The organism is Polaromonas sp. (assembly GCF_012927485.1).
In the GTDB taxonomy this organism is placed as follows: domain Bacteria; phylum Pseudomonadota; class Gammaproteobacteria; order Burkholderiales; family Burkholderiaceae_C; genus Polaromonas.
In genome coordinates this window covers 115344-217870 of record NZ_JABBPC010000032.1, presented here as the reverse complement: position 1 = coordinate 217870, position 102527 = coordinate 115344, and the positions used below count along the sequence as shown (strand labels likewise).

The window sequence follows — 102527 nt, the reverse complement described above, 5'->3', positions numbered from 1 at the left end:
CCGAAGCGATTCACCTGTTTGCCGAGCGCATTGGCGTGACCAAGAGCGACAGCTGGATTGACTACAGCACGCTGGAAGGCTGCCTGCGCGAAACGCTGGACGCAACGGCCACCCGCGCCATGGCCGTGCTGGACCCGGTAAAACTGGTGCTGACCAACTGGGACGAAGTCATGGGCGCGGGCAAATTGGACGACTGCAGCGCCCCGCTTCACCCGCACCACCCCGAGCTGGGCACGCGCACATTCAAAATCGGCAAAGAGGTGTGGATTGACCGCACCGACTTTGAAGAAACGCCGCCCAAAGGCTTCTTCCGCCTGTTTCCCCCGCATGTGAACGCCAGCGGCCAAGCCATTGCGGCCAGCAAGGTGCGGCTGAAATACGGCCACGTCATTGAATGCATCGGCGCGGTAAAAGACGCCGACGGCAAGATCACCGAAGTACACGCCACCCTGATCCCCGACACCAAGAGCGGTACACCCGGCAGCGACAGCGTCAAGGTCAAAGGCGTCATCACCTGGGTCGCCGTGGCCGACGGCATTCCGGTCGAGGTACGCCTATACGACCGCCTGTTTCTGGAGGCCCAGCCCGACGCGGGTGGCAAAGACTTCATCGAAGGGTTGAATCCGAACAGCCTGAAAAAGGTGACTGCATTTGTGGAGCCGTCACTGGCCAGCGCAAAGGCGGATGACAAGTTCCAGTTTGAACGGCATGGGTACTTTGTGGCGGATCGGGTGGATCATGCGGCTGGGAAGCCGGTGTTTAATCTGGCGGTGGGGTTGAAGGATAGTTGGGGGAAGTGATGCACAGCACGCGCTTTGACTTGCCAGTGGTATTGACTGAACATGCCAGACTGCGCATGGCAGAGCGCAATATAGATGCCGCTTTGGTGCTGGAAATCATCGATACCGGCACGCTCAAAGACGCAGGCAACGCACACTACTGGCTGTACAAACACCTTGACGGTCGTGCAGACAACTTGCTTTGCGTAGCCGCTGTGATTGACAATGCCGTGGTGGTCAAAACCATCATGCACCACTGGGAGCCCCGACCATGAAAAGCATCTATTTCGAAAACGACGACATTCTGCAAATCCGCGTATCGGACAAGCCTATCGTGCGCGAAGAGTCGCAAGACTGGCATACCAACATCAGCTACGCCGAAGACGGGACGATTGTGGAAATTGTGCTGCTTGATGCGAAGAAGGAAGGCCTGCTGCCGGTTGAGTTCAGGAAAGCCGCTTGACGCATCGCTTCCTCGTTCCTCACCACCCCGACGCGGGTGGCAAAGACTTTATTGAAGGCCTGAACCCGAACAGCCTGAAAGTGGTGACTGCATTTGTGGAGCCGTCACTGGCCAGCGCCAAGGCGGATGACAAGTTTCAGTTTGAGCGGCACGGGTACTTTGTGGCGGATCGGGTGGACCATGCGGCTGGGAGGCCGGTGTTTAACTTGGCGGTGGGGTTGAAGGATAGTTGGGGGAAATAATGTCAAAAAAAGCACCATCAGAATCACAACTAAATACAACAGAAGTTGACGATTTACTAGTCCTATGCGAAGAGGTAATGCGAGCGACTCCAGAGGGTGCAATTCGTTTCATTGAACCTGCGCCAGGAGTTTTGGCTAGGGCCAAATCAAAACAACACAACATAGTATTTGGTAGGCGAGGTTCAGGAAAGTCCAGTCTTCTGAGAAAAACTGCCGCCGACCTTACGATTGATCGTCGGCCAATTGCCTTTGTCGACTTAGAAACCTTCAAAGGTCATACCTACCCGGACGTGCTGATAAGCGTATTAATAAAAACCCTGGGGGAGTTTGAGCAATGGCTAAATGGTGCCGCAATTAATCCTGCAACGAAAACGTCCTTTTGGAAACGACTTTTTGGCACTGCACCTAAACGCCCCCCGTTCCACAAAGCGAACACTGCTGCTTTGAAATCTAACCTCAGAGTGATCATTGCAGACCTCGAAGCGCAACTCAGAGCACCCGAAACAAGCACAAAGCAAACAAAAATAACAGTCGCGAACGAACTGGCTACATCGGGGCAATTCAGCGCGGCTGCAACAGTCCCCGGGTTATCGTCTTCAGCGACTGCCAACATCGCCTCAAAGAGCAATGGCACAAAAGAAGAACAAGCTAGTTACGTGTCGCATAAGGTCGAATATCTTCACCAGAACATTCTTCGTTTTCAACATTTTTTCAAAGAATTGTCTATATTGTCTGATGGTCCCTCCTTTTTGATTTTGGATGATCTATATCACATTCGAAAAGCAGATCAGGCAAAGGTCATTGATTACTTCCATCGTGTTGCAAAAGGCAACGGTATGTGGTTAAAGGTTGGGACGATCAAACATCGCAGTCAATGGTATGAGCACTCAGATCCACCAATTGGCATGAAGTTGGGTGACGATGCTCGTGAAATTGATCTGGATATGTCTCTGGAAAAATTTGAGACTCTTAAGAAGTTTCTAAAACAGGTGTTAGATAACCTCATTGCGGAAAAGCCCCCACTGTCTATTAAAGAGTTAATCAATCCAACAGCCATTGACCGAATCACTATTGCGTCCGGTGGTGTAACGAGGGACTTCGTCGGAATTTTCTCCGGATCGATTGCCGTCGCTAGAAATCGCGGGCCAGAACATCATAGAGGTCCAAAGATAGGCCTCGAAGATGTGAACCTTGCGGCTGGCGATTACGACTCTAATAAGCGAGAAGAATTCAAACTAGATTCCGCAGAGGATAGGGAAGTTCTAGAGGCGGCTTTTACAAAGCTGGTTTCCTTTTGTACGGAAACGTCAAAGTGCAATGTTTTCCTTGTGTCCCAGAAACTTACAGGCAGGGTTCGGGAATCAATTGATCAACTCATTGACCTGCGGATGATTCATCCAGTTAAGTCGCGTGTCACTCTAAAAAAAGGAGCCGCCGGTGAATTATTTGAAGCCTACATGCTAGACCTTAGTCAGTACACAGCAGCAAGAAAGGTACATGACTTTCATATGGTTGACCTAAGTGGACACGATAAAGATGAAGCAATACGTAGGTCATCATTAATTTACTCAGGCACCTAACTGTTATTTTTTGTTAAGCGTCGTGTGCCCCGCCCCCAAACCATCTAAAACTTCTTTCCCGCTGGCGACCCACGCGGCATGCGCGTAACCGAAATCACGACGCGCATTGTTCGCGTCATCGAAGTGCCGCGCAGCCAACTGGGCGAGTTCATCAAGACGCCCGAGGCGCTGCAGGTAGGCGTGTACTTCTTGATGGGTGAGCTGTCGGAAGCCGGATTGCCGCGCGTGTATATCGGCCAGCCCGTCAGCGTCGGAAACCGGCTGAAGCAGCACAACCAGAACAAAGACTTCTGGAACCAGGCACTGTTGATGATCTCTCTCACCAACAGTCTGACCGAAACGCACGCGCCGTTTCTGGAGTGGTCTGCCATTCAACAGGCCACCCAGGCCGGGCGCTACAGCCTGGAGAACGGCAACACCGGCGCGCGGCCACATACGCCCGCGCCGCTGGAGTCGGACTGCCATGAGATTCACGAAACGGCGGCCACCCTATTGGCGACGCTGGGCCAGCCGATTTTTGAGCCGTTGACCAATGCGCCGACCGCTCGGGGTGAGATAGAGATGTTCTATTGCAAGGGTTCCGGCGCCGACGGCAGAGGCGAGTACACGACTGAAGGCTTTGTGGTGCTCAAAGGCTCACGCGGGCGAGTGGACAACGTGGCATCCATTCAAGGAACGTCCAACGAACGCTTCCGCGACCAACTGGTAACGGAAGGAATCATGACCGCGCACGACGGCATGCTGGTCTTTGTCCGTGACCATTTGTTCGCCAGCCCCAGCATGGCCGCCATGGCGCTGATGGGTCGCTCGGCCAACGGCTGGCTGGAATGGAAGAGCCCACAGGGCAGGACGCTGGACGAGGTGAAGCGGCAGTCGGTTAAGGCAGCAGACTAATTTTTGCGACGTTTTTTAATAGCTGTTTGCGCTTATTCTGCGAGGGCTTGAGGCCAATTTGGCACATAAAAAGTGACTGTGCCTCCCAATCTCCCCTAAAATTCGCCCATGCACCCGGCCATCGCCCAACACCGCTCCAGCATATCCGCCATCTGCCAGCGCTACCGCATCAGTCGGTTGGAGGTATTTGGCTCGGCCGCGCGGGCAGACGACTTCAACCCCGCCAGCAGCGACGCCGATTTTTTAGTGGAGTTCGCGCCCGACGCGCCGCCCAGTCTGGAAGCATTCTTCGGCGCGAAGGCCGATTTGGAACAGTTGTTGGGCCGTGGCGTTGATTTGGTAGAGCCTGGTGCCGTGCGCAACCCCTACGTGCTGGCCAGCATCAATCGCAACCGCGAAGCAGTCTATGCAGCGTGATCCGCGCGCCTTAAGCGAGCAGGGAAAACCAGACATGGTACAAACTGCAAAAACCCAACCAAGCCGTTTGACGCCCTCTCCCAAGGCGCTACAAAAAGCCTTGGAGCAATCGGCCAAACAGGCGCAGCGCATGGCCGATGCCTTTGGTCTTGTCGTTCCAAGCATCAAGCCCAAGCAGTCCAGCAGTACGCGCAACGCGGCCTGAGCCACATGGCTTTTACTTAATGTCCTTGGACGAGGTGAAGCGGCAGTCGGTTAAGGCAACAGACTAAATTTTGCTACCTTTTAAATAGTGGCGTACGCAAACTCTGCAGGGGCTAGAGGCCAATATCGTATTCCAAGCCGGACATTGAACGGCCTATGCACTTGCATGCGAGCCGGATTCATCAAGGACTAAACTGCGGCATCACCACTGCCATCGCAGCGCGTGATCCAGGGAGAAAAAATGGCAAGGTCAAAGACCAACAAACGGCAGAAGCGCGCACTCAGTACTCTGCTCGAAAAAGGCGTTATCGCGACGGGAATAGGCGTCGCCTTCCTTATAGCTCCGATATTTCTAAGTACGTCGCCCATTCTCAAATCAGTTGCCGCTGGGTTGCGCATGCCGGGCTGGTTAGCACTGTTCCTTGGCTTGGTGCTTCTGAGCATTCACTTTGCCTTGAAAAGCAGGGCAGAAAAAGCGATTGCATTACCAACGGTCGCTCCCATCAAACGTGAGCCAACAAATCGGCGGGACACTTTTGGCGATACTCCGCCGCCTGCCTTTGGCGGCGCTGATGTTGCGGCACGGCATGCGCCGCCTGCCCCCAACCCAAGAGCGCGACCCGAACGCGCCACCGCATGGAGCTCCGACGTGTTCGCCGCCATCGAGTGGCGACGTTTTGAAGCGGTCTGCGAAGCGCTGTTTGCCCAAGCGGGGTTTCAGACGCGCTCGCAATCGCACGGTGCAGATGGTGGTGTAGACATCTGGCTGTATTCAGCCCACGCGGAGGGCTTGGCTGCCGTGGTGCAGTGCAAGCACTGGCAAGGCAAGCAGGTGGGGGTGAAAGAGATTCGGGAGTTCTTTGGTGTGATGGCCTCGCACCAACTCAAGCGCGGCACCTACGCCACCACATCGACCTACACAGCGGACGCGCAGAAGTTCGCCAAAGACAATGGCATCAATGCCATGGATGGCTCCGCCTTGCTGAATTTGATTTCCAAGCGCACGCCGGAGCAACAACAGGCCTTGTTGGACGTAGCCCATGAAGGCGAGTATTGGCGCCCCACCTGCGCGAGCTGCGGCATCAAACTGCTGGCGCGCACACCAGCCAAGGGCGGCTCCTCGTTTTGGGGTTGCAGCAACTATCCGCGCTGCAAGTCCCACTTGCCGATGGCGACTGCGATGCGATAAGCATTTGCTACAGTTTCAATAGCTGATTTTGCCCGTCGCACGGCTGCTAAATGCCAAAAATTCTCACAAATATCGGCATGTGCCGCTTGGCCTGCAAACCGAGCATCGGTCGCAAAGCGGTAAGAATATCCGTCAGGCATTTACGTATGATTAACCGATGCCCACTACCCCACAGTCTGCGGCCATGTAGTCGTCTTGCGGGCAGCGGGTAAATCAACGTACGCAGACTACCGGCCAATTACCAGCTCCTAATATCCCGCACCATGTCCCGATTACGTTTAGTTATTTTGGTATCCCTGGCCATGCTGGCTTTTGCGGGTAATTCGTTGCTGTGCCGCGTTGCACTCAAACACACCAGCATCGACGCCGCCAGTTTCACCACCGTGCGAATGCTGTCTGGCGCCTGCATGCTGTGGTTGGTCGTGCGGCTAAGAAGCGGCACTGGCTCAGCAGCCCGCACGGGTGAACGCCGTGGGGGGAACTGGCTGTCGGCTTGCGCGCTGTTTGTCTATGCAACGGGCTTTTCCTTTGCCTATGTCAGCATGCCTGCAGCCACCGGCGCGCTGCTGCTGTTTGGCGCGGTGCAGGCGACGATGATTGGCTACGGCGTATTCAAGGGCGAGCGTATGCACCCGTTGCAGATAGCCGGGCTTGCGCTCGCCTTGGCGGGACTTGTGGCACTGATGTTGCCGGGGTTGGCGACACCGACCTTGCTCAGCGCGCTGTCGATGTTGAGCGCGGGGGTGGCCTGGGGCGTTTATTCCCTGCATGGCAAGGGCGTCGGTGATCCTACCCGAGTGACGGCAGGCAACTTTATGCGTGCAGTGCCGATGGCGCTGGGTTTAAGTTTGCTGATGGCCAACCACCAGTCTTTGGACAGCTCCGGCCTGGGGCTGGCGGTGTTGTCTGGCGCGCTGGCCTCGGGATTGGGGTATGCCATCTGGTATCAGGCGTTGCCCTTTATCAAAGCCACCCAGGCGGCCACGGTGCAGTTGAGCGTGCCGGTGCTCGCGGCGCTGGGCGGGATCGCCTTCATCGGGGAAGCCGTCACCGGGCCGATGTTGCTGGCGTCGGGTGCCATTCTTGGCGGAATAGGGCTGGTAATTCTGAAACGGTAACGCCCCATTTTTTGCGTTGCAGGCTGATGTTTGCTTTTTTTATAGCGCTGCTTACGCCCACTGCACAAGCGCTACCGCCCATTTTCGCGCCTAAAAACTTTCTTCGAATTTCTCAATGTCACAACCCGACTTCAGCCCTGCCGCCGACCGCAATAAGCAGTCCATACTCGACGTACTTCGGCAGCTGTTGCCGGTGCGCGGCAGCGCTTTAGAAATCGCTTCAGGCACCGGCCAGCACGTTGCCTGGTTTGCCTCGCGCCTGCCGAACTGGACATGGCAACCCACCGACGCACAGCCCCACGCGCTGAACACCATTGCCGCGCAGGTGGCCCTGCAGAAATTGAACAACGTGCGAGCCCCTTTGTTGCTGGACGTCCTTGCGCCGCACTGGTTGCCTGACGCTACGCAGTTCGACCTGATCTACTGCGCCAACATGCTGCATATCGCACCGTGGGCAACCTGCACCGCGTTGATGTGTGGCAGCGCCCGGCACCTGGCGCCAGGCGGCCGGCTCATTACCTACGGGCCGTATCTGGAAGGCGATGTGCCTACCTCAGAGGGCAACCGGGCATTCGACCAAAGCCTGCGTGCGCAAAACCCCGACTGGGGCATTCGTTTGCGCGAAGACGTGGAGCAAGCGGCGGCCCAAGCCGGACTGCAACTGTGCGCACGACACGCCATGCCGGCCAACAACCTTTTGCTGGTGTGGGCTCTGCGGGAATCACCAAATTCCATATTACCCGCTTAGAGATAATCCAAAATCATGAATTTTTCTATTTCTGTCTTTCCCCTTGGCTGGCAGCACTATCTGCTGGGTGGCGTGCTTGTTGGTAGCGGTGCGGCGCTGCTGTTCGTGCTCACCGGCCGCATTGGCGGCATGAGCACGGTGTTCTCGTCCACATGGTCTTTTGTGGTGCGTCGGCCATTTTTTCAGCAGGCTCGGTTTCTCGATTCACGCGGCTGGCGAGTGGTGTATGCGCTGGGGCTGATCCTGGGCGCGCTGGTGTGGTGGCTGGGCTTTGCAGGCGGCAAGCCGGAAGCCACGGCAGTGCCAGCATGGCAGTTGCTGGTGGGTGGATTTTTTGTGGGCTATGGGGCGCGGTTAGGCAACGGCTGCACGTCGGGTCACGGCATTTGCGGACTGGGCTCGCTGCAATGGCCTTCTCTGATGGCGGTACTGACCTTCATGGCGACCGCATTCCTGACGGCCAATCTCGCCGCAAGGTGGCTGCCATGAGGGCGCCCAAAATGGCGCTTCCACGGATGCTCGCCACACTGGTATCGGGCGCGCTGTTTGGCTTCGGACTGTCGGTGTCCACCATGATCCGGCCGGAAGTGGTGTTGAGCTTTCTGCGCTTTCAGGACTTCGGGCTCATGCTGGTGATGGGGGGTGCCGTGATCGTAGTGCTGCTGGTGTACAAGCTGGCGCCCAGGCTACTGGCCCGGCCCGTGCTGGGCGACCGCTTTCACGTCCATCCCAGCGTTTGGAACCGTGACACCCTGATAGGCGCGGCCTTGTTCGGCGTCGGGTGGGGTCTGTGCGGCGTGTGCCCAGGCCCGGCCATTGCGGGCTTGGGCGCAGGCAACTGGAGCCTGCTTTGGGCGCTGGCTGGCATTGCGCTGGGTGCGTTGGTGCAAGGCCTCAGGGCGAAGTGACCGGCGATGCTATGCTGGCCGGCCATGAATTTTGACCGCCCTTCCCGCTTGATCTGCTTCAACAAGCCCTACGGCGTACTCAGCCAGTTCACCCCTGAAGGGCGCTGGCGAGGGCTCAAGGACTACATCGCGATCCCGGATGTTTATGTGGCCGGACGGCTCGATGCGGACAGCGAGGGTCTGCTGCTCCTGACGAACGACGGTAGGCTCCAGGCGCGCATTGCCGATCCACGCTTCAAGATGGAAAAGATTTATTGGGTTCAGGTGGAAGGCTTGCCTGACGAGCCTGCCCTGGAAGCTTTGCGGTTAGGGGTGCAACTCAATGATGGCCTGACCCGCCCGGCCCGGGCGCGGTTGATGGCTCCGCCGCCCGCGCTGTGGGAAAGGCAACCCCCGGTTCGGGTCCGGCAATCCATCCCGACCGCGTGGATCGAGCTCAGCATCCGCGAAGGGCGCAACCGTCAGGTGCGGCGCATGACGGCTGCCGTGGGGTTTCCCACCCTGCGCCTGATCCGCGCCGCTATCGGACCCTACACCCTCGATGGCCTTGCACCGGGCACCCATCGGGAAAGCGATTGGGATGAAGCGCCGTTAGACGCGGTGCTCCATGCGCAGCCCACGAAGCCGAGCTAACACTGGCAGGCAGGGCATACCGACCGATGGCATGAACCGCAGCACATGGCCGGTCAATGCGATTCGTCCAAAGGCTCGTCCACCATCAAATACCGCTTCACCAGGTCGAAAAAGCGCTCATAGAAGGCGTCGGAGGAGATGGTTGTGCTGGACACCTTGACCATGGCATCGTTGCTTGAGCTAAAAGGCAGTGAGACCGAACCAAGTACGCCCACGCCCAGGCTGGCGGAGTTGTTGCTTTTCTTTAAGGCGTAAACATCCTGCAAGGCAGTGACGAAACCAAGGCTAACTTTCCCGTCGTTGCTGTCGGGTGCGCAGACGACCCGAATTTCCATTTGCAAGTGCGATTCAGGCTCGGGCTGAAAGCTCTTTTGCCCCGCCACCAGGTCGTCTCTGGCGGAATTGATGATGTATCCCTGGCTCAGGAGCGCCCTTCTGGCGGCCTCGCAGGTTTGTGCGGGTGTGGCGTCAAACAGGCGGGAATAGGTCGCGGTGGAGCTAAATTCTTCCTGTGACGGAAACGCTTTTACCGTCGTCCCGCAAGCTGTGAGAAAACCCGACAAGCTCAAAGAACCGACGAGCCAGACGGTAGTGCTAGAACGCATCCAAGATAGATTCAAAGCCAGGCACCCCTTCAGGTTTAAAACATCGTACTTTCAGGCCAACCAGACAACGCACCTCATCCAGTCAGAAGTCCCAATAGTAAAGCTAGAGTCCGATTGCCGCTCGGGGTTCCCTTAGATGCAGGAGGGGGCATATTCTCAAAACCCTCACCTGTAGCGCTTCCGCGACGGGCAATCGAAACTTCGTGCCTGAGCGTCAGCAGACACGTCAGTGTCGCATTTACTGCTTAGAAGCCGATGCCAAAAAGCTGAAACGGAATCATGGCCTGCCGCGTCAGCGCAACCGCCACAATATAAGCAAAAGTTGTCATCGCGGCCAACAAGGCCCAGCTTCGCACTGCTTTGGTCTTACCGCGTTTTAGGGCAATGGTGCCGAGCCCGATGTAGGCGATCAGTGCGAGAAGTTTGGCTGTGAGCCAAGGTTGCACAAAAGGGTACTGGCCGCTCCAGAAGACCATGATCAAGGCGCTGGTCAGTAACAGCGTATCGACCACATGCGGAACGACCTTGACCCAGCGCTGTTGCAGCAGATCTGATTCACGGAGCATCCAGAATCCGCGCAACAAGAAAAAACTGCCACTCAGCGCAGCGCAGGTGATGTGAATATGCTTGATGAAAAGGTAGTTCACAAGGCAACCTGGCTGAAGGGTGAGGGGGTGGCCGATGAGATGCCAAAGACGTCGGATACGCTGGCTGAAACACCTTGGTGGTGGTGTTATGAAACCATCATTTTAAAAGAGATAAAAGATCAGCGTGTGAGCCAACGGCCGATCACCCTGTCACCAGAAAATCGATCACAATTTCGCCCTGTTCCCGTGATACATACCCGATCTTGACCTGGTCCCCATAGCGGCCATGGATCTGCGACAGCAACGGCAACGGATCGTGATCATTGCAAAAGCGCATGGTCTCGCCCGGTTGCAACGAATCCAACGCACCAAAGATTGCCGCGTGCCGAAATCGCTTCGCGACGCCGCGTGCGTCGAAGGGATAAACGCCTTCGGCGGTAACAGGAAGAGAACAATTGTGTGCCATTCGAATACTCCGCTGTGAAATGAAATGAAGTGAATCGAAGAGGCCGGGGCTGGCCCGGCTCTTCAACGCACTTGTCGATAAACTTTGATCAAGCCCTTTTGGCAAACTCGGCAGGAATTCCTGCCGGCTGTTTGCCTCTGCCGCCGGTCAGCAAACGTATTGCAAATACGACCAGGAAAAGGATGCCAAATGCGAACACCACATCACCCGGCACGCGCATCCATACCAAAGTTTCCATCAAGTGCGAGTGCACGATTTCCGGCGAGCGTGCAAACCACATGCCCTTGGTAATGCTGGCCCAAGCCTGGTAGATGCCGGCTGGCACTAAGGCGATGAACACCATCATGGCCAAGCCGATATTGAGCATCCAGAACATCGGTTGCAGCAGCTTGTCCGACCAAGCTGAACGTTCTGACAGACCGCGCAGACAAAACAGCATCAGACCGATAGCCAACATGCCATAGACGCCAAACAAAGCGGCATGCGCATGGCCTGCCGTCAGGTTAAGCCCCTGCATGTAGTACAGCGCGAGCGGTGTATTGATCGAGAAGCCAAGCAGCCCGGCCCCGACCACGTTCCAGAATCCAACGGCAATGAAGCACAGGATGGACCACTTGTAGGTTTGTACCCAGGGCGCGGCCTTGGAGCGCTGATAGTTGCGATAGGCTTCGATCCCGATCATTGCCAAGGGGACGACTTCCAGCGCTGAGAACATGGCGCCGATAGCAATCACATAGGTCGGCGTGCCGGTGAAATACAGGTGGTGCAAGGTGCCCAGAATGCCGCCGAACATGAACACGATAGTTTCAAGCACGATCGCGCTGTTGGCGGTGCTGGCGCGGATCAAGCCGAGACGCGTGAATAACAGTGCAATGACGGCGGTGGCGAACACTTCAAAGAAGCCTTCCACCCACAAATGCACCAACCACCAGCGCCAGTATTCGATCATCGAGTAATTGGTATGGGGACCCCATGCCAACGACGCGGCATAGAAGATGCCGATGCACAGGGCCGACAAAAATACCATCGCAATCAGACCGCGACTTTCAGACGGTTTTTTAAGTGCTGGCATGAGTCCACGACCCAGTAGCACGACCCAGAACAGCAAACCGATAAACAGCAGAATTTGCCAGATACGACCCATGCTGGTGTATTCCAGACCCTGATTCCCGATCCAGAAGCTGAAGTCGTTGCCGAGATGCTGAAGCGATCCGATCCAGCCGAAAGCGGTGGACCCGACGACGATAAACAGCAGCGCATAAAACAACACATTGACGCCGAGTTTCTGGTACTTCGGTTCGTAGCCAGAAATCGCAGGGGCGATGTACAAACCAGTAGCAAGCCAGGCAGTGGCAATCCACAATACCGCGAACTGGGTATGGATGGTACGGCTGACGGTGAAGGGCAGAATCTGCGCCAAAGGAATACCGAAAAAACTCTGGCCTTCCACGGCATAGTGGGCAGTAATCACACCCATCAGGACTTGCGCCAGAATCAGTCCAATCACGACGTAGAAGTACTTCTTGGTCGCCTTCATGGAAGGGGTAGCCTTCAGACTGAACATCGGGTCGACTTTGGGCGGGCTCGGGTCGCCCTCTTCGTTACTGACCGATTGGTACAAAATCATGCCTGCAATCGCGGCTATCATGAAAATGATACTCGCGATCGACCACATGCCAGCGCCGGCAGTCGGCGTATTGTCGACCAGTGGTTCGTGCGGCCAGTTGCTGGTGTAGCTGAGCTCGGACTCCCCGGGTCTATCCGTTGCGGCGGCCCACGATGACCAGAATATGAAAGCCGGTAGCGCTTGCAGATCAACCTGGTCGGGCAACAACCCGGCCGTCATTGCATATTGCTCGCGCAATTTGTCCAATGAAGGATCGTTGCCAAACAAACTCATGTAGTGTTGCGCGACTTGCTGGACTGCCTCGGTGCGCTCAGGCGATAACGTAATGGTGCCCGTTGTGGCGTCGTAGGTGTTCGCCCGCATTTCAATCTTGAGTCGGCTGTTCAGTTCAGCTTGCTGGCCGATGCTCAGCTGATCGAAGGGCTTGTTGAACTCATGCTGTGCCCACACGCCTCGCAATGCCAGCGCTTCACGGTGCAACCAGTCGGCCGACCAATCGGGCGCCACGTAACTGCCGTGGCCCCATACCGAGCCTAACTGCTGACCACCCGCGGAGAGCCACGCTTCCTGACCCCTTAGAACTTGCCCCTCTGAAAACAGCACCGTGCCCTTGGTGCTGATGACTTGGTTTGGAATGGGCGGCGCAGTCAGGTAAATCTCTTTCCCGACCCAGCCTAAAACGGCAAAGGACAGGACAAAGATGACGGCGAGCCAGGTCCAGAGTTTGCGCGTTGCGTGCATGGCAAATTTCCTTGATTGGTGATTATGAAAATGCGAGGAATTCATTCCTCACAGAACATGCATTCTATATGCATGTTTTATAACATGCAATATCAATGTGTCTTATTTCAAGCCAGCCCAGCGAAAATACGGTAAACCTATAAAATCAATGCAGGATTAAACAAACGCGCAAGGCTACCAACTACTGCGTCGACTTCACCCACACCGAACCTTCATCGCACTATGAAACTGACCACCTACACCGACTATGCGCTACGCACCCTGATGTACCTCGCGGCCAATCGGGAACGATTGGTGACGATCCAGGACATTGCGGATGTACATCACATCGCCAAAAATCATTTGACCAAAGTGGTCCATCAACTCGGCGTGCTGGGTGTTGTCGCCACCGTGCGGGGCCGCAACGGGGGGCTCAAGCTGGGCAAGGAACCCGTACAAATTAATATCGGTGCAGTCGTTCGCAGTACGGAACCCGATTTTTTTATGGCAGAGTGCTTCGACCCAAGCAAGAACGAGTGCATCCTGACTTCGTGCTGTGGCCTGAAAAACGTGCTGCGTTCAGCTACCACCGCGTATTTAGGGGTGCTGGATGGCGTGACGCTCGAAAACCTGGTCAGAAAAAACGTCGCTCGTACCGGCAAAGCGGAGGTTAAACCGCTGCGGTTTTATGCGGCCGTTAAAACTAAAAGTAGTCACCGTACGTAAGCCAGGATTCGTTAACCGCAAGGCTTAAATTAATTTGGAGTACGTCGATGTGGTCGGCTGGCTGAGGTATTTGTCAAACACCATGCCGCTGGCCCGCACGAAGAGACGCCCTTTTGCAGTGACCCGGATCGCCGTCGCGTCGATGGTAATCAGTCCCGCATCTTGGTACTGCTTGAGCTGCGACACCTCGCGCTCGAAATAGACGTTGAAGTCGATGCCGTAGGCTCGGTTGATGGATTCGATTTCAACCGGCGCGCTGCACATCAAGGTCATGATGATTTGACGTCGCAGCAAATCGTCGGGGCTTAATTCGAATCCTTTTTCAGTCGGAAGCCGGTCTTCATCCAGACGCTGGTAATACGCGTTGATTGTGCGTACCGACTGGCTGTATGAACTGCCCACCTTGCTGATGGCAGAGACACCAAAGCCGATCAAATCGCATTCAGCCCGCGTGGTGTAGCCCTGAAAATTGCGGTGCAGGCTTTTATTCAGACGCGCCTTGTTCAACTCGTCATCGGGCTTCGAAAAATGGTCGAGTCCGATATACACATATCCGGCATCGAGCAATCGGCGCATCGACATCAGGAAGATCTGAAGGCGTGCTTCGGCCGAAGGCAGGTCGCTTTCGACAATCTGGCGTTGCGCCTTGAAGCGGCTCGGCAAATGGGCGTAGTTGTACAGCGCGATGCGGTCGGGGGCGACGCGAATAAGACTGTCAAGGGTTCGGCTAAAGCTTTCCAGCGTCTGCTTTGGCAGCCCATAAATCAGATCGGCGTTAATGGACTGAAACTTGGCCTGACGACTTTCGGCAACCGCCTTTTCCACCATTTCGAGCGGCTGAATGCGATTAACGGCCTGCTGCACTGCCGGGTCGAAGTCTTGCACGCCGAAACTGTTGCGGTTAAAACCAAGCTCGGCCAGCATGGACAGGGTGCCGTCCTTGACGGTGCGCGGATCGATTTCCACGCCTACCTCCGCGTCAGGCGCGAAGTCAAAATGACTGCGCAGCATGGTCATCAACTGGCGCAATTCATCGGAATTAAAAAAGGTCGGCGTGCCTCCGCCCAGATGCAACTGCACTGTCTTGCGGTCGGAGCCCAGACGGGCGGCCACCAACGCCATCTCCTTGTCGAGATAGCGCAAATACTCGACTGACCGCTCATGGTCTTTGGTGATGATCTTGTTGCAAGCGCAAAAATAGCAAAGCGATTCGCAAAAGGGCAAATGCACATAAATCGACAAAGGCGGGTTGCTGTTATTCGCCGCCCGTTGATCGAGATAAGTGTGGTACGACTGCTCGGTAAAGGCAGTGTTGAAGCGATCAGCCGTCGGGTAGGAGGTATAGCGAGGGCCCAGCGTGTCGAACTTGCGGATCAGTTCTTCGGAAAGTTCGATATCTGGCAAAGAAAACGTCATTGGGAAATCCCGGTAAATGTCATGCGGTAGATTTTCTCGCAAATCGGGTCGTGTCGTAACCCATACCCCCATTGCACCACGGGACGGAGCATGGTCGCCCCGCCGTTCGCGCATTCTCAGCCCTTGCTTCAGCCCTCGTGGTCAGCTCAAAATCGTCCGCAGCACTCAGCAGACGACCTAATGCAAAAATTCGTCGTCCAAAATACTGATGCCCGCCTTGGAAAAGTCTTATCCTGTCTTGTCCCTCCTTCTTTACCAACCTGGGTGAGAATGAAGATTTGGTGGAGAGCGATACGCGACGGATAGAAGCCGTCGATTGCCACCGCGCCAACGCTCGCCGATGCATTGAATCTACAACTAACCGGTCCCAAAATGAGCCTCTCCTGGTACGACCGCTACATCCTGCCTCCTGCGCTGGACTTTGCCTGTGGCCTGCCCATGATCAGCCGGCAGCGCCAGCTTTTAGTGCCCCTGGCGCGGGGCCGCGTGCTGGAGGTGGGCATTGGCACGGGGCTCAACATGCCCTATTACGACAAGACCCGGGTGACCAAAATCACGGGTTTAGACCCGGCCCTGCAGTTGCACGCACTGGCTCGCGAACGCATCGAGCTGTCGGGGCTGGACGTAGAGTTGGTGGGGCTGTCAGCCGAACAGATCCCCCGCCCTGACGCGAGCTTTGACACGGTGCTGATTACCTACACACTGTGCACCATCTCCGATCCGCTGGCCGCGCTCAAAGAAATGCGCCGGGTCCTCGCACCCGGCGGACAGTTGTTGTTTTGCGAGCATGGGCGTGCGCCGGACGAATCGGTGCGGCGCTGGCAGAACCGGCTGCAGCCGCTGTGGGGCAAAGTAGCCGGGGGCTGCCATTTGGGGCGAGACATCCCGGCGTTGCTGCAGGAAGCGGGTTTTCGGCTGGCTGACCTGCACACCCGCTACCTGCCCGGTCCCAGGCCCTTCACCTTTCATTACTGGGGCGAAACGCTAGCGGCTTAAGGAGCGACCCCAGGCTGCGCAAGGGAAGGCCCGCCATCGGCATCAAACACACCGCTGAGCAACTCCGGCAAACGTTCTTTATCCATTTTGAATCCGCACGCCTGCGCGTGGCCACCACCCCCCATGCTTTCCGCCAGGGCAATGCAATCGAAGCCGCGCTGCGAGCGCAGCCCTACCCTGATGACGCCACCCTTGGAGGCAATCCACATCAGCGCAAAAGTACCGCTTTGTTGCGACAGTAAATTGCCCACCAGGCTGTGAAATACGCCAGGGGCATTGACCATCAAGCCGCGCACGCCGTTGAAAATCAGGGCTTGCGCACCTTCGGCAACGTCCGCTGCCAGTTTGCTGAACTTCTCATCCATGGCCTGGCCACGCGCCATGAAGGCAGTCAACTGGGCGGGGCTGAACGATGCGATCTCGGTCCAGCGTTTAAAGTCGAACGGCTCCATATCGAGCGCCGCAAGAAAGCCTGCGCTCTCGGGGTATTGCCACACCCAAATGTCGCGGTCTTCGATGAAGCGCACCAAGTCTGGCAACGGCCTGGCGGGCTGAAAGAATTCCCAGGCGAGCCTGGCACCCGATTTGTCCATGTCAAAGTGCACCACCCCGCAGCGGCAGGCAAAGCCCGTGAGCTTTTCCGCCGCGCTTTTGTGGTGGTCCAGCATCACGAGCTTGGCAGCACGTTCCTCAATCGCGCGCATCAGTTCCGGCGAGAAGGAAAAATCGAGAATATAAACGGCGCGCCCGGCGAGGAGCGGCAGATCCTCCACCGACCGGATGTCGCCATGGTCCAACCCCAGAAACTCGGCCTGGCCCTGGTAGTAAAGCCAGGCGGCCAACGCTGCCGCAAAGCCGTCAGGGCAACTGCGGCCATGGTAGATCACCAGCGGCTGGGGGTCGTTTTTGTCGGGCGCGACCAGAAGTTGCAAAGGAAGAATAGTTTTCATGGAGCTATGAATTGTCGCGCCCAAGCAGCGACCTACATCGAGCCAGAGAGCGGCTGCTGGAACGGCGTGGCGTCGCTACGCGATCTGTTTGACGTTCACGATCGCGGCGGAAACGCTGGGGGGTGTTTGCGCATAGTGCTTGAACTCCATCGTATAGGTGGCTCGCCCTTGCGTGAGTGAGCGCAGCGAGGTCGAATAACCGAACATTTCCGCCAGCGGCACTTCGGCGCGCACCAGTTTGCCGCCGCCGCCCGCAATGTCTTCCATGCCGTGGATGCTGCCGCGGCGTGAGGACAGATCTCCCATCACGTGGCCCATGTACTCGTCCGGCATCTCGACTTCGACCGCCATCATCGGCTCGAGAAGAACCGGCTTGGCTCGACGCATTCCCTCTTTGAACGCGATTGCGCCCGCCATGCGGTAGGCATTTTCATTCGAGTCGACATCGTGGTAAGAGCCAAACACCAGCGTGGCCTTCACATCGACCACCGGGTAGCCCGCGAGCACGCCAGAACGCAAGCTCTCCTGAATGCCTTTGTCTACCGCTGGAATGTACTCTCGAGGCACGACGCCGCCCTTGATCGCGTCGACAAACTGATACCCCTGACCGGGTGGCAGGGGTTCGAGGTTCAGCACTGCGTGGCCGTACTGGCCGTGCCCACCCGATTGCTTGATGAATTTTCCTTCGACATCGCGGACGGCCTGTTTGATGGTTTCGCGGTAGGCAACTTGCGGTTTGCCGACGTTTGCTTGGACACCAAATTCGCGCTTCATGCGGTCAACCAGAATTTCGAGGTGCAGCTCGCCCATGCCGGAGATGATGGTCTGGCCTGACTCCGGGTCGGTGTGCACTCGAAACGACGGGTCTTCCTGGGCAAGACGGTTCAGGGCAAGCCCCATCTTTTCCTGGTCGGCCGTGGTCTTGGGCTCAACCGCCTGCGAAATCACGGGCTCCGGAAAGCTCATGCGCTCAAGGATGATGACCTTGTCCGGATCACACAAGGTGTCGCCGGTGGTCACATCCTTCAGACCGACCGCCGCCGCAATATCGCCGGCGCGCACTTCCTTGATTTCGTTGCGCACATTGGCATGCATTTGCAGGATGCGGCCGAGTCGCTCGCGCTTGCCCTTGGTCGGATTGAAGACGGCTTCGCCTGAATTTACGACGCCGGAATAGACGCGAAAGAAAACCAACTGGCCGACGAACGGATCCGTCATGATCTTGAAGGCCAATGCGGAAAACGGCTCGTCGTCGCCCGGGTGACGCTCGATTTCCTGGTCGTCTACCGTGTGGCCAAGAATAGCGGGCACATCGGCGGGTGAAGGCAGGTAATCGATGATGGCGTCGAGCAAAGCCTGTACGCCCTTGTTCTTGAACGCACTGCCGCACAGCATGGGAACGATTTCGCCGGCGACCGTGCGTTGACGAATCGCCTGCCGGATCTCGTCTTCGCTCAAAGCCTCGCCCGCCAGGTACTTGGCCAGCAAAGCTTCGTTGGCTTCGGCGGCGGCTTCGACCATTTTCTCGCGCCATTCTTTCGCGAGATCAGCCAGGTCGGCCGGAATATCGCCGTACTCGAAGTGCACGCCCTGGCTGGTGTCGTCCCAGAGAATGGCCTTCATCTTCACAAGGTCGACCACCCCCTGAAAATGGTCTTCCGTTCCGATCGGAAGCTGAACCGGCACTGCCACGCCTTTCAAGCGCTCACCAATCTGGCGCTGAACACGCAAAAAGTCAGCGCCCACACGGTCCATTTTGTTGACAAAGGCGATGCGCGGCATTTTGTACTTGTTGGCCTGCCGCCAAACCGTTTCAGACTGCGGCTGCACGCCGCCGACGGCGTCATAGACCATGACCACACCGTCGAGCACGCGCATGGAGCGCTCGACCTCGATGGTGAAATCGACATGGCCCGGCGTATCGATGATGTTGATCCGATGTTCAGGGTAGTTGCCTGCCATGCCTTTCCAGAACGTGGTCGTTGCAGCCGACGTGATCGTGATGCCGCGTTCCTGTTCCTGCTCCATCCAGTCCATGGTTGCCGTGCCATCGTGGACTTCGCCCAGCTTGTAATTCACGCCGGTATAAAACAATATGCGCTCGGTCGTCGTGGTTTTACCCGCGTCGATGTGGGCGCTGATGCCGATATTGCGGTAGCGCTCAATAGGTGTTTTGCGACTCACGGCAAGCTCCTTTGGGGCAACGCTGGATGGCGCTGCGCATGAATGATTTTGCGCTCAGAGAGCAGGTCTTGTACAGGGCGTCGGTCCGACAATCGCTTCTGCGGTCGCAACGCGGTGCGCAGCCCTGGGAGGCCTCGCTTGAATCGAGCCACCCTACCCTCAGTGACTGCAACCGCCCGGTGGACAAGCCCGCCGGCTCTGGCGCAGCCACTCCGGTCAACGGTTTTACGAAGCGCCCAACGCCTTGATCTTGCGGTAAAGAGACCGCTCGCTGATGCCCAGCCGAACCGCCAGTTCAGCGCGACTGCCGCGGTGGTCAGCTATCAGTTGCTGCAGCGCGGCGCGCTCGATGGCCCGCAGACCGCCTGCGGCAAACGGGACGGCGGCCGGGACAGCCGGGGCGCCATCAGCCGCCGCTTCGAGGCCAGGCGCACGCGGCGCCTGTGGCGCAGACGATGCGCGGCGACCGGACTGCAGCGACTGCTGCACATGGACCGCTTCGATCGCCGATCCATCACATAGCAGCGAAGCGCGTTCGAGCAGGTTGCGTAGTTCCCGGACATTACCGCGGTAATCCTGCGCCTGTAACAGCGCCAACGCCCCTGGCGCGAGCGCTAACAGCCGCGCGGGCGCCACCCGTTCCAGCAAGGCGGCCGCCAGTAAGGGCAGGTCGTCTTTGCGCTCGCGCAGGGCGGGCAAGTGAATGGGAAAGGTGCAGAGGCGGTAGTACAGGTCTTCGCGAAAGCGCCCCTCGAGCACCATGCGATCGAGATCGCGATGGGTGGCGGACACCACACGCAGATCGGCATGGCGCAGATCGGTGCTGCCCACACGGCGGTAAGTGCCAGACTCCAACAGCCGCAGCAGTTTGACTTGCATGGTCAGCGGAATGTCGCCCACCTCGTCCAAAAACAGCGTGCCGCCGCTCGCGGCTTCCACCAGGCCGCCTTTAGCCGAAGTCGCGCCGGTGAACGCGCCTCGCTCATGACCAAACAGTTCGGACTCAAACAGGTTTTCCGGCAGACTGGCGCAGTCCACGACCACCAGCGCCCGGTGCGCGCGCGGGCTGGCCTCGTGTAGCGCGTGGGCGACCAATTCCTTGCCAGTGCCTGACTCACCCAGCAGCAGTACCGTGGCCTGAGAAGGCGCTACGCGAGCAACCAGCGCCAGCATGCGCTGAAATGCAGGCGCTCGCCCGATCAGCCCCTGAACCATCGGTTGACCTCTGGCAACGCGCAGCGACTCCATCTTCTCGACAAAAAAGGCTTGCTCGCCGCTGGCATCCAGCAGCGGGGCAAGTTCGATGTTGACGTACTCCTCGCCCTGAGGCGTGTGGTGCATATGCAGCACCCGCTCACGCTGACCCGATTCCCGCGATTTAGCCAGCGGACAGGACTCGCCGGCTTGGTCGCAGGGCACGCTGAAATGGTGCGACACCTCGTAGCAGGTGCGGCCCACCACGCTCCGCTCGGGACTGAACTGCCGTCGGTAAGCCGCATTAGCCGCCACGATGCGGTAGCGCGTATCGAACAGGATATGGGGCTCCGCCAAAGCCTCCAGATAAGACACCAATTCAGGCAAGGGCTTCAGGGGAACGTCTTTCATGCTGCAGACAGTGTAGACAGAAGCCGCCAAACTCTGCCACGTTATGCCAAAACTGTCATAACGTGGCAGCACTTTTCTTCCCAGCTTTGCAGGCACATCGCCGCCCTACATGCAAGTCTTTGAATTTAAAAGATTTTTTCGTTTGCTCTGCGTGGCACGTTTTTTGATACAGAAAGCCTGAAGACCTTGCATCTATGAAACCACAAGACAAGATTCTGGTGCAGAGATTGGCCCTTGTGCTGGTCATTAAGCTGGCTGTCCTGATGGCCTTGTGGTGGGTCTTTGTGCGCGAACAAAGCGTAGCGGTCGATAGCCAAGCCGCTGCGGCGCAGTTGCTGGGCCCAGAGCACGTCAAACCAAAGGAAACGGCCCGATGATTTCTCAACAACTGGTGGACCTGTCGCGATTGCAGTTTGCCGTGACGGCCCTCTACCACTTTCTCTTTGTGCCACTGACGATCGGCATGGTGTGGATTTTGCTCATCATGGAAAGCGTTTACGTGATGACGGGCAACGTCATCTGGAAGGATATGACGCGCTTCTGGGGCAAGCTGTTCGGTATTAACTTTGCGCTGGGAGTGACGACTGGTATCACGCTTGAATTCCAGTTTGGCACCAACTGGGCCTACTACTCCCACTATGTCGGCGACATCTTCGGTGCGCCGCTGGCACTTGAAGGGTTAATGGCTTTTTTCCTTGAGTCGACCTTCATCGGCCTGTTCTTTTTCGGCTGGAACCGGCTGTCCAGAACCCAACATCTGATGGTGACCGCACTGCTGGCTATTGGCACCAACCTGTCGGCGTTGTGGATCCTGATTGCCAACGGCTGGATGCAAAACCCCGTGGGCGCCGAGTTCAATTACCAGACCATGCGCATGGAGATGACTAATTTCTGGGCAGTGGTGTTCAATCCGGACGCGCAGGCTAAGTTTGTCCACACCGTGTCTGCCGGTTACGTGACGGGGGCCATGTTTGTTCTGTCGATTTCGAGCTGGTATCTGCTCAAAAAGCGCGATGTGGAATTTGCCAAGCGCAGTTTTCGCGTCGCCGCCGCCTTCGGTCTGGCTTCGGCGCTGAGCGTGATTGTGTTGGGTGACGAATCCGGCTACACCGTGGGTGAGGCCCAGCAAACCAAGATGGCGGCACTTGAGGCGATGTGGGAAACCAAACCGGCACCTGCACCCTTTACCGTGGTGGCGAGCATCAATGAAGCGGCGCAAAAGAACGACTGGGAGATCGAGATCCCCTGGCTTATGGGCTTGATCGGCACGCGCTCGATCAGCAAAGAGATTCCCGGCATTTACGAGATCAAGGCTAAAAACCGCGAGCGCATTATGCAGGGCATGGTTGCCGTGACGGCGCTGGAAGCACTGCGCGCCAACCGCAATGACAGCGTTGCCAAACAGGCGTTTGAACGGCACAAGGCCGACCTTGGATTTGGCCTGTTGCTGAAGAAATATGTGACTGACGTCAATCAAGCCACGCCTGAAATCATCGACAAGGCAGTCAACGACACCGTGCCACGCGTGACGCCGATGTTCTGGGCTTTTCGGATCATGGTGGGCTTGGGTTTTGCGATGCTGGCACTCTTTGCGCTGGCGTTCTGGAGCACGCTCAAAACCGCCATACAGCAAAAACCCTGGCTGCTCAAGTGGTCGCTATGGATGCTGCCCGCGCCTTGGCTGTCTTGTGAACTGGGCTGGTTCGTGGCCGAGTATGGTCGCCAGCCCTGGACCATCTACGGCGTTCTACCCACCCATCTGAGCGTTTCCACGCTCAGCGTCAACAGCCTGTATGGCTCGCTGGCGGGTTTCATCGGTTTCTACACCGTGCTGCTGGTGGTCGAGATGGTCTTGATGATTAAGTTTGTGCGTCTCGGTCCGGGCAGCTTGGGCACCGGCCGCTACCAGCGCGAAGCTGCGCCGCAGAACCCTGTCACAGCACACGCCTAAAGGAGAACATCGATGCTCGACTATCCAACCCTCAAGGTCATCTGGTGGCTGCTCGTGGGCGTACTGCTGATCGGCTTTGCCATCATGGACGGCCACGACATGGGCGTGGGAACGCTGCTGCCGTTCGTCGGCAAGAACGACCTGGAACGCCGAGTCATCCTCAACACCGTCGGCCCGCACTGGGAGGGTAACCAGGTCTGGTTCATCACCGGCGGCGGCGCCATCTTTGCAGCCTGGCCGCTGGTTTATGCCACCGCATTCAGCGGCTTCTATTGGGCCATGATGGCGGTCCTATGGGCCTTGTTTTTCCGCCCGGTGGGCTTTGACTACCGAAGCAAGATTCACAACGCGGCCTGGCGCAACACCTGGGACTGGGGCCTGTTCATAGGCGGTGCCGTGCCACCACTAATTTTCGGCGTAGCCTTCGGCAACCTGCTGCAGGGCGTGCCGTTCCAGTTTGACGGGTTTATGGTCTCCACCTACACCGGCACTTTCTGGCAGTTGCTCAATCCGTTCGCCCTGCTGGCCGGCGTGGTGAGCAGTGCCATGATCACGATGCACGGCGGCACTTACCTGGCCCACCGGACCGAAGGCGTCATCCAGGCGCGCGCTGTCAAAGGCGCCGTGGGGGCGGCCCTCGTCATGGTCGTGGCCTTTGCGGCGGCTGGCGTGTGGCTCAACGCAAGCATTGCAGGTTACCGCATCACCTCGGTCATCGATCCGTCCGCCCTGTCGGACCCGATGAACAAGACGGTGGTGCGCGAAGCCGGTGCCTGGATGGCCAACTACAGCCGTCAGCCCCTGTTGTGGTTGCTGCCGGCGCTGGGTGTGGGCGGTGCTTTGTTGGCGGCTGGACTGCTGCTGCTGCGCCGCACGCTGACCGCCTTTGTGGCGTCGGCGCTGGCCTTGACGGGCGTCGTTGGGACCGCGGGTGCCTCGATGTTTCCATTCATCATGCCTTCGTCCAGCATGCCAGCGGCAAGTTTGACGGTGTGGGACAGCGTGTCGAGCCGTCTCTCGCTGTCCATCATGTTCTGGGCGACGCTCATCTTCATTCCGCTGATCGTGTTTTACACCGGCTGGGCCTACCGGGTGATGCGCGGCAAGGTGACCGCTGCCTACATTCAGGAAAACGATCACGCGACCTATTGAGCGCTTATTCACTCGCCTCTTGATCAACACAACCGCCATGACCACAACCTCACCTTTACCCATTCCTTCGATCCTTCCTCTGTCATCCGGCAAACCAGTCGAACACGATGCCGAGCGGCGCCAGATGATCCTGCTCACCGCCGTCACCGCCAGCGTTGGCGTTGCCGTCACCGCCGTGCCCTTCGTGTCCAGTTTTACCCCCAGCGAACGTGCCCTTGCGATGGGCACGAGCGTGGCGGTTGATATTTCAGACCTCGTACCCGGCGGTCTCAAAACGATCGAGTGGCGTGGCAAGCCGGTGTGGATTCTGCGCCGCACGCCCGAGATGCTGGCGAACCTGCCTTCGCTCGACGCCCGTCTGGTCGACCCGTCTTCGAAGAAAAATCAACAGCCCGAGTACGCGCGAAACCCGCAGCGTTCGATCAAACCCGAAATATTCGTGAGCGTCGGTATCTGCACCCACCTCGGCTGTTCGCCCAGCCAAGTCCCCATTGGCACCAGCAATCCCGGCGTGGGCGACGACTGGAAAGGCGGCTTTTTCTGTCCATGTCACGGCTCCACCTTTGATTTGGCGGGTCGGGTCTACAAGAACAAACCGGCCCCCACCAACCTGGAAGTGCCACCGCACAAATACCTGGCTGACAGCAAGCTGCTGATCGGCGAGGACGATGCCGGCACCGCCTGAAGATCGTTTGAAAGGACAAGATGATGTGGTATTTCGCATGGATACTCGGGGTCGGTTTTGCGGTGTTGCTGGCCATTCTCAACGCCCTGTGGGGCGAAAACGAGGAAGCCCGCGCCAAGGCGCGCCGGACTGACGCCCCATGACGCAACAGACACCCTGCCCGGAAAACCAGGGTCGCACTGACCTGGCTGCCGAGTCGGCGGGCGCTGCCGTTCACGTGCCAAGCCTGCTTTTGGCGGTTGCCATCATGCTGGTCGGCAGCGCTTACCCCTGGCTGTTTACGACAGCGGACGGTAGGGTCGCCCACGGTTTGGCGTTTGCACTGTTTTGGGCCATGAGCGCGGGGTTTGTGCGCGGCGTTGGATTCGTGCCTCGGGCGCGGCTCTGGCGCCTGCTTTTCTCAGGCTGGTCCTGCCTGGCTGGACTAATGCTCGCCGGCTGGCTGCGCTGGGGAACCTGAGATGTATTTCCGTATCCTGCATGACGAACGCAGCGGCGAACTGACTTACCTGCTGGCGGATGCCGGTGCGCGCGAAGCCGTGCTGGTAGATCCCCGCGGGCGCGACTTGCCCGTGCTGTTGGCGCTGCTGGCAGAACGCGAACTGCGGCTTCGTTGGGTGCTTCGCACGCACCAGCACGACCTCCTCATGCCACAGGAGCCTGCGTTATTGACGCGCTTGGCAGCACCTCTGGTGCAGGGTCAAGGCGGGCCGGCCATTCACGTGGCCGAACACGGCGATGTGCTGCCTTTTGGCGACGAACTGATGCGCGTTCTAGCCACGCCGGGCCACACCGCCGGCTGCCTCAGCTTTGCCTGGCGCGACCGTTTGTTCTGCGGCGGCTTGCTGGCCGTAAACACCTGCCCGCACCAACCACAGCCTGCAGCACCTGATGCCCTGTGGGACAGCGTGAAGCAGCGCGTGTTCACCTTGCCGGACGAGACGCTGCTGTTTGCCGGCTATGAACGCCGCGCGCGCGCCGTCAGTACCGTGCTGGAGCAGCGACGCTGGCATCCGCTTTTTGCGGGCTTGTCACGCGATGAGTTTCTGATGCGTGTCGACAGGCTTTCTACGACCCCTGCACTGACGTCCATTTTTTGATCCATCACATGCACTCACCGTTAAAAATCAGCATCATTGGCGCCGGCTTTGGCGCGCTGTCCAGCGTGCGCGAACTTCGTCAGCGTGACACTCAGGCCGAGATCACGCTGATCGCGCCGCGTGCCGAGCTGCACTACTTGCCCGGCATCATATGGATTCCCAGCGGTCTGCGCAGCCGCGAGCAGTTGGTGGTTCCGCTGGGCAATTTTTTCACCCGGATGAAAGTGCGGCATATCGCAGCCGAAGTGACCAGCCTGCGCGACGGAGGCCGCGTGGTGAATACGACTGCGGGCGACGTGCTTAACGACGCGCTGGTGATCGCCAGCGGCGGTCGCTTCATCAAGAAGCTTCCAGGCATCGAACACGCCATCACGCCATGCGAAGGCATCACCGCAGCCGAAAATATTCGGGATCGCCTGAAGGGCCTGCAGGGTGGCATCATTGCGGTCGGCTTTGCCGGCAATCCCGACGAGCCCAGCGCGGTGCGCGGCGGACCAATGTTCGAATTCCTGTTCGGCATTGATGAACAACTTCGGCGCGAGGGTCGGCGCGCCCGCTTCGATCTGGTGTTCTTCAATCCTTCGAAAGAACCCGGTAGCCGCCTTGGCCCCAAAGCCGTGCAGCGACTGTTGGAAGAGATGAGCCGGCGCAACATACGCACGCATCTGGGCCACAAGCTCGTGCGCTTTGAAGCCGACCGGGTAGTGACCGAGGGCGGCACATTCCCTGCAGACCTGATCCTTTTCATGCCCGGCATGACCGGCAACAGCTGGTTCGATCAGACCGATTTATCGCGCTCGCCTGGTGGCTTGCTCGAGGCCGATGCGCAATGTCGCGTCCAAGGCCCTGCGCACGTTTCGCAGGTCTATGTGGTGGGCGATTCTGGGAGCTTCCCAGGCCCGGACTGGATGCCCAAACAAGCGCATATGGCCGACCTGCAAGCCGCCGCCGCTGCAGAAAACCTGTTGGCGGAGCTGCATGGACAGACGCCGAATGCCACCTTCAAAGTGGAGCTGATCTGCATCATTGACGCCATCGACCACGGCACGCTGGTCTGGCGTACGCTACAGCACAATCTCATTTTGCCTTCTTCGCGCGTGTTCCACTGGATCAAGCGCTGGTTCGAAAGCGCTTACCTCAGGAAATACCGATGACGACCGAAACCATGATTACCCCCTACCAAGCGCTGGGTGGCGCCGCTGGTGTGCAGCAGTTGGTACTCCGCTTTTACGAGCTGATGGATGAGCTTCCCGAAGCCTACGCCGTGCGGCGCTTGCACCCCGAAAGCCTCAAAGGCAGCGCAGAAAATTTGTTTGACTATCTCTCGGGATGGTTCGGTGGACCGTCCTTGTACATTCAGAAAAAGGGGCATCCACGCCTGCGCATGCGCCACAATCCTTACGCAGTCGGACCAGTGGTGCGCGATGAGTGGATGCTGTGCATGAAGCAGGCATTGAGCGAGCAGGTTGCGGACGAGGTATTCCGGGCCCAATTGATCGACACCTTTACGCAGATGGCCGACCATATGGTGAATACGCAAGGCGCCGGACCCTGCCCGGCTGGCGAGGCCGCTTGAGAGGGTTGCCACCGCCCCCCGCATTGACGCTCAACAACAAGCCTGACACGTCCACCGGACCTCGTCTTTACCCGGAGAATTCATGAAAGCCTTTCAAGAGTATTACCCCGAAAACGTCGCGCATTGCTATGGCTGCGGTCGGCTGAACACGCATGGTCACCAAATCAAAACCTTCTGGGACGGCGATGAAACGGTGACCCATTTCACGCCAAAGCCCTGGCACACGGCAGTGCCGGGCTTCACTTACGGGGGGCTGATCGCCTCGCTGATTGATTGTCACAGCACGGGCACGGCCGCTGCAGCGATGTACCGCGCCGAAAAACGCGAAATGGACACGCTGCCTGCATTCCGCTTCGTCACGGGCTCGCTGCATGTGGACTTCCTCAAACCAACGCCGCTTGCCGGCACTCTCGAAATTCGCGGTCGCGTCAAAGAAATCAAAGGTCGCAAGGTGATCGTGGAAACCACAGTGCTGGTGGATGGCGTCGCAACTGCCCGTGGCGAGGTTGTGGCGGTGCAGATGCCGGAACACTTCGGGAGCGACCGCGCCTGAACTGCTTGTCGTACTTTTTTATGGCGATAGAAAATGAGCCCTCTTTTGAATTTCTGGGACCAGCGATTTGCCGAGCCTGGCTACAAATATGGCACCGAACCGAACGCTTTTCTGCGCGAACAGTCCGCTAGGCTAGCACCGGCCAGCTGCGTGCTGGTCCCTGGCGATGGGGAAGGCCGAAACAGCGTCTGGCTGGCCGAGCAGGGGCACACCGTGAAGGCGGTAGATTATTCGCAGGTTGGCCTGCAAAAGGCCCAAAAATTAGCCGCTGACCGGGGCGTCAAAGTGGCCACCGAGCTGGCCGACCTCAGCGATTGGGGACCCCAAGCTGCCAGCCTCGACGCGGTCGTACTGATCTACACCCACCTGCCCAGCGGCATCCGCCAGCGTGCCCATCGTCGCTTGGCCCAAGGCCTGCGCCCTGGCGGGTGGCTGATTCTGGAAGCCTTCCACCCCGAACAGCTGGCGCACGCCAGCGGTGGCCCCAAGGACCCCGACCTGCTCTACACCCCAGAGCAACTGGACGCCGATTTCGATGGCCTGCTAGTGCCTGCGCTGGTGTGGCACGGTGAAATGACCCTGTCCGAGGGCACCGGCCACCAAGGCCGCGCCCACGTCACGCGCTGGATAGGGCCGCGTTTAGCCTGAAAATCACCGGTAGCGGCTGTTGCCCCTAATCAAGCAGCTCTCGCTTTAATAGTAAATTTAACTGCCTTTATGATGGCGAGACAGCCTGCAGCGACACGTCGCGGGCAAACTTTATTCTGAACCGATTAGGAACCGCCATGAAAACCGCCCAAGACCTGGTTGCCGCTGCTAAGACTCGCGTGCACGAAATCGCCGTTCAAAATTCCGCGCAAGCCATCCGTGACGCCGACCTTCTGCTAGACGTGCGTGAAGCGGACGAATACGCCGCCGGCCACCTGAGCGGCGCAGTGCATATTTCACGTGGCATGCTGGAGTTCAAGTTCAGCGGCAACCCTGCCTTGCAGGCGCGCGATCTGAAAATCGTGCTGTATTGCAAAACCAGTGGTCGCGCTGCCCTGTCGGCGATCGCGCTACAGGAAATGGGCTACCTGAACGTCCAGTCCATCGCAGGCGGTTACGACGCCTGGGTGGCCGCTGGTAAGCCGGTGGTCCAGCCCCAGCAGCCAGCGTTCGAGTGAACCGGTGCTGGTCAGTTCGCCCTTGCCATCGCTCAGGTAGGCCGGAGTTACAGCACCTACCTGGTCAAATGCGGCCGTCAGTGTCGTGATGCGTTGCCGAGAAGCGCCAGGTCCACCGCAATTACGACCCTAAGACCGGGCAAATACCTCCAACCAGATAAGGGCGCCCGCCGCGCCAAAATTTTTCAAGCTTCGCCCAATCCAATGGGAGCCGGTGCCGTCATCACAATGCGCGTAAAAAGACGCGCGAAGGCGGGATCAGGCGGATACTTGCCAGTCAGCGGGTCACAGTTCTTCTCGAAGGCAGCGTCCAACTCGCGCCAATCGTCCTCGGTCAGCATCTTTTCGGCTTCAGGCAAGATCAAAGTTTCTTCCACCCGCATGTGCTCGAGATAGAAATCCACGTAGCTGTTGCACCGGTCTACAAAGGCCCGCCTGCGCGACTCGCCAAGCAACTCCCACGCCAGCAGCAGGTGCTGCAAATCTCGCACCGCCATCTCACCACTCATGTGGTCCTGCTCCAGCCGCGCCACCGCCTCCATCACCGACGGTGCAGCCCGCACCACGCGCGGAAACAGCAAATCCGACTCCTTGGGGTGGTGCAAGCGTTCTGGAAATTCATCGATATAAAACAGCATGGCACGCAGCACGTCAAAGAACCGCTGCGCGTGATCGCCGGGACCGCGCTCCACCATCAGGAGCATCGATCGAAGCATGGCGGCCAATGACAAATGCTCGTCGCGGATGATTTGCAGGCTGGTGTGTGAAATGGTAGTCTCCAAAAATATTATTGTGATCGCAGCATTCTTAGAATGCGCGCATCGGATCACTCAGGCCATGACGAAGGTCAAATCTTCAGCAGCTAGTCATCCCAATGCGGCCCTGCTGGGATTAAAAATTACTTCAAAATGGCGCTTTTCAGCCGTCTTTTTTGTTCCCTCAAGATCGCCTGCGAGCCGATGGTTCTTCGCGACGCTAAAAATAAGCAAGCTTGCAAGGCGAGTCAGGAGTCCGCCGCGGACGGACTGGGAGTAACCCTATAATCGCCGCGTGTCGTACCGTCCACCTGCCCGCTCCGCATTGACTTTATGGACCCGCCTTGCAGCGTGCCTGAGTTTTCTGGCTGTGCTGTCAGCATTGTGGGCGCCCGTCTCCATGCTGACCGAAGAGGTACGAACCGGCAAGCTGGGCGGTATTTGTAGCCTCAATCTGGCATCCGCCAATGGCTCGAATTCAGACTCCAGCTCCGGTGATCCCCCCCAGGTCGCTGCCCGCTGCGATCTGTGCGGTACGGTCGGTCTGGTGCTGCCAGCGCTCCCCGTCTGCGTTATTCCCTGCTTTCCTGGTCAGCAGGTAGCCAGCCTCGATTACCCGACGAATTTGGCGGTGGTCATCCCCGGGCTGCCTTTCAGCCGCGGGCCCCCCGCCATACTTTGACCTGAACCGCCTCCCCTCAGGCGCTTGACGTGTTGGCCTGTCGGCCAGCTCCCCTTCTGCGGTTCTGTTCAAAGCGCGGGGGCCCCGAAATCATGCCGTACATCTTTTGTGCTGCGCCTCCGCGCGCAGTGCAGTGGGTGCCCGCGATGAAGCGTCTCCCACTTTGACAGACGTCCCCCTACACCGAGCTCCTTAACCCGGAGCCTTATCGCGCCGGTTAACTTGCCGGCCTGATTTTTCACTCTATTTATTGGATAAAACCATGAAACTGAATCTCTTGACCGCTGCCGCCGCGCTGGCCTGCAGCGCCCTTCATGCTCAGACCACGTCCACGCCCACGCCCACGCCCACACTTGACACGGTGACCGTCACGGGGACGTCGTTGCTTACGCCGCTGGGCACCAGCAATATCGATAGGGAAGTCCTCAACAGGCGCCGCGGGGGGCCAGATACGACGACATTGTTGCGCGATATTCCAGGCGTCAGCCTGTATGGGTCCGGCGGCGTTTCAAGCCTGCCGGTCATTCATGGCCTGGCTGATGACCGGCTACGGGTGCAGGTGGATGGCATGAACCTGATCTCTGCCTGCGCGAACCACATGAACCCGCCGCTTTCGTACATCGATCCCTCTAACGTGGGCAGCATTCAGGTGTTTAGCGGCATTGCGCCGGTAAGCGCCGGTGGCGACAGCATTGGCGGCACCGTTCGTGTCAATTCACCTGAACCTGAATTTTCAGCAGCGGGACAGGAGCGCTTGCACAAAGGGCAGGTCGGCACGTTTTATCGCAGTAACGGCAACGCTCGCGGCGCTAACCTTTCGGCCACGATCGCAAGCGAAACGTTCAATATGACTTACAGCGGATCAACCGTGGAGGCCGGCGACTACAAGGCCGGCGGAGACTTCAAGCCAGCAAGGCTTGCAGCGACCGGCAGAGGCTGGTTGGCCGGCGATGAAGTGGGCTCTTCGCGCTATAAATCCGAGAACCAATCGCTGGGATTTGCCCTGCGCAATGACGATCATTTGTTGGAACTGAAGTTGGGTTTTCAACACATTCCCTACCAAGGCTATCCCAACCAACGCATGGATATGACCGGAAATGACAGCACTCAAGTTAATCTTCGCTATAAAGGCCAGTATCAATGGGGTGACTTGGAGGCGCGTGTTTACACCGAAGACACGCGTCACAAAATGAATTTCGGCGACGACAAACAGTTTTGGTACGCCACCGCACCCGGTATGCCGATGGAGACGGAGGGGAAAAACACGGGCGCACTTATCAAGGCAGATATCACGCTTTCAGAGCGCGACACCGTCAGGATTGGGAGCGAGTATCAACGGTATCGTCTCAACGACTGGTGGGTACCGTCCGGGACCGGCGGAATGTCCCCGAATACATTCAGGAACATCAACGACGGACAGCGGGATCGTATGGATGTCTTTGGTGAATGGGAGGCGCACTGGAACCCGCACTGGGTGACCCAACTTGGGGTGCGTAGCGGCACGGTAAAAATGAACACGGGCAAGGTTCAGGGCTACAACACGGGCGCAACGTATTTGGCAGATGCGACCAACTTCAATGCCCGTGACCACCAACGCACGGATCACAACCTCGACCTGACAGCGCTCGCTCGCTACACGCCGAACAGCGGCCAGACCTATGAGTTTGGCTATGCGCAAAAAACGCGCTCGCCCAACCTCTATGAGCGATTTGCGTGGTCGACCGGCGGGATGGCCATGAGAATGGTCAACTGGACCGGCGATGGCAATGGCTACCTCGGCAATCTGGACCTGAAGCCCGAGCTCGCACATACCGTCAGCGTTACGGCCGACTGGCATGATCACGCTGAAAAAAAATGGGGCATTAAGGCAACCCCTTACGTGACCTATATTCAGAACTACATCGATGCCCGCCGTTGCAGTTCTTCAAACGCCAACTGCAATGCAGCAAACCAGACCGCCACCACAGGCTTTGTTTATCTCCAGTTTGTTAACCAAGACGCCCGCCTCTACGGTGTAGATATTTCAGGTTACATGCCATTGATGATGACGACGGATTACGGAAGTTTCACGGCGACTGGCTTGTTGAATTATGTCAATGGAAAGAATCAGACCACGGGCACGAATCTGTACAACATCATGCCGCTAAACGCGACACTGTCGGTGGTCCAGCAAGTGGCGAATTGGACCAACACCGCAGAAGTCCAGCTGGTAGGCGCCAAAACAGACACCCTGCAGGTCCGGAACGAACTTAAAACCGCTGGCTACGGTTTGTTTAATCTGCGCACCAGCTATGCGTGGAAACAGGCGCGGTTCGATGTCGGCATAGAGAATGTCTTCAATAAACTCTATAACTACCCATTGGGCGGGGCCTACGTCGGCCAAGGCAGCACGATGGGAACAGCCGTTCCTTACGGCATTCCTGTTCCCGGCATCGGGCGCTCGCTCTATGCTGGCGTGAGCGTGACCTTCTGACATCACCCCTGGCAGCGCACCCGGGTGCGCTGCCAGGGGCGGCGCTTTATTGACTCGGATCCAGTTCTTTCGTCCGCGAAAACCTGGCCTGGCTGTGATTCGACGCATTGCAAACGCGGTTCAAGGCAACCGGGCCAACTAAGAGACGGCGTCTTTGGACCCGTGAAGGATCCCGGCGATAAGGGGCTGGCCACCAGGGCGACCGCAGCACAGCGCGGCGTGAAATGAGCCGTTTTTTCTCACTCCAGGGTCCGGCCTTCGCCTGCTTCTTCTACCGTCTGACCATCGCGGATGTGATAAATCCGTTTGAACGTCGGAATAATTTTTTCGTCGTGGGTGACCACGATGATGGCCGTCTGGGCTTGCTGCGCCATCTGATTCAGGATGCGCATGACCGCCAGAGCGCGTTCGCTATCCAGCGGCGCAGTGGGCTCGTCAGCCAGAATCACGGGCGGGCGGTTGGCCAGCGCGCGTGCAATCGAAACCCGCTGCTGCTCGCCGCCTGACAGCTGCGAGGGCTCGGCTTTGGCTCGGTGGGCGACGTCCAATGCAGTCAGCAGCTCCAACGCCCGGGCTCTCGCCTGGGCGTTGGGCACGCCCGCCAACATGGGCAGCAAGGCGACGTTGTCGGTGACGTCCAGAAAAGGAATCAAATAAGGCGCCTGGAACACAAAGCCGATGCGGTCGCGTCGCAAGGCGCGCAGATCACGAACCGCCCAGCCGTTGTTGTAAATCACCTCATGGCCCAGCGTCATGCGGCCAGACGTGGGCTCGATGATGGCGCCCAGGCACTTGAGCAGCGTGCTTTTGCCGGAGCCCGACGGGCCGACCAGCCCCACCACCTCGCCGGGCCCGACGGTCATATTGACGTTTTTGAGCGCCTCCACGGCAGTGTCGCCCTGGCCATAGACCTTGCGCAGGCCTTCGATCAAAATTCCGCCAGAAAGTGGCGCTTGCGTCAGGTGGTTCATGGTTATCACCCGATGGCCTGTGCCGGATCCACCTTCAGCGCAGCGCGGATGGCCAGCGTGCTGGCCAGCGCGCAAATCAGCATCGTCGCCGCCAGTCCCATCGCCGCGTCTTGCGTCAGCAACAAGACAAATTTTGGGAACACGGGCGCCCACAGAGTGGCGGCCAGCTTGCCGACGATAAAACCGATCAACCCCAAGCCCAGCGCCTGTTGAAGGATCATGCTGGCAATCGTGCCATTGCGCGTCCCGATGAGCTTCAACACCGCGATTTCGCGGATCTTGCCCAATGTCATGGTGTAAATGATGAAGGCCACAATCGCGGCGCTGACAACGGCCAGAATCACCAGAAACATGCCGATTTGTTTGGCCGACGTGGCGATCAGCTTGGCGACCAGAATATCTTCCATGCCCTCACGTGTGAATACCTGCAAGTGCTTCCAGCGGCGAATTGGCTCGGCCACCTGCTCGGGTCCAAAGCCGGGCGCCAACTGCACCAGCACGGCGTTGACGTTGTGACTGCTGGTTTGCAGGGCCTGCACCGCGTCCAGCAGATCAGACGCGCCGGGGCGGTTGAACGAGGGATTGGCGGCAGTGCGCGCGCGGTCATTGACGATGGCGTCATTGTCTTTTAGAAACTGAGCTTCTTGTGCGTCTTTAAGCGGAATGAACACCATCGGGTCTCCACCCGACGACACCATGCGCCGCGTCAGCCCCACTACCGTGTAGTTGTGGCGGCGGATGCGGAGGTGGTCGCCCAAGGTGAAACCCGCTTTCACGTCGGCGACGGCCTCATAGTGGCTGCGCGTGAGGTAGCGCCCTGCCACCAGGTAGCCTGGTTCCCCGGGCTGGCCGGGTTCGATCCCCACCACCATAGCCCGCGTGTCATCGCCACCGCGGTCATTGTTTTGCACCTGCATGGTGAAGTAGGTCACGTTGGCGGCCTGCGCCACACCAGGCATGCCGCGCACTCCCCGCACCACGTCATCCTTCAGGCTGGATGATTCGGCATAAGGCCCCTGGGTGTCTTTTTGCACTACCCACAGATCTGCGCCGCTGTTATTCAGCAGCGCTTGCGCGTCGTCCACCATGCCGCGGTAAATTCCAGCCATGCTCAAGGTCACACCGATCAGCAAACCCAAACCCAGGCCGGTGAGTACGAACTTGCCCCAGCTGTGCGCAATGTCACGCCCGGCCAGGCTGATCATGGTGCGCGGCCGGCTGTCGCGGACTGGACCAACGCGTCCACCACCTGCACGCGGTTGCCGGAAATGAGGGTCTTCTGGCTGTACACCACCACCAAGTCACCGACTTTCAAGCCGTCAAGCACCTGCACCTGACCGTCCAGGCTGTAGGCGCCTAGCCGCACTGGCGCAAACACCGGCTTGCTGCCTTCCAGCCGCCACACGCCCGCCTGACCTTGGTGGTGCTGAATACTGGCACTCGGCATCAGCAGCGACGGGCGTGTTTCGGGCAGCTGCAGCGTGACCTCCGCCAATTCGCCGACTGAGGCGCCGGCCGAAACGACAGCCGGTGGCTGCTGAAACGCCACTTGGGCGATACGTTCTTCGGTCACACTGTCGGCCAACATTTCTACCCGGGCAACCTGACCTCCCAAAGGCGCATTCGGTCGTGAGCGCAGCACGATGCTGGCCTTCAGACCCGGCATCAGTCCGGCTGAGCGACCTTGATCCACCCGCAGCTTCACCCACAGGCTGGCCGGGTCAATCAGGCGCAGCACCGGTTGACCGGCCACCACGGTGGTGCCCACTTCGGCGTCGCGGCTGGTCACCACCCCATCCGCGGGTGCCAGCAGGCGCATATTGCCGCGCTGCTGCGCCAGCGCGCTGCGCTCGGCTGTCTGGCGGGCCATGTCTTGGCCAGTGCCCGTCAGGTTGGCTTGCGCAGCTTGGTGGGCGGCGTCGGCCGAGGCTTTTTCCTGCATTCGGGCTTCAAGCGCGCCCGCGCTGATGAAGTTCTGCGCGGCCAGGTCCTGGTTGCGCCGCGCGTTGATAGCGGCCAGCCCTTGCCGCGCCGTCGCGTCCGCCAGTTGGGCCTGCGCGGCGGTTTGCGTGCTGCCTGCGCGGGCCAGGGACGCGTCCAGGGCGGTCAGGCGCTGGTCCAGATCCACGGGGTCCATTTCGGCCAGCAGCTGCCCCGCCTTCACCCGGTCGCCCACATCCACCTTGACAGCCAGCACCCGGCCTGCCACCGTGGGGCCGACCATCCAGCCGCGTCGCGCTTCTACGGTGCCAATACCAAAGATCGCCGGATTCAAGCGGCCTTCCCGCACGGCCGTGACGGTGACGCGTGTAGGCGCCAGCGGACCGGTCCGCAGCGCCACGAAGGCCAAGGTGCCCAGCAGCAACACGACCAGTCCGCCCAAGACAAAGCGGCGCGATAAAAAAGAACTGGGTTTCATGTGCTTGCCTTCATGGATGATCAATGTGGTTATCGGCCGATGCACCGCAATCCGCCGCAGAGAGCCCCCGCAGATAAATCGTGAACACCCCTGGCGCCTGCACGCGCATGGCGTTCACGTCGCCGCTGATTAGCGACTGCATCACCAGCCCCTGTATTGAGCCGACGAACAGCACTGCGGCGGCCTGCAGATCGGTGTCCGGGGCCAGCAAACGCTCGGTTTGCGCGCGTTGCAGCAGACCCGCAAGCAATATCCGGTACTGCAGCATGAGCGCGCGAACGCGGGACTTGAGTGCAGTGTCCTGCGCGCGCTGCAGCTCCTGAAAAATCACCCGGGGCACACCGGGATGCGCCACTACAAAGTCCACGTGCGCCATGAACACCGCTCTGAGCGCGTCCAAGGAGGTCAACGCAGCGCTTGCCGCGACGTTTAGCCGGGTCATCAGGGTGTCGGTGGTCCAGTCCAGCGCAGCCAGCCAGATGGCTTCCTTATTGGCAAAGTGCCGAAACACGGCGCCTTGCGTGAGGCCGACGACTTGCGCCAGATCGCCCGTGGTAATGTCCGCCGGACTGCGCTGGGCGGCCAGTTTCAATGCCGCCTCCACCAGACTGGTCTGACGGACCTCGGTGGGCTGCTTGGAACGTTTGCCGGATATGTCCATGGCCTTCTAAGTAATTGCTCAATTACTTATATTGTAAGACCAGACTTGGCCCCTGAGCGCAGATTCGGTAGTCCGAGTTTCAGTATTTAAAGGCAAGCCGTCTTGCCCTTGTTTTACAAAATTGAGGCGGCTGAATCTCGCGCCTCGGAGAGGCCGAGAAAAGTGGGGCGATTGATGGCAAAGCCAAGCTCTGCAGCTCTTTTTCTACCCTGACAAGGTATTCAAGCGCCCGGGCCGCGATAGAGCCACGGTACATCCAGCACTCGTTCGCCCAGCAGGCGCATCGACAGGTCGCGCGCCCAGCGCATGAATCCACGGGCATGAAAAATCTGGCCGTTTCGAATCGAGCGAGCCTGCACTTGCGCGTTGCGCTGCCAACGTTGCTCTGCATAAGCTTGTAGCCGTTGCGCCATGGTCAGTCCTGGCCGGATCAGCACCTGTTGCAGGCAGGCGGCGTCCTCTATCGCCATGCCCGCTCCCTGCGCCATGTAGGGCCGCATGGGATGGGCGGCGTCTCCCAGCAGCGCTACCCGGCCTTTAGCCTGCTCATGCGCCCCCTTCATGGGCGGGCGGTCGCACAGCGCCCACAGGCGCCAATGGTCGATGGCACCGATCAAGTCCTGGAGCGGGCTGCAGGTGCCGGTCAGCGCCGCGCGCAGGCCTTGGGCATTGGTGTCGTGGTCCCAGTCGTCCAGATTGCCGTCGACCAGGCCATGTACGATACCCACAACATTCAGCCAACGGCCACACCGCACGGGGTACTGGACCAGATGCAGATCGGGTCCCAACCAGATTGTGACCTGCTGGCTACGAAGCCGTTCAGGCAAGTCCTGTTGAAGCACCATGGCCCGATAGGCCAAATGGCCGGTCACGCGCGGGGCGGCATCCTCGAGCAGCAGTTGCCGCACGCTGCTCCATAGGCCATCGGCGCCCACCAACGCCTCCCCCTGCAGCGCCAACCCGTCCAGGGTCTGCACCCGCACCCCGTCACCCTCCTGTACAAAAGACTCCAGCCATTGACCCAGGTGCAGCTTCACATCCGCCCTCTGCTCCACAGCCTTCAACAGCAGCTGGTGAATATCGGCCCGATGGATGGTGGCATATGGCGCGCCATAACGCGCGCGCACCCGTTCCCCCAGCCGCAAGCGCCCAAGTTCGGCGCCACTGGAAGCACTGCGCACCTGCAGCACGTCGGGAAACGCGGCCACTTGACGCAACGCCGGCTCCAACCCCCAGCGGTGGAGTATGCGCACCACGTTGGGGCCGATCTGAATACCCGCCCCCACCTCGCCAAACTCGCGTGCGCGCTCCAGCAACTGAACCGGCCAACCCGCCTGGGTGCAGGCCAAAGCTGCAGCCAGTCCACCAATACCGCCACCCGCGATCAAAATTTGTTTTGTCATATTGGAATTGTGAAGGCAAGGCCTGGTAGCGGGAGACGGGGCAGCGCTTTTGGACGCGATTCGGAATTGCCCTGCCAAAAATTAATGCAGTATTGGGTCATAGTCCATTCATTTATTACCCATACCGCTATTAAAGTCATAGCGAATAAAGTTACCGAACACCCATTAGGGACGCCGCCACAGCGCGCTTGAAAGGCGTAAGACGCTCGCCGATTCGCAACGCCACATCGCGAAGCGCACGGGCGGGCGGCGTGTCGTGCGTGTAGAGCCGGGTGATGAACTGAGTCGCCAGGTACATCGGGCGCGTGGCCCGCCGGTGGGTCTGCTCGTAGTGATTAAGCAATTCGGCCGAAGCGATGTCGCGACCGGCCGCATGGGCCGCCAGTACGCCGCGCGCTAAGGCATCGATGCTCAGCAGACCAAAGTTAAAGCCGTGGGCGGTGACCGGATGCATGCCGACCGCGGCGTCTCCCACGCAGGCAAAACACTGCGCGACCATTCTGCGCGGATAGACCCCTACCAGCGGATACGCGTGGCGCGTGCTGACAAGCGTCATAAGTCCCAAGCGACGGGCAAATCGGCGGGCCATTTCATGACCGAAGGCCTCCGCATCCAAGGTCAGCAGCGGTTCAATCTCCTGGCTGGGCAGCGTGAGCACTACCGACGAGCGGTGCGCGCCAGTAGCCGGGTCATCGTTCATCGGCAATAAGGCGAGTGTCTGGCCGTAGTCAAACCATTCCCAAGCAACATGGTCGTGCGGTGTGTCGTGCGTCATCATGCAGACCAGCATGCTGCGGCCAAAATCGTGCAGGTCGGCAGCGATTCCCATGGCGCGGCGTGTTGCTGAAAAGCGGCTGTCGGCGGCCACCAGCAGTTTGGCGTGCATCGTGCCGCCACTGGCCAAACTCACATGGGCCCCCTGCGCGTCGGTGCGCACGCCCACCACCTGTTCGCCCGTGAGGAGCGTGATGTCGTGGTACCTCTGCTGGGCCTCGTGCACGGCTTCGAAGGCGGCGCGGCGAATCAGGTGGTTGGACACCAGCCAGCCGAGCTCGCTGTGCGTCCCCAAGCCGTGACTAATCACCATCGCGAACGGCGATGGGCCATTGAGTACCCGCGCATCGCGCAGCGGTGACAGGGCGTGCGGATCGTGCGCCTCGATGCGCTGCCACAAGCCGAGCGTCCGCATGAGCTGCGCCGAATGCTGGGTTAGCGCAATCTCGCGTCCGTCGAACGCCGGTTGTGCGGTGGCAGCCAAGGTCTGCTGCTCCACCAGCGCCGTGTGCAGGCCTTGCCCCGACAGTGCGCGCGCCAGGCACAGCCCAGCCGGGCCAGCGCCCGAGATCAGGATGTCAAAGTTCATGCCGGACAGGATAACGACGCACGGCCAGCAGCGTCTTGATGTGGGTCAAGAGCTCTTTGCGGGCAGTTCCCTAGAAGTTTCTTACCGGGCGACCCGCCTATTAGACTGAGTTACGGAAACCGTACCCCGCTTCGCGGAGTCCAGCAAGCCTGATGGCGGCAGAAGGATAGGGAGGCCTGGTTAGCTAGCGGGCACGCCGCTAAGGTTGACCGCGGCGAGTGGCGCGAAGAAGCTTTATTTAACAGGATCAGGCCGCGCCGTCGTCCCGGGGTTCCGACGGTTGGCGGCTTCTTCGTCAGTCTCCATGACCTGGCGCGGCTGGTCGCTGTGAGACACAAGATAGCCATCAGCTACGTAGCCGGGACCTTTCATCACCATCACGATCACGCAGCCAATGCCGACCGTCACCACCATAGACCAGTGGAAAATAATCACTCCACCGACGACATAGTCGGCCAGTTGCAGCCAGCGGGCTTGTTCAGTGCTGGCCTGCGGATCGGCGAGCAAATGCACTAGGCCCAAAGCCAGCAATGGCAGCAGCGTCCCCAACAACGTGATGAGCGGCAGCTTTCGCCACAAGGACCATTCCAGACCGCTGGCAGCGCGCTTGGTATGCGGGATTTTTTTTAACCAGTTCATGAGTGCACCTGAGGGGCGATGAATCGCCGAGTAAGGTAAATAAAGCGTTCCATTGTCTGGAAAACCCCTAGCGCCTGATTGATCAGGATCAATTAGCCACATAAGTCGTGTGACAACATCAAATATTACTCATAACTTATATCAGGAGACAAACATGGCCCATATCGTTGTGCTGGGCGCTGGCACCGGAGGAATGCCTGCCGCCTATGACTTACGCGCCGAGCTCGGTACGGAACACCGAATCACCGTCGTCAGTGCATTGGACTACTTCCAGTTTGTGCCGTCAAACCCCTGGGTCGCAGTGGGTTGGCGTGGTCGCGAGGACATCACTTTTCCCATCAAGCCTTGTCTGGACAAAAAAGGGATCGGCTTTGTGGCCCAGCGGGTTGCCAAGATCGACGCCGCTGGCAACGCACTGGAACTGGCCGACGGCAGTCGGTTGCCGTACGACTATCTGGTCATCACGACTGGCCCCAAACTGTCTTTTGACGAAGTGCCAGGTGCCGGACCCGAAGGGTACACCCAGTCGATCTGCAGCATCGACCATGCCGAGCAAACTTGGGCCAGCTACCAGGCGCTGGTCCAGGCGCCCGGTCCGGTCATCATCGGCGCCATGCCGATGGCGTCCTGCTTCGGCCCGGCGTATGAGTTTGCCTTTATCGTCAATACAGACCTGCGCCGCCGCAAAATTCGCAACAAGGTAACGATGACGTACATCACAAGCGAGCCCTACGTCGGCCACATGGGTCTCGGCGGCGTGGGCGACTCCCAGGGCATGCTGGAAAGCGAGCTGCGCAGCAACGACATCAAGTGGATCACCAACGCCAAGGTCACGAAAGTCGAAGACGGCAAGATGTTCGTAACCGAGCTCGACGACACCGGGCAAGTGAAGAAAGAACACCAGCTGCCTTTTAAATTCAGCATGATGCTGCCCGCCTTCAAGGGCGTGGAACCGGTAGCAGCGGTAGAGGGCTTGTGCAACCCGCGCGGTTTTGTATTGATCGATGAGTACCAGCGCAGCACGAAGTATCGCAACATCTTTTCGGCCGGCGTGTGCGTCGCGATTCCGCCGGTTGAGGTCACACCGGTGCCGACCGGTGCGCCCAAGACGGGGTACATGATCGAGACCATGGTGACAGCCATTGTCCATAACATTGCCTCCGACTTGGCCGGCAAGCCCGCTACCGCCAAGGCCACCTGGAATGCGATCTGCCTGGCCGACATGGGCGACACCGGTGCGGCTTTCGTCGCACTCCCGCAGATCCCGCCGCGCAACGTGAACTGGTTCAAAAAGGGCAAATGGGTACACCTCGCCAAAGTGGCGTTTGAAAAGTACTTCATGTACAAAATGAAGAACGGCAGCTCCGAGCCGATTTACGAGAAATACATGCTCAAAGCGCTGGGTATCGAGCGCCTGAATAAGTAAGTGACCTGATGTTTAACGAGAGCCGCCTCGACTCCTTGTGAGCTTGGCCCGGGTTAAGACGCCTCGGGTTTCGCAGGCCGGGGAATCTTCTTGAATTTGACCAGGCGGTTGGTCTCGATCGTGTCCTTTTTGACTTGCCGCTCCGCATCGCGCTTTTGACCCACAGCCAGCCAATCTGCAAACTCTTCAGGCGCTTCCAGCGTGATGCGGCCTAACGTGGCGGCACGAAATTCGTAGATCACGATTTCAGCGGCTTTTTGTAAATTAACGCGGCCTTTGGTCAGCACCGCGCCGCGCTTGCGACCGATCTCTTCCAGTAGTTGCTCATCGGTGATACCCGGCGTTACCTTCACCTTGTAGCGCGCTTCCAGCAGACCCGGATAGTGCCCGATAAGGTAATCCAGCAATTCCAGCGCGACCTCTTCTTCTTCAAAGGCGTTACGGCCGATCGCACCGCTGGCGGCCAGGTTGTAGCCACTCTTGGCCACGATGATGCGCGGCCACAGCATGCCCGGCGTGTCCCACAGGTAAAACCCATCCGCCAACACGATACGCTGCTCCAGTTTGGTGACGCCGGCTTCGTCCCCGGTTTTGGTGGCGCGCTTGCCGGTAAGGGTGTTAATGAGTGTGGATTTGCCGACGTTGGGAATGCCGCAAATCAACACACGCATGGGCTTGACCATGCTGCCGCGGTTGGGGGCGAGCCCGCGGCACGCCTCGACGAGGGCTTTGGCCGGGGTGCTCATGCTCGCATCCAGCCCAATGGCCCTCGTGCCGGGGAGGCCGTTATAGTGGGCCAGCCAGAGTGCGGTGAGGGAAGGGTCTGCCAAGTCTTGCTTATTGAGCACCTTCAGCGCGGGTTTGGCGCCGGTGAGTTCGGCCAACATGGGATTGGCGCTGGAGCCGGGCAGGCGCGCGTCCAGCAGCTCAATCACGACATCAATTTCCTTGATGCGCTCGCTAATGGCCTTTTTCGTCAAATGCATATGACCCGGAAACCATTGAATAGCCATCTCTGAATGTTCTTTCTATACTTTTCACAGCGCGTTGGCGAACGCTTCGTCCATTCGCAAAGACGAATTGTGAACGGTGTCAGCGCTGAGCAGCCGGTGCCAAGCGATCACGGCTTACATGCAAACCGTCCGCCCGCCTGCTATGGCGCGGCGTTGACTGTGGGATCCTTAAGGTTGCTATTTGCAGCAAAAGCAATTTTGTCCTGCAACATTTATCATGCAGCCGCCGCTGTAACACTAAGGAATTATTATGAAAATATTGATGGTTTTAACCTCGCACGACAAATTGGGCAATACCGGCAAAAAAACCGGCTTTTGGCTTGAAGAATTTGCTGCACCGTACTACGTGTTCAAAGATGCCGGCGCCGACGTCACGCTGGCCTCCCCGCAAGGCGGCCAGCCGCCACTCGACCCTAAAAGCGACGAAGCAGACTCCCAGACCGACGCTACGCGGCGCTTCAAGGCCGACACGGGAGCCCAAAATGAACTCGCCCATACCAAGAAGCTAGCCAGCATGCTGCCCGAAAACTTTGACGCCGTGTTTTATCCAGGCGGCCACGGTCCACTGTGGGACTTGGCGGAAGATGCCCACTCGATCAAACTTATCGAAAGCATGTATGCCGCCGGAAAACCCGTGGCGGCTGTATGTCATGCGCCCGGCGTACTGCGCCACACCAAGGCGGCCAACGGCTCGCCGCTGGTGCGCGGCAAAAAGGTCACCGGTTTTACCAATACCGAAGAAGCGGCGGTACAGCTCACTGATATCGTCCCTTTTTTGGTGGAGGACGTGCTCAGCAACAACGGCGGAATTTACAGCAAGGCCGCCGACTGGCAACCCTATGTAGTGACCGAGGATAACCTGATCACCGGGCAAAATCCCGCATCCTCGGCCCCGGCCGCGCATGCGATGCTGCACTTGTTGGAAAAGCGGCAAGCCTGAAAGGGTTGAGGGTGCGGCGCCGAAGCATTTCCAATGCGTCGGCTCCGTCATCCCTTGCCACCCAAATTGCTTCTCTACCCCGACGCTGCCGATGCTTGCAGAGCCTGAAATACCGAGGTTTATTTCGTAACTTTATCGGTATCGACGGACGCCTCAAGCGTGGGCAGGTTGGCGGCCCGGCATCCCCAGTCCATCCGCCGAGACATACTGTTGGCGGTATGCCTCAAAGGGCATGGTGTCCGAGGCTTCAATGATTTTTTGTTGTTCGATGGACTGCCGACTCAACTCGGTAAAACGCGCGTGCTGCTCGGCAGAAAACGGAAGATTCTGCAGTGCCACTTTGGATTTTTTGGACTGAGCACGTGCAAACTTGACGAAAGAGTTGTCAAAATCCTGCGCCATGGCAGCCAGCACACGGGCTGATGGCAGCTTGCTGGCGTCCATCAAGGCCGCGTTGGCCGCGTCTAGCGCGTTGTTGTGCTGCGTGCCACCCTGTGCGGCGTCCAGCGCTGCGGCGATGGGCGCGCATTGCGCCACCACCTCGGCACCCCACTCGGTTAGCGGCACCTCGCGTCCGGCACGTTTTAACGTAAGACCCGGTTCGCGGCCGCGTTCAGCCGTATGGTGCTGGTTGTGCTTGAACTCAATAATTTCCTCCGGGGTGTCGGGGGGGCTATCACTCAGCAGGCAATGGAGCAAAAACACATCCAGAAAGCGCATGGTTTGCGCGTTGATGCCGACCTGTTCAAACGGGTCAAGGTCCATCAAGCGCACCTCGACATATTCAACCCCGCGCTGGCGCAGGGCATGCAGGGGACGCTCCCCCGGAAAGATCACGCGCTTGGGGCGGATAGTGCCGTAAAACTCGTTTTCAATCTGCAGCAGCGTAGTCGCCAACTGGTTGTAGTCGCCGCCAGGGTTGCGAATCCCCACCGCTTCATAAGCGGGATAAGGCCGGGTGAGCGCGTCTTGCAAGGAGGCGCCGTAGCCCTCCAAGCTGTTGTAGCTCACCGCCAGCGAGGCTTGTGCATCGCTCTGATAGCCCAGGCGCCCCATGCGTAGAGAGGTGCCGTGCGGCATGTACATAGTGCTCTTTGAGAGTGATTGCAACTCGTGCTGCCGGCCCGCCACAAAGGTCGCGCACACGGCGGGCGATGCGCCAAACAAGTACAGCAGCAGAAATGCATGGCGGCGGAAATTTCGAATCAGCGCAAAGTACTGTTCGCTGGTCACATCGGGCAACGACCAGTTATAGTGAATGCCCGAAATGGTCTGCATGCGTCGGCCATAGCGGTGGCTCAGCCCCATGCGATAAACACTTTTGGCGCGCCCGACATTGGACGAGCCAAAGCGCGCAATGGGGATGGTCTCGTCGGTCGGCAAGTCGCAGGGCATGCTGGAGGCCCAGAGCATGTCGTCGCCAATGTCTTTCATGGTGCGCAAGGTGAATTGGTGAAGTTGCGTGAGCTCCGCCAGCGCAGCCTCCTCGCTACTGTGCACGCTGGTGACAAGCTCCACCTGTGACTCACTGAAGTCGGTGGTAATGCCGGGGTGCGTGAGCGCCGAGCCGAGGGCGGCCGGGTGGGGGGTAAGCGCCAAGGCGCCGCTGGGCTGCGCACGCAAGCTTTCTTTTTCAATACCTCGACGCATGCCCTTCAGCCGGGCCGGCGTGAGCGATTTCAGGCGGTCTTGCAAAAGCGCGCCTACAGGCGCCTGCAACTTAGTCATATCGTCATTTCCTCAGATTCCTTAATTGACGTGAAAGGTATCACAGGCCAGCGGTTTGCGCTGGCAAAACAGGCTTTCGAACACAGCGCGGCGCCGGCGTCAAGCGGTTGGAGTCGTGCCCCGCGCAGGTCTTTTTCGGCACAAATTCACGCTTTGGCCCCCGTTGTGAGCATCTGACCGCCATGGTACAGAAACTTTCTTGACTTGCCCGGCCCGCTCCACGACTATAAAAACCTTCAGCAAACCGTGCCTTTCCGCAGCGTGTTCCGTAGCACCCCGTGGCCGGGACTTTCGATCCGGTGCGACATTGGAGCCTATATAAAAATGAATAGATTCATACGCAAGTTGCTTGGCACCTCAAAAAAAGCAAAGCCGGTCAGTACCGGACCAACCGCGAACCGGGACAGCCCCACCACCATACAAGCGGGGTCGGAGAACGCCATCCGGCGCCAGCTGGTGCAGGTGCTGCTGCGCGATGTGCTGCGCAAGCACGGCATTCCAGCGCATTGGATGGAACTGCATATGCTGGTGGTGTCGAGCAACAGCCGTGGCCCGGGCATGTATGTGCGAGTGGTTGTTAAGCAATGGGACCAGCGCCTGATGAACTATGCCTTTGCTCTCCAGAACGAGTTGATGACGGACATCGCACGCTTTGAACCGAGGGCCTCCGAATGGCTGCAGGGCATTTCATGGCAACTTGACATGGCGAACACCTGTCCCTACATCACGGTGCCTGACAAGGCTTTCTGGCTAGCGCCGGCGGCTCCCGCCATTCACATTCAATCTCCCGCGCTGACTCCGCCCAATCAGACGGTTCGGGATGACCAGGAGAAAAGCGATACCCGAGAAGATCTTGAGCGGCTGTTCATGATTCGAGACCAAGCACTCAACAGCTCTGCCGAAGGGTTTGCGGTAGGGTATGAAAAAACCCGGCCCTCGGCGCTATAAACCCACCGAATTCAATCTGCTATTTTTTGATGGCTTATGCTGCCCGCCACACCAAGACGAATCGCAGCATTGATTCACAACGCGTAGCGCGGGGAAATCGGGTGAACAAGCCAGACTAGGCCAGCAGGTGCTGCAGCCACCGGCTCAGGTCGGCGACCTCCTCGGGGCAGACCGAATGCTCCATGGAGTATTCGTGCCAATCCACCGTGTAGCCCAGTACCGCCAGTGCATCACGTGAGGCGGCGGCCCGCGGCAAGGCGATCACGCCATCGCGCGTTCCATGGGCCAGAAAAATAGGCACGTCCTGATTGGCGGCACTGCGCTCCGCAGCGGTCTTGTCCGCCAGCGGCAGGTACCCCGACAGGCCGACAATCCCCGCCAGTCTCTCTTTGTGGCGCAGGCCCGTCATGAGCGCCATGGCGCTGCCTTGCGAAAAGCCGGCCACCACAATGCGGTGGGCCGGAATACCGCGCGACTTTTCACGCGAAATCAGCGCTTCAATCGACGCCTGCGAATGACGCAGACCGACCTCGTCTTCGCGTCTGGCCAAGTCGGTGCCGAGTATGTCGTACCAGGCAGGCATGACGTAGCCGCCGTTGATGGTGACGGGTATGGCAGGCGCGCTGGGAAACAAAAACCGCACCGGGCCCACCTTGGACAAATCCAACTGCTCGGCAATCGGCAAAAAGTCACGCCCGTCTGCCCCTAAACCGTGCATGATGAGAATGGTAGCAACCGGGTTTCCGCCGGTTTGGGCTTCGATAACTTCAAGGGACATGCGCTTATCCGGTAGTGGTTGTGAGCTTGAGGGACTGCTCAGGGAGAGAGAAAATTGCAGTCGCTGCAAGGACCATGAACAGCCTGCTATTTTAGGGTGTCTCGATAGTCAACGTGCGGGCAGGGTGCGTTGTGCATGCGATGAAGATAGTGGGTTTGTGGGCGACGCCTCTGTTGACAAGCCGTTTTTTTGCTAGTATTTGCGCAATCGTTCAATAAACCTTTCCCTTATTCGGCGCAGAGCGTCCCTATGAAAATAAATTCGCATTCTCTGGTTGTGCGTCTGGCTGGGTTGCTGGCAATTGCTGCCTGCGCCTTTATTCTGCTGGGGCCAGTTGGTGCTGTCCCCCTCACTGCGGTTGACGAAAAAAGCGTTCGCGCCGTGGTGGAAGGCCAATTGGCAGCCTTTGCCAACGATGATGCGCTCAAGGCGTTTTCTTACGCCGCCCCCAATGTGCAAAAAGCGGTCACTACAGCGGCAGGCTTTCTGGCCATGGTGCGCAACGATTATCCGATCATCTACCGCCCCGCTTCAGTCGCTTTCCTCAAGCCCGAGGGCAAGGACAACCAAGTGATTCAGCGGGTTCAAATGCTTGATGCCAACGGCAATCCATGGCTGGCTATTTACAGCCTGCAGCGTCAGAAAAATAAAGCGTGGCTGATCACCGGCTGCGTGGTGACTCAAAACAAGGGACGTATGGCCTGATAAGTCGATTTGTTTTTTTACACAAATCGTTTCAGCAATCGCCCCGCCCTCAATACGTACCGATATAGTCCTTTTTGCCCACTTCGACACCTGCCTGGCGAAGGATGGCATAGGCCGTAGTGGTGTGGAAGAAGAAATGTGGCAAACCATAATTGAGCAAATAAGACTCGCCATTAAAGCGCTTTTCTTTCGGCGTCCCCGCTTGCGTGACGATCTCGCGCGTGGCGGCATCATCAAAGCTGGCTTCCTTCAGCCCTTCAATAAAAGCCAGTACTGTGGCGATGCGCGTTTGCAGGTCGGCAAAGGTCTGCTCGGTTTCCTCGATCTTGGGCACCTCCACGCCTGCCAGACGGGCTGACACACTTTTGGCAAAGTCAGTCGCGACCAAGACCTGGCGCAACAAGGGGAACATGTCGGGAAACAGACGGGCTTGTAGCAACGCGTTCGGGTCGATCGCTTTTGCGACTGCATGGGCTTCGGCTTTTCTCAAAACCTCTTGAAGTCCGCCCAACATTTGTTTGAAAACGGGAATCGAGGCGGTATAGATGGCACTGGTCATAGGTTCTTTCAGTAGCTGCGTGGCAATGAGAATTAGGTGGCGGATGATTGACGCTTCGTAGCCTGCACCACGCCCGACAGCCACTCATCAACCAACGCAGGGTCATTAATGGATTTCAGGGTCTGGTAAGCGGTTTCGGCCTCAGGGAAACGACGACGCAAAAAATTGAGCCACTGCTTGAGCCTACCAGCGCGCGAACGAGCATCCAGTCGCGTGCATACGACAAGCCAGAACTCGGCCAGAAGCGACACCAGCGTTGGCCAGGTGATACCCACTGACCCTGGATAGTTTGCAGCCCCTGCAGAAGACGGTTCGGCGGGAGTTCCGATGGACGCCTTGATGGCCAGCGCAAGGCCTGGATCGGTCACCGCGCCACGCCCCAGCATCAGCATGTCGCAGCCCGAGGCTTCGCGGCAGCGGCGCGCGTCGTCCACCGACCAAATTTCGCCGTTCGCCACGACCGGGATTGTCACTGCGGCACGAATGTCTGCAATACGATCCCAATAGGCCGGTGGCCTGTAGGCCTGCTGCTTAGTGCGGGCATGTACGACCAGTTCGTCAGCGCCGCCTTCCGCAATGGCCAGCGCGCACTCTACAGCGCGCGAATCGTCGTGGTTACCCAGCCGCATTTTGGCGGACACCGGCAGCTGAGCAGGTACTGCGCGGCGCACTGCTGTGACGATAGCCGAGATAGTTTCGGGTTCATCCAGCAAAGCCGCTCCGCCGCCATGGCGGTTCACCACTTTGGCGGGACAGCCGAAGTTCAGATCAATGCCCGCAGGGCCCAAAGTGGCGAGCCTGGCGGCGTTTTCGGCGAGACAGACCGGGTCAGAGCCCAGCAGTTGAGCCCGCACCGGCACGCCGGCCAACGTGCGACCGCCGGTGTTCAGCTCGGGGACGATGCGCGTGAAAACGCGCTCCGGCAGCAACTGGTCGGTAATACGAATGAATTCGGAGACACAGCGGTCAATCCCCCCCGCCCGCGTGAGGATGTCGCGCAACACGAAGTCGAGGAGCCCTTCCATGGGTGCGAGCAGGATGGTCATGGGTTGCGGACTATTTAATCGACCTCTAAAGGGCGGCCAGCCGCCAGAGCGAGGTCACCTCCGCCGCCCGCGCAGCGTGCAACGGATTCGACGCGTCCGCTGCTTTGGGATGCCCGGGCTTGGCATCCAGCCGGCCCACCACCTTCAATTTCGCGCCCTCGATGGAAGCCAGTAATTCAGCCCGAGAGCGCAGACCCAGGTGCTCGGCAAAATCGGACAGGATGAGCCAGCCCTCGCCGCCAGGTGCCAGGTGCAGCGCCAACCCATTGAGAAATCCCAGCAGCATGCGGCTACCTTCGTCATACACCGCGCGTTCAATCGGCGAGCCTGGTCGTGCCGGCAGCCAAGGTGGGTTGCACACAATAAGGGAGGCCTGTCCCTGCGGAAACAGATCCGCTTGCACAACCTGCACCGGCGAATTAACCCGGCCAGCCAGGCCTAACCGAGCCAGGTTCTCACGGGCGCAGGCCAGCGCACGCGGATCTTGGTCAGTGGCTATGACCTGTCCAACGCCACGCCGTGCCAGCAAAGCGGCCAGAACGCCCGTACCGGTGCCGATGTCAAACGCGACCAGCGGGTTAACCGCAACCGGCAGTGGTGCCGTCGCCACCAGGTCCAAGTATTCACCACGCACCGGGGAAAAAACGCCGTAGTGGGGATGAATGCGGTTGTTGGGCGGCTCACCGAGCGCTGCAATTTCAACACCTTTTTTGCGCCACTCGTGGGCGCTGATCAAGCCCAGCAACTCGCGCAGCGACGCCACTGAGGGCCCCGCCGCTTCGTCCGCAGGCCCCCAAGCTTGCGTGCAGGCTTGCCGTACATCCGGCGCCCGGCGCAGCGCAATACCGTAATTTGCATCGAAAGAAAGTAGCACCATACCCAACACTCGGGCCCGCTGCGATTGGCTCTGGCGGTGCAGGTGAAAGGCCTCAGCCAAGGGCTCCGGCAAGGCTGAAGAATCCGACGCCTCTGCCGACTTTCTCCGGAGGTTTTTGGGAGCTTTGGGCGGTTTATCGATCCGCCGCGCCAGCGCCTGCAACAACTGCCTGGCATTTTGAAAATCTCCTCGCCAGAGCAAGGCGGTGCCTTCACAGGCAAGCCGGTAGGCGGCGTCGGCCGACAGGGTGTCATCAGCCACCCTCACCCGTTTGGGGGAGGGTGCACCACGCTCCGAGCGCCAAAGCGCCGTGCGCGTCTCGCCCGCCTCTATCCACTGAATGGAAGGCAGACTGGGCGTATCTTCCAGACTGGAAACGCGTGAAAAAATGGTCATTGAAGGGAATACTGGAAAAAAAATCTCCTCTGTTTTAACAGATGAGGACAGCCCCTCGGGAAAAACCATAAAAAAACGATCTCATAAAATAAATGCCACGCTACGCTCATAGATACGGCTTCTGTTCGCTATCCATTAAATAGCGCATTCTGATCACCCGGAACCCTCAGGCAGGGCTTCATTTACCCGGCGGACCAGGGGGAAGTGCCGAATTCACTGGCGCTTGTTATCAGGTGTAACTACTGCATCAAATCCGCGCAAAACCGCATAAATCAAAGTTTTGTCCTGGCTCGTTACGTATGCTTCAAAGTCGACTGATTGGGAGCATGCAATGCAAACTGGAAAAATCAAGCACGGGTTTCATCCCCGTTTTAGCAAGGAAATCGAGCGCGCCTATGTTTGCCATGGCGCGCCTAGCCATTACGGCCTGAAGAATGAGGCGCGCCAGCGTTTTGACAACGCCTACCTGCTCTGGAAAACAGTCAGCGCGCGATACGAACACGAAATGCAGCTTATCGTCACGGGCGATAAGTCGGCTCACACACGCCTCGTTCCGCTGTTGCGAGACATGGCACAGGCTCGTCGCGAAATCTTAATCACATCGCAGCCCTGGTTTGATGCCAAGCACTGAACAACACCTACAACGCAAACCTTCCTACACTCAGCGGCCTTCCAAGCCTACACGCGGCACCACGCATGTCCATTAACGTCGAAGCTTAATTTGTGGAGAAACCATGCCGACGTTCACCCTGCCCCCGACCAGCGGCGACAGCCGAAAAACCCTTGAGCAGCGCGCTCGAGAGGCCGCGATGCCGACAGCCCCGCTAAAAAGAGGACGCTGGCCGTTCACCGTGGCAGACATTCCCGCCTCGGAGACGGATCACAAAGAAGATCAGCCGAGCTACACCAGCAAGTCCGAAAAGTTCCGGGACTGATCCCGAGAAGGTTTTTACCTTCTTGCCGAGAAATCCGAATGTAAGGGATCACCGATGTCAGGCAATGGCTCGGCTTTTCATGTCGGCAGATTTAGAGCCCGCACAATTGCAACCGGGTCGATTCGTTGATGAACTTCAATCGTGGTAAGGCAGCAATCAAGAGAAATATCTTTTCCACCATAACGATTGCATAAAAAATTCACCTGTCAATTTCTGCGAACAAAGAAAAACCGCCTCCCGGCGGTTTTTAACAGTCTGTTTGGCAGGCCCGGAAGAACTTATCAACGAGCCGTCAGACGTCCAAAAATAAAACCGATTGCCAACGCTGCACCCACCGCTTCGAGCGGTCTTTCCTGTACCCAGGATTTTGAATAGCCAAGTGCCCGGGCCGGTGCCTCGGTCACACGCCTTGTTTGATCCGATACCCGACCGGCTACATGGGTTGCGTTATTAGCGAGATTGTCGACCGTCTCATGCGCCGCAGTAGACATGCGGTCCAACGTGTTGCGCGCTGGCTCAGCCACCTTATTGATTGTGTTGTGCAAGGCTGCACCGGCCGAATCAACGCCGCGTTGGATGGCGCTGTCGGACAGCGTATTACTGGTGTCGAGGGTGAATTTTTCCATGATGTTTTCTTCCAAAAATTATTACTTATGGGCCGATGCCGCGTCGGTTGCTCGACCGGACAGACTCCGGAGAATGGTGAAATCGCGAACATGAACACCACTAAGTAACCTTAGAAGAATCACTGGCCCAAGCCTGTACGGTGCCAGAGGGCCTGCCTGTAGGACGATAGAGTGTCTTTCCACACAGTTCCAAAAAACTTGTTTTAGAGCCACCCTGTAGTTCAGAATATTAGCCGGGTCCCCAAAAAACAAGTGATTCATAGACAGTGATTCACCTTATGGTTTAAATGATGCGGCCCGTAACCATAAAACTGTGAAGGAGATTGACTATGCTCATCATTGCAAAATCCGCCCTTAAAACCGGCGAAGCCGATCACAACCAACCGCGCCGGGGAGTACCCGAGGAAATCGATGAGGACGAAGAGGGCCTGGAGTTGCCGGTACAGCCCGACGAGGGGACGCCGCTTATTCCCGACGAAGAGAGGGAAGTGAGTGTGCCGTCCTGAGCGCACCAAGACCCACGACTGGCATCAGCCGTCGATGCTGATGCGAGGTTTCCGGCGAGTCTTTAGTCGACTATCCGCTTGAGGCGTATTTCTTCCAGCTTTACGTGATCAAAAGCAACCGTCTTGAGCGACGGCATTTCGCGTTTGAAGCCTGCGGCGTGTTCGCAAAATCGCAACGCGCGCTCGTTCCGCAGCAACACCCATAGAGTCACATGCTTGCAGCCTTCTTCTTTTAATCCTTCTCTAGCCCCGTCCCATAAGGCCACGCCCGCACCATTACCCCAGTGAGCCGGCGCCACGTAAATAGCCCAGATTTCGCCCACGGAGGACTTGGTACCCGCGTCGCGTGAGCGGTCGAAGCCCACAAAGCCGACAACCTGCTCACCCTCTGTCGCCACCAGCAGTTGCGGTTCGCTGAACTCGATGGCTTCGCGCCAGTAGGCCAAGCGTTTTTCCAGCGTCATTTTTTTGAGGTATTCCTCAGACATCAGGTTCGAATAGGCGGCTTGCCAAGCGGCAACGTGAATTTCGGCAATGGCTTTTGCATCGCGGGCGGTGGCGGGTCGAACGGAGTAGCTGGACATTAAAAAAATCGCTTGTGAATCAGTAAGGGAAAAGGTCGAGAGGCAGGATTGTCGCGCAATTCGACGGGATACAAACCGGGCTTGGGGTAAATTCAGTGCTCCTTCTCCACCGCGAACCCCGAAAAGTCCAGTACCGTCACCCATGCCAGGCAGCAGCCCTACTCCTTTAGTTTCGGATCAGACCAGCGGGTCCGATTCGGGCCACCGTGTTTTTACGGCACGCGTAGAGCGGGCCGACCTCTCGTTTGAAGCGCCCGCTTCGGTGCCGCTATTGCAGGCTGCTGAGTTGGCGGGATTGGCACTCCGAAACTCGTGCCGCAACGGCACCTGCCGCACCTGCCTCTGCCAGCTCGTCAGCGGCGAGGTCGTCTACCGGGTCGAATGGCCTGGCTTAAGCGCCGAGGAGAAGCAGCAAGGTTACATTCTTCCCTGCGTCGCACACCCGTCCTCGGATCTGGTGATTCGCCTGCCGGCCTGATTGCCCGAGCCTTGTCGTCCGGGGGCGCTCGGCATTCGGCTACTTCAGAAAATGTTCCCGGTAATGTTCCAGTTCGTCAATCGACTCATGCACATCGGCCAGCGCGGTGTGACTTTGGCGCTTTTTGAAACTGCGGTACACCTCGGGCCGCCAGCGTTTAGCCAGTTCCTTGAAAGTGCTGACATCTACATTCCGGTAGTGAAGAAAGGCCTCGAACTTGGGCATGTACTTGACCAGGAACCGGCGGTCCTGGCTGATACTGTTGCCGCACAAAGGCGACGTCCCTTTGGGCACGTATTGCGCCAAAAACGCCAACAACTGCGCTTGGGCATCTTCCTCGGTCACGGTGCTGGCTTTGACCTTGTCGATCAACCCGCTCCGACCGTGTGTGCCTTTGTTCCAATTGTCCATTTTGTCCAGCAACTCGTCCGACTGGTGGATCGCCAGGACAGGGCCTTCGATGCGCGGCGTAAGTTGCGGGCCGGTGACGATCACGGCTATTTCTATCAGCCTTTCCTTCTCCGGATCCAGTCCGGTCATTTCGCAGTCGAGCCAGACAAGATTCAGATCTGATTTTTTAAGAGTGGATTCAATTTCAGGCATCCCGCAATTCTCGCCGATAGCCTAAACTTCCGGCCATGACCGACTATTCACTTGTTTTCACCGGACTGTTTTCAACGGTTCTGGTGCTGGGATTGCTGATCAAGTTTTACCTGACTTCGCGGCAAATACGCTATGTGGCACGACATAAAGAAAACGTACCCGTTGTGTTTGCCGCCACGATCTCACTCCAGGCGCACCAAAAAGCGGCAGATTACACGATTGCCAAGGCGCGCTTTGGAATGCTCCAGACGGCTTTTGGCGCTGTCCTGCTGCTGGGTTGGACGTTATTGGGCGGGCTGGACGCTCTGAACCAAGCGGTGACTCATTCGAACTTGGTCGCTTATGGCAGCCTGGTGCCTCAGTTGGCCCTGCTGGTCGCATTTGCTGTCATCAGCGGCCTGTTGGACTTGCCCTTCACGCTTTACGCCACCTTCCGGCTGGAACAGCGTTTCGGCTTTAATAAAATGACATTCCGGCTTTGGCTGGTGGATTTAGCGAAGTCCTTGCTGGTCGGCGCTGTGGTCGGCTTGCCTATCATCGCCCTGATTTTGTGGCTGATGGGTAGCGCAGGCCGTTTGTGGTGGCTGTGGGCTTGGGGGGTGTGGATGTGTTTCAACCTCTTGGTGCTGGTCCTCTTTCCGACCGTGATTGCCCCGCTGTTTAACAAATTCAAGCCGCTAGACGACCAGAACCTCAAGGCGCGGGTGACCGCCTTGATGCAACGCTGTGGCTTTGCCGCCAAAGGCCTGTTCGTGATGGACGGGAGCAAGCGATCGGCCCATGCCAACGCCTATTTCACCGGTTTTGGCGCGGCCAAGCGCGTGGTGTTTTATGACACTTTACTCAAGCAGTTGAGTCCTGGCGAGGTGGATGCCGTGTTAGCGCACGAACTGGGGCATTTCAAGCACAAACACATCATCAAACGCATTATTGCGATGTTTGCAATGAGCCTTGTCGGCTTTGCTCTGCTGGGCTGGCTGTCATCACAAACGTGGTTTTATACCGGCCTGGGCATTCGGCCGAACGTTGCGGTCTCCAACGACGCGATCGCCTTGCTGCTATTCATGCTGGTGGTGCCACTCTTCAGCTTTTTTGTATCGCCCGTGTTTGCCCAACTGTCGCGCAAGCATGAGTTTGAAGCGGATGCCTATGCGGTGTTGCAAACAGATGGCCGGGATCTGCAAAGCGCCCTGCTCAAGTTATATCAAGACAATGCCAGCACGCTGACACCCGACCCGGTGTATGTAAAGTTCTACTATTCGCACCCGCCCGCCTCCGAGCGGCTGGGTCGCATGGCCCCGTCAATCTAAAGCACGGCGCCATGAAGAATCCAATTCATCAAAACCGCAGGGCCTTGAGCGCCACGGAAATTGTGACGCACCTGAGCAAACTCAATGGCGAGCAGGCGCAGGGCTGGCGCTTGATAGACGGCGCGCTGGAGAAAACCTTCACGTTCAAAAACTACCATGAGACGATTGGTTTTGTGAACGCGCTGGCCTTTATCGCCAATACCGAAGACCATCATCCGGATCTGCGGGTGAGCTACGGCCTATGCACCGTTCGCTTTAACACGCACGAGGTGAGCGGCATTTCAATCAGTGACTTTTTCTGTGCGTCCAGGGTTGACGCCTTGCTGGTTTGAGTAAACCTGCGCGTCCGGGCGCCGCAGCGGTGTCGGGCACACAACCCGGTCTGGTAGTGGCCAGTTTTGGCCGTCATGTGCTGGTTGAAACGGATACCGGCCAGCGCGTCATCTGTCATCCGCGCGGCAAAAAAAACCAGGCTGTCGTCGGTGACCGGGTGCGCTGGCTTCCCTCGCAGGATGAAGGCACACTCGAGAAAATAGAAGAGCGCAGCAATCTGTTCTACCGGCAAGACGAGATGCGGACCAAATCGTTTGCCGCGAATCTGGACCAGGTTCTGATTCTGATTGCCGCGGAGCCCGAGTTTTCAGAGAGTCAACTGACACGGGCCCTGATCGCTGCCGAAGCAGAGCGCATTCCCCCGCTCATCGCATTGAACAAAAGCGACTTGACCGAGCCGTTCGGGCGCGCCTGGACCAAGCTGGCACCGTACCGGACCATGGGCTACAAAATGCTTGCGCTCGCGATCAGTCCCAAAACCACCCCGACAAATGCGAATGACGCACAAGCTGCCGAATTACTGGATTTGCTGCGTGGCAAAAAAACACTGGTACTGGGCCCTTCAGGGGCCGGAAAAAGCAGCCTGACCAATCTTCTGGTGCCCCAGGCGCGCGTGCTGACGGCGGAGATATCCCAAGCCCTGAATTCCGGTAAGCACACCACCACCAGCACCACGCTGTACTGGGTGGATGCGGATAAGGAGGGTGCCAGAACTACGGCCCTGATCGATTCACCAGGCTTCCAGGAGTTTGGCCTGAACCACATTGAGCCGATGCAGCTAGCCAACTACATGCCCGATTTCAGGGCGTATGCACAGAATTGCAAGTTCTACAACTGTACGCACTTGCACGAGCCTGGCTGCGGTGTGATTTCAGAGCTTAAATCAACCGCTCATGCAAGCAGCATCAGCGCAAGCCGATACCGTTTATACGGCGAACTGTTTGCCGAACTTTCGCAGACTCGCTATTAAAAGAGGTATCAGACTTCCCGAACAGCCAGCCGACAACGCTGAAGGCCCGCTGGCACCGCCTTAAGAAAGCGTTCAGCCCAGCAATCGCGCCAACGTCAACAGCGCAAGCAGTACCATCCAAAGCACCACGGAACGCCATACCAGCCCGACAATGCTGCGCAGGTGCGCCACCTCTGGCTCTCGGCCTGATGATGTGGATTCGGTGACGATACGGGCATCCCCATCAAGCTCGCCCGCCTCAAACCCGGGGGCGGCATCCGGGACGACCGTCGCTTTCAAGACTTCTCCACCCAGCCGCACGTTCACCGCACCCGAAGTGGCGGCAAGTAAAACGCCGTCGTTGCGATTTTCGAAGGGAGCTTGTGCATTCGCTGGCACGCGCTGGTTGTAGTTGCGCCACGCATCAATAGCCTCTTCAAAACTTCCTACCACCGCAAACCCCAGCGAAGTAAGGCGCGCGGGGACAAAGTCGATGACAACCCACGCCTGGGTAGCGACGGCTTGCAGCGCCGGACTCGCGCCTTCGCCAGGAGAACTATGTTTGTAGCCCCAATAGCGAGAAACGAATTCGCTCAGGCGATAAAGCACGGCACCCGCTGGTCCAAACCCCAAAGCAGCGAGCACTGAAAACCAAGCGAGTACACCGAACACGTGACGATGGGCCGCTAACACCGAGTATTCAATGACGTGGCGCACAATTTCACTTCGTGGCAGCTCACTCGCATCGACTTGGCGCCATTCCGCTAGCAGCTCGCGTGCTGTAGTTTCGTCGCCATCGTCCAACGCATCGCGGATGTCGGTGAAGTAGTGACTGAACTGCCGAAAACCGAGCGTGACATAGAGAATCGCCACGCTCCAGGCAAAAGCCAGCAACACACTCACGCGCATCAGCAGCCAGTGAATCAACAGCGTAAACACTGCTGGAACTACCACCGCGGTCGTCCACGCCAGCCATCCATGGTGCGTCTTGCCAGCATCCAGGCTGCGATTGACCCAGCGCGCCCAGCCTCGGAAACCAGCATGAACCCAGTTGCCGCGGGCCAGTGGCCGGGCCTGTTCGATCATGAGTGCAAACAAAACGGCAAAAAAGCTCATGCTGAATCATAACGGGCCTCTCGCGCTTGCTGAAGCTTATCGGATTCCCGGAGGTTTTATGGGCCACCGTACCGCCCGGCTAAAAAACTCGATGAAGGTGGCTCACGCGCTCAGGAAACGGTAAAAATTGCGCAACATGCCTGCGGTCGCTCCCCATATGTAGCGCTCCTTCCCTTCGCTGCTGTCAATCTGATCCGAGGTGTCGGTGTAAGGCATGGAAAGCCACTGGCGTATCACTCCGTCAAATTCAATCTCGTGACGCCGGTGATGCGCGGGATTCATCAGATAACTCAGAGGCACCTCAAAAATATCCGCAACTTCTCCCGGATTCGGTTGCAATGCGAAACCAGGCTTCACAAGCGCAACCACGGGCGTGATGATGAAGGCAGAACCCGTGACGTAAGTTGGCAAAGTGCCCAGCACCTCGACATGATCGCGCGGCAAGCCAATTTCTTCGTGTGCTTCCCGCAAGGCCGTGTCCACCGCATCCTGGTCGGACTCGTCGGTGCGACCACCCGGAAACGCAATCTGACCTGAATGGGTTGATAGGTTGGTGCTGCGCTGGGTCAGCAACAGGGTAAGTTGGTCGTGCATTACAAGCGGCAACAGTACGGCAGCAAGCGCGGGCGTCCGATCAGAAAATTTCTTTTCGACGCTGTGTTCGGGCGTCCAAACGGGCGGTTGCCTGAAACGCTCGCGAAGAGCCTGAGGAGTAAGACGCTCTAGCGCCACGCCCGCAAGGTGGTCGTCAATCCCCAGCACGGGAATGCTGCGGGGATCGAAAATTGGCAGTGGCCTGGTAAACGTCATAAAAGGCACAGCGTAACAGGCATAAAAAAACCGCTCGAAGGAGCGGCTTTTTTGTGAGGGACTAAATCCTCCTGCATGATTCCTTATGCAGCTTTAACACCCAGCTTTTCTTTAATACGCGCCGACTTGCCGCTGCGACTGCGCAGATAGTAGAGCTTCGCGCGGCGCACATCGCCACGACGTTTCACTTCGATCTTTGCGATCAGCGGACTGTAAACCTGGAACGTACGCTCAACGCCTTCACCATTAGAAATTTTACGGACGATGAAACTGGAATTAAGGCCGCGATTGCGTTTTGCAATCACCACACCTTCAAAAGCCTGCACCCGTTTGCGGGTACCTTCAACTACGTTAACGCTCACGATGACGGTGTCGCCAGGAGCGTAGGGAGGAATGATTTTGTTCAGGCGGGCAATTTCTTCTTGCTCAAGAGTCTGGATCAGATTCATAATTTTTCCATCTAACTTTTTTCGTTCATTCACGCGCTACGCTAAAGACCGCAAATCCAGGGAGACTTCTTTTAAAGAAGCGGATGGTTGCAGTGGCCGCCAGAGGATCGAAAAGCCTTTGATTATAGCAATTACGCGTCTTGCTCCGGATTTTCGATCAAATCAGCTAGAAAAACCTCATCTTTTGCACTTAAACGACCCGCCGCACGGGCTTGTTGCACCAGCTCAGGGCGTTGCCGCTGGGTCAGCGCCAGTTGCTGATCGCGCCGCCAGCGCTCAATATGAGCGTGATTGCCGGACATCAAGGTCGGCGGCACAACCAAACCGCGCCAACTTTCTGGCCGGGTGTAGTGAGGACAATCCAGCAGGCCATCAAGCGCCGGGTTGAAGCTGTCCATCTGATGGCTGCCTTCGTCATTCAAGACCCCCGGCTGCAGTCGGGCCACCGCATCCAACAGCGCCATGGCAGCAATCTCTCCGCCCGACAGCACGAAATCACCCAGACTAATCTGCTGGTCGACATGGCTGTCTATAAATCGCTGGTCCAAACCCTCGTAACGGCCACAAATCATCACTGCGCCGCTGCTGGCCGACCAACGTTCCACACTAGCGTGATTCAGGACTTGGCCTACGGGGGAAAACAGGACAGTAGGAGCCTCGACAGCAGCGCAAACGGCACGTTCGGCGCGCACATGTTCCAGGCATAAGGTAAGCGGTTCGGCCATCAACACCATGCCGGGACCGCCGCCAAACGGGCGGTCGTCTACGCGGCGGTAATTACCATCAGCAAAATCGCGGGGATTCCAGAGCTTGACCTCGACCAGACCTGCTTCGTAGGCACGGCGGGTTACGCCACAGACAAAAAACGGCGCGAAAAGCTCAGGAAATAGGGTGATGACATCGAAACGCATGGAAATGATATTTTGCGCTCGCGAAATACTGCCGACGCTAGATCAGGGTAATCCACCCGGCCCCTCAATAGTCGGGTTGCCAATCCACCGTAATGCATTTGCCGGCAATATCTACGGCGTCTATGTAAACCGAGACAAAAGGGATCATGCGTTCAGCCGTAGCGCTGGTGCCATCTTCCTGGCTCGTTGTGTATTCAACACACAGCACCGAGTGAGGACCGGTCGCCATCAGGTCACGCACGCAGCCCAGCGCCACACCTTCACGATTGACCACGTTCAAACCAATCAGGTCAATCCAGTAATACTCGTCTGGGGAAGCGGCCGGAAAACTGCTGCGCGACAGAAAAATCCTCCCGCCCCGCAACGCTTCAGCCGCGTTGCGATCGTCAAGTCCGCTAAATTTAGCCACCACTGAATTGGAATGGATTTTGGCTTCGTCCACACTGAGCGACACCGTGCCGGAAAACAGCTTGAAGTCCGGACGAAATTTGGCTTCGGGCGCCTGCAAAAACCAGGACTTGGCCGCAAAAAGCGCTTCTGGATCCGTACTGTGCGGGAGGATTTTCACCCACCCTTTGACACCCCAGGCATCCAGAATGCGCCCGACTTCAATGGCATCGCTTGGAAGGTTTGAAGGGTTCAAGCCTGCAGATGGTTGAAGGCCGGGCGGCATCAAAATCTCTAAAATCAGGCGACCTTGGCGGCACCCTGCTTGATCAGTCGCTCAACGGTCGGGGACGCCTGGGCGCCAACACCCAGCCAATGGGTCAAACGGTCTTGCACAATGCGCAGACCTTCCTCACCACCTTTGGCGATCGGATTGTAAAAGCCGATGCGTTCGATGAACCGGCCGTCGCGACGAACGCGCTTATCCGCTACAACGATATTGAAAAATGGACGATGCTTGGAACCGCCGCGTGAAAGTCGAATGACGACCATAATTTATCCTTCGGGTGGTGGGGTAAAAACACCCCAATATTCCTGCAGCGCTTGAGACACACGACATGGCCACCCGGCCAGCGAAATGCTGCAAAGCCTGCGAGTATAACCCGGCGCCAACGTTTCTTCAGGAAAAACCACCCAGACCTGCTATTCTTCAATCCCCCAAACTCCGGATTGCTAACCCTGCATGTCTCTCATACGCCCTAGCCGCGACGAAGATCTTCCCGCCATCACGGCCATTTACACCCACCACGTCCTTCACGGCACCGGGAGTTTTGAAACCGACCCCCCGAGCCTCGAGGACATGACCGCGCGCCGCGCCGACGTGCTGTCCAAAGGCCTCCCCTACTTGGTCGCTGAGCAGGATGGGAAGATTGCCGGGTTTGCCTACGGCAACTGGTTCAAGCCTCGCCCGGCCTACCGCTATTCGGTCGAGGATTCCATTTATTTGGCGCCGGATCTTCAACGACAAGGGCTTGGTCGTGCGCTGCTGTCCGAACTCCTGGTGCGCTGCGAAGCCGCAGGGATTCGAAAAGTGATGGCTATTGTGGGCGATTCCGCCAACGCAGGGTCCGTCGGTGTTCATCAGTCGCTGGGCTTTACACCGGTTGGAACGATCGAATCTTGCGGCTGGAAACTCGGCGCCTGGCGCGATATTGTCATCATGCAAAAAACACTCGGGCTGGGCGACACCATGCCGCCCCTTGATCCACCCTCCCCATAATCCCTGCATGCGCGCACCCTCCCCCAAAAACAAAACAGCGGCTGCCTGGCTGGCTTTCATTGGCGGCCAGTTCGGGCTGCACCGCCTGTACCTGTTCGGTGCCGGCGACCCGTGGGCATGGCTGCACCCGGTCGTTGCCGCACTCGGCTGGTGGGGGGTCCAGCGCGTGCGCCTTTACGGGCAGGACGATCAATTGGCCTGGGTGCTGATTCCATTGCTTGGTTTTACGCTTGCCGGCACCGCGCTGACAGCCATTTACTACGGATTAATGTCCACTGAAAAATGGAATGCGCAACACAATCCTGGCGTGCCGGACGCAGTCGCCGGCAGCACCAACTGGCTCACGATAGGTGCAGTCGTGTTTGCCTTGCTTTTTGGCTCTATTGCATTAATGTCGAGCATTGTTTTCAGCTTTCAGCGCTACTTCGAATACCAGGTCGAAGAGGCCCGGAAAATTAGTCAGTAACACGCTATACAAGCGACGCGTTTGGGCCGGTGCAGATTATTTTCCATCCTTGAGTACAAACCGGGCGTTGCTTGTTAGTCATATACTTAAGAGCGCTTATTTTGGCGTGAAATATCGAAACAGCAGCGGATTTGATTCCAAGTCATTAGCACAAGCTGGCGAATGTTTTATTGATACGTCGGTGCTCTACCTTCGTAGCTCCGCACCTCGGTGCAAACGCATCTGCTGCTTAACACTTATTGTCCATCGGCATTTTTCCGTTTCAATTTTCAAGGATACAAACCATGAATTCCAACCGTAGAACTTTTGTCATTCAATCCGTCGTCGGCGCTGGGGTTTTCGCCTCAGCTAGCCTTGCTCAGGCTCAAACAGCGTTGGTGGAAACCGATGCGCAAGCGACCGCACTAGGCTACAAAGCTGACGCAACCAAAGCCGATAAGGTCAAGTACCCAAAGTATGCTGCGGGACAGCAATGCGGGAATTGCGCACTTTATCAAGGCAAGGCCGGTGCCGCTTCCGGTCCCTGCCCGCTGTTCGCGGGTAAACAAGTTGCAGCTAAGGGCTGGTGCAGCGCTTGGGCCAAAAAGGCTTAACGTCTCGCGAAAATAGTTGAGGATAGGCGCAGCGATGGTGAAGAACACAGTATCTTCATCAACGCTGTCCGGCAATGCGAGGCGCGGTATTGGCCATGCTGGCTGAAGACGCCGCTTTGCTGTTCGCGGCTCGCTGGACGATTGCGTCAGGAATCAAAAAATCTGAACGCTGAACCAGTAGGCAATTGCCGCCGCTAAGGCGGAGGCGGGAATCGTAAAAATCCAGGCCCATACAATATTGCCAGCGACGCCCCAACGCACCGCAGAAGCTCGCTGTGTTGCGCCCACGCCTACGATAGCGCCGGTAATGGTGTGCGTTGTAGACACCGGAATACCCAGACCCGTCGCTAGAAATAACGTCAACGCACCCCCGGTTTCAGCGCAGAACCCGCCCACAGGTCTGAGCTTGGTAATTTTTTGACCCATGGTTTTTACGATACGCCAGCCGCCAAACATGGTGCCAGCCGCAATAGCGAGATAGCAGCTAACAATGGTCCAGGTGGGGGGCGAACTGTCGCTGGCTGACGCGTAACCAGTGGCAATCAAAAGCATCCAGATGACGCCGATGGTTTTTTGGGCATCGTTGCCGCCGTGCCCCAAACTGTAGGCGCCGGCCGACACGATCTGAAGTCGGCGAAACCATCTATCGACTTTCGAAGGCGTTGCGCTGCGAAACACCCACGCCACGATCACCATCATCATGGAGCCAAGCACAAATCCCAGCAGCGGGGATATAAAAATGAAAGCCACTGTCTTCCAGATACCGCTCGAAATCAACGCCCCAGTGCCTGACTTAGCCATCACGGCGCCCACAATACCACCGATGAGGGCATGAGACGAACTGCTGGGTATGCCGGAATACCAGGTCAGGAAATTCCATATGATGGCGCCCACCAGTGCGCCGAACACCACATGCGTATCCACCGCGCCCGGCTGGACGATGCCCTTGCCCACAGTCGCCGCCACGCTGAAATGAAAGACAAAAATGGCGATGAGGTTAAAAACGGCAGCAAACACGACGGCCTGACCGGGCTTGAGAACGCCTGTGGATACCACCGTTGCGATCGAATTGGCAGCATCGTGAAAGCCATTCATGAAGTCGAAAACGACCGCCATGATGACTAATAAAACCACCACCCACAAAGATGTTTGTGCGGCGGTCATGATTTTTGCCTTCGTACCGGGTCATTACCATTCCCATTCCAATCGGCATTACGCCCGCTCGCCAGGCTGATACGCCGGGAAACGCCCAGCACGGCGGAGTTCACGAGTTCTCGAGGACAATGCCCTCGATCAGGTTAGCGACGTCCTCGCACTTGTCGGTAATGGTCTCCAACAATTCGTAAACCGCTTTGAGCTTGATGACTTCCCGCACATCAGGCTCTTCACGAAACAGGCGGCTCATGGCCGAACGCATCACCCGATCGGCGTCGGATTCGAGCTGATCAATCTCTTCACAGGTTTTGAGTGCGGCCTCGGCGGTAGCGGCAAGCCTGACTTTTCCGATTAGCGCCACAGCATCCTTGAGCCGCTCGCAGCATTTAACGCTCAAATCGGTCAGGCGAACGATGTCTTCGGTCATGTGATGCACGTCGTACAGCGCCATGGTTTCGGCCGAGTCCTGGATCAAGTCGGCCACGTCGTCCATCGTGTTGATCAACGAATGGATTTGTTCGCGGTCGATCGGCGTGATAAAGGTCTTGTGCAGCATGCGGTTGACCTCTTGGGTGATGCGGTCGGCCGCCCGCTCGGCGTTATCCACGTCACGGTTATAGGCTTCGCGCTTTTGGACGTCACTGTAGTTAGCCACCATGTTCGAGAAAGCGCGCGCAGCCTCCACAATCCGGTCAGCATGCTGGTTGAACAGCTCGAAAAAATTGCCTTCTCGCGGCAACAATTTGCCAAACAGCATGTCAATTCCTCAGAAATTAAATCAAAAATATGGCGTTTTTATGCCTGCGGGAGTGTAACGCGATGGCAGACCCGACCGTCAGATCGGGCAGGCACCTGCTTTCCGTCGAGCGGCCCACAAACGCTGCGCCTCTGTGCGCCTAGGGAAGGCGACTCGTTAAAGTTCAGGCCCTGCCTGCACAAGAAGATGCCAGGGAGTCACTTGACGCTGGTTGCGTCCGTGATTCGGTAGTACAAGCCGTAGGAGTCGTCATTGAGCACCAGAAAATGACCTTCCACCACAACCGGCTCCATGCTGTATTTGACCGGCGTTTTGCTGTGGACTTCCACCATGCTTTCAGGGCCACCCGGTGTGCAGAAAGCACAGGTGAGCGGCACCGATGACAGTAAAAAATGCCGTTGCGTTGCACCCGGGTCCAGCGGCATCATGAAACCCTGGATACGCTGGGTCCTCTGGTTAAGCGCCATCTGGGTCATCGTGAACACAGGAAGAATTCGATTTTTTTCGTGCTTGGTTTTTACCGCTGTTAGTACCGACCAGGGCACCACATCATCGCGGGAAGCGAGGTTGGGGAAAGGACTGTTGGCGCCGTGCACCCCGGCACCTTGACCCACTGGCAAATCGAAACCCGGTGCGGTCGATGCCGCAGATTTTGAGCCTCCCGAAGCGATCGGCGACGACAGCGTCTGCGCCTGCAAGCTGATCGCCGCAAAAAACAATCCCGCCGCTAGCGTGCCTGCACAGCCGAGGCTGGTCGCCAGACGGCTGAAAGAAAAATTAGAAAAAGGCGCTACTTTCATGCAGTTCTCCGGAAATTTTGGCAGATAACAGGCATTGTTCATTCGGCTCAGTGGACGTGTTTCATGCCGCAGTATTTACCTATTCCCAGCCCTTTGCACGCCGCTTGCAGTTCTTTCTCGCACACTTCATCTGCCTTGCCTGACTCCAAACACTTCGCGGCGTCCTCGTGAGCCGCGGCCATCGCGCGATGGCGCTGAATGTCCATTTTTGTGTCTTTGTCGATGGGCTGCGCAACCGCTATTGAAAACGTAGCGCTGAGTACAATGACGGCAGGCGCGAGCGCCATATTTTTGAACGAATTAAATATTTTCATAAACTCTTTTACCTTGATTGAAGAAGTTCCAAAACGCTAACGCGGTAGGCCTCCCAGGCAGGCAGGAGCGCAGACGCAAGCGCTACCCCCAAAGCGAGAATCGGCACGCTAATCAACTCGACCGGCCAGGACAAGGCGCCGATCAATACTGAATTTTCGAGTTGCAGCATCCAGGCGAGCAGCGCCGTCAGGCCTTGGCCCGCGAGCACCCCCAGGACCGTGGCAAGCAGCGCTAGCCACAGGGCTTCGCACAGTAGCAAACCGGCCACTTTGCGCGGCGGTGCGCCAAGCATGCGCAGCAGGGCCAAGTCGGCCCGCCGCTCGCGCACCGCGCCCCATAAAGCAATGAAGACACTCAGGCCGGCGGTAAGCAATAGCACGCCGGCTAATGCGCGCAAGACATCGGTGCCGACGCCCACCATACTGAGCAGACGAGTAATTTCAAGCGCGGGTGCCGCGGCCTGCATCTCGGTGGTGGTATTGATGAACCGGGGAAAAGTCACCGCCGCCAGCGGGGTCTTGTACCGGATCAGCGCAAGCGTGACCTCACGCTCCTCTTCCAGAATCTTGCGGTCCTCGTCGTCCAGCGCGGTGTCGGTTTCATGCACTTGCCATACCGATTCAGTCGGTGTGAGCACCAGTCGATCCAGCACCGAACCACTGGGTGCCAGAATACCGGTGACGGTATAAGGATTCTGGCCATGCACATGCCCCCCGCCGCCCAGTCCGTGACTGCCCACGAAGGTGTCACCCACCTTGAGCCCCGTCTGCTGGGCAACCCGGGAGCCCAGTAAGGCTTCCATCGACGCTTTCCAAATGACGCCCTGCGCCATTTCAGCCCCGTAATGGCTCACGTAGTCGGTCGTGGTACCCACAATGCGAAAGCCGCGGAAACTATCGCCCATGCTGATGGGAATCAACTGGGCCACCTGCGGGTGGGCCTGCAACGCCTTGACGGCTGCCAAGGGGATATTGCCAGTAGGCACATCAAGCTGGAACACGCCCGACAAAATGAGCTGCATCGGACTTCCCTTGGCGCCCACCACCACATCGATACCCGCCAGATCGCGGTCAAACGCCGTGTTGAGCCGATGGCTGACGAGGAGCAAAAACGTAATGGAGGCTAAACCGATACTTAAAAGCAGCAGGTTAAGCGCTGCGGACAGCGGCCTGGACCACAGGTAACGCCATGAAAATACGATCGTTTTCATAACGCGTGGCCCCCAATGTATAAAGATTGAAGGCCCTTTTTATTGACTTTTCCTTCAAAAAATCCTGCCACCCTAGCATCGTGGGTGGCAATAACGAGCGTTGCGCCTTCGCGACTGGCGGTCGCCTGAAGCAGCTCCAGTGACGCCGACGCCGCGTCGTCATCCAGACTGGCGGTCGGTTCATCCGCCAAAATCACTTTAGGCTGAAGCAACACTGCGCGGGCCAGTGCGACACGCTGAGCCTGCCCGCCTGAAAGCTGCGCGGGCTTGCGTTGAGCCAGCGCCTGCACGCCGAGCGCCGACAGCGCCTCGATGATGCGCTGTTCGTCCTGCTCTTGCCCTGCGGCCCACTGCGCCATGGCCAGGTTCTCGTGCACCGTCAGCGCGGTACTTAGATGAAGTTTCTGCGGCAAAAAGCCGACAGTTTTGGCACGCCATGCATCCAGTGCACTCTTTTTGAGGCTGCCACCCTCGCCCAAGGACTGCCCGGCAACTTCGATCTGCCCGGCTATCGCGTTCACCAAGCCAGCAGCAAGAGCCAGCCAGGTGGACTTGCCAGAGCCGGAAGGCCCACGCAGCAGGAGTACCCCGCCTTGCGCCACGGTCACGTCCGGAAAATTCAAGGCCACACCATCGCCGTAGCGGTAAGACAGGTTGTGTGTACGAATCATGCGGCATGCCCGGTCGCCGGTGTGCAGTCCACGCACACCCCATGGACCGAAAAATCCACACTCAAACCCAAATGACCCACGGCCTCAAGTGCTTCGAGTGCTGCTCTTGCGGCTTTTTCAAACTGGGCGCTTGCCGCTTCAAGTTCGAAATTACGGTGACACGCCTGGCACTCAAAATGAGGCATTGTTTCGGCTGAAACTGCGGTCGCTGGTACGGCCTGGTAGTGCCGCACCCGTTCAGAATCAACGCTACGGATCAGTAGGCCGACCTGCGCCAGTCGGTCCAACAAACGGTAAAGTGTGACGCGATCCAGCGACAGCGCCGTTTCACGAAACAGAGCGTCCGACAACTTTGCATGGGTCCAGCTGGTCTCGGCGTGCTGAAGCATCCAGGCCATGACGGCGCGCCCCGCGCTGGTGCGACGCAAACCATGGGCCGCCAGCAATTCATTAATCGTATCTTTGGCGTCGTTGAGATTTTTCATGTCCGTCATGTGGTGTTGCCGATTTTGGACTGCTCGCTCCTTTACCGCAATCAGGTTGCGTTACACTTCAAAGCAATTGAGTTGCATTATGACCGAAACAAACCTTTCTCTTTCCGATGGCCCGGCCGCTAAAAAAACTTCGTCAGTGCTTGCCTGGCGCGGATGGCAACGACTGTTGGCCATACTTCCGGTGCTGGTGTGTTTATGGCTAGGCGTTCTGTGGGCACTGCCTGAGGCTTTCCGGTGATTCGCCTCGACAACCTCACGGTGAGCTACCAGCGACATCCGGTATTGCACCACCTAAGCGGCGAGTTTAAAAAAGGCTCACTGACTGCAATCGTCGGACCCAACGGCGCCGGCAAAAGTACTTTGTTGAAAAGCCTGCTCGGCTTATTACCCATTGAAGGGCGCATCACGCTGTCCTGTGCGCGCCCCCGCATCGCCTACCTGCCGCAACAGGCGGAAATTGATCGCAGTTTCCCGATTTCGGTACTGGACTGCGTGCTGCTCGGCTTCTGGCAGATAAGCGGAGTGCTTGGCGGCCTCTCGCCCAGCTCAATGGACAAGGCGGCATCGGCGCTCAGGGCGGTGGGACTTAACGGCTTTGCGCAACGCCCGGTTGGGGAACTGTCCACCGGCCAATTCCAGCGCGTGCTATTTGCCCGTTTACTGGTGCAGGACGCTGAACTCATCCTTCTCGACGAGCCGTTCACGGCCATTGACAGCCGCACCACGTCGGCATTGTTAGGCCTTATCGCCGAATGGCACCAGCAAGGCCGCACCATTATTGCGGTGGTGCATGACGATACCCAGGTTCGTGAATTCTTTCCGCAGTGCCTGCTGCTGGCTCGTCAGGCGGTGGCTTGGGGCGAGACCGCCAAGGTTATGACGCCAGAGCATCTGCAGCAAGCCAAACTCATCGCGGAAACCTGGGAACATAACGAAGCAGACCCCGTGCCCCTGTGCGAGATAGCGGTCGACCTTTGATGGAGACGCTTTACCAATGGGGTATTGCGCCCTTTGCAGAGTTTTTGTTTTTGCGGCGTGCGCTGGTTGCAGCCGTAGCGCTGGCGGTCAGCAGCGCACCCTTGGGGGTCTGGCTAACACTGCGCCGCATGAGCCTGTTCGGCGATGCGCTGAGCCATGCCGTATTGCCAGGCGTGGCTATTGGGTTCATGCTCTTTGGGCTGTCGCTCTGGGCCATGGCGCTGGGCGGCCTGATCGCTGGACTGGTGGTTGTGGCGCTGGCCAGCCTTATTAGCCGCACCACCAGCCTGAAGGAAGATGCGAGCCTTGCCGCCATTTACCTTAGCGCATTGGCATTGGGCGTAATCCTGATTTCGCGGCGCGGCACGCAGCTGGATTTGCTCCACATCCTGTTTGGCAGCGTGCTCGGCGTTGATGCTGATGGTCTGCTGCTGGTCGCTGGTATGGCCACCGTCAGTGTGACCGCCATGGCACTGATGTACCGTGGCCTGCTGCTGGAAAGCTTCGACCCGTTGTTCATGTCCAGCAGCGGCAAACTCAGAGGAAGCAGCGGCGCTGCAGTGCAGCAGTTTTTCCTGATGCTGGTCGTGATCAACCTGGTTGCCGGCTTCCAGACCATGGGCACACTGATGGCGGTGGGCATGATGATGCTGCCCGCTGTTTCTGCACGGCTTTGGCACGACACCTTGCCGGCGCAGTTGCTCAACAGCGCCGGCCAGGCCGCGTTGGCCGCTTATATTGGCTTGGTTTTTTCGTTCCAACTCGACACGCCATCCGGACCCAGCATCATCGCTGCGGCGACGGTGCTGTACTTTCTGTCTCTGGTTTTCTCGCCACGCGGCTGGCTGCAACGCGGTGTGCGAAAAAAGCACTTCACGCGTTGATCTGTCCTTGCCCCTTCTCCTTTCTCCCTTTCTCCCTTTCTCTTTACGGAATGCACCGATGAACTTTCTTTCCAGACTCGGACCAGCCATTCTCGCGATAACCTGGGCGTGCAGTGCACTGGCTGAAGGCAAACTGCCTGTTGTTGCAAGCTTTAGCGTGCTGGGTGACCTCGTGCGCGTCGTAGGCGGCGAGCGAGTTGACGTGCAGACCCTGGTCGGCCCGGACCAGGATGCTCATGTGTTCGAACCCTCCCCCAGCGACGTTAAAAAGGTTGCTCAATCCAGGCTACTGGTCAGCAACGGCTTGGGCTTTGATTCGTGGATGGACAAGCTCGCCCGATCGGCCGCTTACAAAGGCACCGTTGTAGTCGCATCCAGCGGCGTCCTCACCAAAAAATCAGCGGAAGAAAACGGACACGATGATCCCCATGCCTGGCAAGATCCGACCAAAGTCATCACCTACGTACGCAACATCAGCGCAGCGCTTGCCAAAGCAGACCCTTCGGGTGCTGCAATTTACCAGCGCAATGCCAGCGCGTATCAGGCAGAGCTGGTGCAGCTCGACAGCTGGGCCAAAGTGCAGTTCGCGCTGATTCCGCTGGCCAAACGCAAGATCATCACCTCACACGACGCATTCGGCTACCTGGGAGCGCGTTATCAGATCAGCTTTTTAGCACCTCAAGGAGTTTCCACCGACAGCGAGGCCAGTGCCAAGGAAGTCGCGCTGCTGATTCGGCAGATAAAACGTGAAAAAATTAAAGCCGTTCATGTGGAAAACATGACCAACACGAGGCTTCTCGAGCAACTCAGCCGGGAGGCCGGCGTCACCGCAGGTGCCACGTTGTATTCGGATGCGCTGTCTGCTCAGGGCGGTCCGGCAGACAGCTACCTCAAGATGATGCATTACAACATTACACAGCTGGTGCAAAGCATGAAGCTCAACTGATCACGGGCAAGCCACCACGGCGTTCCGAGTCAGGTTGAAGAAGTAGGCGAATCGCCATCGCTCCCGCTGAACGGCTCATACGCGGCGTTCAACTCGGCAATGACAGAGCAAGTTGGATGCACAGACGTAATGAGCAAGCACACGAGTGGTTTTATGTCGCCCAACATCGCCCCTTGCGGTTCAATCCTTGACGCGAGAGGCAAAGGTTTTGCGAAATTTTTCGACTTTGGGTCCTACTACAAAAGCGCAATATCCCTGGTCAGGATTGTTCTCAAAATAATCTTGGTGGTAGGCCTCGGCCGGCCAGTAATCGGCGACCGGCAAGACTTCGGTCACGATGGGCTTGTCAAATAATTTTTCTTGGCTCATCTGCCGGATCATGTCGTCGGCGATCTGCTTTTGCTCTGCCGTAGAGTAATAAATGCCACTGCGGTATTGCGTGCCCGAATCGTTACCTTGACGATTCAGACTTGTAGGGTCGTGGATCACGAAAAAGATTTCAAGAATCTCGCGCAGGGTGATGTCGGAGGGGTCATAGGTGAGCTTTACCACCTCGTTGTAACCGGTCCGGCCGCTGCAGACCTGCTCGTAACTGGGTCGCTCCCCATGGCCGTTGCTGTAGCCCGACTCGACATCCGTGACGCCGCGTACCTTGACATACACCGCCTCCGTACACCAGAAGCAGCCCCCGCCCAAGGTGATGGTTGGCAATTCGTTCATGCGATGTTTTCTTTCAGGTAGCTGATTTGTCGATGGCGAAGCAATATTCAAAAGATCACTTTACCTTTTTCTGCTGCAGTTTGCCGAGTCACCTTCATTCAGACGGACTGATCAGAACCCGCCCGTACCGCATTGACAAACGCCGCCAGCGCAGAACTATCGCGTGAAGTCTTCCAAAGGCAATGGGTATCGTACGGCGTGGTGGCCGTGTCCAGCGGCACAAAGACCGTACCCGCCATCGCAGACTGCTCCAGTGCCGCGGGCACCAGTGCCACGCCCATGCCTTGCGACACCAGCGACACCACGCTCAACCAGTGGCGCAGTTCGTAGCGTATTTCAGGGTAGAACCCGGCTTCGTTGCAGATTGCCAGAATGCGCTCGTGGTAATCGGGCGACACCGCGCGCGAGACCACTGCAAACGGCTCACCTTGCAAAAGGGCGAGCGAGAGCGCGCGCTTGCCCGCCAGCGGGTGGCCCGCCGGCAGACAGCAAACAAACGCCTGGCTGGCCACCAGAATTTGCGACAGTTCGGGTGGCACCCGCGTGGTGTGCACAAAGCCCAAATCGAGCCGGTCCTGGGACAGCTCGATCAGTTGCTCGTGGGAACTGAGTTCCTTGAGCATCAGCCGCAGCAAGGGGTGTTCGGCCTGAAACTGCTCCAGGATCTTCGGCAAACCGTTGTAGAGCATAGTGCCCGCAAAACCGATTGTCAGGCTGCCTGCCATACCCTGCGCCACATCCCTGGCGTGGTGGGCGGCCAGGGCCGCCTGGTCGAGCAATGCCCGGGCTGCCGGGACAAACGCTTCGCCAGCCGCCGTCAATCGAACCGACTTGCTGTTGCGAATCAAGAGCCGCGCCCCGACCGAGGCCTCCAACTGCTGAATATTCAGCGAGAGCGGCGGCTGGGAAATCGACAGGCGCCGCGCGGCCCGCCCGAAGTGCAACTCTTCAGCCAGAACCAGAAAGTAACGGAGATGACGGAATTCCATAAATACAAATAATATATCGTCGAATCGCGATTCGATATTAGACAAGTATTTATGCTTGTCCAACAATACAGGCGTTAGACGCCTTTAGGCTCAGACCCTCTACACTTTGCAACGCACTACAAGGACATCCGCCATGAAAGTCAAATTTAACTGGGAAGACCCGTTGTTTCTGTCAGAGCAGCTCAGCGACGACGAGCGCGCCATCGTGGAGGCGGCACATGCTTTCTGCCAGGAAAAACTGCAACCGCGTGTGTTGATGGCCGCCCGTCATGAGAAATTCGACCGGGAAATCATGAACGAATTTGGCGCCATGGGGTTTTTGGGCTCCACCATCGACGGTTATGGCTGCGCCGGCCTCAACTACGTGAGCTACGGCTTGGTGGCGCGAGAAGTGGAACGTGTAGACAGCGGCTACCGCAGTGCGATGAGCGTGCAGAGTTCGCTCGTCATGCACCCGATCAACGCCTATGGCAACGAAGCTCAGCGCCTGAAGTACCTGCCTAAGCTGGCAACCGGTGAATGGGTCGGCTGCTTTGGCCTGACCGAGCCCAACCATGGATCCGATCCGGCCAGCATGTTGACACGTGCCAAGCCAGTGGACGGCGGCTTCATCGTCAAGGGCTCCAAAATGTGGATCACCAACAGCCCGATTGCCGATGTGTTCGTGGTCTGGGCCAAGCTGGAAGACCCCGATGGCAAGGTCGGTGGTCAGGAAGCCATTCATGGTTTCATCCTTGAAAAAGGCATGAAAGGCCTGACTGCGCCGAAGATCGAAGGCAAGATGAGCCTTCGTGCCTCGATCACCGGCGAAATTGTGATGGACGATGTTTTCGTGCCGGAAGCCAACCTGCTGCCGAATGTAGCCGGTCTGAAAGGCCCGTTCGGCTGCCTCAACAAAGCGCGTTACGGCATTTCCTGGGGCGCATTGGGTGCGGCAGAAGACTGCTGGCACCGGGCCCGCCAATACACGATGGATCGGGTGCAGTTTGGCCGTCCGCTGGCGCAGACCCAGCTGATTCAAAAGAAGCTGGCCGACATGCAGACGGAAATCACCCTAGGCCTGCAAGCCTGCTTGCGGGTAGGCCGCTTGATGGACGACGGCAGGGATGCGCCTGAAATGATTTCGCTGATCAAACGCAATTCCTGCGGCAAGTCGCTGGACATCGCCCGTATGGCGCGCGACATGCACGGCGGCAACGGCATTCACGATGAGTATCATGTGATCCGCCACATGATCAACCTCGAGACTGTAAATACCTATGAAGGTACACACGATGTGCATGCCCTGATTTTGGGTCGAGCGCAAACCGGTTTGCAGGCGTTTTATTGATTTTTCATTGCCTTGGCTCTTTGAAACGGGCGCGTCAAGCTATGATTTTTGTAGTAGTTAATGGATTTAGGCTCACTCAAACCGCTACTGACCACCCTGCTATTGCCGCCCTTGGCGCCGCTATTGCTCGCCTTACTGGGGTTGCTGCTGGCCTTCAAAAGGAAGCGCAGCGGCCTGCTTTTGGCGGTGTTCGCGCTAACCCTGCTCGGGCTGCTGAGTTGCCATGGCATGGCCGTGTGGCTGGCGCGCACCGCACTCCCCCAGTTTCCCCCGCTGGCATCAACAGCGATTAAGACCGACAGGGTGCAGGCCATCGTCGTGCTCGGCGGAGGCTTGTTGCCGGAGGCGCCCGAATACGGTCAGGCGCAGCCCGGACCCCACACGGCAGCTCGGCTGCGCTACGGTATTGCACTCTCCCGGCAATCTGGCTTACCTCTGGCTTTCACCGGCGGCGTTGGCTGGGCCGCCAGTGGCGCACAAACCGCCTCTGAAGCCGAGGTGGCGGCGCGTGTGGCGGCGCAAGACTACGGCGTGACGCTGCGATGGCTGGAGGCGAAGTCGCAAGACACCTCGCGGAATGCAAGCCTGCTGGCCCCGCTGCTTCAACGAGACGGCGTGCAGCGTATTGCGCTGGTTACCGATGCCTGGCACATGCCGCGCGCCGTCGCCGCGTTTCAACGGGCGGGACTCACCGTGACGCCTGCACCGATGGGCTACATCCTTCCGGTCCAGCGTGATCTGCTGGAATGGCTACCCTCCGCAACGGGCTTGCTGGCTTCGCAGCAAGTGTTGCGCGAGTGGCTGGCGCTCGCAGCAGGCCGCGTCATTCCCCTTTGACGGGCAGCTTTGCAGGAAGCGTTTCCTGGCAGGTTTACCTTTTGAGGAGGGTGTGCTGCACCTTGTCGGGCTCAGGTTGACGGTAAACGTCTAAAAAGCTACATTACTAACCAACCAGTCAGTAACAATGCCCCTTATCAAACGATTCTGCGACAAACTACCCGCCGACGCCCACAAACGGGAACGCCGCAAAGGGGCTCGCCCGGGCGAGTTGCTGGATGCTGCGCTAGACCTGTTTGTTGAAAAAGGCTTTGCAGCAACCCGTGTTGAAGAAGTCGCCGCGCGTGCCGGGGTGTCCAAGGGGACGCTGTTTCTTTACTTCCAAAGCAAGGAAGAATTGTTCAAGGCGGTCGTGTGCGAAAACATTTCCGGTCACCTCAAGGGCTGGAACGATGAATTTGAATCCTTCGAAGGTAGCTCGGCCGACATGCTGGGCTACTGCATGAACAGCTGGTGGGACCGCTTAGGCGCCACCCGGGCATCGGGCATCAACAAACTGATGGTGAGCGAAGCCAAAAATTTTCCGGCCATCGCCGCCTTCTACCAGCAGGAGGTCATTCGACCCGGCCACGCTTTAATTCGCCGAGTTCTGCAACGTGGCATGGATCGCGGGGAATTCCGCAAGATGGATTTGGACTACGCCGTTTACAGTGTGATCGCCCCGATGACCTTCCTGATTCTGGCAAAACACTCGATGGGCGTTTGTATGCCGGACGATCTTGGCTTGGATCAGAAAAAATATATCAGGACGCAGTTGAACACCATTTTGTACGGCCTAAGCAGTTCGCCGGTCAATTTGGGCCAAGGCCCCGAGAAAGTCCGGGCATGAAGCGCCAGATCAAATGGGCCATCGCCCTTCTCGTGCTGTTGCTGATTGTTGGCGGTGTGGTGCGCGCCCTGTCAGCACGCAAAGCGGACCAAGCGGCTCTGGCTGCGAGCAGCGCGGCCAAGGCCTCAGGGTTGGTGGAACTTGCCAGCACCGACGTGGTCAAGGCCCAATCCCGAGACGTGGTGCAGGGGTTGGCTGTGTCCGGTGCCCTCAAGGCGGTCAACTCGGTCGTCATCAAGGCCCGGGTGGCCGGCGAACTTCAGGGGTTGGCGCTGCGCGAAGGCGACTTTGTCAAGGCAGGACAGGTGGTTGCACGCATTGATGCGGCCGAATACCAGTCCCGGGTGCGGCAAGCCAGGGAGCAAGCCGAATCCGCAAAAGCGCAGGCGGAGGTCGTGCGGCGCCAATACGACAACAACAAGGCACTGGTGGAGCAAGGTTTTATCTCGAAAACGGCACTGGACACGTCGCTCGCCAACCTTAACGCGGCGCAGTCTACCTACCAGGCGGCATTGGCAGCGACCGAAATTGCCGCCAAGTCGCTCGCTGACACGGTGTTGAAAACGCCTATTTCGGGACAGGTATCCCAGCGCCTGGCACAGCCGGGAGAGCGCGTAGGCATCGACGCAAAAATTATCGAGATAGTCGATTTGAGCCAGCTTGAACTGGAGGCCGCACTGAGCGCCACCGACGCCCTGGAAGTGCGCTTAGACCAAACCGCTGAACTTCACATTGAGGGCAGCCTGCAAACTGTTCCGGCTAGAGTTATACGCATCAACCCCAGCGCGCAGGCGGGCAGCCGCAGCGTGCTGGTTTATCTGAGCCTGAAAAATACCGACGACGGCACTGCCCTACCGTTGCGCCAGGGCTTGTTTGCACAAGGCACGCTGGGCACGGCCCGTGGCTCGCTGTTGTCGCTACCGACCAGCGCGGTGCGCACCGACAAGCCTGCGCCGTATGTGCAGGCGGTTGAAAATGGGCAGGTCGTTTACAAAGCGGTAGCGCTTGGCGGGCGCGGCATGGCCGACGGCGAAGCGGTCGTCGCCATCAAGGGGCTGGCTGCCAACGCGCTGGTTATTCGGGGCGAAATCGGTCTCTTGCGTGAAGGTACCCCGGTCCGGTTCACGCAGATGCCCAGCGCCCAGCCCGGCGCCCCCGCGTTAGCCAAACCTGCACCTTGAGCGACACCCACCATGTGGTTCACGCAAGTCAGTCTCAAAAATCCAGTATTTGCCACCATGGTGATGCTGGCCATCGTGGTGCTTGGGCTTTTTTCCTACCAGCGCATGCAGGTCGACCAGTTCCCCAACATCGACTTTCCGGTGGTCGTCATTACGGCAGATTACCCGGGCGCTTCACCCGAAATCGTTGAAAGCGAAGTCACCAAAAAAATTGAAGAAGGCGTCAACTCGATCGCCGGTATCAACACCTTGACTTCGCGCAGCTTTGAAGGTCAAGCTGTCGTCGTCATCGAATTCCAGCTCTACATTGACGGGCGCAAAGCGGCAGAAGATGTGCGCGAAAAAATTGCGGCCATTCGGCCCAGCTTTCGCGACGAGGTGAAAGAACCGCGTGTGTTGCGATTTGACCCGGCAAGCCGTGCCATTTGGTCAGTAGCCGTGCTGGCGCAGGCGGCCAACGGTAAAACCATGTCGGCCATAGAGCTGACCAACTGGGCTGACCAGGTCCTGAAAAAGCGTCTTGAAAATGTTCGCGGCGCGGGCTCTGTGACGCTGGTGGGCGGCACCAAGCGCGAGATCAATATCTACCTCAATCCACAAGCCATGGAATCGCTCGGCATTACAGCCGACCAAGTGGTGAATGCCGTGCGCAATGAAAACCAGGACCTGCCGGTGGGCGCCATCCGCTCGCTGGCGCAGGAGCGCATGGTGAAGATCGACGCACGCATGAAGCGGCCCGAAGACTTTGGCAAAATCATTGTGGCGCGTAAAGGTAGCGCCTTTATCACCGTGGATCAGGTCGCCCGGATCGCAGACGGGGCGCAAGAACTCGACAGCCTGGCGCTTTACAACGGCCAGCGCACCTTGCTGTTGACGGTACAAAAAGCCCAGGACGAAAATACCATCGGTGTCGTGGACGGGCTCAACAAGGCCGTCGCCGACATGCGGCCGCTGCTGCCTCCGGGCGCTCGGCTTGAGCTGATTACCGACGGCTCACGGCCCATTCGCGTTGCCGTAGAAAATGTTCGCGATACGCTGATTGAAGGCGCGCTGCTAACCGTGCTGATCGTGTTTTTGTTTCTAAATTCATGGCGCTCTACGGTGATCACCGGTCTGACGCTGCCGATTTCCATCATCGGCACTTTCCTGTTTATGAATCTGTTCGGCTTCACCATCAACATGATCACGCTGATGGCCTTGTCGTTGTGCGTAGGCCTGCTGATTGACGATGCGATTGTGGTGCGCGAGAACATTGTGCGGCACGTGCAGATGGGGAAAACGCCCTACCAGGCGGCACTGGACGGAACGCAGGAGATTGGCCTGGCCGTGCTTGCCACGACCTTTTCGATCGTCGCCGTGTTCTTGCCGATTGGTTTCATGGGCGGCATCATCGGCAAATTTTTTCACGAGTTTGGCATCACGATTGTGGCGGCAGTGCTGATCTCGATGTTCGTGAGCTTTACGCTGGACCCTATGCTGTCAAGCATTTGGCACGACCCCTCCATTGAGGCGGACGGCCAGCGACATAAACCGATCACGTTTTACGACAGAAGCATTGGTCGCGTCACGGGCTGGTTTGCCCGCACGACCGAATCACTGAGCCACAGTTATCAGCGTCTGTTGCGCTGGTCGCTGGTTCACAAACTGACCACCCTCGGACTGGCTGCGTTGATTTTCGCCATCAGTATTTTCATGGTGCCCTTGCTGGGTACCGAGTTTGTCCCTAAGGCCGACTTCTCCGAGACCACGCTCAACTTTTATACGCCGGTGGGTTCCTCGCTGGAAACCACCGAAGCCAAGGCCCGACAGGTCGAAGCCATCATTCGCGAGTTTCCTGAGGTGACCTACACCCTGGCCACGCTTAACACTGGCAACGCGAAAGGCAAGATGTACGCCAGCGTGTATGTGCGCCTGGTAGACCGCAGCGCACGCACGCGCAATGTGGACGAGATATCGGGCGTACTGCGCGAGCGGCTCAAACAGGTGCCAGGCATGACCGTCACTCACGTTGGTTTGCTCGACGCCGTGGGCAGCAACAAGCAGGTAGAGTTTTCGCTGCAAGGTCCGGACCTGAAGGAATTGGAGCGACTCACGCACCTTATTACCGAAAAAATCCGGGGTATTCCCGGACTGGTGGACCTGGACTCCAGCGTCAAGGCCGACCAACCGGTGATTGAAGTCGATGTACGGCGCGATGCCGCCTCGGATCTAGGCCTTTCGGTGTCGCAGATTGCCGCTTCGCTGCGCACGCTGATTGCCGGCCAGACCGTGGGCAACTGGCGTGCGTCCGATGACCAGACTTACGACGTGAACGTGCGGCTGGCACCCGAAGCCCGCACTGCGCCGCAGGACCTGGAACGCTTGCCTTTTACGAGCAGCACCATGGGCAATAATCCCGACGGCTCCGCACGCGTCGTGCGACTCAGTCAGGTGGCCAGCGTGAAGGAAACGACCGGACCGAACCAGATCAACCGGCGCGACCTGACCCGCGAAGTGGCCATCAATGGCAATGTCTACAACCGCTCGGCTGGCGAAGTATCGGACGGCATCAAGGCGGCGCTGGACGGCATCAATTTTCCACCGGGCTATCGCTACCAATTCAGCGGGTCCACCAAGAACATGGCGGAATCGTTTGGCTATGCAGTCTCGGCATTGGTGATGGCGATTTTGTTTATCTACATGATTCTGGCCAGCCAGTTCAAGAGCTTTTTTCAGCCGATGGCCTTGATGACATCACTCCCGCTGACCCTCATCGGCGTGGTGCTGGCGTTGCTGCTGTTTCGCTCCACGCTGTCGATGTTTTCCGTGATCGGGGTGGTCATGCTGATGGGCCTGGTCACCAAGAACGCTATTTTGCTAGTGGACTTCGCGATCCGAATGCGCGAGCAGGGGATGGAACGCAGCCAGGCCTTGCTGCAGGCCGCCAAAGTGCGACTGCGCCCCATCCTGATGACCACGCTGGCGATGGTTTTCGGCATGATGCCACTGGCCTTTGCGCTGACTGAGGGCTCGGAGCAACGCGCCCCCATGGGCCAGGCGGTGATTGGAGGCGTGATCACCTCCTCGCTGCTCACACTGGTCGTGGTCCCCGTGACCTACTGCTACATGGACGACCTGGCCCAATGGTTCAAACGCAAGTTTGGCCGAAAAACACCCACCGCGGCACCGGCTGCAACGGCTGAGACCGATCCGGAGGCCGCCTCACGCCACGTCTAAAATCAGGGTTTCGCCTGATGCCGTCTCATTCTTCCTTCACCCTGTTAACAACCAATTCCGCCATGAACTACGAACAAGCCCGATTCAACATGATTGAGCAACAGATCCGTCCCTGGGAAGTGCTGGACAACCAGGTCCTCTCACTGCTTGCCGTCGTTCGACGCGAGGATTTTGTGCCGCCCGCCTACAGGGCGCTGGCGTTTGCAGACATGGAAATTCCTCTCCCCCCGCAGCAAAACCCCAGCCAGTGCATGCTGGCACCCAAGGTCGAAGCCCGCATCCTGCAAGACCTCGGTGTGCAGAAGCACGAAAAGGTGCTGGAGATCGGCACCGGTTCCGGTTACATGGCGGCACTGCTGGCCCACCGTGCGCAGCAGGTCATGACGCTCGAGATTGACGCAGTGCTGGCCGAGACCGCTCGGAACAACCTGCAGAAATCCGGCATCTACAACGCAGAGGTCCGCACGGGTGATGGGGCCGCCAATATTGCGATGGCAGTTTCTGGTACCGACCCGTTGCGCGGCCCTTTTGACGTGATTGTGCTCAGCGGCTCCGTCGCTGCGGTGCCCCCCTCGCTCTTGGCGCTGCTCAAGGTCGGCGGACGTTTGAGTGCCATTGTCGGGTTTGAACCCATGATGCGGGCGACGCTGATCACCCGTGTGGGCCAAGACGCCTGGCGCACGACGCAGGCTTGGGACACGGTGGCACCACGGCTGCTCAATTTCCCCGAGCCTTCCAAGTTCGTTTTTTGAAATCTAACTGCTGAAGGCGTCGCTGATGATTTCCCAATTAAGCCCCTCCCAGTTCACTGCCTGGCGCGACACTGCCCGTACGCCGGTAGTGCTCGATGTGCGCGAGCCCTGGGAGTTGCAGACAGCATCGGTCAAGGAGGATGGTTTCACCTTAGTGCACATTCCGATGCGCGACATTCCGACGCGCCTTGACGAACTACAAAACCTGCTCGGCACCGGCCAGCCGATTGCGTGTCTGTGCCATCACGGCATGCGCAGCCTGCAGGTCGCTAATTATTTAATGCAAAGCGGCTTTACTGAAGTCGTCAACCTGCAGGGCGGTATCAACGCCTGGTCGCAGCAGGTTGATCCGTCCGTTCCACTTTATTGATGCGCGGTGGCGGCTACTGCTGAATTTTAATTTGCTGACTCGTTAATTTGTTGATCTATCAACTTCCTCAGGATCCCAATGACCACAGCCCAAAAACTGCCAATGCAAAACTTGTCACTTTTCCCCTCGGCGATTGCAATCGCCTCGGCGCTGCTGGCGCTGGCTCCGATGGCGCAGGCGCAGAGCTTAGTGGAGTTGTATGACTCAGCGCGTGCTTTTGACGCGACCTATCAATCCGCCAAACTGCAATATGACGCCAACCTCGCCAGAGCCGACCAGGCCAAGGCCGGCATTTTGCCAACCGCTGGTCTGGCCGCAGGTGTTTCACGCACTGGTTTTCAAAACACCAATCCGGCGATCGACCGCAGCTTCAACTCGGAAAATGCCACCCTGACAGCCACGCAGCCCCTGTACCGTCCTGCCAACTGGGCCAGTTACGAGCAAAGTTTCAAGCAGGTGGACCTGGCCAAGGCCCAGCTTGATGTCGCCGAGCAAGACCTGATTGTGCGCACCAGTCAAGCCTACTTTGACGTGCTCGCGGCGCAAGATACCCTGACGTTTGTGCAGGCGCAAAAAGCCGCCGTGGATGAACAGCTGGCGTTCGCCAAACGTAATTTCGAAGTGGGCACCTCCACCATCACCGACACGCGCGAGGCGCAGGCGCGCTACGACCTGGTGATCGCCCAGGAAATTGCTGCAGAGAACGATTTGCGCGTCAAAAAAATCGCACTTGACCAGTTGGTCGGCAAAACAGAATCACAGCCTAAAGGTCTGGTGATCCCGGTAAATCTGCCACCTGTCGTACCGGCGGACGTCAATGCGTGGGTACAGCAATCGGAGGCGGTGCATCCCAATATTCGACAAGCCAGGTCCGGGCTGGAGATCGCGGAGCTTGAAGTGAATAAGGCGGAAGCTGGCCACAAGCCTACGCTGGACGCCGTCGCCAGCTACAACGTCACCCGCAATCCATCGGGCAGTGCAACGTCGCTGAACACCTTGTCCACCCGTGCCAACACCAGCAACATCGGCTTGCTTCTCAATGTCCCGCTGTTTGCGGGCTTTGCGACGCAAAACCGGGTCCGGGAAACCCTGTCGCTCAAAGACAAGGCCCAAAGTGATCTGGAAGGCGCACGCCGGGCTGTAGCCCTGAGCACCCGCACGGCTTACTTCGGCGTGCAGTCGGGCCAGGGCCAAGTCAAGGCGCTGGAAGCCGCCGAGTTGTCCAGCCAGAGTGCTCTTGATGCCAACAAGCTGGGCTATCAAGTCGGCGTCCGCATCAACATCGACGTACTCAACTCGCAAAGCCAGCTGTTTCAAACCAAGCGCGATCTGGCGCAGGCGCGTTACAACGTGCTGCTTGGCGACCTGCGCTTGCGCCAGGCCAATGGCACCTTGACACCGGACAATTTGCAGCAAATCAACGCGCTGCTGGTCAAATAAGTCACGCGGCTAATGTCCGGCCTGAACCCTGCGATGGGTTGCCACCGAATTCCAGCGTGATCCCGCCTTGTCAAGAGTCAAATCTTAGTTCGAGGGTCTTCGAAAATATCGCCACGTCGGTCGGGGTCACACTGGCGCCGTACTCGGCGTATGCAAACCTTATCGACAAAACTCTCGTAGACCGGCGCAACAAGATCGCTCATGGTGAGTATCTTGAGCTTGGTGCTGCTGCATACTCATCATTCGCAGAAGACGTAGTCAAGTTACTTCGGATGTACAAGAATGACATCGAGAATCTTGCATCTATGAAAGCATTCCTGAGGCCCGCTGTCGCCTTGGCCGCTTGAGTCGTGAGGCTTGGCCGCTATTGGCCGACACCGGCTGTAGAAATATCTGAACGAGTTGCTACAAACCGATGACCGACCTCTGCAACTTGAATGTCAGTTATACGGCGACGATTTCAATGAGGGCTACATCTGCACCCGCCCAGTTCTCAGCATTCGGAGAATGTAGCCATGTGACCGCTTTGCGCGGCTAAGCCGACATTGCAAATCGCCGCTGTCAATCGAGACTCGCCGTACTGCGTGCGGTGTGAGCCCCGATCACGTCCAGTCCGGATCCTGGGCGGTTCAAGGTGGCCTCGTGGCACCTGACCCTGCCAACCGTTGTGAGCGTTCGATCAGTGCGTTACCTCGTCAAAAAAGGAGACATCACGCCGGTCAATCGCACTAAATTGGACTCAAGTCCGACAGCTCCTGGATTGCAAGGTAGGTTAGCGTGGCGGGATGCCGCGCTTGGTGCTTTCGGCCTCCTTTGGCGCGTCGTCAGCACGGGTTGTGCTTTCTGGATTTACCAACTTGCCGGCTTCGGCGCCGCCGATCGCACCGGCTACGGCCCCAAGCGTACCGCCTACCAATACACCGACCGGACCTGCAACCACGGCACCGACGGCTGCACCTGCAGCTGAACCGGCCACCAAGCCGCCCCCGATCAGGGCGGACTTTGGCTCCCGCTCGGCTTCCTCGGGATCGAGGGCAAACTGAGCGGCAGGGTTCGGATCCTGGGACGGAACACCATGTCCAGGAATTGCCAGCTCAACAAGGTCTGGGTCAACAGGTTTTACGCCGGTCGACTGAGTGGTGGATGAGTTCATGTGCGCTCCTTTGGGAAGTTAACGCGTAGACAAGCGGGACGCTCGCCACAACTCTTCTTGTAAATCCCACGCCGCGCCGTTCGCGTGGTCCAAGAGACCGCGACACTGTCAGACAACATCCAGTTACATAGCTACCCTTGACACACGTCATTCCGCACTGGCACCGGAGTGCGGCACCTGTTTTCCCGCCAGTGAACCGCACTGGGAATTATGAAGGCGGGTTGGTTTAAGTGGAGGTCGCCAGTAGGTCGCCTCAGCTTCTGCCCGAGGAATGCCCCCAATCGGTTTGAGCAGTCGGGTGTGGCTGAACCAGGGCACCCATTGCAGGGGGCCAGTTCCACGGGTTCCCCGATAGTCTGCTTTCGGTCAAACCGATGAGAGAGCTTGAACGGCCGTTTTGGGCACAAAGCCGACCTAGAATTTTCCAGTTTGCGGACGCTAAGTCCGCATTAACCGCCAACTGCTAACCCTCATCGTGGGTGGTGTGGCGACGGTTGGCGCGCAGATTGAGCGGGGTTAGGTGGCGCTCGCCACATGCTGACCCGCACGATGGGCCACCACCATGATGACTGGCAGGACCAGCTCCGGGATGAGGTAGCCAAGCCACAGAGAGTGAGGCTCCGGAAGGCCCACTTTTGAGATGGAAACCAGTCTTCCAATGGCAGCCATGAGCACGCCGAACGCCAACAAGTAAACAAGGGTGTCTTGCTCTAGAACCGTGATGCCAGCCCATAGTGCAATGACGCCCGTTGAGAGATACACGCCGGCCATGAACCGGTGGACATTGTCCAACCTGGGAATCGTGTCTGGCTGACCGAGGTACATCTGCAGTGTCCCACCGCTCATTGCGATCGCGGCCAATATGAACAGGCAGACTTGGACAACTCGTTGACTCGTGGGCATGGAGGACTCCTGGCGGTGAGAAGCCGTACGGCTATTTTGTTTCTAGCTCTCGGGTGCGTTCTAAAGAGCAGGCGGCGGGACTGAGGCGGATGATCCTTGTTGGACTGAAGATCGTGCGGCTGACAACTACCCGACCAATCCTACACGCCGACTGTCATCGAGTCCACCTCATTCAAGAAGCCGTCCTGGATGGCCGTTTTCGCTGCAGCGCAGTCGTTCAAGCGGAAAAAGACCTCTCGAAATTACCAAACTTGGCTAGAAGACCCGGTCGAAGAAGGTATTTGCTTTCCTCCAATAGTTGACTTTTGCACTGACGGATCTTGCCCACTGGGAATAACGCGCGCCCGACGGGTGGCCTCTGCACCGGTCAGGGCTCGATCTTCACGCCTTTCCAGAAAGCGACATGTCCCTTGATGCTCTCAGCCCCGCTTTTCGGCTCCGGGTAGAACCACACCGCATCGGTGTTCATCTCCCCATTGACCAGCAGTGAGTAATAGCTGGCCTGGCCTTTCCAGCTGCACGTCGTGTGGTGGTTGCTGAAGGTCACGTAATCGCGGTTAAGTGAACTCTCGGGAAAATAGTGGTTGCCCTCGAGAACTACAGTGTCCTCATTTTGCGCAATCACTGCGCCGTTCCAGATTGCTTTCATGGATTCCTTCTTTAGGTGTCGTTAATCTTCGCACAGTAGACCTTCCCGGCAAACAATGCCGAGCCGAAGGTTTTAACCCCTGTTGAATTCCGGGGCGCCGCACCCATAAAAAAGGTGCCGATGGCTGACATCGACACCTTTGATGCGGCTGTGCAAGCTATTCGTCAGTCGTCATTTCCGTCGCGACCCTTGCCATGCTTTTTGTCTTTTTTGCCATGTTTGCCCTCGCCCTGGTTCCTGTATTCGTCTTGGTTGTCGTTCCGGAATTTACGCGATTCATAGTCTTCGTCCCCCCTGACTCTGACGAAGTAAACAGGCAGACCGCAAGCGTTGTACTGGGCACAATGCTTGGACCATTTTTTGGCATGTCCGGGTGGCACGTGCAGATACAACGGTTGCTGCTCTACTACAACCGGTGCCTGGTAGATGATGACTGGCTGCGCGTAAATCAGGGGCGGAGGGGGCGCCGAACCGATATCAATGCGGCCATAGACGCCCGGCGTCAGGGCGCCTTCAACCGTGGCATTCACGTAAGGCGCGGCGGCGTAAGCAATGCCGCCCCACAAGGACGCCGCAGTCACAAGACTGGCCATCAACATCGGTTTGAAATTTGTCTTCATAGTTTTCTTTCAATCGGTCAATTCAACAGTCATCCCGCAGCGGAAGGGCTTGCTGCGGGTGCGAGCCGAAGGGTATGGCCATGAACGGTCACCCGGGAGCCCACCTGCACGGACTTACCCTGCTCGATGGTTCGCAGCGAGCCGTCGTTCATGCGGACGTGAATTTGATAGACGGTGACTTTCTTCATATTTTTCTCGATGGTATTTCCGGCATAGGCACCTCCGGCCGCACCAAGCACCGTCATGGCCGTTTTGCCACTGCCTCCCCCCACCTGGTGGCCCAGCAGGCCGCCGACGACACCCCCTGCCACGGTCCCGATGCCAACGGTCGTGCCGCCCACCGCAACGCCATTGACATGGCCCTGGCGCTTCACCGCGACTACGGATTCAACCGTACCGCAAGTCGCGCACATGGTGGCCTTGGGCGCAGGTGCAGGCGCCGCCGCGACCTGTGCGTGCTGTACCGTGCTCAACGCTGCTGGCGCAGGCGTTTTTTCGTTGAGCTGTTCTGCTTTGACAGTCGGCCCCGCTCCCCCTGATTGAGCTTCAGACCGGTTCACTACCAGCGTGGCGGCGAGAGCCAGAACGGTTACACCCATGACGGCCATTGTGGGAATCAGCGCTTTGCTGCTGCGCAGGCGGTCAGTAAAAGACGGCCGGCTGATTGAGTTGGTGAGTACTGTTTGATCGGTGCCCATGAGGAACCTCCTTCTGTGAATCTCCTTTTGTAACAGGCAGAGCGGATACCCCGTGTAGGACGAAGTGACATTCGTAAGGAAAGATTTCCAGGCGCACTGAAACGCACCTTTTTTGCATCTCGACCGACGTCGCGCTCGCTTTACACCGCCCCATGCGGATGAGTAGGGTCAATCCACAGCACCGTCACGGGCTTTTCAACCGGCTCGATATCGAGGTTGACCGCGACCGCCTCACCATCGCTGCGACAGAGCACACACTCCAAAACCTCCGTGGGGCTGGCGTTAATTTCCTGGTGGGGGACATAGGGCGGAACATAAATAAAGTCGCCGGGCCCGGCGTTCGCCGTGAACTCCAGACGCTCGCCCCAGCGCATCCGGGCATTCCCCTTGATCACATAAATCACACTTTCCAGGTGTCCGTGGTGATGGGCGCCGGTTTTGGCATCGGGGTGGATGGTGACCGTACCGGCCCAGAGCTTTTGGGCACCCACACGCGCAAAATTTATTGCGGCACGCCGATCCATGCCCGGCGTTTGAGCGGTATTGGCGTCAAGCTGGTTCCCCGCAATCACACGAACGCCATCCTGCTTCCACGGCGACTCGGATGGCTCCCGCTTGGTGCTGTCCAGATTTCCCTCATCATGATCGTGACCATGATCAGAATGAGGAGGGAGGTGCGTGTGATCAGTATTCATGGGAGTTGCCTTCTGAAAAACGCTCGCTTGCGCTTACATACATTCTTGCGCCAGCAATTCGTAGGAGCGTCGACTGGCCGCTGGATCGTGCGTCCAGGTGATCACCACGATCTCTTCCACCTCAAGCGTCTCGGCCAACGCGCGCAGCTTGTCGGCCACCTGCGCTCCGCTACCCACGAGTGCCGTGCGCCTGAGTTGGTCAGCTTCAGCCTGCTCAGACGCGCTGTAAGGCACTTGCAATACCTCCTCCGGCGAATGCAGCGGCCCCAGTGCGCCTTTATTGCGGTCCAGTTTCCAGCGCTCGCGGCTGAGTAAATGGTGCAGGGCCTCGGCCTCAGTGTCGGCCGCCAGCGCCCACACGCAGAGTACCGCCTGAGGCTTGGGATGCCGCAGGCTGGGCCGGTACAGCGACCGGTACAGCTCAAGGGCTTCCCGGGCGCCCTGCCCGTCAGTGATAAACCAGGCAAAGGCATAAGGCAGCCCATAGTGGGCAGCCAGCTGAGCTCCGTAGTTGGAGCTTCCGAGCATCCACAGTTCGGGCGTTGTCATGCCCATCGGATTTGCCGTCACGCCGCGCCCCGGATGCCCCTCGGGCAGATCGATCCCCGACACCCACGCCTGCAGCTCGCGAACCTGCACCGGAAAGTCTTCCGCAGACTGCCGGGAGTCCGCGCGCAGCAATTGCGCGGTGCGAAAGTCGGAACCGGGCGCGCGTCCCACACCCAAGTCGATGCGCCCGGGCGCCAACGCCTCAAGCACGCGAAACTGCTCCGCTACTTTCAACGCGGCATAGTGCGGCAGCATCACGCCCGCACTTCCGACCCGAATGCGGTGAGTGGTGGCCGCAATTGCCGCCATCAGTATCTCGGGTGCCGACCCTACGATGCTGGGATGGCTGTGGTGCTCGCTGACCCAGAAACGGTGGTAACCCAACGCTTCGCAATGCTGGGCCAGGGCCAGTGTTTCACGAATAGCGGCATCTTCAGTGCGGCCCGTAACGGCTACAGACTGATCAAGTACGGAGAGGGTGAGCATGAGCAAACTATAGCCAGAGTTTGTAAACACCGCCCAGCAAAGGCGCGTTTGGGTCGGCTGCAAAAGGCTGTTCCAATAGAGGGTTTAACGTGGGGCTCCTGGCCCGCCACCCTGAGAGCAATTTTCCATGGCCATCAAAGCCACCATTCATAAAGCCCAATTGCAAATTGCCGACATGGACCGCGGCGTTTATGCGGACCACAGTGTGATCATCGCCCGCCATCCCTCCGAAACCGACGAGCGCATGATGATACGTTTGCTGGCGTTTGCGCTCAACGTGCCGGCCGATGACAAGCGCGGCCGCCTTGAATTCGCCAAGGACTTGTGGGATGTGGATGAGCCCGCCTTGTGGCACAAGGATTACACCGATGCAGTGTTGCACTGGATTGATGTGGGCCAGCCCGACGACAAGCGGCTGTTGCGCGCTGCGGGCCGCGCGGAACGTGTCACGGCAATCAGTTTTTCCAGCAGTACCCCGGTGTGGTGGAAAGGCATTGAGACCAAAGTGACACGCGCTTCCAATCTGGTGGTGTGGCAGATCGAGGCGGCTCAAAGTCAGGCGCTGGCCAAATTGGCCGAGCGGGGCATGCAATTGCAAGTCACGATTCAGGATGGCACGGTGTGGATGAGCAGCGCCACCGATTCGGTAGAAATCACGCCCCGCAGGCTGACAGCCGGCAACTAATCGCCAGCCTATTCAAGCTTGAAATTTCATCGCTCAGCATGAGCCTGCGACGTATTAAATAGCTGCTCGCGCCTGTCAGTCGTGCGCCAGCGCTATTGAATACAACGACGAAACCAAATATCTTTTTGCCGTGATCCGTCAGGTCTTGGAACCTTCAGCTTCTTGTAGCGATCGCCACATCACTTTGCCCGCACCGCTTTTCGGCAGCGCCTCCACGAATTGAACGACGCGCGGATATTTGTAGGCGGCCATGTTTTCTTTGCACCAGCTGATGATATCGTCTTCCGTGACCCGGCCTTTGGCCTCTGCACGCAACACCACCACGGCCTTGACCGTTTCACCCCGGTAGGCGTCGCGGGTGGAGATGATGCAGGCCTCCTGAATCGCCGGGTGCTTGAACATCAAGACCTCCACTTCGGCGGGCCAGACTTTGAAACCCGAGGCGTTGATCATTCGCTTGAGCCGGTCGGTGATAAAGAAATAGCCTTGCTCGTCCACATGACCCAAGTCGCCGGAGCGAAAGAAACGCTTGCCGTCCAGCTCGATGAAGGCGGCGGCTGTGGCTTCGGGGCGCTTCCAGTAGCCCTGAAAATTCTGCGGCCCGCACATGATGATTTCGCCTTGCTCGCCCTGTGGCATTTCCTCCAGTGTTAGCGGGTCAATCACACGCGCCTCGGTGCTGATAAACGGCACGCCGAGGCATTGTTGCTTGGTGGCGTCGGGCGGGTTGCTGTGCGAAGGCGCAGCCGTTTCGGTCAGACCATAGCCCTCGGCAAAGCGTAGCCCATATTGTTCCCACAAACGCTGGGCGACGGCTTGCGGCATCGCGGCGCCGCCGCCGCCGATATAGACCAGGCTGCTCAAGTTAAAGCTCGCAAAATTGGGGCTGGCCAACAAATCAATCACCATGGTTGGAATATTGGTCCAGTGGGTCACGCGCCAGCGCGAGATCAGGCGCCCAGCCAATTCCCGGTCCCAGCGCGGCATGATGACCAGGGTGGATCCGCCGTAAATCGACGCGTGCATGACCGACACCATGCCCGTGATATGAAACATCGGCACCACGGACAGGACGACATTTTCGAACGTGCTGTTGCCCCACAGGCAGCTGGCCACTGCGTTGTGCATGAGGCTGGCGTGCGTGTGCATGCAGCCCTTGGGCAGGCCGGTCGTGCCGCTGGTGTAGGGCAGCACCGCCAGATCCTGCGGCGTGACGGTGTGCGCGGGCAATCCGTCAGCGCTGTCGCCTCGATTGGCAAGCGCATCCGTCCAGCTCATCACTGCCCCCCCCTCCAGGGCGGGTGGCGCGTGGCGGGTGGCGAGCCAATCGCGCCAGGCTTCGGGCATGTCGCTCCCGCTGCCTGCATTGCGTGCCGTCATGCTTTGGTCGTTTCCGTCGAAGGCATCGCTGTAGTGCGTCACGATCAGGTGTTTCAGCCGGTCTTCGGGTGCAAGCTGGGCGTTGGCCTTGGCCAGATCGGGCGCGAGGTCGGCTGCGGTGATGGCGACTTTGGCATCCGGGTCCGTGATGTAGTGTTTGAGCTCTTCCGCCCGGTTCATCGGATTGACGGGTACCACCACGGCATTGGCGCGCAATATTGCAAAGTGCGCAATCACCCACTGCGGACAGTTCTGCATATTGAGCACCACACGGTCGCCCTTTCGCACCCCCAATCGGTACAGCGTGGCAGCCAGACGCTCCGCTTGCTGCAGCACTTCGGTGTAACTGAGTACGCGGTCGAAAAACACCAGCGCGGGTTTATCGGGGAAGCGAAGCGCGCTCACCGCCAGGTTGTGCCATAGCGAGGTAACGGGCGGCGAGATGGCGCGCGGCAAGCGTTTAGGCCAAACCTGGTAGTGCAGGTTGTGCGCCGCCGCCGAAAGGGGTGCCGTGAGGTCGGCTCGGGAAAGAGTAGACAAAGAAGGGCTCCGGTAAAACTTTAATCTTAAGAGCCTACCTTGAGTCTGGCCAACTCACATCCGGGAAGCTCCTAATAAAACAGTGTCACCTGAGTGACCTGGCAGTCTACGATAACGAAAAGCCATCGCTTTTTTGATGCGCCGAGGGTACTTTTTATGCTCAACCTGCGGCTTCACAGGCGCGCTCTGCTTTTGCGGCAGAGCACCACGCGCCAGCGCTCAGTGATCATGGCGGTGGTGGGCATCCGGGTAGTGTGCGTGACTGTGATTCATCGGTTCATGCCGGTGGCGATGAGAGTGCGTCCCTTCCATCGCCGGCTCATGCGGGTGCAAATGGTGCTCGTCGTTGTGCGCATGCAGGTGCTCGTGTTCCAGCACTGAATGGGGGTGCGCATGGGCATGGTGTTCGGTCAGATGCAACCAGATGCCAAGGGCCATCAGAAATGCCGCAGCGATCAATTGCCATGTGAGGGGTTCGGCCAGAAAAATCACTGAAAACAAGGCGCCCACAAACGGAGCCGTTGAAAAATAAGCGCCCGCCCGCGACGCCCCCAGGTGCCTTAAAGCCACTACAAAAAGAGTGAGGCTCACGCCATAAGCGACGAAGCCCACCCCCAGGGCGGCCGACAGCTTGAACGCGCCCGGCAACGGGGCCCCCAGCATAAAAGCTAGCAGCAAATTCGATGTTCCGGCCACCATCCCTTTCACGCAGGCGATCCAGGACGCGTCGGTCAGCGCCACCTTGCGCGTAAAGTTGTTGTCCAGCGCCCAGAAAAAGCACGCGAGCAGGACGGCAAACGCGGGCCACAGCGAAGCGAGGGAGGGACTTGCCGTCGCTTCGTTGGTGGGCCAGCTTAATAACAAAGCGCCCGCCACAATAGCGGCCATGCCGATGGCGATGCGTTTGTCCACGTTCTCCTTGAACAGCCCCCACGCCAAAAGTGCCGTCAATACGGCTTCGGCATTGAGCAGCAAGGCCGCGTGACTGGCCGGCAGCGCGGACAAGCCGAACAGCAAGAGTACCGGCGCAATCCCGCCGCCGCAGAGCACTGCCGCGAACAGCCAGCGCATTTCACCCGGATTCAGGCGGGGCCGTGCGGCGCCTTTTAATCCGCGATAAATGCTCAAGCCAAGGCCGGATCCCAGATACAGAAGTCCGGCGAGCATCCAGGGGCTCATCTGGCCAAGCAGCCATTTCGCAAGCGGCGTTCCCGCACCAAACAAAAAGGCCGAACCGAAAGCCGCCAGAACGCCAGGCTGCCAAGCGGCAATTTGTAGTTTCAATTCACGGTCTCCGGTCTAACTAATCTGATGACATTCGGTCTTCATTAAAGATCTTATTTTAATTCCCGTCATGCAATTCAGGAGCGGAACAAGGCTTTAGAGCAGCGTGTTGTGCGCCTCCACGACTCGCTCCGGGTCGAACATGACGCAGCTGATTACCCCTCTACGGTACCCAGCGGCCAGGAATTAATAACTTGCCGGAACTTTTTTGACTTATCCCCTATCATTTACACATGCGTTTCCTGCTCCTCGTCCTGCTAACCACCTTGCTGCTGTTGCGCGGTTGGGTCGGCGACGCGATGGCCACCGAAATGGCAGTAGGGCAACTGCCGTTTCACGCGACCACTTCTAAAATCATAGCTGCGCACCCTCATGGAGCGGGCGCATCGGAACATTTTCACCACGAAGTCGGCGCTTCGGAAGCTTTTATGTCGGCTCACGCGACCCAGGCCGCGCATCACTGTGCGGAGCCCGCCTCCTCCGATCCTGCTTCAAAGGCGGCCAGTGCCGATTGCGGATCTTGCGCATTTTGTCAGGCTTGCAACACGGTCGCGCTGAACCACGCGACACCCGAACTGAGCACTGGTTTGACCCAGCGCTCGCTGCCTCATTCTGCAGCTATTCAATTTGCCAGTGCTGAAGCCGCACTCGGCCAAAAACCGCCCATTTCCTGAATCCCAGGCCCGTAATGGGTCTGCACTTGCTTCCGGCACGGTCTTTCAGAAGACCGCCCTGCCCGGATCTCGACAATTTTTCTTAATTGTCCCAGTCGTATTTCAGGAGTTTTTCGTGACCTTTCCTTTTATTTCAAACCGACCCGCGGGTCTGGCTTTGCTCGCCGTGCTGGCTTTGCCCGCCTGGGCCAGCATCGCCTACGGCCAGCTCGCACGCTACCCCAAACTGGACCCACAACCCACCGCACAAGCGGCAAATCCAGACACACAGATTCCTGCAGCGACCTACCAATCGGTATTGGCGGGCCTCCCCAAGGGGGTCGAGCAGACCAGTCTGGACTGGAAGAAAGCGAATGCCGACGTAGGCCAGTTCAAAAACGGTTACGTCGACTTGTTGAAGTGGGAGCAAGCTCAAAGTGCGCAACCCGCCAAAGCCCCGGCACAAGACCTGGTCCGTCCCTCCGGCGCGCCCCGCGCACCCCAATGATGAGGACCCGCATGAGCAACTCAACAAAAAAGCGGCCCGACCCTTCCTTGCGACTGACTGTCCTAACGGCGTTTGTGTTGGCCCTGACAGGCTGCGCGGTCGTTCCCCTTGATGGCGGTGTCAGTGGGCTGCAGCAATTGGCTGAGAGTAAAGCGGTCGGCTTCGGCAACGCCGCCGTGCCGATCGCCCGCCCGGGCGTAGATTCGACCGCAGCCGTTAACGACCTGCTGAAACGACCGCTGACTATGGAAGCGGCGGTACGCATTGCCTTGATGAACAATCCGGCCTGGCAGAATTCATTGGCCAGCGCGGGCGTCGGCATTACCGACGCCATGCTCGCCAACAGCCCCGCGAAACTCAAGGCGGCGCAGGACATCACGCTGCTCTCGGCCGAAGCACGCAAAGCCTGGGTCAACGCGGTGGCTGCAGCGCAAACCGCCCGCAATATGGCCGAAGCCAAAGAAGGCGCTGAGGCTGGCGGCGAACTGGCCAGGCGCATGACACGGGTCGGCAACCTGAGCAAGCTGCAGCAAGCGCGCGAGCAAGCTGCGCTGTCCGACGCAGCGATTCAACTGGCGCGTGCGCAGCAAGCCGCTTTCAGTGAGCGCGAAAAGCTCATCGTCGTGATGGGCTTGTGGGGGCCGCAGGTCAGCTTCGAGTTGCCCGGTAAGCTGCCTGATCTGCCGGCGCAGGCGCGGGACCTGCCGGACATCGAAGCCCAGGTCACGAAAGAGCGGGTGGATCTGCGCCTGGCCGTAACCGAGTGGCGCCGGCAACTGGCCGCGCCCCCGCCATCCAGCGCTGATGCGCTGTGGGACGCCATGCGCGACTCCGCCAAAGTGCGCGAACTGGCGGTTAAAACCCGCAGCGAAGCCAGGCAGGTCTACAACGACTACCGCACCGCTTATGACCTCGCGCGGCATTATCAAGATGAAGTGGTGCCGCTGCGCAAGTTCATCACCGATGAGGTGGTGTTGCGCTACAACGGCATGCTTTTGAGCGTGTTTGATCTGCTGGCCGATACGCGCGCCCAAGTACTCAGCGTGAACAGCGCCATTGAAGCCCAACGTGATTTTTGGCTGGCCGAGGCCGACTTACAAACCGTGTTGGCAGGTACTTCCGTTGGCAATTCTGCCCTCTCTGCTCGCGGCGCTCCCACAACGGCCGCGCAGTGACGCGCCCCCTCGCAACACTCCAGGACTCCTTAATGAATCGACGAAATTTTTTCGGTGGCGCAGCGCTTAGCGCTGTTGCAGCCGCTTCCGTTAGCCGGGCGGCCCTGGCCGCCTTGCCAGAACCGGTTTTCATGACCAAGGCCGACACGGCACCGCCGCTCACGCCCGAAACCGGCCGGCCTTACAACCCGGTCGTCACCCTCAATGGCTGGACGCTGCCTTGGCGAATGAACCAGGGCACAAAGGAATTTCACCTGGTGGCCGAACCGGTGGTACGCGAAATGGCGCCCGGATTTAAGGCTCACATGTGGGGCTACAACGGCCAGAGCCCCGGGCCGACAATTGAAGTGGTGGAAGGCGACCGCGTGCGCATTTTCGTGACCAACAAGCTGCCCGAGCACACGTCCATGCACTGGCACGGCCAACGCTTGCCTAACGGGATGGACGGGGTTGCGGGCCTGACGCAGCCAGCCATTCCCGTTGGCAAAACCTTTGTGTACGAGTTTGTCGCGCGTCGCCCCGGCACCTTCATGTATCACCCCCACGCCGATGAAATGACGCAAATGGCGATGGGCATGATGGGCTTTTGGGTGACTCACCCGAAAGGCAAACACCCACTGATCGACGAAGTGGATCGCGATTTCGTGTTTTTACTGAACGCCTACGACATTGATCCGGGCAGCATGACACCCAAAATCATGACCATGCTCGACTTCAATCTATGGTCGTGGAACAGCCGGATTTTTCCAGGCATCGACGCGCTCAACGTGCGCAAGGGAGACAAAGTGCGTATCCGCATGGGCAACCTCACCATGACCAACCACCCGATCCACCTGCATGGCCATGAGTTCAAGGTCACGGGTGGCGACGGCGGGCCGTGGCCGATGGCTGCACGCTGGCCGGAAGTCACAACCGATGTAGCGGTGGGTCAGATGCGGCAGATTGAATTTCTGGCCGACGAGGAAGGCGACTGGGCGCTTCACTGCCACAAGAGCCACCACACCATGAACGCCATGGGCCACAACGTGCCCACCACGATTGCAGTGGACCATCGCGGCCTCGTCAAACAACTGCAAAAGGTCATGCCCGACTACATGATGATGGGCGAGCGCGGCATGGCGGACATGGGAGAAATGGAAATGCCCATCCCTGACAACACCGCCCCCATGATGACCGGCACCGGTCCCTACGGTAGCGTGGAGATGGGAGGAATGTTTAGTATGCTGAAAGTGCGCAAAAACCAAAAGCCCGGCGATTACACAGATCCCGGCTGGTACAAGCAGCCGACCGGCACGCAAGCCTACGCGTGGACGGGTGCGCTGCCGGCCGCGACACGACCCAAAGAAAGCGGCATGGCCGTGTCAGCCGAATCAGCGCGTCCCGGCACAGAAGTTGAAATTCGCAAACCCTCGGGCCCGATGGTCCATTAACCCCTAGAAAAAGTAAATTCCTTGAAAAATACTATTAAATTTATCGCTGCGGGGGCCATGGTGGCCTTGGCCACAAACACTTTTGCGTCAGGCAATCACCTTGGCGGGCATGACCTGGAGACGATTGGCAAACCGGGGGTGTCCTCTAAAGTCACCCGAACCATCCAGGTCGATATGACCGACGCCATGCGCTTCACCCCGACCAATATTTCAGCCCGACAAGGGGAAACTGTTCGCTTTGTGGTGAAGACCTCGCGCGCGCTGACTCATGACTTCGTATTGGGAACCGCGAAAGACCTCAAGGCCCATTACGAACTGATGAAAAAGAACCCTGAAATGGAACATGAGGACGCGAATATGCTGACCGTCAAGCCTGGCGAAACCAGTGAGATGCTCTGGCAATTCACCAAAGCGGGTAGCGTTGATTTTGCTTGCCTTCACCCTGGACATTTTGATGCGGGCATGAAAGGCAGCATCGCCATTTCACCAAAGACGCGAAATTTGAAATTAGCTTCCAAATAACCACTTGAAAGAAAGCAACATGAAAACTTTTAAAAACGCCACCCTCACCGCCTTGTTCGCTCCGGCAACCCTGGTCTCTACCAGCTTGCTGGCTCAGCCAACCATGGACATGAACGGCTTGAAGGGAAGCGGCATGGCGATGGAAATGGACGCCAAGGGCGCGGCCATGACCAACGGTGAGGTGAAGAAAATCGACAAGGAGACTCAAAAAATTACCCTCAAACATGGTCCCATTCAAAATATGGAAATGCCCGGTATGACCATGGTTTTTAAGGTCATGGACGCTTCCTTGCTGGACACGGTTAAAGTGGGTGACAGGGTCAAATTCAACGTTGAGAAACGCCAAGGTGCCATGGTGGTCACCGCGATCGAAATTGCCAAATAAATCAACCGGGTAAGTGGTGGGGCGGGCGCTTCTGCAGCGGGAACAGCCATCATTGGAAGCCGCTTTCCCACTCCTTTCATTTTTCGAAAACGTAAGTTGGTATTCAGGAGAACTTTATGCAAAGAAGGTTGTTCGTTCAAAACATCGCAAGCCTGGCGGCGGCTTCAGTCGTAGTGGCGCCCTTGATGGCGCAAACAAAACCTATGGTCGAAGTCTGGAAAGACCCGGACTGTGGCTGCTGCAAGGACTGGGTCAGTCATCTGGAAGCCAGCGGCTTTCAAGTCAGTCTTCACGACAGCGGCAACTCGGCGGCCAGAACCCGGCTGGGCGTGCCTGAAAAGCTTGGCTCTTGCCACACCGCCCAGATAAGCGGCTACGCCCTGGAAGGACACGTTCCGGCCCGCGAAATTCGCAGACTGTTAAAAGAACGGCCACAGGCCATCGGTCTGGCCGTGCCCGGCATGCCGGTTGGTGCACCTGGTATGGATGGGGCTGTCTATGCCGGGCGCAAAGACCCGTATGACGTGCTTCTTATCCAACGGGATGGCAGCACCCGTGTCTATCAAAGCTATCACCGCGCCTGACAGGGGCGTGTTTAGATCGACTATCTTCCCCGGAACGCATCGTGACAGGACTGGCAGGTACCGGAGGTGGCCCTGAAGGCTACTTTCAGGTTGTCCAGATTGCCGGTTCTGGCCGCGGCATCGAGCTTGATAACTTGTGCAATCATCTTCTCGGAGGAGTCAGCAAACTTAGGTTGCTGGGTCCAGATCGAAGGCTTGGCACGCGTTTCCCCCTTGTCAGTTCCTGCCGCAAAAGCAGGCCATGGCAGCTTGGCCATCGCAAGTACGATATCCGCATTTTCTACCGCCGCTTTGGCGTCATAAGGTTGGCGGCCGTTGACCATATTTGCTAGGCGAAAGAAATGAGTCGATAAAACGCTCATGGTGGCTCGTCTGTACTTGATGGCGTCCTCTGCTTTTGCAAATTGTGCCGATGCGGGGAAAGTTGCCAAAGCAGCGAATAACGCCAGAATGAGGGAAGCAATAGTTTTCATCGTTTTTTGTTCGATTTTCGGAAAAAAAGTTCCTTCAGTTTGAAGCGTCCTTTTCATTATTCGACCGCCTTGTTAAAGCGCGCCCCCTCCGGCTCATGCTATGGTTTGCGACATGCCAAAAACGATTCGCTACACCCTGCTGTCGCTGCGCGATCTGGCCGTCTCCGCCGGTCCTTTCATCGTACTGGCCGTGACGCTGCTGGTGCTTGCCTACTGGTGGCTGGACCCGAACCCGCCAAAGCGCGTCGTACTGGCCACGGGCCCAGCGCAGAGCGCGTACGAGGAATTCGGCAAGCGTTACGCCCACCTTCTTGCAAAAGACGGTATCGACGTCGTCTTGCTGCCGTCCGAAGGATCGGCCGCCAATTTGCAGTTGTTGCGCGAAGGCAAGGCGGATCTCGGATTTGTTCGGGGCGGCACCAGCGAGGCCGGCGTTGCAGGCGACGACAAGCTGGAATCTCTCGGTAGCCTGTTCCTCGAACCCGTGTGGCTGTTTTACCGGGAGGAAGCGGCTCGCAAGGTAGCACCGGCAGCGTCCGCGGACAGCGGGGGGTCGACGTTAAGTTCGCTCACCCAATTGCCCGGCTTGCGCGTCAACGTTGGCACGCCAGGCAGCGGGGTGCCCAACCTGATGACCAAATTACTGGAAAGCAACCACATTGACGCCAGCACCCTGAAACTCTCGCAACTCGAGCAGACTCCGGCTACGGTCGCCTTTCTGGCGGGGGACCTGGACGCCCTCGTGTTTGCCTCGGCGCCTGAATCGCTGATGGTGCAAATGCTGCTGCAAACACCCGGCATCAAGCTCATGGATTTCGCGCAAAGCGAAGCCTACTCCCGACGTTTTGCATTTTTAAGCCCTGCCGTGCTGCCGCGTGGCGTGGTCGATTTGGCCAGCGATATTCCGCCGCAAGACGTTCACCTGGTCGCCCCCACCACCACCCTGGTGACCCGGACCAGCACCCACCCAGCGTTGCTGCAGCTGTTTGCCCTGGCCGGCAACGAGATTCACGGCAGCGCCGGCTGGTTCAAGCGTGCGCGTGAATATCCCAACGTCAGAAACAACGAATTGCCTATCGCCAAAGAAGCTGAGCGCAGCATTCAGACCGGGCCGCCGCTGTTGCAGCGTTATCTGCCTTTCTGGGTCGCCAATTTCGTAGAGCGGATGTGGCTCGTGATGGGCATCATCATCGCCGTGCTGCTGCCGCTGTCACGCATCGTGCCGCCGCTGTATGAGTTTCGGGTACGTTCCCGCATTTTCAAATGGTACGGCCAACTGCGAAACATTGAGAACCGGGCCGAGGACGGAAAAGACACCAGCCCGCTGTTAGAGGAGCTGAACCAGCTCGAAAGCCGCGCTGAAAAAATCAGCGTCCCGCTGTCCTATACCGATGAGCTGTACGCGTTGCGAAACAACATTCAACTCGTGCGGCAGAAACTACAACGGCAGTAGCCCATATCCAACTGCAGGGCCATTGCAAGGCTATTGCACGACTGGCTCAAGTTGCCGATACACCTCATTTGAGACGCGCGCCAATTCCTTGCGGTCGGCAGCGCCAGACAAGGCATAGCCAAAGTTCTTGTCGACCCAATAAAAAACGTTGACCGAACCGTCTTGCCCAAACTTGAAGGCTGTCTCGCGCCCTGCCGCTTCCCGCGTGACATACAAAGTGAGCCGCTGGCCACCGGCTGTGGTGTACATGAACTGCGCCACCGGCCCCTTTTCTCCGGGCAACAGACGGCCACCCACCAACTCGTAACCAATCCCCTTTAAGGCAGGAGGATGCACGGGTGTACCGAGCCGTTTGGTCAGCCAGGTGACGAGGGCCTGTTCCTGGTCTGCGCCCACTTCCACCGGATGGCGAACCTCGGGGCTGTAAACCACGTGCGCCACTGCGGCGCGGCGCGCAAAGCCGGGCAAATTATCCACGTTGCCGACAAGTTGTGAAGCGGCGCTTCCCGCGGCAAGGGGTAGCGCGTCGTGGTCCATGGCGCCACGCACAAACCAGGCTGAGCTGGCACTCACCACGGCAAGCGCCACACCCGCCGCCAAACTTCGCCAAGGCCATGCCGTGACCAATGGTTTCAGAGGCAGCCGAAGTGGCAATGCTTCGCGCATGACCGGATCAAGCCACTCACAAAGCAGCTCGTTTTGCCGTTGCCAATCCTGCACACGCTGGCGCTCGCCGGGGCGGCTGGCCAGAAATTGCTCGATCTCGATACGGCGTGCCGGTAGCAACTGCTGATCCACATAAGCATGCAGATCAGCTTCGGTGATGGGCGCCGAACTACTCGATAAGGTGAGTTTTATATCGTCCATAAATTACTTAACGCGCTGGATTTTGCTGATCACTTCGCGTCCCTCCATTTCAGCGCGCAAACGCTCGCGCGCTCGGGAAAGGCGCGACATCACAGTGCCCACCGGCACGCCCAATGCCCCCGCTACCTCCCGATAACTCAACTCTTCAACGCCTACCAACAGCAGAACCTCTCGCTGCTCGTGCGGAAGGCGCTGCAAAAGCCGATCAAGGTCACGCATCTCAAGCCGGTCCGTTTGCGTGGCGCGCTCGACCAACTCCGGTACCTCATCACCCGCGCTGTCTTCGGGGCGCGAACGCAGAGACCGCGTGCGGTCGACAAACGCGTTGTGCATGATGCCAAACATCCACGCGCGGATCTCACCGCGCTTTTGCCACATCGAGAACCGTCCCCAGGCCCGCTCCAGCGTGTCCTGTACAAGATCATCGGCCCGATCGCGGTCCGCAGTCAGCCCCCGCGCATAACGGCGCAGGCTGGGAATGCAGGCCACGATATCGGTTTCGTCTTGAGCGAGCATGGGTCAGAGTGGGAGCAACCGGACAGCGCTGCAGCTTTAAGGCTTCACGACGTGCCAGACGTCCTTGAAGTTGTCGCCCATCTTGTCACCCGACTTGGCATCGGCAGAATAGAGATATACCGGCTTGCCTTTGTAGGCCCACTGTTTTGCGCCGTCGTCCCGGGTCAGGATCGTCATTTCATCTGCGGGCTTGGCATCAGCAGCCGCCGTGACGGCAGGCCACAATGTCGCGCAAGGGCCGTTGCACATGCTCTTGCCGCTCCCTGCAACATCCTTGTCGAAGGTGTAAACCGTCATGCCCGAGGTGTTAACCAGCATGCCGCCAGCGCCTTTAACCGCCATGTCCGCCTGGGCAAAAGTGGACACTACCGCGAGGAGAGACACAGCCAGCGTAGAAATCAAACGAGTCTTCATAATGTTTTTCCTTAAACAAGTTAAAAAAATAGGGGAGCCACTGCGGTAGACGCACAACTAGACCCCTTTATTCCCGTTGCACTGAATATATGTGAAAAATTTTGCGCTTGAATCGAACGCCCCGGCAATTCCCGGACCACGGTTCTGGGCAACTAAAGTCGTCAACATCTGCACCTGAGAAATGCCCGCGCGACCGCAAAGCAATTTGATAAAAAGGTGATCAATCAATCAGTCTAGTGCGTACTTGCTTTGTGCCTGCTCCGCGCTTTTCGCCCGATGGTGGCCAAGCCGAAGCTCGGTGTCCATTACTCGAAGCTGCCGGAGTCGGAAATGCGGCGGGCATAGACAGCGAGCACAATGCGCTCGGAATGCACCAGGTATTCGTTGAGGGTGGTGGCGCTTTCCTGCAGCTTGCCCGCTTCGAACAACTCAAGGATCTTCACGTTGATCTCGATATACGGTGCGTGCAAAAACTCCGGATCATTGAGCAGACCAAAAGCCAGCCGCAATTCGGCCAGGAGGTGCGAGAACATGACATTAAGCCGCTCGCTGTCGGCCAACTCGACGATGGCCATGTGAAATTCCATGTTCGCCGTACCCGCCCCCAGCCAGTCGGCGACGTCGCGGCATTTGAGCGCCATCTCGACGGCCTCGCGCATGTGTTTCTTGGCCGG

At 58.2% G+C, this 102527-nt stretch carries 117 protein-coding genes and 3 pseudogenes (1 of these 120 only partly in view); 65 read left to right on the top strand and 55 right to left on the bottom strand.

The genetic code is table 11. The annotated features are described in order from the left end of the window. The 14 genes and pseudogenes from HHJ16_RS13290 to HHJ16_RS13225 all read left to right on the top strand — a co-directional run. Positions 1–800: pseudogene (locus tag HHJ16_RS13290) on the top strand (glutamine--tRNA ligase); the annotation flags it as partial. Next, positions 800–1054: a DUF4258 domain-containing protein gene (locus tag HHJ16_RS13285; RefSeq protein ID WP_296901318.1), complete on the top strand. Its 255-nt coding sequence runs from the start codon at positions 800–802 to the stop codon at positions 1052–1054. The pseudogene HHJ16_RS13290 and the gene HHJ16_RS13285, both read left to right, overlap by 1 nt. Continuing rightward, positions 1051–1242, top strand: coding sequence for a DUF2283 domain-containing protein (locus tag HHJ16_RS13280; protein ID WP_026780700.1), 192 nt, complete (start codon positions 1051–1053; stop codon positions 1240–1242). The genes HHJ16_RS13285 and HHJ16_RS13280 overlap by 4 nt, the downstream gene beginning before the upstream one ends. A gap of 26 nt (positions 1243–1268) precedes the next feature. Next, positions 1269–1484, top strand: a pseudogene (locus tag HHJ16_RS13275) (glutamine--tRNA ligase); the annotation flags it as partial. Continuing rightward, positions 1484–3064 carry a hypothetical protein gene (locus HHJ16_RS13270; protein ID WP_296901317.1) on the top strand — a complete coding sequence of 527 codons (1581 nt, stop codon included), beginning with the start codon at positions 1484–1486 and terminating at the stop codon, positions 3062–3064. The pseudogene HHJ16_RS13275 and the gene HHJ16_RS13270, both read left to right, overlap by 1 nt. Before the next feature lie 78 nt (positions 3065–3142). Then, the gene (locus HHJ16_RS13265) at positions 3143–3958 is read left to right on the top strand and encodes a GIY-YIG nuclease family protein (RefSeq protein WP_296901316.1); all 816 of its coding nucleotides are present in this window, start codon (positions 3143–3145) and stop codon (positions 3956–3958) included. Between the two features lie 108 nt (positions 3959–4066). Then, the gene (locus HHJ16_RS13260; protein WP_296901315.1) at positions 4067–4375 is read left to right on the top strand and encodes a nucleotidyltransferase domain-containing protein; all 309 of its coding nucleotides are present in this window, start codon (positions 4067–4069) and stop codon (positions 4373–4375) included. Positions 4376–4409: 34 nt separating this feature from the next. Then, complete coding sequence (locus HHJ16_RS13255) at positions 4410–4580, top strand: hypothetical protein (protein ID WP_296901314.1); 171 nt, start codon at positions 4410–4412, stop codon at positions 4578–4580. Between the two features lie 240 nt (positions 4581–4820). Continuing rightward, positions 4821–5768, top strand: coding sequence for a restriction endonuclease (locus HHJ16_RS13250; protein ID WP_296901313.1), 948 nt, complete (start codon positions 4821–4823; stop codon positions 5766–5768). 263 nt (positions 5769–6031) lie between these two features. Continuing rightward, entirely contained in the window at positions 6032–6886 is an 855-nt protein-coding gene (locus tag HHJ16_RS13245; RefSeq protein WP_296901312.1) for a DMT family transporter, read from the top strand. A 115-nt stretch (positions 6887–7001) separates the two neighbouring features. After that, positions 7002–7634, top strand: a complete 633-nt coding sequence (locus HHJ16_RS13240; RefSeq protein ID WP_296901311.1) for a DUF938 domain-containing protein — start codon at positions 7002–7004, stop codon at positions 7632–7634. Between the two features lie 15 nt (positions 7635–7649). Next, a complete protein-coding gene (locus tag HHJ16_RS13235; protein ID WP_296901310.1) occupies positions 7650–8123 on the top strand; it encodes a YeeE/YedE thiosulfate transporter family protein in 474 nt (157 codons plus the stop codon). Next, positions 8120–8542, top strand: coding sequence for a DUF6691 family protein (locus HHJ16_RS13230; protein ID WP_296901309.1), 423 nt, complete (start codon positions 8120–8122; stop codon positions 8540–8542). Before HHJ16_RS13235 ends, HHJ16_RS13230 begins: the two co-directional genes overlap by 4 nt. 24 nt (positions 8543–8566) lie before the next feature. Next, positions 8567–9175, top strand: a complete 609-nt coding sequence (locus HHJ16_RS13225) for a pseudouridine synthase (protein ID WP_296901308.1) — start codon at positions 8567–8569, stop codon at positions 9173–9175. A 53-nt stretch (positions 9176–9228) separates the two neighbouring features. On the opposite strand, the gene HHJ16_RS13220 is transcribed toward HHJ16_RS13225, so the two are convergent. The 4 genes from HHJ16_RS13220 to HHJ16_RS13205 form a co-directional block, all read right to left on the bottom strand. Beyond that, positions 9229–9780, bottom strand: coding sequence for a DUF2242 domain-containing protein (locus HHJ16_RS13220; protein ID WP_296901307.1), 552 nt, complete (start codon positions 9778–9780; stop codon positions 9229–9231). 245 nt (positions 9781–10025) lie between these two features. Beyond that, a complete protein-coding gene (locus HHJ16_RS13215; RefSeq protein WP_296901306.1) occupies positions 10026–10427 on the bottom strand; it encodes a SirB2 family protein in 402 nt (133 codons plus the stop codon). A 142-nt stretch (positions 10428–10569) separates the two neighbouring features. After that, complete coding sequence (locus tag HHJ16_RS13210) at positions 10570–10833, bottom strand: DUF2249 domain-containing protein (protein WP_296901305.1); 264 nt, start codon at positions 10831–10833, stop codon at positions 10570–10572. A gap of 88 nt (positions 10834–10921) precedes the next feature. Beyond that, positions 10922–13201, bottom strand: a complete 2280-nt coding sequence (locus HHJ16_RS13205) for a nitric-oxide reductase large subunit (RefSeq protein ID WP_296901304.1) — start codon at positions 13199–13201, stop codon at positions 10922–10924. Between the two features lie 222 nt (positions 13202–13423). Between HHJ16_RS13205 and HHJ16_RS13200 the strand changes: the two genes are divergently transcribed. Then, positions 13424–13906 (top strand): Rrf2 family transcriptional regulator, encoded by a 483-nt coding sequence (locus HHJ16_RS13200; protein WP_296901303.1) that lies wholly within the window; start codon positions 13424–13426, stop codon positions 13904–13906. A 24-nt stretch (positions 13907–13930) separates the two neighbouring features. On the opposite strand, the gene hemN is transcribed toward HHJ16_RS13200, so the two are convergent. Then, positions 13931–15322, bottom strand: coding sequence for an oxygen-independent coproporphyrinogen III oxidase (gene hemN, locus HHJ16_RS13195; protein WP_296901302.1), 1392 nt, complete (start codon positions 15320–15322; stop codon positions 13931–13933). Between the two features lie 372 nt (positions 15323–15694). Here hemN and HHJ16_RS13190 point away from each other — a divergent pair, with 372 nt between their 5' ends. Then, positions 15695–16318 (top strand): methyltransferase domain-containing protein, encoded by a 624-nt coding sequence (locus HHJ16_RS13190; protein WP_296901301.1) that lies wholly within the window; start codon positions 15695–15697, stop codon positions 16316–16318. Here HHJ16_RS13190 and HHJ16_RS13185 read toward each other — a convergent pair. From HHJ16_RS13185 to HHJ16_RS13175, 3 genes are all read right to left on the bottom strand, one after another. Next, entirely contained in the window at positions 16315–17268 is a 954-nt protein-coding gene (locus HHJ16_RS13185) for a DHHA1 domain-containing protein (RefSeq protein WP_296901300.1), read from the bottom strand. The genes HHJ16_RS13190 and HHJ16_RS13185 overlap by 4 nt on opposite strands. Before the next feature lie 75 nt (positions 17269–17343). Next, the gene (gene fusA / locus HHJ16_RS13180) at positions 17344–19452 is read right to left on the bottom strand and encodes an elongation factor G (protein WP_296901297.1); all 2109 of its coding nucleotides are present in this window, start codon (positions 19450–19452) and stop codon (positions 17344–17346) included. A 225-nt stretch (positions 19453–19677) separates the two neighbouring features. Further along, on the bottom strand, positions 19678–21057 hold the full coding sequence (locus HHJ16_RS13175; RefSeq protein ID WP_296901295.1) for a sigma-54-dependent Fis family transcriptional regulator: 1380 nt from the start codon (positions 21055–21057) through the stop codon (positions 19678–19680). A gap of 194 nt (positions 21058–21251) precedes the next feature. Between HHJ16_RS13175 and cydP the strand changes: the two genes are divergently transcribed. The 12 genes from cydP (at position 21252) to HHJ16_RS13115 (ending at position 29240) form a co-directional block, all read left to right on the top strand. Beyond that, entirely contained in the window at positions 21252–21434 is a 183-nt protein-coding gene (gene cydP, locus HHJ16_RS13170; protein WP_296901292.1) for a cytochrome oxidase putative small subunit CydP, read from the top strand. After that, positions 21431–23008 carry a cytochrome ubiquinol oxidase subunit I gene (locus HHJ16_RS13165; RefSeq protein WP_296901291.1) on the top strand — a complete coding sequence of 526 codons (1578 nt, stop codon included), beginning with the start codon at positions 21431–21433 and terminating at the stop codon, positions 23006–23008. The genes cydP and HHJ16_RS13165 overlap by 4 nt, the downstream gene beginning before the upstream one ends. A 12-nt stretch (positions 23009–23020) precedes the next feature. Further along, positions 23021–24160 (top strand): cytochrome d ubiquinol oxidase subunit II, encoded by a 1140-nt coding sequence (cydB, locus tag HHJ16_RS13160; protein WP_296901289.1) that lies wholly within the window; start codon positions 23021–23023, stop codon positions 24158–24160. A gap of 37 nt (positions 24161–24197) precedes the next feature. Next, a complete protein-coding gene (gene petA / locus HHJ16_RS13155; protein WP_366557494.1) occupies positions 24198–24845 on the top strand; it encodes a ubiquinol-cytochrome c reductase iron-sulfur subunit in 648 nt (215 codons plus the stop codon). Between the two features lie 23 nt (positions 24846–24868). After that, complete coding sequence (gene cydX, locus HHJ16_RS13150; protein WP_296901287.1) at positions 24869–24988, top strand: cytochrome bd-I oxidase subunit CydX; 120 nt, start codon at positions 24869–24871, stop codon at positions 24986–24988. Next, on the top strand, positions 24985–25305 hold the full coding sequence (locus HHJ16_RS13145) for a cyd operon YbgE family protein (RefSeq protein WP_296901285.1): 321 nt from the start codon (positions 24985–24987) through the stop codon (positions 25303–25305). The genes cydX and HHJ16_RS13145 overlap by 4 nt, the downstream gene beginning before the upstream one ends. 1 nt (position 25306) lies before the next feature. Further along, positions 25307–25945: a hypothetical protein gene (locus HHJ16_RS13140; RefSeq protein WP_296901283.1), complete on the top strand. Its 639-nt coding sequence runs from the start codon at positions 25307–25309 to the stop codon at positions 25943–25945. Positions 25946–25953: 8 nt separating this feature from the next. Continuing rightward, positions 25954–27099, top strand: a complete 1146-nt coding sequence (locus HHJ16_RS13135; protein ID WP_296901281.1) for an FAD/NAD(P)-binding oxidoreductase — start codon at positions 25954–25956, stop codon at positions 27097–27099. Next, positions 27096–27521 (top strand): group II truncated hemoglobin, encoded by a 426-nt coding sequence (locus HHJ16_RS13130; protein WP_296901279.1) that lies wholly within the window; start codon positions 27096–27098, stop codon positions 27519–27521. The genes HHJ16_RS13135 and HHJ16_RS13130 overlap by 4 nt, the downstream gene beginning before the upstream one ends. A gap of 82 nt (positions 27522–27603) precedes the next feature. Then, entirely contained in the window at positions 27604–28074 is a 471-nt protein-coding gene (locus HHJ16_RS13125; protein WP_296901277.1) for a PaaI family thioesterase, read from the top strand. A gap of 33 nt (positions 28075–28107) precedes the next feature. Further along, positions 28108–28722, top strand: coding sequence for a class I SAM-dependent methyltransferase (locus HHJ16_RS13120; RefSeq protein WP_296901275.1), 615 nt, complete (start codon positions 28108–28110; stop codon positions 28720–28722). A 137-nt stretch (positions 28723–28859) separates the two neighbouring features. After that, positions 28860–29240: a rhodanese-like domain-containing protein gene (locus tag HHJ16_RS13115; RefSeq protein ID WP_296901273.1), complete on the top strand. Its 381-nt coding sequence runs from the start codon at positions 28860–28862 to the stop codon at positions 29238–29240. Between the two features lie 185 nt (positions 29241–29425). Here HHJ16_RS13115 and HHJ16_RS13110 read toward each other — a convergent pair whose 3' ends face one another. Then, the gene (locus tag HHJ16_RS13110) at positions 29426–30010 is read right to left on the bottom strand and encodes a hemerythrin domain-containing protein (protein ID WP_296901328.1); all 585 of its coding nucleotides are present in this window, start codon (positions 30008–30010) and stop codon (positions 29426–29428) included. A gap of 280 nt (positions 30011–30290) precedes the next feature. Here HHJ16_RS13110 and HHJ16_RS13105 point away from each other — a divergent pair, with 280 nt between their 5' ends. Continuing rightward, positions 30291–30677 carry a DUF2946 family protein gene (locus tag HHJ16_RS13105; protein WP_296901271.1) on the top strand — a complete coding sequence of 129 codons (387 nt, stop codon included), beginning with the start codon at positions 30291–30293 and terminating at the stop codon, positions 30675–30677. 262 nt (positions 30678–30939) lie between these two features. Continuing rightward, positions 30940–33150, top strand: a complete 2211-nt coding sequence (locus HHJ16_RS13100) for a TonB-dependent receptor (RefSeq protein WP_296901269.1) — start codon at positions 30940–30942, stop codon at positions 33148–33150. Positions 33151–33389: 239 nt separating this feature from the next. Here HHJ16_RS13100 and HHJ16_RS13095 read toward each other — a convergent pair whose 3' ends face one another. The 7 genes from HHJ16_RS13095 to HHJ16_RS13065 form a co-directional block, all read right to left on the bottom strand. Then, entirely contained in the window at positions 33390–34121 is a 732-nt protein-coding gene (locus HHJ16_RS13095) for an ABC transporter ATP-binding protein (protein WP_296901267.1), read from the bottom strand. A gap of 5 nt (positions 34122–34126) precedes the next feature. Continuing rightward, complete coding sequence (locus HHJ16_RS13090) at positions 34127–35326, bottom strand: ABC transporter permease (protein WP_296901265.1); 1200 nt, start codon at positions 35324–35326, stop codon at positions 34127–34129. Further along, positions 35323–36540: an efflux RND transporter periplasmic adaptor subunit gene (locus HHJ16_RS13085; protein ID WP_296901263.1), complete on the bottom strand. Its 1218-nt coding sequence runs from the start codon at positions 36538–36540 to the stop codon at positions 35323–35325. The genes HHJ16_RS13090 and HHJ16_RS13085 overlap by 4 nt, the downstream gene beginning before the upstream one ends. Before the next feature lie 10 nt (positions 36541–36550). Continuing rightward, entirely contained in the window at positions 36551–37201 is a 651-nt protein-coding gene (locus tag HHJ16_RS13080) for a TetR family transcriptional regulator (protein ID WP_296901261.1), read from the bottom strand. A gap of 221 nt (positions 37202–37422) precedes the next feature. Next, positions 37423–38604: an FAD-dependent monooxygenase gene (locus HHJ16_RS13075; protein WP_296901260.1), complete on the bottom strand. Its 1182-nt coding sequence runs from the start codon at positions 38602–38604 to the stop codon at positions 37423–37425. A 151-nt stretch (positions 38605–38755) separates the two neighbouring features. Then, positions 38756–39967: a 5-demethoxyubiquinol-8 5-hydroxylase UbiM gene (gene ubiM, locus HHJ16_RS13070; RefSeq protein WP_296901259.1), complete on the bottom strand. Its 1212-nt coding sequence runs from the start codon at positions 39965–39967 to the stop codon at positions 38756–38758. A 234-nt stretch (positions 39968–40201) separates the two neighbouring features. Further along, positions 40202–40606, bottom strand: coding sequence for a hypothetical protein (locus HHJ16_RS13065; RefSeq protein ID WP_296901257.1), 405 nt, complete (start codon positions 40604–40606; stop codon positions 40202–40204). Positions 40607–40760: 154 nt separating this feature from the next. Between HHJ16_RS13065 and HHJ16_RS13060 the strand changes: the two genes are divergently transcribed. Next, positions 40761–42032 carry an FAD-dependent oxidoreductase gene (locus HHJ16_RS13060; protein ID WP_296901255.1) on the top strand — a complete coding sequence of 424 codons (1272 nt, stop codon included), beginning with the start codon at positions 40761–40763 and terminating at the stop codon, positions 42030–42032. Between the two features lie 53 nt (positions 42033–42085). Here the strand turns inward: HHJ16_RS13060 and ylqF are convergent, their stop codons facing one another. Continuing rightward, on the bottom strand, positions 42086–43045 hold the full coding sequence (gene ylqF, locus HHJ16_RS13055) for a ribosome biogenesis GTPase YlqF (RefSeq protein WP_296901254.1): 960 nt from the start codon (positions 43043–43045) through the stop codon (positions 42086–42088). Between the two features lie 250 nt (positions 43046–43295). Between ylqF and HHJ16_RS13050 the strand changes: the two genes are divergently transcribed. Beyond that, on the top strand, positions 43296–43985 hold the full coding sequence (locus HHJ16_RS13050; protein ID WP_296901252.1) for a type 1 glutamine amidotransferase domain-containing protein: 690 nt from the start codon (positions 43296–43298) through the stop codon (positions 43983–43985). Between the two features lie 153 nt (positions 43986–44138). On the opposite strand, the gene gshA is transcribed toward HHJ16_RS13050, so the two are convergent. Then, positions 44139–45713: a glutamate--cysteine ligase gene (gshA, locus tag HHJ16_RS13045; protein ID WP_296901250.1), complete on the bottom strand. Its 1575-nt coding sequence runs from the start codon at positions 45711–45713 to the stop codon at positions 44139–44141. 324 nt (positions 45714–46037) lie between these two features. Here gshA and HHJ16_RS13040 point away from each other — a divergent pair, with 324 nt between their 5' ends. After that, entirely contained in the window at positions 46038–46661 is a 624-nt protein-coding gene (locus HHJ16_RS13040) for a hypothetical protein (protein WP_296901248.1), read from the top strand. Positions 46662–46776: 115 nt separating this feature from the next. Here the strand turns inward: HHJ16_RS13040 and HHJ16_RS13035 are convergent, their stop codons facing one another. After that, positions 46777–47439 (bottom strand): dienelactone hydrolase family protein, encoded by a 663-nt coding sequence (locus HHJ16_RS13035; RefSeq protein ID WP_296901246.1) that lies wholly within the window; start codon positions 47437–47439, stop codon positions 46777–46779. Positions 47440–47688: 249 nt separating this feature from the next. On the opposite strand from HHJ16_RS13035, the gene HHJ16_RS13030 reads away from it, so the two are divergent. Beyond that, positions 47689–48144: a DUF4864 domain-containing protein gene (locus HHJ16_RS13030; protein ID WP_296901241.1), complete on the top strand. Its 456-nt coding sequence runs from the start codon at positions 47689–47691 to the stop codon at positions 48142–48144. 49 nt (positions 48145–48193) lie between these two features. Here the strand turns inward: HHJ16_RS13030 and HHJ16_RS13025 are convergent, their stop codons facing one another. The 3 genes from HHJ16_RS13025 to HHJ16_RS13015 are packed head-to-tail and all read right to left on the bottom strand — an operon-like array spanning position 48194 to position 51022. After that, positions 48194–48703, bottom strand: coding sequence for a DUF1993 family protein (locus tag HHJ16_RS13025; RefSeq protein WP_296901239.1), 510 nt, complete (start codon positions 48701–48703; stop codon positions 48194–48196). Positions 48704–48735: 32 nt separating this feature from the next. After that, positions 48736–49749, bottom strand: a complete 1014-nt coding sequence (locus tag HHJ16_RS13020) for a tRNA-dihydrouridine synthase (RefSeq protein ID WP_296901237.1) — start codon at positions 49747–49749, stop codon at positions 48736–48738. A gap of 25 nt (positions 49750–49774) precedes the next feature. Further along, positions 49775–51022, bottom strand: coding sequence for a class I SAM-dependent methyltransferase (locus tag HHJ16_RS13015; protein ID WP_296901234.1), 1248 nt, complete (start codon positions 51020–51022; stop codon positions 49775–49777). A 331-nt stretch (positions 51023–51353) separates the two neighbouring features. Between HHJ16_RS13015 and HHJ16_RS13010 the strand changes: the two genes are divergently transcribed. Together HHJ16_RS13010 and HHJ16_RS13005 are read left to right on the top strand one after the other, a co-directional pair. Beyond that, positions 51354–51653 carry a hypothetical protein gene (locus HHJ16_RS13010; RefSeq protein WP_296901232.1) on the top strand — a complete coding sequence of 100 codons (300 nt, stop codon included), beginning with the start codon at positions 51354–51356 and terminating at the stop codon, positions 51651–51653. Between the two features lie 103 nt (positions 51654–51756). Next, complete coding sequence (locus HHJ16_RS13005; protein WP_296901230.1) at positions 51757–51957, top strand: hypothetical protein; 201 nt, start codon at positions 51757–51759, stop codon at positions 51955–51957. A 281-nt stretch (positions 51958–52238) separates the two neighbouring features. Here the strand turns inward: HHJ16_RS13005 and HHJ16_RS13000 are convergent, their stop codons facing one another. Continuing rightward, positions 52239–52583, bottom strand: a complete 345-nt coding sequence (locus tag HHJ16_RS13000) for a hypothetical protein (RefSeq protein WP_296901228.1) — start codon at positions 52581–52583, stop codon at positions 52239–52241. 329 nt (positions 52584–52912) lie between these two features. Between HHJ16_RS13000 and HHJ16_RS12995 the strand changes: the two genes are divergently transcribed. Next, entirely contained in the window at positions 52913–53089 is a 177-nt protein-coding gene (locus HHJ16_RS12995) for a hypothetical protein (protein WP_296901226.1), read from the top strand. A 62-nt stretch (positions 53090–53151) separates the two neighbouring features. On the opposite strand, the gene HHJ16_RS12990 is transcribed toward HHJ16_RS12995, so the two are convergent. Next, positions 53152–53673, bottom strand: a complete 522-nt coding sequence (locus tag HHJ16_RS12990; RefSeq protein WP_296901223.1) for a GNAT family N-acetyltransferase — start codon at positions 53671–53673, stop codon at positions 53152–53154. A 142-nt stretch (positions 53674–53815) separates the two neighbouring features. Here HHJ16_RS12990 and HHJ16_RS12985 point away from each other — a divergent pair, with 142 nt between their 5' ends. Further along, positions 53816–54151 carry a 2Fe-2S iron-sulfur cluster binding domain-containing protein gene (locus HHJ16_RS12985; protein ID WP_296901221.1) on the top strand — a complete coding sequence of 112 codons (336 nt, stop codon included), beginning with the start codon at positions 53816–53818 and terminating at the stop codon, positions 54149–54151. Between the two features lie 39 nt (positions 54152–54190). Here HHJ16_RS12985 and orn read toward each other — a convergent pair whose 3' ends face one another. Continuing rightward, on the bottom strand, positions 54191–54754 hold the full coding sequence (orn, locus tag HHJ16_RS12980) for an oligoribonuclease (protein WP_296901219.1): 564 nt from the start codon (positions 54752–54754) through the stop codon (positions 54191–54193). Between the two features lie 35 nt (positions 54755–54789). Between orn and HHJ16_RS12975 the strand changes: the two genes are divergently transcribed. Genes HHJ16_RS12975 through rsgA form a run of 3 tightly spaced genes read left to right on the top strand, consistent with a single transcriptional unit; the run spans position 54790 to position 57367 of the window. Then, complete coding sequence (locus HHJ16_RS12975) at positions 54790–56064, top strand: M48 family metallopeptidase (RefSeq protein ID WP_296901217.1); 1275 nt, start codon at positions 54790–54792, stop codon at positions 56062–56064. Positions 56065–56075: 11 nt separating this feature from the next. Beyond that, entirely contained in the window at positions 56076–56396 is a 321-nt protein-coding gene (locus HHJ16_RS12970) for a 4a-hydroxytetrahydrobiopterin dehydratase (RefSeq protein ID WP_296901215.1), read from the top strand. After that, the gene (gene rsgA, locus HHJ16_RS12965) at positions 56393–57367 is read left to right on the top strand and encodes a ribosome small subunit-dependent GTPase A (protein WP_296901213.1); all 975 of its coding nucleotides are present in this window, start codon (positions 56393–56395) and stop codon (positions 57365–57367) included. The genes HHJ16_RS12970 and rsgA overlap by 4 nt, the downstream gene beginning before the upstream one ends. Positions 57368–57439: 72 nt before the next feature. Here rsgA and HHJ16_RS12960 read toward each other — a convergent pair whose 3' ends face one another. The 6 genes from HHJ16_RS12960 to rpsP all read right to left on the bottom strand — a co-directional run bounded on the left by HHJ16_RS12960 (position 57440) and on the right by rpsP (position 61571). Then, positions 57440–58462: a CobD/CbiB family protein gene (locus HHJ16_RS12960; RefSeq protein ID WP_296901211.1), complete on the bottom strand. Its 1023-nt coding sequence runs from the start codon at positions 58460–58462 to the stop codon at positions 57440–57442. 102 nt (positions 58463–58564) lie between these two features. Beyond that, complete coding sequence (locus HHJ16_RS12955; RefSeq protein ID WP_296901210.1) at positions 58565–59272, bottom strand: CoA pyrophosphatase; 708 nt, start codon at positions 59270–59272, stop codon at positions 58565–58567. A gap of 83 nt (positions 59273–59355) precedes the next feature. Further along, a complete protein-coding gene (rplS, locus tag HHJ16_RS12950) occupies positions 59356–59721 on the bottom strand; it encodes a 50S ribosomal protein L19 (RefSeq protein ID WP_296901208.1) in 366 nt (121 codons plus the stop codon). 131 nt (positions 59722–59852) lie between these two features. After that, positions 59853–60632: a tRNA (guanosine(37)-N1)-methyltransferase TrmD gene (gene trmD, locus HHJ16_RS12945; protein ID WP_296901206.1), complete on the bottom strand. Its 780-nt coding sequence runs from the start codon at positions 60630–60632 to the stop codon at positions 59853–59855. A 64-nt stretch (positions 60633–60696) separates the two neighbouring features. Then, a complete protein-coding gene (gene rimM, locus HHJ16_RS12940; protein ID WP_296901204.1) occupies positions 60697–61305 on the bottom strand; it encodes a ribosome maturation factor RimM in 609 nt (202 codons plus the stop codon). A 14-nt stretch (positions 61306–61319) separates the two neighbouring features. Beyond that, on the bottom strand, positions 61320–61571 hold the full coding sequence (gene rpsP, locus HHJ16_RS12935) for a 30S ribosomal protein S16 (RefSeq protein ID WP_296901202.1): 252 nt from the start codon (positions 61569–61571) through the stop codon (positions 61320–61322). A 190-nt stretch (positions 61572–61761) separates the two neighbouring features. Here rpsP and HHJ16_RS12930 point away from each other — a divergent pair, with 190 nt between their 5' ends. The 3 genes from HHJ16_RS12930 (at position 61762) to HHJ16_RS12920 (ending at position 63357) form a co-directional block, all read left to right on the top strand. After that, positions 61762–62298 (top strand): GNAT family N-acetyltransferase, encoded by a 537-nt coding sequence (locus HHJ16_RS12930; RefSeq protein ID WP_296901201.1) that lies wholly within the window; start codon positions 61762–61764, stop codon positions 62296–62298. A gap of 7 nt (positions 62299–62305) precedes the next feature. Then, positions 62306–62764 (top strand): hypothetical protein, encoded by a 459-nt coding sequence (locus HHJ16_RS12925; RefSeq protein WP_296901199.1) that lies wholly within the window; start codon positions 62306–62308, stop codon positions 62762–62764. Positions 62765–63048: 284 nt separating this feature from the next. After that, positions 63049–63357, top strand: coding sequence for a high-potential iron-sulfur protein (locus tag HHJ16_RS12920; RefSeq protein ID WP_296901327.1), 309 nt, complete (start codon positions 63049–63051; stop codon positions 63355–63357). A 153-nt stretch (positions 63358–63510) separates the two neighbouring features. Here the strand turns inward: HHJ16_RS12920 and HHJ16_RS12915 are convergent, their stop codons facing one another. From HHJ16_RS12915 to HHJ16_RS12885, 7 genes are all read right to left on the bottom strand, one after another. Further along, the gene (locus HHJ16_RS12915) at positions 63511–64521 is read right to left on the bottom strand and encodes an inorganic phosphate transporter (protein ID WP_296901197.1); all 1011 of its coding nucleotides are present in this window, start codon (positions 64519–64521) and stop codon (positions 63511–63513) included. A 100-nt stretch (positions 64522–64621) separates the two neighbouring features. After that, positions 64622–65269, bottom strand: coding sequence for a DUF47 domain-containing protein (locus tag HHJ16_RS12910; protein WP_296901195.1), 648 nt, complete (start codon positions 65267–65269; stop codon positions 64622–64624). A gap of 197 nt (positions 65270–65466) precedes the next feature. Further along, positions 65467–66069 carry a DUF3299 domain-containing protein gene (locus tag HHJ16_RS12905; protein WP_296901193.1) on the bottom strand — a complete coding sequence of 201 codons (603 nt, stop codon included), beginning with the start codon at positions 66067–66069 and terminating at the stop codon, positions 65467–65469. Positions 66070–66116: 47 nt separating this feature from the next. Continuing rightward, positions 66117–66383 carry a hypothetical protein gene (locus HHJ16_RS12900; protein WP_296901191.1) on the bottom strand — a complete coding sequence of 89 codons (267 nt, stop codon included), beginning with the start codon at positions 66381–66383 and terminating at the stop codon, positions 66117–66119. Between the two features lie 8 nt (positions 66384–66391). Beyond that, positions 66392–67594: an FtsX-like permease family protein gene (locus tag HHJ16_RS12895; RefSeq protein ID WP_296901189.1), complete on the bottom strand. Its 1203-nt coding sequence runs from the start codon at positions 67592–67594 to the stop codon at positions 66392–66394. Continuing rightward, positions 67591–68265, bottom strand: coding sequence for an ATP-binding cassette domain-containing protein (locus HHJ16_RS12890; protein ID WP_296901187.1), 675 nt, complete (start codon positions 68263–68265; stop codon positions 67591–67593). Before HHJ16_RS12890 ends, HHJ16_RS12895 begins: the two co-directional genes overlap by 4 nt. Continuing rightward, positions 68262–68750 (bottom strand): Fur family transcriptional regulator, encoded by a 489-nt coding sequence (locus HHJ16_RS12885; protein WP_296901185.1) that lies wholly within the window; start codon positions 68748–68750, stop codon positions 68262–68264. The genes HHJ16_RS12890 and HHJ16_RS12885 overlap by 4 nt, the downstream gene beginning before the upstream one ends. Before the next feature lie 243 nt (positions 68751–68993). On the opposite strand from HHJ16_RS12885, the gene HHJ16_RS12880 reads away from it, so the two are divergent. From HHJ16_RS12880 to HHJ16_RS12870, 3 genes are read left to right on the top strand one after another with little or no spacing between them, the layout of a single operon-like run. Beyond that, a complete protein-coding gene (locus HHJ16_RS12880; protein WP_296901183.1) occupies positions 68994–69737 on the top strand; it encodes an ABC transporter ATP-binding protein in 744 nt (247 codons plus the stop codon). Beyond that, positions 69737–70621, top strand: coding sequence for a metal ABC transporter permease (locus HHJ16_RS12875; protein WP_296901181.1), 885 nt, complete (start codon positions 69737–69739; stop codon positions 70619–70621). Before HHJ16_RS12880 ends, HHJ16_RS12875 begins: the two co-directional genes overlap by 1 nt. 58 nt (positions 70622–70679) lie before the next feature. Continuing rightward, complete coding sequence (locus tag HHJ16_RS12870) at positions 70680–71567, top strand: metal ABC transporter substrate-binding protein (RefSeq protein ID WP_296901179.1); 888 nt, start codon at positions 70680–70682, stop codon at positions 71565–71567. Between the two features lie 180 nt (positions 71568–71747). Here HHJ16_RS12870 and msrA read toward each other — a convergent pair whose 3' ends face one another. Together msrA and HHJ16_RS12860 are read right to left on the bottom strand one after the other, a co-directional pair. Further along, positions 71748–72287 carry a peptide-methionine (S)-S-oxide reductase MsrA gene (msrA, locus tag HHJ16_RS12865; RefSeq protein ID WP_296901178.1) on the bottom strand — a complete coding sequence of 180 codons (540 nt, stop codon included), beginning with the start codon at positions 72285–72287 and terminating at the stop codon, positions 71748–71750. Positions 72288–72385: 98 nt separating this feature from the next. Further along, a complete protein-coding gene (locus HHJ16_RS12860) occupies positions 72386–73276 on the bottom strand; it encodes a LysR substrate-binding domain-containing protein (RefSeq protein WP_296901176.1) in 891 nt (296 codons plus the stop codon). A 133-nt stretch (positions 73277–73409) separates the two neighbouring features. On the opposite strand from HHJ16_RS12860, the gene HHJ16_RS12855 reads away from it, so the two are divergent. The 9 genes from HHJ16_RS12855 (at position 73410) to HHJ16_RS16900 (ending at position 83578) form a co-directional block, all read left to right on the top strand. After that, entirely contained in the window at positions 73410–74606 is a 1197-nt protein-coding gene (locus HHJ16_RS12855; protein ID WP_296901175.1) for an acyl-CoA dehydrogenase, read from the top strand. A gap of 60 nt (positions 74607–74666) precedes the next feature. After that, positions 74667–75443: a YdcF family protein gene (locus HHJ16_RS12850; protein ID WP_296901173.1), complete on the top strand. Its 777-nt coding sequence runs from the start codon at positions 74667–74669 to the stop codon at positions 75441–75443. Between the two features lie 127 nt (positions 75444–75570). Beyond that, positions 75571–76272, top strand: coding sequence for a TetR/AcrR family transcriptional regulator (locus HHJ16_RS12845; RefSeq protein WP_296901172.1), 702 nt, complete (start codon positions 75571–75573; stop codon positions 76270–76272). Continuing rightward, complete coding sequence (locus HHJ16_RS12840; protein ID WP_296901170.1) at positions 76269–77453, top strand: efflux RND transporter periplasmic adaptor subunit; 1185 nt, start codon at positions 76269–76271, stop codon at positions 77451–77453. The genes HHJ16_RS12845 and HHJ16_RS12840 overlap by 4 nt, the downstream gene beginning before the upstream one ends. Before the next feature lie 12 nt (positions 77454–77465). Continuing rightward, entirely contained in the window at positions 77466–80669 is a 3204-nt protein-coding gene (locus HHJ16_RS12835) for an efflux RND transporter permease subunit (RefSeq protein ID WP_296901168.1), read from the top strand. A 62-nt stretch (positions 80670–80731) separates the two neighbouring features. Next, positions 80732–81421: a protein-L-isoaspartate O-methyltransferase gene (locus HHJ16_RS12830; RefSeq protein ID WP_296901166.1), complete on the top strand. Its 690-nt coding sequence runs from the start codon at positions 80732–80734 to the stop codon at positions 81419–81421. 25 nt (positions 81422–81446) lie between these two features. Then, complete coding sequence (locus HHJ16_RS12825) at positions 81447–81791, top strand: rhodanese-like domain-containing protein (RefSeq protein WP_296901162.1); 345 nt, start codon at positions 81447–81449, stop codon at positions 81789–81791. Positions 81792–81869: 78 nt separating this feature from the next. Continuing rightward, positions 81870–83231: a TolC family outer membrane protein gene (locus HHJ16_RS12820; RefSeq protein WP_296901161.1), complete on the top strand. Its 1362-nt coding sequence runs from the start codon at positions 81870–81872 to the stop codon at positions 83229–83231. 56 nt (positions 83232–83287) lie between these two features. Then, on the top strand, positions 83288–83578 hold the full coding sequence (locus HHJ16_RS16900) for an MAE_28990/MAE_18760 family HEPN-like nuclease (RefSeq protein WP_366557493.1): 291 nt from the start codon (positions 83288–83290) through the stop codon (positions 83576–83578). 425 nt (positions 83579–84003) lie between these two features. On the opposite strand, the gene HHJ16_RS12815 is transcribed toward HHJ16_RS16900, so the two are convergent. The 8 genes and pseudogenes from HHJ16_RS12815 to HHJ16_RS12780 all read right to left on the bottom strand — a co-directional run bounded on the left by HHJ16_RS12815 (position 84004) and on the right by HHJ16_RS12780 (position 88984). Then, positions 84004–84384, bottom strand: a complete 381-nt coding sequence (locus HHJ16_RS12815) for a hypothetical protein (protein WP_296901159.1) — start codon at positions 84382–84384, stop codon at positions 84004–84006. A 147-nt stretch (positions 84385–84531) separates the two neighbouring features. Further along, positions 84532–84711, bottom strand: a pseudogene (locus tag HHJ16_RS12810) (hypothetical protein); the annotation flags it as partial. Between the two features lie 189 nt (positions 84712–84900). Continuing rightward, on the bottom strand, positions 84901–85287 hold the full coding sequence (locus tag HHJ16_RS12805) for a DUF4345 family protein (RefSeq protein ID WP_296901158.1): 387 nt from the start codon (positions 85285–85287) through the stop codon (positions 84901–84903). Between the two features lie 367 nt (positions 85288–85654). Then, positions 85655–85936, bottom strand: a complete 282-nt coding sequence (locus HHJ16_RS12800) for a DUF427 domain-containing protein (RefSeq protein ID WP_296901156.1) — start codon at positions 85934–85936, stop codon at positions 85655–85657. Positions 85937–86100: 164 nt separating this feature from the next. After that, on the bottom strand, positions 86101–86556 hold the full coding sequence (locus tag HHJ16_RS12795; protein ID WP_296901155.1) for a hypothetical protein: 456 nt from the start codon (positions 86554–86556) through the stop codon (positions 86101–86103). Between the two features lie 29 nt (positions 86557–86585). Further along, positions 86586–87254: a glycine zipper 2TM domain-containing protein gene (locus HHJ16_RS12790; protein ID WP_296901153.1), complete on the bottom strand. Its 669-nt coding sequence runs from the start codon at positions 87252–87254 to the stop codon at positions 86586–86588. A gap of 140 nt (positions 87255–87394) precedes the next feature. Continuing rightward, positions 87395–87949 carry a cupin domain-containing protein gene (locus tag HHJ16_RS12785; RefSeq protein WP_296901152.1) on the bottom strand — a complete coding sequence of 185 codons (555 nt, stop codon included), beginning with the start codon at positions 87947–87949 and terminating at the stop codon, positions 87395–87397. 33 nt (positions 87950–87982) lie between these two features. Continuing rightward, positions 87983–88984 (bottom strand): LLM class flavin-dependent oxidoreductase, encoded by a 1002-nt coding sequence (locus HHJ16_RS12780; protein ID WP_296901150.1) that lies wholly within the window; start codon positions 88982–88984, stop codon positions 87983–87985. A gap of 127 nt (positions 88985–89111) precedes the next feature. Here HHJ16_RS12780 and HHJ16_RS12775 point away from each other — a divergent pair, with 127 nt between their 5' ends. After that, on the top strand, positions 89112–89669 hold the full coding sequence (locus tag HHJ16_RS12775; protein WP_296901149.1) for a YaeQ family protein: 558 nt from the start codon (positions 89112–89114) through the stop codon (positions 89667–89669). A gap of 138 nt (positions 89670–89807) precedes the next feature. Here the strand turns inward: HHJ16_RS12775 and HHJ16_RS12770 are convergent, their stop codons facing one another. Both HHJ16_RS12770 and HHJ16_RS12765 read right to left on the bottom strand, forming a co-directional pair. Continuing rightward, the gene (locus HHJ16_RS12770; RefSeq protein WP_296901148.1) at positions 89808–91589 is read right to left on the bottom strand and encodes a long-chain fatty acid--CoA ligase; all 1782 of its coding nucleotides are present in this window, start codon (positions 91587–91589) and stop codon (positions 89808–89810) included. A gap of 219 nt (positions 91590–91808) precedes the next feature. Continuing rightward, positions 91809–92873 carry a DMT family transporter gene (locus tag HHJ16_RS12765; RefSeq protein ID WP_296901146.1) on the bottom strand — a complete coding sequence of 355 codons (1065 nt, stop codon included), beginning with the start codon at positions 92871–92873 and terminating at the stop codon, positions 91809–91811. Between the two features lie 233 nt (positions 92874–93106). Here HHJ16_RS12765 and HHJ16_RS12760 point away from each other — a divergent pair, with 233 nt between their 5' ends. The 7 genes from HHJ16_RS12760 (at position 93107) to HHJ16_RS12730 (ending at position 98130) form a co-directional block, all read left to right on the top strand. Continuing rightward, positions 93107–93547, top strand: coding sequence for a hypothetical protein (locus HHJ16_RS12760; RefSeq protein ID WP_296901144.1), 441 nt, complete (start codon positions 93107–93109; stop codon positions 93545–93547). Between the two features lie 115 nt (positions 93548–93662). Next, entirely contained in the window at positions 93663–94034 is a 372-nt protein-coding gene (locus HHJ16_RS12755; RefSeq protein WP_296901142.1) for a hypothetical protein, read from the top strand. 11 nt (positions 94035–94045) lie between these two features. After that, entirely contained in the window at positions 94046–95209 is a 1164-nt protein-coding gene (locus tag HHJ16_RS12750) for a TolC family protein (RefSeq protein WP_296901140.1), read from the top strand. A 32-nt stretch (positions 95210–95241) separates the two neighbouring features. Continuing rightward, entirely contained in the window at positions 95242–96639 is a 1398-nt protein-coding gene (locus HHJ16_RS12745; protein ID WP_296901139.1) for a copper oxidase, read from the top strand. Positions 96640–96660: 21 nt separating this feature from the next. After that, positions 96661–97161 (top strand): cupredoxin family protein, encoded by a 501-nt coding sequence (locus tag HHJ16_RS12740; RefSeq protein WP_296901137.1) that lies wholly within the window; start codon positions 96661–96663, stop codon positions 97159–97161. Positions 97162–97180: 19 nt separating this feature from the next. Further along, positions 97181–97546: a copper-binding protein gene (locus tag HHJ16_RS12735; RefSeq protein WP_296901135.1), complete on the top strand. Its 366-nt coding sequence runs from the start codon at positions 97181–97183 to the stop codon at positions 97544–97546. A 185-nt stretch (positions 97547–97731) separates the two neighbouring features. Further along, positions 97732–98130 carry a DUF411 domain-containing protein gene (locus HHJ16_RS12730; protein WP_296901326.1) on the top strand — a complete coding sequence of 133 codons (399 nt, stop codon included), beginning with the start codon at positions 97732–97734 and terminating at the stop codon, positions 98128–98130. 20 nt (positions 98131–98150) lie between these two features. Here HHJ16_RS12730 and HHJ16_RS12725 read toward each other — a convergent pair whose 3' ends face one another. Then, positions 98151–98603 (bottom strand): cytochrome c, encoded by a 453-nt coding sequence (locus HHJ16_RS12725; RefSeq protein ID WP_296901325.1) that lies wholly within the window; start codon positions 98601–98603, stop codon positions 98151–98153. 112 nt (positions 98604–98715) lie between these two features. Between HHJ16_RS12725 and HHJ16_RS12720 the strand changes: the two genes are divergently transcribed. Further along, the gene (locus HHJ16_RS12720) at positions 98716–100056 is read left to right on the top strand and encodes a TAXI family TRAP transporter solute-binding subunit (protein ID WP_296901133.1); all 1341 of its coding nucleotides are present in this window, start codon (positions 98716–98718) and stop codon (positions 100054–100056) included. A 30-nt stretch (positions 100057–100086) separates the two neighbouring features. Here HHJ16_RS12720 and HHJ16_RS12715 read toward each other — a convergent pair whose 3' ends face one another. The 4 genes from HHJ16_RS12715 to HHJ16_RS12700 form a co-directional block, all read right to left on the bottom strand. Then, positions 100087–100923 (bottom strand): anti-sigma factor, encoded by an 837-nt coding sequence (locus HHJ16_RS12715; protein WP_296901131.1) that lies wholly within the window; start codon positions 100921–100923, stop codon positions 100087–100089. 3 nt (positions 100924–100926) lie between these two features. Further along, complete coding sequence (locus HHJ16_RS12710; protein WP_296901125.1) at positions 100927–101439, bottom strand: sigma-70 family RNA polymerase sigma factor; 513 nt, start codon at positions 101437–101439, stop codon at positions 100927–100929. A 36-nt stretch (positions 101440–101475) separates the two neighbouring features. Further along, a complete protein-coding gene (locus tag HHJ16_RS12705; protein WP_296901123.1) occupies positions 101476–101853 on the bottom strand; it encodes a hypothetical protein in 378 nt (125 codons plus the stop codon). 305 nt (positions 101854–102158) lie between these two features. Next, positions 102159–102527, bottom strand: partial view of a GntR family transcriptional regulator gene (locus HHJ16_RS12700; RefSeq protein ID WP_296901122.1) — the 3' portion only. Its footprint extends 312 nt past the window's final position; 369 of the gene's 681 nt are visible here — the last part of the coding sequence; its start codon lies beyond the right edge, outside the window; it ends in the stop codon at positions 102159–102161.

Excerpts from the sequence above, each read along its gene's own strand:
- HHJ16_RS12760 (WP_296901144.1), top strand. The coding sequence starts at position 93,107 with ATGCGTTTCCTGCTCCTCGTCCTGCTAACCACCTTGCTGCTGTTGCGC.
- HHJ16_RS13250 (WP_296901313.1), top strand. The coding sequence starts at position 4,821 with ATGGCAAGGTCAAAGACCAACAAACGGCAGAAGCGCGCACTCAGTACT.
- HHJ16_RS12725 (WP_296901325.1), bottom strand. The coding sequence starts at position 98,603 with ATGAAAACTATTGCTTCCCTCATTCTGGCGTTATTCGCTGCTTTGGCA.
- HHJ16_RS13020 (WP_296901237.1), bottom strand. The coding sequence starts at position 49,749 with ATGACCATCCTGCTCGCACCCATGGAAGGGCTCCTCGACTTCGTGTTG.
- HHJ16_RS13115 (WP_296901273.1), top strand. The coding sequence starts at position 28,860 with ATGAAAACCGCCCAAGACCTGGTTGCCGCTGCTAAGACTCGCGTGCAC.
- trmD (WP_296901206.1), bottom strand. The coding sequence starts at position 60,632 with ATGCGTTTCGATGTCATCACCCTATTTCCTGAGCTTTTCGCGCCGTTT.
- HHJ16_RS12820 (WP_296901161.1), top strand. The coding sequence starts at position 81,870 with ATGACCACAGCCCAAAAACTGCCAATGCAAAACTTGTCACTTTTCCCC.
- HHJ16_RS12785 (WP_296901152.1), bottom strand. The coding sequence starts at position 87,949 with ATGAATACTGATCACACGCACCTCCCTCCTCATTCTGATCATGGTCAC.
- HHJ16_RS12830 (WP_296901166.1), top strand. The coding sequence starts at position 80,732 with ATGAACTACGAACAAGCCCGATTCAACATGATTGAGCAACAGATCCGT.
- gshA (WP_296901250.1), bottom strand. The coding sequence starts at position 45,713 with ATGACTAAGTTGCAGGCGCCTGTAGGCGCGCTTTTGCAAGACCGCCTG.
- HHJ16_RS13130 (WP_296901279.1), top strand. The coding sequence starts at position 27,096 with ATGACGACCGAAACCATGATTACCCCCTACCAAGCGCTGGGTGGCGCC.
- cydB (WP_296901289.1), top strand. The coding sequence starts at position 23,021 with ATGCTCGACTATCCAACCCTCAAGGTCATCTGGTGGCTGCTCGTGGGC.
- orn (WP_296901219.1), bottom strand. The coding sequence starts at position 54,754 with ATGCCTGAAATTGAATCCACTCTTAAAAAATCAGATCTGAATCTTGTC.
- HHJ16_RS12790 (WP_296901153.1), bottom strand. The coding sequence starts at position 87,254 with ATGGGCACCGATCAAACAGTACTCACCAACTCAATCAGCCGGCCGTCT.
- HHJ16_RS13125 (WP_296901277.1), top strand. The coding sequence starts at position 27,604 with ATGAAAGCCTTTCAAGAGTATTACCCCGAAAACGTCGCGCATTGCTAT.
- HHJ16_RS13190 (WP_296901301.1), top strand. The coding sequence starts at position 15,695 with ATGAGCCTCTCCTGGTACGACCGCTACATCCTGCCTCCTGCGCTGGAC.
- HHJ16_RS12715 (WP_296901131.1), bottom strand. The coding sequence starts at position 100,923 with ATGGACGATATAAAACTCACCTTATCGAGTAGTTCGGCGCCCATCACC.
- HHJ16_RS13145 (WP_296901285.1), top strand. The coding sequence starts at position 24,985 with ATGACGCAACAGACACCCTGCCCGGAAAACCAGGGTCGCACTGACCTG.
- HHJ16_RS13255 (WP_296901314.1), top strand. The coding sequence starts at position 4,410 with ATGGTACAAACTGCAAAAACCCAACCAAGCCGTTTGACGCCCTCTCCC.
- HHJ16_RS12905 (WP_296901193.1), bottom strand. The coding sequence starts at position 66,069 with ATGAAAGTAGCGCCTTTTTCTAATTTTTCTTTCAGCCGTCTGGCGACC.
- HHJ16_RS13225 (WP_296901308.1), top strand. The coding sequence starts at position 8,567 with ATGAATTTTGACCGCCCTTCCCGCTTGATCTGCTTCAACAAGCCCTAC.
- HHJ16_RS12890 (WP_296901187.1), bottom strand. The coding sequence starts at position 68,265 with ATGATTCGTACACACAACCTGTCTTACCGCTACGGCGATGGTGTGGCC.
- ubiM (WP_296901259.1), bottom strand. The coding sequence starts at position 39,967 with ATGAACTTTGACATCCTGATCTCGGGCGCTGGCCCGGCTGGGCTGTGC.
- HHJ16_RS12835 (WP_296901168.1), top strand. The coding sequence starts at position 77,466 with ATGTGGTTCACGCAAGTCAGTCTCAAAAATCCAGTATTTGCCACCATG.
- HHJ16_RS12975 (WP_296901217.1), top strand. The coding sequence starts at position 54,790 with ATGACCGACTATTCACTTGTTTTCACCGGACTGTTTTCAACGGTTCTG.
- HHJ16_RS13140 (WP_296901283.1), top strand. The coding sequence starts at position 25,307 with ATGTATTTCCGTATCCTGCATGACGAACGCAGCGGCGAACTGACTTAC.
- HHJ16_RS13000 (WP_296901228.1), bottom strand. The coding sequence starts at position 52,583 with ATGGAAAAATTCACCCTCGACACCAGTAATACGCTGTCCGACAGCGCC.
- HHJ16_RS13015 (WP_296901234.1), bottom strand. The coding sequence starts at position 51,022 with ATGACCATTTTTTCACGCGTTTCCAGTCTGGAAGATACGCCCAGTCTG.
- HHJ16_RS12795 (WP_296901155.1), bottom strand. The coding sequence starts at position 86,556 with ATGAAGACAAATTTCAAACCGATGTTGATGGCCAGTCTTGTGACTGCG.
- HHJ16_RS12960 (WP_296901211.1), bottom strand. The coding sequence starts at position 58,462 with ATGAGCTTTTTTGCCGTTTTGTTTGCACTCATGATCGAACAGGCCCGG.
- HHJ16_RS13050 (WP_296901252.1), top strand. The coding sequence starts at position 43,296 with ATGAAAATATTGATGGTTTTAACCTCGCACGACAAATTGGGCAATACC.
- HHJ16_RS13265 (WP_296901316.1), top strand. The coding sequence starts at position 3,143 with ATGCGCGTAACCGAAATCACGACGCGCATTGTTCGCGTCATCGAAGTG.
- HHJ16_RS13185 (WP_296901300.1), bottom strand. The coding sequence starts at position 17,268 with ATGAAAACTATTCTTCCTTTGCAACTTCTGGTCGCGCCCGACAAAAAC.
- HHJ16_RS13025 (WP_296901239.1), bottom strand. The coding sequence starts at position 48,703 with ATGACCAGTGCCATCTATACCGCCTCGATTCCCGTTTTCAAACAAATG.
- HHJ16_RS13220 (WP_296901307.1), bottom strand. The coding sequence starts at position 9,780 with ATGCGTTCTAGCACTACCGTCTGGCTCGTCGGTTCTTTGAGCTTGTCG.
- cydX (WP_296901287.1), top strand. The coding sequence starts at position 24,869 with ATGTGGTATTTCGCATGGATACTCGGGGTCGGTTTTGCGGTGTTGCTG.
- HHJ16_RS12815 (WP_296901159.1), bottom strand. The coding sequence starts at position 84,384 with ATGAACTCATCCACCACTCAGTCGACCGGCGTAAAACCTGTTGACCCA.
- HHJ16_RS12705 (WP_296901123.1), bottom strand. The coding sequence starts at position 101,853 with ATGAAGACTCGTTTGATTTCTACGCTGGCTGTGTCTCTCCTCGCGGTA.
- ylqF (WP_296901254.1), bottom strand. The coding sequence starts at position 43,045 with ATGGCTATTCAATGGTTTCCGGGTCATATGCATTTGACGAAAAAGGCC.
- HHJ16_RS13270 (WP_296901317.1), top strand. The coding sequence starts at position 1,484 with ATGTCAAAAAAAGCACCATCAGAATCACAACTAAATACAACAGAAGTT.
- HHJ16_RS12920 (WP_296901327.1), top strand. The coding sequence starts at position 63,049 with ATGAATTCCAACCGTAGAACTTTTGTCATTCAATCCGTCGTCGGCGCT.
- HHJ16_RS13260 (WP_296901315.1), top strand. The coding sequence starts at position 4,067 with ATGCACCCGGCCATCGCCCAACACCGCTCCAGCATATCCGCCATCTGC.
- HHJ16_RS12990 (WP_296901223.1), bottom strand. The coding sequence starts at position 53,673 with ATGTCCAGCTACTCCGTTCGACCCGCCACCGCCCGCGATGCAAAAGCC.
- HHJ16_RS13005 (WP_296901230.1), top strand. The coding sequence starts at position 51,757 with ATGCCGACGTTCACCCTGCCCCCGACCAGCGGCGACAGCCGAAAAACC.
- HHJ16_RS12895 (WP_296901189.1), bottom strand. The coding sequence starts at position 67,594 with ATGAAAACGATCGTATTTTCATGGCGTTACCTGTGGTCCAGGCCGCTG.
- HHJ16_RS12910 (WP_296901195.1), bottom strand. The coding sequence starts at position 65,269 with ATGCTGTTTGGCAAATTGTTGCCGCGAGAAGGCAATTTTTTCGAGCTG.
- HHJ16_RS13065 (WP_296901257.1), bottom strand. The coding sequence starts at position 40,606 with ATGAACTGGTTAAAAAAAATCCCGCATACCAAGCGCGCTGCCAGCGGT.
- HHJ16_RS13040 (WP_296901248.1), top strand. The coding sequence starts at position 46,038 with ATGAATAGATTCATACGCAAGTTGCTTGGCACCTCAAAAAAAGCAAAG.
- HHJ16_RS12845 (WP_296901172.1), top strand. The coding sequence starts at position 75,571 with ATGCCCCTTATCAAACGATTCTGCGACAAACTACCCGCCGACGCCCAC.
- rplS (WP_296901208.1), bottom strand. The coding sequence starts at position 59,721 with ATGAATCTGATCCAGACTCTTGAGCAAGAAGAAATTGCCCGCCTGAAC.
- HHJ16_RS12855 (WP_296901175.1), top strand. The coding sequence starts at position 73,410 with ATGAAAGTCAAATTTAACTGGGAAGACCCGTTGTTTCTGTCAGAGCAG.
- HHJ16_RS13230 (WP_296901309.1), top strand. The coding sequence starts at position 8,120 with ATGAGGGCGCCCAAAATGGCGCTTCCACGGATGCTCGCCACACTGGTA.
- HHJ16_RS12775 (WP_296901149.1), top strand. The coding sequence starts at position 89,112 with ATGGCCATCAAAGCCACCATTCATAAAGCCCAATTGCAAATTGCCGAC.
- HHJ16_RS13035 (WP_296901246.1), bottom strand. The coding sequence starts at position 47,439 with ATGTCCCTTGAAGTTATCGAAGCCCAAACCGGCGGAAACCCGGTTGCT.
- HHJ16_RS12985 (WP_296901221.1), top strand. The coding sequence starts at position 53,816 with ATGCCAGGCAGCAGCCCTACTCCTTTAGTTTCGGATCAGACCAGCGGG.
- HHJ16_RS13100 (WP_296901269.1), top strand. The coding sequence starts at position 30,940 with ATGAAACTGAATCTCTTGACCGCTGCCGCCGCGCTGGCCTGCAGCGCC.
- HHJ16_RS12735 (WP_296901135.1), top strand. The coding sequence starts at position 97,181 with ATGAAAACTTTTAAAAACGCCACCCTCACCGCCTTGTTCGCTCCGGCA.
- HHJ16_RS13200 (WP_296901303.1), top strand. The coding sequence starts at position 13,424 with ATGAAACTGACCACCTACACCGACTATGCGCTACGCACCCTGATGTAC.
- rimM (WP_296901204.1), bottom strand. The coding sequence starts at position 61,305 with ATGCCGCCCGGCCTTCAACCATCTGCAGGCTTGAACCCTTCAAACCTT.
- HHJ16_RS12800 (WP_296901156.1), bottom strand. The coding sequence starts at position 85,936 with ATGAAAGCAATCTGGAACGGCGCAGTGATTGCGCAAAATGAGGACACT.
- HHJ16_RS12925 (WP_296901199.1), top strand. The coding sequence starts at position 62,306 with ATGCGCGCACCCTCCCCCAAAAACAAAACAGCGGCTGCCTGGCTGGCT.
- HHJ16_RS12870 (WP_296901179.1), top strand. The coding sequence starts at position 70,680 with ATGAACTTTCTTTCCAGACTCGGACCAGCCATTCTCGCGATAACCTGG.
- msrA (WP_296901178.1), bottom strand. The coding sequence starts at position 72,287 with ATGAACGAATTGCCAACCATCACCTTGGGCGGGGGCTGCTTCTGGTGT.
- HHJ16_RS13085 (WP_296901263.1), bottom strand. The coding sequence starts at position 36,540 with ATGAAACCCAGTTCTTTTTTATCGCGCCGCTTTGTCTTGGGCGGACTG.
- HHJ16_RS13210 (WP_296901305.1), bottom strand. The coding sequence starts at position 10,833 with ATGGCACACAATTGTTCTCTTCCTGTTACCGCCGAAGGCGTTTATCCC.
- petA (WP_366557494.1), top strand. The coding sequence starts at position 24,198 with ATGACCACAACCTCACCTTTACCCATTCCTTCGATCCTTCCTCTGTCA.
- HHJ16_RS13075 (WP_296901260.1), bottom strand. The coding sequence starts at position 38,604 with ATGACAAAACAAATTTTGATCGCGGGTGGCGGTATTGGTGGACTGGCT.
- HHJ16_RS13205 (WP_296901304.1), bottom strand. The coding sequence starts at position 13,201 with ATGCACGCAACGCGCAAACTCTGGACCTGGCTCGCCGTCATCTTTGTC.
- HHJ16_RS13175 (WP_296901295.1), bottom strand. The coding sequence starts at position 21,057 with ATGAAAGACGTTCCCCTGAAGCCCTTGCCTGAATTGGTGTCTTATCTG.
- HHJ16_RS13245 (WP_296901312.1), top strand. The coding sequence starts at position 6,032 with ATGTCCCGATTACGTTTAGTTATTTTGGTATCCCTGGCCATGCTGGCT.
- HHJ16_RS12970 (WP_296901215.1), top strand. The coding sequence starts at position 56,076 with ATGAAGAATCCAATTCATCAAAACCGCAGGGCCTTGAGCGCCACGGAA.
- HHJ16_RS12850 (WP_296901173.1), top strand. The coding sequence starts at position 74,667 with ATGGATTTAGGCTCACTCAAACCGCTACTGACCACCCTGCTATTGCCG.
- HHJ16_RS12930 (WP_296901201.1), top strand. The coding sequence starts at position 61,762 with ATGTCTCTCATACGCCCTAGCCGCGACGAAGATCTTCCCGCCATCACG.
- HHJ16_RS12745 (WP_296901139.1), top strand. The coding sequence starts at position 95,242 with ATGAATCGACGAAATTTTTTCGGTGGCGCAGCGCTTAGCGCTGTTGCA.
- HHJ16_RS12995 (WP_296901226.1), top strand. The coding sequence starts at position 52,913 with ATGCTCATCATTGCAAAATCCGCCCTTAAAACCGGCGAAGCCGATCAC.
- hemN (WP_296901302.1), bottom strand. The coding sequence starts at position 15,322 with ATGACGTTTTCTTTGCCAGATATCGAACTTTCCGAAGAACTGATCCGC.
- HHJ16_RS12750 (WP_296901140.1), top strand. The coding sequence starts at position 94,046 with ATGAGCAACTCAACAAAAAAGCGGCCCGACCCTTCCTTGCGACTGACT.
- HHJ16_RS12840 (WP_296901170.1), top strand. The coding sequence starts at position 76,269 with ATGAAGCGCCAGATCAAATGGGCCATCGCCCTTCTCGTGCTGTTGCTG.
- HHJ16_RS13285 (WP_296901318.1), top strand. The coding sequence starts at position 800 with ATGCACAGCACGCGCTTTGACTTGCCAGTGGTATTGACTGAACATGCC.
- HHJ16_RS13090 (WP_296901265.1), bottom strand. The coding sequence starts at position 35,326 with ATGATCAGCCTGGCCGGGCGTGACATTGCGCACAGCTGGGGCAAGTTC.
- HHJ16_RS12885 (WP_296901185.1), bottom strand. The coding sequence starts at position 68,750 with ATGAAAAATCTCAACGACGCCAAAGATACGATTAATGAATTGCTGGCG.
- HHJ16_RS13120 (WP_296901275.1), top strand. The coding sequence starts at position 28,108 with ATGAGCCCTCTTTTGAATTTCTGGGACCAGCGATTTGCCGAGCCTGGC.
- HHJ16_RS13080 (WP_296901261.1), bottom strand. The coding sequence starts at position 37,201 with ATGGACATATCCGGCAAACGTTCCAAGCAGCCCACCGAGGTCCGTCAG.
- HHJ16_RS12720 (WP_296901133.1), top strand. The coding sequence starts at position 98,716 with ATGCCAAAAACGATTCGCTACACCCTGCTGTCGCTGCGCGATCTGGCC.
- HHJ16_RS12710 (WP_296901125.1), bottom strand. The coding sequence starts at position 101,439 with ATGCTCGCTCAAGACGAAACCGATATCGTGGCCTGCATTCCCAGCCTG.
- HHJ16_RS13165 (WP_296901291.1), top strand. The coding sequence starts at position 21,431 with ATGATTTCTCAACAACTGGTGGACCTGTCGCGATTGCAGTTTGCCGTG.
- HHJ16_RS13135 (WP_296901281.1), top strand. The coding sequence starts at position 25,954 with ATGCACTCACCGTTAAAAATCAGCATCATTGGCGCCGGCTTTGGCGCG.
- HHJ16_RS12805 (WP_296901158.1), bottom strand. The coding sequence starts at position 85,287 with ATGCCCACGAGTCAACGAGTTGTCCAAGTCTGCCTGTTCATATTGGCC.
- HHJ16_RS12900 (WP_296901191.1), bottom strand. The coding sequence starts at position 66,383 with ATGAAAATATTTAATTCGTTCAAAAATATGGCGCTCGCGCCTGCCGTC.
- HHJ16_RS13235 (WP_296901310.1), top strand. The coding sequence starts at position 7,650 with ATGAATTTTTCTATTTCTGTCTTTCCCCTTGGCTGGCAGCACTATCTG.
- HHJ16_RS12730 (WP_296901326.1), top strand. The coding sequence starts at position 97,732 with ATGGCGCAAACAAAACCTATGGTCGAAGTCTGGAAAGACCCGGACTGT.
- HHJ16_RS13095 (WP_296901267.1), bottom strand. The coding sequence starts at position 34,121 with ATGAACCACCTGACGCAAGCGCCACTTTCTGGCGGAATTTTGATCGAA.
- HHJ16_RS12875 (WP_296901181.1), top strand. The coding sequence starts at position 69,737 with ATGGAGACGCTTTACCAATGGGGTATTGCGCCCTTTGCAGAGTTTTTG.
- HHJ16_RS12860 (WP_296901176.1), bottom strand. The coding sequence starts at position 73,276 with ATGGAATTCCGTCATCTCCGTTACTTTCTGGTTCTGGCTGAAGAGTTG.
- rpsP (WP_296901202.1), bottom strand. The coding sequence starts at position 61,571 with ATGGTCGTCATTCGACTTTCACGCGGCGGTTCCAAGCATCGTCCATTT.
- HHJ16_RS13030 (WP_296901241.1), top strand. The coding sequence starts at position 47,689 with ATGAAAATAAATTCGCATTCTCTGGTTGTGCGTCTGGCTGGGTTGCTG.
- HHJ16_RS12780 (WP_296901150.1), bottom strand. The coding sequence starts at position 88,984 with ATGCTCACCCTCTCCGTACTTGATCAGTCTGTAGCCGTTACGGGCCGC.
- HHJ16_RS13240 (WP_296901311.1), top strand. The coding sequence starts at position 7,002 with ATGTCACAACCCGACTTCAGCCCTGCCGCCGACCGCAATAAGCAGTCC.
- HHJ16_RS13010 (WP_296901232.1), top strand. The coding sequence starts at position 51,354 with ATGCAAACTGGAAAAATCAAGCACGGGTTTCATCCCCGTTTTAGCAAG.
- HHJ16_RS12915 (WP_296901197.1), bottom strand. The coding sequence starts at position 64,521 with ATGACCGCCGCACAAACATCTTTGTGGGTGGTGGTTTTATTAGTCATC.
- cydP (WP_296901292.1), top strand. The coding sequence starts at position 21,252 with ATGAAACCACAAGACAAGATTCTGGTGCAGAGATTGGCCCTTGTGCTG.
- HHJ16_RS12825 (WP_296901162.1), top strand. The coding sequence starts at position 81,447 with ATGATTTCCCAATTAAGCCCCTCCCAGTTCACTGCCTGGCGCGACACT.
- HHJ16_RS13060 (WP_296901255.1), top strand. The coding sequence starts at position 40,761 with ATGGCCCATATCGTTGTGCTGGGCGCTGGCACCGGAGGAATGCCTGCC.
- HHJ16_RS13280 (WP_026780700.1), top strand. The coding sequence starts at position 1,051 with ATGAAAAGCATCTATTTCGAAAACGACGACATTCTGCAAATCCGCGTA.
- HHJ16_RS12955 (WP_296901210.1), bottom strand. The coding sequence starts at position 59,272 with ATGACGTTTACCAGGCCACTGCCAATTTTCGATCCCCGCAGCATTCCC.